Origin of the sequence: Streptomyces sp. ITFR-6 (assembly GCF_031844725.1) — a bacterium.
Classification (GTDB): Bacteria; Actinomycetota; Actinomycetes; order Streptomycetales; family Streptomycetaceae; genus Streptomyces.
The window spans coordinates 1,828,547-1,943,889 of the sequence record NZ_CP134612.1; the positions used below are offsets into that span (position 1 = coordinate 1,828,547).

At 70.9% G+C, this 115,343-nt stretch carries 91 protein-coding genes, 7 pseudogenes and 1 riboswitch (2 of these 99 running past the window's edge); of the genes and pseudogenes, 39 read left to right on the forward strand and 59 right to left on the reverse strand.

All coding sequences use genetic code 11. The features are described 5' to 3' along the window. Both RLT59_RS08165 and RLT59_RS08170 read left to right on the forward strand, forming a co-directional pair. A protein-coding gene (locus RLT59_RS08165; RefSeq protein WP_311302801.1) for an MFS transporter crosses the window boundary here: on the forward strand, nucleotides 1-884 show its 3' portion. Its footprint begins 364 nt before the window's first position; only the last 884 of its 1,248 coding nucleotides appear in the window; the start codon falls outside the window, past its left edge; its stop codon occupies nucleotides 882-884. Then, entirely contained in the window at nucleotides 841-2,163 is a 1,323-nt protein-coding gene (locus tag RLT59_RS08170; RefSeq protein ID WP_311302802.1) for an FAD-linked oxidoreductase, L-gulonolactone oxidase family, read from the forward strand. Before RLT59_RS08165 ends, RLT59_RS08170 begins: the two co-directional genes overlap by 44 nt. Nucleotides 2,164-2,193: 30 nt before the next feature. Here the strand turns inward: RLT59_RS08170 and RLT59_RS08175 are convergent, their stop codons facing one another. Then, a complete protein-coding gene (locus RLT59_RS08175) occupies nucleotides 2,194-3,246 on the reverse strand; it encodes a hypothetical protein (protein ID WP_311302803.1) in 1,053 nt (350 codons plus the stop codon). Between the two features lie 496 nt (nucleotides 3,247-3,742). On the opposite strand from RLT59_RS08175, the gene sepH reads away from it, so the two are divergent. Then, complete coding sequence (gene sepH, locus RLT59_RS08180; protein WP_311302804.1) at nucleotides 3,743-4,801, forward strand: septation protein SepH; 1,059 nt, start codon at nucleotides 3,743-3,745, stop codon at nucleotides 4,799-4,801. Nucleotides 4,802-4,904: 103 nt separating this feature from the next. On the opposite strand, the gene RLT59_RS08185 is transcribed toward sepH, so the two are convergent. After that, entirely contained in the window at nucleotides 4,905-5,735 is an 831-nt protein-coding gene (locus tag RLT59_RS08185) for a sulfurtransferase (RefSeq protein ID WP_311302805.1), read from the reverse strand. Nucleotides 5,736-5,967: 232 nt separating this feature from the next. On the opposite strand from RLT59_RS08185, the gene RLT59_RS08190 reads away from it, so the two are divergent. Beyond that, nucleotides 5,968-6,744: a VOC family protein gene (locus RLT59_RS08190; RefSeq protein ID WP_311302806.1), complete on the forward strand. Its 777-nt coding sequence runs from the start codon at nucleotides 5,968-5,970 to the stop codon at nucleotides 6,742-6,744. A gap of 55 nt (nucleotides 6,745-6,799) precedes the next feature. Here RLT59_RS08190 and hypB read toward each other — a convergent pair whose 3' ends face one another. Both hypB and RLT59_RS08200 read right to left on the reverse strand, forming a co-directional pair. Next, nucleotides 6,800-7,597 (reverse strand): hydrogenase nickel incorporation protein HypB, encoded by a 798-nt coding sequence (gene hypB, locus RLT59_RS08195; RefSeq protein ID WP_311302807.1) that lies wholly within the window; start codon nucleotides 7,595-7,597, stop codon nucleotides 6,800-6,802. A gap of 3 nt (nucleotides 7,598-7,600) precedes the next feature. Further along, nucleotides 7,601-7,930, reverse strand: a complete 330-nt coding sequence (locus RLT59_RS08200; protein ID WP_311302808.1) for a hydrogenase maturation nickel metallochaperone HypA/HybF — start codon at nucleotides 7,928-7,930, stop codon at nucleotides 7,601-7,603. A gap of 258 nt (nucleotides 7,931-8,188) precedes the next feature. Here RLT59_RS08200 and RLT59_RS08205 point away from each other — a divergent pair. The 5 genes and pseudogenes from RLT59_RS08205 to RLT59_RS08225 all read left to right on the forward strand — a co-directional run bounded on the left by RLT59_RS08205 (nucleotide 8,189) and on the right by RLT59_RS08225 (nucleotide 12,234). Then, nucleotides 8,189-9,182, forward strand: a pseudogene (locus RLT59_RS08205) (hydrogenase expression protein HypE). 290 nt (nucleotides 9,183-9,472) lie between these two features. Beyond that, nucleotides 9,473-9,964: pseudogene (locus tag RLT59_RS08210) on the forward strand (nickel-dependent hydrogenase large subunit); the annotation flags it as partial. Nucleotides 9,965-10,136: 172 nt separating this feature from the next. Next, on the forward strand, nucleotides 10,137-10,904 hold the full coding sequence (locus RLT59_RS08215; RefSeq protein ID WP_311302809.1) for a NifU family protein: 768 nt from the start codon (nucleotides 10,137-10,139) through the stop codon (nucleotides 10,902-10,904). 89 nt (nucleotides 10,905-10,993) lie between these two features. Continuing rightward, nucleotides 10,994-11,554: pseudogene (locus tag RLT59_RS08220) on the forward strand (DUF5947 family protein). Further along, nucleotides 11,551-12,234: a DUF6084 family protein gene (locus RLT59_RS08225; RefSeq protein ID WP_311302810.1), complete on the forward strand. Its 684-nt coding sequence runs from the start codon at nucleotides 11,551-11,553 to the stop codon at nucleotides 12,232-12,234. Before RLT59_RS08220 ends, RLT59_RS08225 begins: the two are co-directional and overlap by 4 nt. 166 nt (nucleotides 12,235-12,400) lie before the next feature. On the opposite strand, the gene RLT59_RS08230 is transcribed toward RLT59_RS08225, so the two are convergent. Continuing rightward, the gene (locus RLT59_RS08230) at nucleotides 12,401-13,000 is read right to left on the reverse strand and encodes a hypothetical protein (protein ID WP_311302811.1); all 600 of its coding nucleotides are present in this window, start codon (nucleotides 12,998-13,000) and stop codon (nucleotides 12,401-12,403) included. Nucleotides 13,001-13,089: 89 nt separating this feature from the next. Here RLT59_RS08230 and RLT59_RS08235 point away from each other — a divergent pair, with 89 nt between their 5' ends. From RLT59_RS08235 to RLT59_RS08260, 7 genes and pseudogenes are all read left to right on the forward strand, one after another. Next, nucleotides 13,090-13,635, forward strand: coding sequence for a hypothetical protein (locus RLT59_RS08235; protein WP_311302812.1), 546 nt, complete (start codon nucleotides 13,090-13,092; stop codon nucleotides 13,633-13,635). Then, nucleotides 13,632-13,751: a DUF6893 family small protein gene (locus RLT59_RS39330; protein WP_371630768.1), complete on the forward strand. Its 120-nt coding sequence runs from the start codon at nucleotides 13,632-13,634 to the stop codon at nucleotides 13,749-13,751. The genes RLT59_RS08235 and RLT59_RS39330 overlap by 4 nt, the downstream gene beginning before the upstream one ends. A gap of 13 nt (nucleotides 13,752-13,764) precedes the next feature. Beyond that, nucleotides 13,765-16,869, forward strand: a complete 3,105-nt coding sequence (hypF, locus tag RLT59_RS08240; protein ID WP_311302813.1) for a carbamoyltransferase HypF — start codon at nucleotides 13,765-13,767, stop codon at nucleotides 16,867-16,869. A 48-nt stretch (nucleotides 16,870-16,917) separates the two neighbouring features. Further along, nucleotides 16,918-17,198 (forward strand): annotated as a pseudogene (locus RLT59_RS08245) (HypC/HybG/HupF family hydrogenase formation chaperone). Beyond that, nucleotides 17,195-18,298 carry a hydrogenase formation protein HypD gene (gene hypD, locus RLT59_RS08250; protein WP_311302814.1) on the forward strand — a complete coding sequence of 368 codons (1,104 nt, stop codon included), beginning with the start codon at nucleotides 17,195-17,197 and terminating at the stop codon, nucleotides 18,296-18,298. Before RLT59_RS08245 ends, hypD begins: the two are co-directional and overlap by 4 nt. Before the next feature lie 26 nt (nucleotides 18,299-18,324). Beyond that, nucleotides 18,325-19,412 (forward strand): annotated as a pseudogene (gene hypE, locus RLT59_RS08255) (hydrogenase expression/formation protein HypE). A gap of 62 nt (nucleotides 19,413-19,474) precedes the next feature. Beyond that, nucleotides 19,475-20,189, forward strand: a pseudogene (locus tag RLT59_RS08260) (DUF6390 family protein). Between the two features lie 93 nt (nucleotides 20,190-20,282). On the opposite strand, the gene RLT59_RS08265 reads toward RLT59_RS08260, so the two are convergent. The 5 genes from RLT59_RS08265 to RLT59_RS08285 form a co-directional block, all read right to left on the reverse strand. Then, nucleotides 20,283-21,113 carry a LamG-like jellyroll fold domain-containing protein gene (locus tag RLT59_RS08265; protein ID WP_311302815.1) on the reverse strand — a complete coding sequence of 277 codons (831 nt, stop codon included), beginning with the start codon at nucleotides 21,111-21,113 and terminating at the stop codon, nucleotides 20,283-20,285. Between the two features lie 449 nt (nucleotides 21,114-21,562). Then, nucleotides 21,563-22,213, reverse strand: a complete 651-nt coding sequence (locus tag RLT59_RS08270; protein ID WP_311302816.1) for a thymidine kinase — start codon at nucleotides 22,211-22,213, stop codon at nucleotides 21,563-21,565. 50 nt (nucleotides 22,214-22,263) lie between these two features. Beyond that, nucleotides 22,264-23,451, reverse strand: coding sequence for an alkaline phosphatase family protein (locus RLT59_RS08275; RefSeq protein WP_311302817.1), 1,188 nt, complete (start codon nucleotides 23,449-23,451; stop codon nucleotides 22,264-22,266). Further along, nucleotides 23,451-24,047, reverse strand: coding sequence for a DUF5998 family protein (locus tag RLT59_RS08280; protein WP_024490532.1), 597 nt, complete (start codon nucleotides 24,045-24,047; stop codon nucleotides 23,451-23,453). The genes RLT59_RS08275 and RLT59_RS08280 overlap by 1 nt, the downstream gene beginning before the upstream one ends. 93 nt (nucleotides 24,048-24,140) lie before the next feature. After that, nucleotides 24,141-27,008, reverse strand: a complete 2,868-nt coding sequence (locus RLT59_RS08285; RefSeq protein ID WP_311302818.1) for a bifunctional acetate--CoA ligase family protein/GNAT family N-acetyltransferase — start codon at nucleotides 27,006-27,008, stop codon at nucleotides 24,141-24,143. 172 nt (nucleotides 27,009-27,180) lie between these two features. Between RLT59_RS08285 and RLT59_RS08290 the strand changes: the two genes are divergently transcribed. Next, nucleotides 27,181-27,462, forward strand: a complete 282-nt coding sequence (locus RLT59_RS08290; RefSeq protein ID WP_311302819.1) for an HPr family phosphocarrier protein — start codon at nucleotides 27,181-27,183, stop codon at nucleotides 27,460-27,462. A 210-nt stretch (nucleotides 27,463-27,672) separates the two neighbouring features. Here RLT59_RS08290 and RLT59_RS08295 read toward each other — a convergent pair whose 3' ends face one another. The 4 genes from RLT59_RS08295 to RLT59_RS08310 all read right to left on the reverse strand — a co-directional run bounded on the left by RLT59_RS08295 (nucleotide 27,673) and on the right by RLT59_RS08310 (nucleotide 32,545). Further along, the gene (locus tag RLT59_RS08295) at nucleotides 27,673-28,383 is read right to left on the reverse strand and encodes a GntR family transcriptional regulator (protein WP_311302820.1); all 711 of its coding nucleotides are present in this window, start codon (nucleotides 28,381-28,383) and stop codon (nucleotides 27,673-27,675) included. A gap of 185 nt (nucleotides 28,384-28,568) precedes the next feature. Further along, nucleotides 28,569-29,372, reverse strand: coding sequence for a M23 family metallopeptidase (locus RLT59_RS08300; protein ID WP_311302821.1), 804 nt, complete (start codon nucleotides 29,370-29,372; stop codon nucleotides 28,569-28,571). Between the two features lie 13 nt (nucleotides 29,373-29,385). Next, a riboswitch (cyclic di-AMP (ydaO/yuaA leader) is annotated at nucleotides 29,386-29,551 on the reverse strand. 211 nt (nucleotides 29,552-29,762) lie between these two features. Next, nucleotides 29,763-31,145, reverse strand: a complete 1,383-nt coding sequence (locus tag RLT59_RS08305) for a M16 family metallopeptidase (protein WP_311307647.1) — start codon at nucleotides 31,143-31,145, stop codon at nucleotides 29,763-29,765. A 26-nt stretch (nucleotides 31,146-31,171) separates the two neighbouring features. After that, nucleotides 31,172-32,545 (reverse strand): M16 family metallopeptidase, encoded by a 1,374-nt coding sequence (locus RLT59_RS08310; protein ID WP_311302822.1) that lies wholly within the window; start codon nucleotides 32,543-32,545, stop codon nucleotides 31,172-31,174. Between the two features lie 303 nt (nucleotides 32,546-32,848). On the opposite strand from RLT59_RS08310, the gene RLT59_RS08315 reads away from it, so the two are divergent. Beyond that, nucleotides 32,849-35,299: a DNA gyrase/topoisomerase IV subunit A gene (locus tag RLT59_RS08315; protein WP_311302823.1), complete on the forward strand. Its 2,451-nt coding sequence runs from the start codon at nucleotides 32,849-32,851 to the stop codon at nucleotides 35,297-35,299. A gap of 18 nt (nucleotides 35,300-35,317) precedes the next feature. On the opposite strand, the gene RLT59_RS08320 is transcribed toward RLT59_RS08315, so the two are convergent. Next, complete coding sequence (locus RLT59_RS08320) at nucleotides 35,318-36,418, reverse strand: CobW family GTP-binding protein (protein WP_311302824.1); 1,101 nt, start codon at nucleotides 36,416-36,418, stop codon at nucleotides 35,318-35,320. Between the two features lie 20 nt (nucleotides 36,419-36,438). Next, nucleotides 36,439-37,589, reverse strand: a pseudogene (locus tag RLT59_RS08325) (citrate/2-methylcitrate synthase). Between the two features lie 112 nt (nucleotides 37,590-37,701). On the opposite strand from RLT59_RS08325, the gene RLT59_RS08330 reads away from it, so the two are divergent. Beyond that, nucleotides 37,702-39,066 (forward strand): citrate/2-methylcitrate synthase, encoded by a 1,365-nt coding sequence (locus RLT59_RS08330; protein ID WP_311302825.1) that lies wholly within the window; start codon nucleotides 37,702-37,704, stop codon nucleotides 39,064-39,066. A 29-nt stretch (nucleotides 39,067-39,095) separates the two neighbouring features. On the opposite strand, the gene RLT59_RS08335 is transcribed toward RLT59_RS08330, so the two are convergent. From RLT59_RS08335 to RLT59_RS08365, 7 genes are all read right to left on the reverse strand, one after another. Further along, a complete protein-coding gene (locus RLT59_RS08335) occupies nucleotides 39,096-40,115 on the reverse strand; it encodes a LacI family DNA-binding transcriptional regulator (RefSeq protein WP_311302826.1) in 1,020 nt (339 codons plus the stop codon). A 618-nt stretch (nucleotides 40,116-40,733) separates the two neighbouring features. Next, complete coding sequence (locus RLT59_RS08340; protein WP_311302827.1) at nucleotides 40,734-42,326, reverse strand: monocarboxylic acid transporter; 1,593 nt, start codon at nucleotides 42,324-42,326, stop codon at nucleotides 40,734-40,736. Beyond that, nucleotides 42,323-42,766 (reverse strand): DUF485 domain-containing protein, encoded by a 444-nt coding sequence (locus tag RLT59_RS08345; protein ID WP_311307648.1) that lies wholly within the window; start codon nucleotides 42,764-42,766, stop codon nucleotides 42,323-42,325. Before RLT59_RS08345 ends, RLT59_RS08340 begins: the two co-directional genes overlap by 4 nt. Nucleotides 42,767-42,897: 131 nt before the next feature. Further along, nucleotides 42,898-43,575, reverse strand: a complete 678-nt coding sequence (locus tag RLT59_RS08350) for a response regulator transcription factor (protein ID WP_311302828.1) — start codon at nucleotides 43,573-43,575, stop codon at nucleotides 42,898-42,900. Further along, nucleotides 43,572-44,735, reverse strand: a complete 1,164-nt coding sequence (locus tag RLT59_RS08355) for a sensor histidine kinase (protein ID WP_311302829.1) — start codon at nucleotides 44,733-44,735, stop codon at nucleotides 43,572-43,574. Before RLT59_RS08355 ends, RLT59_RS08350 begins: the two co-directional genes overlap by 4 nt. Continuing rightward, nucleotides 44,732-45,241, reverse strand: coding sequence for a CcdC protein domain-containing protein (locus tag RLT59_RS08360; protein WP_311302830.1), 510 nt, complete (start codon nucleotides 45,239-45,241; stop codon nucleotides 44,732-44,734). Before RLT59_RS08360 ends, RLT59_RS08355 begins: the two co-directional genes overlap by 4 nt. Before the next feature lie 175 nt (nucleotides 45,242-45,416). Further along, nucleotides 45,417-47,537: a DNA gyrase/topoisomerase IV subunit B gene (locus RLT59_RS08365; protein WP_311302831.1), complete on the reverse strand. Its 2,121-nt coding sequence runs from the start codon at nucleotides 47,535-47,537 to the stop codon at nucleotides 45,417-45,419. 438 nt (nucleotides 47,538-47,975) lie between these two features. Between RLT59_RS08365 and RLT59_RS08370 the strand changes: the two genes are divergently transcribed. After that, a complete protein-coding gene (locus RLT59_RS08370) occupies nucleotides 47,976-48,209 on the forward strand; it encodes a DUF7455 domain-containing protein (protein ID WP_024489001.1) in 234 nt (77 codons plus the stop codon). A 102-nt stretch (nucleotides 48,210-48,311) separates the two neighbouring features. Here RLT59_RS08370 and RLT59_RS08375 read toward each other — a convergent pair whose 3' ends face one another. From RLT59_RS08375 to RLT59_RS08400, 6 genes are all read right to left on the reverse strand, one after another. Further along, nucleotides 48,312-49,142 (reverse strand): S1 family peptidase, encoded by an 831-nt coding sequence (locus tag RLT59_RS08375; protein WP_311302832.1) that lies wholly within the window; start codon nucleotides 49,140-49,142, stop codon nucleotides 48,312-48,314. A 130-nt stretch (nucleotides 49,143-49,272) separates the two neighbouring features. Further along, nucleotides 49,273-50,820: an RNA polymerase sigma factor gene (locus tag RLT59_RS08380; RefSeq protein ID WP_073737783.1), complete on the reverse strand. Its 1,548-nt coding sequence runs from the start codon at nucleotides 50,818-50,820 to the stop codon at nucleotides 49,273-49,275. A 321-nt stretch (nucleotides 50,821-51,141) separates the two neighbouring features. After that, nucleotides 51,142-52,026, reverse strand: a complete 885-nt coding sequence (locus tag RLT59_RS08385) for a FadR/GntR family transcriptional regulator (RefSeq protein ID WP_311307649.1) — start codon at nucleotides 52,024-52,026, stop codon at nucleotides 51,142-51,144. A gap of 181 nt (nucleotides 52,027-52,207) precedes the next feature. Then, nucleotides 52,208-54,160, reverse strand: a complete 1,953-nt coding sequence (locus RLT59_RS08390; protein WP_311302833.1) for an ATP-binding cassette domain-containing protein — start codon at nucleotides 54,158-54,160, stop codon at nucleotides 52,208-52,210. A 369-nt stretch (nucleotides 54,161-54,529) separates the two neighbouring features. Then, nucleotides 54,530-55,294 carry an NUDIX hydrolase gene (locus tag RLT59_RS08395; protein WP_311302834.1) on the reverse strand — a complete coding sequence of 255 codons (765 nt, stop codon included), beginning with the start codon at nucleotides 55,292-55,294 and terminating at the stop codon, nucleotides 54,530-54,532. A gap of 153 nt (nucleotides 55,295-55,447) precedes the next feature. Next, the gene (locus tag RLT59_RS08400; RefSeq protein WP_311302835.1) at nucleotides 55,448-56,749 is read right to left on the reverse strand and encodes a DUF4192 domain-containing protein; all 1,302 of its coding nucleotides are present in this window, start codon (nucleotides 56,747-56,749) and stop codon (nucleotides 55,448-55,450) included. A 111-nt stretch (nucleotides 56,750-56,860) separates the two neighbouring features. Between RLT59_RS08400 and RLT59_RS08405 the strand changes: the two genes are divergently transcribed. Next, nucleotides 56,861-59,032: a RecQ family ATP-dependent DNA helicase gene (locus RLT59_RS08405; protein WP_311302836.1), complete on the forward strand. Its 2,172-nt coding sequence runs from the start codon at nucleotides 56,861-56,863 to the stop codon at nucleotides 59,030-59,032. A 217-nt stretch (nucleotides 59,033-59,249) separates the two neighbouring features. Next, nucleotides 59,250-59,882: a hypothetical protein gene (locus tag RLT59_RS08410; RefSeq protein WP_311302837.1), complete on the forward strand. Its 633-nt coding sequence runs from the start codon at nucleotides 59,250-59,252 to the stop codon at nucleotides 59,880-59,882. Nucleotides 59,883-60,081: 199 nt separating this feature from the next. Here the strand turns inward: RLT59_RS08410 and RLT59_RS08415 are convergent, their stop codons facing one another. The 3 genes from RLT59_RS08415 to RLT59_RS08425 form a co-directional block, all read right to left on the reverse strand. Beyond that, complete coding sequence (locus tag RLT59_RS08415) at nucleotides 60,082-60,702, reverse strand: hypothetical protein (protein ID WP_311302838.1); 621 nt, start codon at nucleotides 60,700-60,702, stop codon at nucleotides 60,082-60,084. A 60-nt stretch (nucleotides 60,703-60,762) separates the two neighbouring features. Continuing rightward, the gene (locus RLT59_RS08420; RefSeq protein WP_311302839.1) at nucleotides 60,763-61,473 is read right to left on the reverse strand and encodes a ribonuclease HII; all 711 of its coding nucleotides are present in this window, start codon (nucleotides 61,471-61,473) and stop codon (nucleotides 60,763-60,765) included. Nucleotides 61,474-61,613: 140 nt separating this feature from the next. Then, entirely contained in the window at nucleotides 61,614-62,240 is a 627-nt protein-coding gene (locus RLT59_RS08425) for a TetR/AcrR family transcriptional regulator (RefSeq protein ID WP_311302840.1), read from the reverse strand. Nucleotides 62,241-62,476: 236 nt separating this feature from the next. Here RLT59_RS08425 and RLT59_RS08430 point away from each other — a divergent pair, with 236 nt between their 5' ends. Continuing rightward, nucleotides 62,477-64,030, forward strand: a complete 1,554-nt coding sequence (locus RLT59_RS08430; protein WP_311302841.1) for an MFS transporter — start codon at nucleotides 62,477-62,479, stop codon at nucleotides 64,028-64,030. Between the two features lie 180 nt (nucleotides 64,031-64,210). Here the strand turns inward: RLT59_RS08430 and RLT59_RS08435 are convergent, their stop codons facing one another. The 4 genes from RLT59_RS08435 to RLT59_RS08450 all read right to left on the reverse strand — a co-directional run bounded on the left by RLT59_RS08435 (nucleotide 64,211) and on the right by RLT59_RS08450 (nucleotide 68,554). Continuing rightward, nucleotides 64,211-66,031 carry a DUF4153 domain-containing protein gene (locus RLT59_RS08435; RefSeq protein WP_311302842.1) on the reverse strand — a complete coding sequence of 607 codons (1,821 nt, stop codon included), beginning with the start codon at nucleotides 66,029-66,031 and terminating at the stop codon, nucleotides 64,211-64,213. 229 nt (nucleotides 66,032-66,260) lie between these two features. Next, a complete protein-coding gene (locus RLT59_RS08440; protein WP_311302843.1) occupies nucleotides 66,261-67,157 on the reverse strand; it encodes an ADP-ribosylglycohydrolase family protein in 897 nt (298 codons plus the stop codon). 10 nt (nucleotides 67,158-67,167) lie between these two features. Further along, a complete protein-coding gene (locus RLT59_RS08445) occupies nucleotides 67,168-67,827 on the reverse strand; it encodes a histidine phosphatase family protein (RefSeq protein ID WP_311302844.1) in 660 nt (219 codons plus the stop codon). Between the two features lie 121 nt (nucleotides 67,828-67,948). Next, nucleotides 67,949-68,554: a YdbC family protein gene (locus tag RLT59_RS08450; protein ID WP_311302845.1), complete on the reverse strand. Its 606-nt coding sequence runs from the start codon at nucleotides 68,552-68,554 to the stop codon at nucleotides 67,949-67,951. Nucleotides 68,555-68,793: 239 nt separating this feature from the next. Here RLT59_RS08450 and RLT59_RS08455 point away from each other — a divergent pair, with 239 nt between their 5' ends. Next, nucleotides 68,794-69,330: a TerD family protein gene (locus RLT59_RS08455; protein ID WP_311302846.1), complete on the forward strand. Its 537-nt coding sequence runs from the start codon at nucleotides 68,794-68,796 to the stop codon at nucleotides 69,328-69,330. Nucleotides 69,331-69,433: 103 nt separating this feature from the next. Here RLT59_RS08455 and RLT59_RS08460 read toward each other — a convergent pair whose 3' ends face one another. Together RLT59_RS08460 and nrdR are read right to left on the reverse strand one after the other, a co-directional pair. Beyond that, nucleotides 69,434-72,340, reverse strand: coding sequence for a vitamin B12-dependent ribonucleotide reductase (locus RLT59_RS08460; protein WP_311302847.1), 2,907 nt, complete (start codon nucleotides 72,338-72,340; stop codon nucleotides 69,434-69,436). Between the two features lie 158 nt (nucleotides 72,341-72,498). Then, nucleotides 72,499-73,011, reverse strand: a complete 513-nt coding sequence (nrdR, locus tag RLT59_RS08465; RefSeq protein ID WP_073737717.1) for a transcriptional regulator NrdR — start codon at nucleotides 73,009-73,011, stop codon at nucleotides 72,499-72,501. 532 nt (nucleotides 73,012-73,543) lie between these two features. Between nrdR and lexA the strand changes: the two genes are divergently transcribed. After that, nucleotides 73,544-74,338 (forward strand): transcriptional repressor LexA, encoded by a 795-nt coding sequence (gene lexA / locus RLT59_RS08470; RefSeq protein ID WP_024489034.1) that lies wholly within the window; start codon nucleotides 73,544-73,546, stop codon nucleotides 74,336-74,338. Nucleotides 74,339-74,422: 84 nt separating this feature from the next. Here the strand turns inward: lexA and RLT59_RS08475 are convergent, their stop codons facing one another. The 5 genes from RLT59_RS08475 to RLT59_RS08495 form a co-directional block, all read right to left on the reverse strand. Beyond that, a complete protein-coding gene (locus RLT59_RS08475) occupies nucleotides 74,423-76,393 on the reverse strand; it encodes an ATP-dependent DNA helicase (RefSeq protein ID WP_311302848.1) in 1,971 nt (656 codons plus the stop codon). Between the two features lie 50 nt (nucleotides 76,394-76,443). Further along, nucleotides 76,444-78,405 carry an IucA/IucC family protein gene (locus RLT59_RS08480; protein WP_311302849.1) on the reverse strand — a complete coding sequence of 654 codons (1,962 nt, stop codon included), beginning with the start codon at nucleotides 78,403-78,405 and terminating at the stop codon, nucleotides 76,444-76,446. A 60-nt stretch (nucleotides 78,406-78,465) separates the two neighbouring features. After that, entirely contained in the window at nucleotides 78,466-79,245 is a 780-nt protein-coding gene (locus tag RLT59_RS08485; RefSeq protein ID WP_311307650.1) for a GNAT family N-acetyltransferase, read from the reverse strand. Nucleotides 79,246-79,310: 65 nt separating this feature from the next. Further along, nucleotides 79,311-81,203, reverse strand: coding sequence for an IucA/IucC family protein (locus RLT59_RS08490; protein ID WP_311302850.1), 1,893 nt, complete (start codon nucleotides 81,201-81,203; stop codon nucleotides 79,311-79,313). Between the two features lie 29 nt (nucleotides 81,204-81,232). Next, complete coding sequence (locus tag RLT59_RS08495) at nucleotides 81,233-82,612, reverse strand: diaminobutyrate--2-oxoglutarate transaminase family protein (RefSeq protein WP_311302851.1); 1,380 nt, start codon at nucleotides 82,610-82,612, stop codon at nucleotides 81,233-81,235. Between the two features lie 383 nt (nucleotides 82,613-82,995). On the opposite strand from RLT59_RS08495, the gene RLT59_RS08500 reads away from it, so the two are divergent. Both RLT59_RS08500 and RLT59_RS08505 read left to right on the forward strand, forming a co-directional pair. Beyond that, the gene (locus RLT59_RS08500) at nucleotides 82,996-84,222 is read left to right on the forward strand and encodes a trypsin-like serine peptidase (RefSeq protein WP_311302852.1); all 1,227 of its coding nucleotides are present in this window, start codon (nucleotides 82,996-82,998) and stop codon (nucleotides 84,220-84,222) included. Between the two features lie 210 nt (nucleotides 84,223-84,432). After that, a complete protein-coding gene (locus tag RLT59_RS08505) occupies nucleotides 84,433-85,605 on the forward strand; it encodes a trypsin-like serine peptidase (protein ID WP_311302853.1) in 1,173 nt (390 codons plus the stop codon). A gap of 110 nt (nucleotides 85,606-85,715) precedes the next feature. Here RLT59_RS08505 and hflX read toward each other — a convergent pair whose 3' ends face one another. From hflX to miaA, 6 genes are all read right to left on the reverse strand, one after another. Then, on the reverse strand, nucleotides 85,716-87,236 hold the full coding sequence (gene hflX, locus RLT59_RS08510) for a GTPase HflX (RefSeq protein WP_311302854.1): 1,521 nt from the start codon (nucleotides 87,234-87,236) through the stop codon (nucleotides 85,716-85,718). Between the two features lie 133 nt (nucleotides 87,237-87,369). Beyond that, a complete protein-coding gene (locus RLT59_RS08515) occupies nucleotides 87,370-88,833 on the reverse strand; it encodes a M1 family metallopeptidase (protein ID WP_311302855.1) in 1,464 nt (487 codons plus the stop codon). Nucleotides 88,834-88,951: 118 nt separating this feature from the next. Continuing rightward, a complete protein-coding gene (locus tag RLT59_RS08520; RefSeq protein ID WP_311302856.1) occupies nucleotides 88,952-91,066 on the reverse strand; it encodes a RelA/SpoT family protein in 2,115 nt (704 codons plus the stop codon). A 140-nt stretch (nucleotides 91,067-91,206) separates the two neighbouring features. Beyond that, on the reverse strand, nucleotides 91,207-92,079 hold the full coding sequence (gene dapF / locus RLT59_RS08525; RefSeq protein ID WP_311302857.1) for a diaminopimelate epimerase: 873 nt from the start codon (nucleotides 92,077-92,079) through the stop codon (nucleotides 91,207-91,209). A 97-nt stretch (nucleotides 92,080-92,176) separates the two neighbouring features. After that, nucleotides 92,177-92,617: a hypothetical protein gene (locus tag RLT59_RS08530; RefSeq protein ID WP_311302858.1), complete on the reverse strand. Its 441-nt coding sequence runs from the start codon at nucleotides 92,615-92,617 to the stop codon at nucleotides 92,177-92,179. Between the two features lie 107 nt (nucleotides 92,618-92,724). Further along, on the reverse strand, nucleotides 92,725-93,663 hold the full coding sequence (gene miaA / locus RLT59_RS08535; protein ID WP_311302859.1) for a tRNA (adenosine(37)-N6)-dimethylallyltransferase MiaA: 939 nt from the start codon (nucleotides 93,661-93,663) through the stop codon (nucleotides 92,725-92,727). A 243-nt stretch (nucleotides 93,664-93,906) separates the two neighbouring features. Between miaA and RLT59_RS08540 the strand changes: the two genes are divergently transcribed. Then, nucleotides 93,907-94,143, forward strand: a complete 237-nt coding sequence (locus RLT59_RS08540; RefSeq protein WP_073737729.1) for an antitoxin — start codon at nucleotides 93,907-93,909, stop codon at nucleotides 94,141-94,143. 149 nt (nucleotides 94,144-94,292) lie between these two features. Here the strand turns inward: RLT59_RS08540 and RLT59_RS08545 are convergent, their stop codons facing one another. Together RLT59_RS08545 and miaB are read right to left on the reverse strand one after the other, a co-directional pair. Continuing rightward, nucleotides 94,293-95,006 carry a class III extradiol dioxygenase subunit B-like domain-containing protein gene (locus RLT59_RS08545; protein WP_311302860.1) on the reverse strand — a complete coding sequence of 238 codons (714 nt, stop codon included), beginning with the start codon at nucleotides 95,004-95,006 and terminating at the stop codon, nucleotides 94,293-94,295. Nucleotides 95,007-95,102: 96 nt separating this feature from the next. Then, a complete protein-coding gene (gene miaB, locus RLT59_RS08550) occupies nucleotides 95,103-96,623 on the reverse strand; it encodes a tRNA (N6-isopentenyl adenosine(37)-C2)-methylthiotransferase MiaB (RefSeq protein ID WP_311302861.1) in 1,521 nt (506 codons plus the stop codon). Nucleotides 96,624-96,757: 134 nt separating this feature from the next. Between miaB and RLT59_RS08555 the strand changes: the two genes are divergently transcribed. Then, entirely contained in the window at nucleotides 96,758-97,759 is a 1,002-nt protein-coding gene (locus RLT59_RS08555; RefSeq protein ID WP_311302862.1) for a TAXI family TRAP transporter solute-binding subunit, read from the forward strand. Nucleotides 97,760-97,842: 83 nt separating this feature from the next. On the opposite strand, the gene RLT59_RS08560 is transcribed toward RLT59_RS08555, so the two are convergent. Both RLT59_RS08560 and RLT59_RS08565 read right to left on the reverse strand, forming a co-directional pair. Then, nucleotides 97,843-99,237 (reverse strand): sensor histidine kinase, encoded by a 1,395-nt coding sequence (locus RLT59_RS08560; protein ID WP_311302863.1) that lies wholly within the window; start codon nucleotides 99,235-99,237, stop codon nucleotides 97,843-97,845. A 15-nt stretch (nucleotides 99,238-99,252) separates the two neighbouring features. Beyond that, on the reverse strand, nucleotides 99,253-99,945 hold the full coding sequence (locus RLT59_RS08565; protein WP_024493686.1) for a response regulator transcription factor: 693 nt from the start codon (nucleotides 99,943-99,945) through the stop codon (nucleotides 99,253-99,255). Between the two features lie 349 nt (nucleotides 99,946-100,294). Between RLT59_RS08565 and RLT59_RS08570 the strand changes: the two genes are divergently transcribed. The 8 genes from RLT59_RS08570 (at nucleotide 100,295) to RLT59_RS08605 (ending at nucleotide 106,738) form a co-directional block, all read left to right on the forward strand. Next, nucleotides 100,295-101,083 carry an amino acid ABC transporter ATP-binding protein gene (locus RLT59_RS08570; protein ID WP_311302864.1) on the forward strand — a complete coding sequence of 263 codons (789 nt, stop codon included), beginning with the start codon at nucleotides 100,295-100,297 and terminating at the stop codon, nucleotides 101,081-101,083. A gap of 69 nt (nucleotides 101,084-101,152) precedes the next feature. Next, a complete protein-coding gene (locus RLT59_RS08575) occupies nucleotides 101,153-101,995 on the forward strand; it encodes a glutamate ABC transporter substrate-binding protein (RefSeq protein ID WP_311302865.1) in 843 nt (280 codons plus the stop codon). Nucleotides 101,996-102,069: 74 nt separating this feature from the next. Continuing rightward, complete coding sequence (locus RLT59_RS08580) at nucleotides 102,070-102,738, forward strand: amino acid ABC transporter permease (protein ID WP_311302866.1); 669 nt, start codon at nucleotides 102,070-102,072, stop codon at nucleotides 102,736-102,738. Beyond that, complete coding sequence (locus tag RLT59_RS08585; RefSeq protein WP_311302867.1) at nucleotides 102,735-103,646, forward strand: amino acid ABC transporter permease; 912 nt, start codon at nucleotides 102,735-102,737, stop codon at nucleotides 103,644-103,646. The genes RLT59_RS08580 and RLT59_RS08585 overlap by 4 nt, the downstream gene beginning before the upstream one ends. Before the next feature lie 242 nt (nucleotides 103,647-103,888). Then, the gene (locus RLT59_RS08590; protein ID WP_311307651.1) at nucleotides 103,889-105,508 is read left to right on the forward strand and encodes an FAD-dependent monooxygenase; all 1,620 of its coding nucleotides are present in this window, start codon (nucleotides 103,889-103,891) and stop codon (nucleotides 105,506-105,508) included. Nucleotides 105,509-105,540: 32 nt separating this feature from the next. Next, nucleotides 105,541-105,627, forward strand: a complete 87-nt coding sequence (locus RLT59_RS08595; protein ID WP_311307652.1) for a putative leader peptide — start codon at nucleotides 105,541-105,543, stop codon at nucleotides 105,625-105,627. Nucleotides 105,628-105,743: 116 nt separating this feature from the next. After that, entirely contained in the window at nucleotides 105,744-106,301 is a 558-nt protein-coding gene (locus tag RLT59_RS08600) for a cupin domain-containing protein (protein WP_311302868.1), read from the forward strand. 68 nt (nucleotides 106,302-106,369) lie between these two features. Further along, complete coding sequence (locus RLT59_RS08605) at nucleotides 106,370-106,738, forward strand: rhodanese-like domain-containing protein (protein WP_311307653.1); 369 nt, start codon at nucleotides 106,370-106,372, stop codon at nucleotides 106,736-106,738. A 124-nt stretch (nucleotides 106,739-106,862) separates the two neighbouring features. Here the strand turns inward: RLT59_RS08605 and RLT59_RS08610 are convergent, their stop codons facing one another. Beyond that, entirely contained in the window at nucleotides 106,863-109,421 is a 2,559-nt protein-coding gene (locus tag RLT59_RS08610; protein WP_311302869.1) for an FtsX-like permease family protein, read from the reverse strand. Nucleotides 109,422-109,759: 338 nt separating this feature from the next. On the opposite strand from RLT59_RS08610, the gene RLT59_RS08615 reads away from it, so the two are divergent. After that, nucleotides 109,760-110,494 carry a DUF6197 family protein gene (locus RLT59_RS08615; RefSeq protein WP_311302870.1) on the forward strand — a complete coding sequence of 245 codons (735 nt, stop codon included), beginning with the start codon at nucleotides 109,760-109,762 and terminating at the stop codon, nucleotides 110,492-110,494. A gap of 163 nt (nucleotides 110,495-110,657) precedes the next feature. Here RLT59_RS08615 and recX read toward each other — a convergent pair whose 3' ends face one another. The 4 genes from recX to RLT59_RS08635 form a co-directional block, all read right to left on the reverse strand. Beyond that, a complete protein-coding gene (gene recX / locus RLT59_RS08620) occupies nucleotides 110,658-111,425 on the reverse strand; it encodes a recombination regulator RecX (protein WP_311302871.1) in 768 nt (255 codons plus the stop codon). Between the two features lie 3 nt (nucleotides 111,426-111,428). Then, entirely contained in the window at nucleotides 111,429-112,562 is a 1,134-nt protein-coding gene (gene recA, locus RLT59_RS08625) for a recombinase RecA (protein WP_311302872.1), read from the reverse strand. Between the two features lie 196 nt (nucleotides 112,563-112,758). Then, a complete protein-coding gene (locus RLT59_RS08630) occupies nucleotides 112,759-113,934 on the reverse strand; it encodes an AI-2E family transporter (protein WP_311307654.1) in 1,176 nt (391 codons plus the stop codon). 184 nt (nucleotides 113,935-114,118) lie between these two features. Then, complete coding sequence (locus RLT59_RS08635; RefSeq protein WP_311302873.1) at nucleotides 114,119-114,313, reverse strand: DUF3046 domain-containing protein; 195 nt, start codon at nucleotides 114,311-114,313, stop codon at nucleotides 114,119-114,121. Nucleotides 114,314-114,392: 79 nt separating this feature from the next. Between RLT59_RS08635 and RLT59_RS08640 the strand changes: the two genes are divergently transcribed. Next, nucleotides 114,393-115,307, forward strand: coding sequence for a hypothetical protein (locus tag RLT59_RS08640; RefSeq protein WP_311302874.1), 915 nt, complete (start codon nucleotides 114,393-114,395; stop codon nucleotides 115,305-115,307). Between the two features lie 23 nt (nucleotides 115,308-115,330). Here RLT59_RS08640 and RLT59_RS08645 read toward each other — a convergent pair whose 3' ends face one another. After that, nucleotides 115,331-115,343 carry the final stretch of an AzlD domain-containing protein gene (locus tag RLT59_RS08645; RefSeq protein ID WP_311302875.1) on the reverse strand. Its footprint extends 293 nt past the window's final position, so the window shows 13 of its 306 coding nt (coding positions 294-306); the start codon falls outside the window, past its right edge; its stop codon occupies nucleotides 115,331-115,333.

A 115,343-nucleotide genomic window follows, 5' to 3' on the forward strand; every position in this document is an offset into this window, starting at 1 on the left:
CGATGGTCCGGGCCCGCTGGGCGGAGATCTACCGGGGCTCGGCCCGGCAGCTGCACACCGCGTACTCGTGGGAGTCGATCGTCGACGAGGTGTGCTTCATCTTCGGGCCGATCATCTCGATCGGCCTGTCCACCGCCTGGTTCCCGGAGGCGGGTCCGCTGCTGGCCGCCGGCTTCCTGCTGGCCGGCGTCTTCTGGCTGACCGCGCAGCGGGCCACGGAGCCGGTGCCGCATCCGCACGCGCGGCACACCAAGGGCTCCGCGCTGACCTCCCGCGGCCTCCAGGTGCTCGTGGTGACGTTCGTGGCGACCGGGGCGATCTTCGGGGCGATCGACGTGGTCACGGTGGCTTTCGCGGAGGAGCGCGGCCACAAGGCCGCGGCGAGCCTCGTACTGGCCGTGTACGCGCTCGGCTCCTGCCTCGCCGGGGCGGTGTTCGGCCTGCTCCACCTGAAGGGCAGGCCGTCCGGCCGGTGGCTGGTGGGGGTGTGCGCGATGGCCGTGAGTATGATCCCCCTCCAACTGGCCGGGAACCTGCCGTTCCTGGCCGTGGCGCTCTTTGTCGCGGGCCTCGCCATCGCACCGACGATGGTCACCACCATGGCTCTCGTCGAACAGCACGTACCGCGCACGAGACTGACCGAGGGCATGACCTGGACCAGCACCGGGCTCGCCGTAGGTGTGGCGCTCGGCTCCTCGGCCGCCGGCTGGGTGGTCGACGCGTCCGGGGCGAAGGCGGGGTACGCGGTGCCCGCGGTGGCGGGGGCGGTCGCGGCCGCGGTGGCGTTCCTGGGGTACCGCCGGCTCAGTGGGCCGGTTCCTACGGAAGGGCGCGGGGAAGATGACCGAGACCTACGCACGGACGGCGACGAGCGCGTGGCGTAACTGGGCGGGGAACGTCACCGCCCGCCCGGTACGGACCGTGTCACCCGCCTCCGTGGACGAGCTGGCCGAGGAGCTGCGCAGGGCCTCCGAGGACGGTCTGAGGGTGAAGCCGGTGGGCACCGGCCACTCCTTCACCGCGACCGCGGCCACCGACGGGCTGCTGATACGCCCCGAGCTGCTCACCGGCATCCGGGAGATCGACCGTGCGGCGATGACGGTGACCGTCGAGGCCGGCACCCCGCTGAAGCGCCTCAACACCGCGCTGGCCCGCGAGGGCCTCTCGCTCACCAACATGGGCGACATCATGGACCAGACGGTCGCCGGGGCCACCTCCACCGGCACCCACGGCACCGGGCGTGACTCGGCGTCGATATCCGCACAGATCCGCGCCCTGGAGCTGGTCACGGCGGACGGCACGGTGCTGACCTGCTCGGCGACCGAGAACCCGGACATCTTCGCCGTCGCCCGGATCGGGCTCGGCGCCCTGGGCGTCATCACGGCGATCACCTTCGCCGTGGAGCCGGTCTTCCTGCTGACCGCCCGCGAGGAGCCGATGGCCTTCGACCGGGTCACGGCCGAATTCGATCAGCTGGTGGCTGAGAACGAGCACTTCGAGTTCTACTGGTTCCCGCACACCGGCAACTGCAACACCAAGCGCAACAACCGCAGTGCGGGCCCCGCCGCTCCGCCCGGAAAGGTCAGCGGCTGGATCGAGGACGAGCTCCTCTCCAACGGGATCTTCCAGGCCGCCTGCGCCCTCGGCCGGGCGGTACCCGGCACGATCCCCTCGATCGCCAAGCTCTCCAGCCGCGCCCTGTCCGCCCGTACCTACACCGACATCCCGTACAAGGTCTTCACCAGCCCGCGCCGGGTGCGGTTCGTGGAGATGGAGTACGCCCTGCCGCGCGAGGCCGCCGTGGAGGCGCTGCGCGAGGTCAAGGCGATGGTGGAGCGTTCACCGCTGCGGATCAGTTTCCCGGTGGAGGTGCGTACCGCCCCCGCCGACGACATAGCGCTCTCCACGGCCTCCGGCCGGGAGAGCGCCTACATCGCCGTCCATCTCTACCGGGGCACGCCCTACCAGGCGTACTTCACGGCGGTGGAGCGGATCATGACCGCCCATGCGGGCCGCCCGCACTGGGGCAAGGTCAACACCCGTGACGCCGGCTACCTCGCCGGGGTGTACCCGCGCTTCGGGGAGTTCACCGCGGTCCGGGACCGGCTGGACCCGGACCGCCTCTTCGCCAACGACTACCTGCGCCGGGTCCTGGGCGACTAGGGCCTGTCGCTTGGGTCAGGCCGGGCCCGCTCACTCCCCGGTGTCCGTGCCGGCCGGCGGGTTCTGCTGTGCCGGGGCGTTGTCCGTGCCCGCCGGGCCCGGGGCGGTGCTGCTGCCGTCGCCCGCCTCCGACGGGATGGGAGTGGGCGACGGAGGCGCCGGGTCGGCCGCGGAATCCGACGGGGTCGGCGTCGGGGTCGGGTCCGCCGTCGGGCTCTCGTCCCGGTCCGTTTCCGGGCTCCGGCTCCGTCCGCCCGGCTCCTGGCCGGTGCCGGGAGCGGAGCTGCCGCTCCGGTCCGGGGCGGGCCGGTCGTCCCGGCCGGGGTCCGTGCTGTGCGACGGCGTCGGGTCGGCGGGCGCCGATCCGCGCTCGCCGCGTACGACGGAGCCCACGGTGGTTCCCTGACCGCCGCTCAGGTCGTTGCCCGAGACCAGCTCGAACGTGGTGATCCCGGCCATCGAGACGGCGAACACCACGGCGGCGCCGAGCGCCGAGCGCTTCCAGCCGCGGATCCGGGTGCCGTGCGTGGTCGCCTGCGTGAACTCCTCGTCCCCGGCCCCGGAAGCCGTCGCGAGCGGCCGGGTTCCGTCGACCGTTCCGATCAGCTGGGTGCGTGCGGGGTCCTGCGACACCTTGCGCAGGACGGTGGTCTCGTCCACGGCGCGCAGCACGGTGGTGGCGTCCGCGTCCTGGGGCGCGGTCGCCGCGTCCGGCCGGCGCAGGAGCCTCGTGGCGTCCATCGCGGACGGCACCGCGGCGGCGTCGGCGGATCCGGCCGGCTCCCGCAGGGCGACACGCGTCTGGCGGGTGTGCACGGTCACCTCGCGGTCCGGGTGCTTCACCTGGACCGTGACCTCGCGGATCTGTTCACCCGTACGACGGAAGAAGTGCTGGAAGACCGAGCCCCCGCAGGTCGCCACGATGCTCATCACCCCGGCGCCGAGAATCGTTCCGTACACGCCCAGTTGTGAGGCCGCCACCGCCGCAGCGACCGCAGCGACCGCACTGCCCGCGACCTGGGGCAGGCTGAGATCGATCCGCCTTTCTCTGGGTTCTATGTCACTTTCCGGCTTCTGCACCATTTCCAGCCCTTGATTGACATCGCTCCCACCATGCAACAGAAGGGACATTTGAGCGAAGCCGATAGTTCCGTTTACGGTGATTCTGTGAAGCAGGACACGCGAGAGGGTCATCCCGCCTTCAGCGGGGCAGCTCAACTCCCGTACCTCGCGAGAACTTCAGCGGCGCGGCGGTCCACCCACATGGCCCGAATGGAGTACTGTGGCGAGCCCTGGGGCCGGACTCCCGCGTGGAAGTCCGGAACCTTCGGGAGGGGGCCGAAGGAGGCACTCGATCCGGCGGCGCCGCGGCATCGCACGGGGGCCGGCTGCACAGAGTGACCAACTGATACTTTGTGTTGCGCAAGAGGTCACCGTGCCAGACCGGCGATCAAGGGCTCACGCCCGACACGCCGGGCAACACGGCAATGTTGTGGCAGGCTGCACCCGGGCAGGTCACACTCGACTAGCGGAAGCAGCGACGCACGTGACGTCGGCAGGCACCACCCGGGAGGTCCCCATGCCCGAACTGCGTGTCGTGGCCGTCTCCAACGACGGCACACGACTGGTGCTCAAGGCTGCAGACAGCACGGAGTACACCCTCCCGATCGACGAGCGGCTGCGAGCCGCCGTGCGCAACGACCGGGCACGGCTCGGTCAGATCGAGATCGAGGTGGAGAGCCACCTCCGCCCCCGCGACATCCAGGCCCGGATAAGGGCCGGCGCGTCGGCGGAGGAAGTCGCCCAGTTCGCCGGGATCCCGGTCGACCGCGTCCGCCGCTTCGAGGGCCCCGTACTCGCGGAGCGCGCCTTCATGGCCGAGCGCGCCCGGAAGACCCCGGTGCGCCGCCCCGGCGAGAACACCGGACCCCAGCTCGGCGAGGCGGTGCAGGAGCGCCTCCTGCTGCGCGGCGCCGACAAGGAGACCGTCCAGTGGGACTCCTGGCGCCGCGACGACGGCACCTGGGAGGTCCTCCTGGTGTACCGGGTCGCCGGTGAGCCGCACTCCGCGAGCTGGACGTACGACGCCCCGCGCCGGCTCGTCCAGGCGGTGGACGACGAGGCGCGCTCGCTGATCGGTGAGACCGACGACGTCGCCGCGCCCGAACCGAGCTTCCCGTTCGTCCCGCGGATCGCCCGGCTGCCGCGCGACCGGCCGCTGGACCGCGCCCTGGACCGCCAGATCGAGCGTCCCGCGCCGCCTCCGCCGCCGGAGCCGGAGGAGCGCGTCGGCGGGGTCACCGCAAGCGAACGCGATTCGCTGACCAGCCTCCTGGAGGCCGTGCCCAGCTTCCGGGGCGACATGGTCGTACCGGAGCGCCCCGCCCCGCCCGAGCCGCCGGCCATCGAACCGGCCGCGCAGGAGCCGGAGGCCGAGGAGCCGCCGGCCGCCTCCGCGGGCGCCGGTTCCGCCTACGCGGATGTGCTGATGCCGCGCGCGGTGGCCGGTCACCGCGACCGGCTGACCGGCACGACCGACCGGCAGGCCGAGGCGGACGGCGTCCGGCCGGGCCGCCGGGCAGCGGTGCCGAGCTGGGACGAAATCGTCTTCGGCACGCGCCGCAAGAAGCAGGACTGACCGGGGTGACCGCGGCATGACGGGGGCCCGTACGCGCTTGCGTACGGGCCCCTTCACGCTGCGTCGACGTAACCCCGCCACCCGGTTACGGCCCACCGTCCCGTTACCGGGGCTCGGGGCCCGTGGCGACCGGCCGGGTCTCGTCGGCCGACCACTGGGACCAGGAGCCCGCGTAGAGAGCAGCGGTGAACCCGGCGACCTCCAGGGCCAGCACCTCGTGCGCGCCCGAGACGCCGGAGCCGCAGTAGACGCCGACGTCCACGGCGTCCCCGTCGGCGCCCAGTCCGGTGAAGCGTGCGGCCAGCGCCTCCGCCGGCAGGAAGCGCCCGTCCGATCCGACGTTCTCCACCGTGGGGGCGGAGACCGCGCCGGGGATGTGTCCGCCCACCCGGTCGATCGGCTCCACATCGCCCCGGTAGCGCTCGGCGGCCCGTGCGTCGAGCAGCAGGCCCGAGCGCGCCAGGGCCGCCGCGCCGTCCGCGTCCAGCAGCGGCAGCGCTCCCGGCTCGGGAACGAAGTCGCCCTCCGCGGGGACCGGGGTCTCCTTGGACAGCTCGCCGGTCCAGGCTGCGAGACCGCCGTCCAGCACCCGGACGTCCCGGTGCCCCGTCCAGCGCAGCAGCCACCAGGCGCGGGCCGCCGCCCAGCCCTGGCCGCCGTCGTACACGATCACCGAGCTGTCCCGGCCGACCCCGGCGCGGCGCATCACGGCGCCGAATTCAGCCGGGTCCGGAAGCGGGTGGCGGCCGCCGTCGCCCGCCGGGCCGGCGAGCTCGCTGTCCAGGTCGACGTAGACCGCCCCGGGGATGTGCCCGGCCTCGTAGTCGGGCCGGCCGGGCGGACCGCCCAGTTGCCAACGTACGTCCAGGAGCACCGGCGGCCGAGGCCCCGCCGACTCGCTCGCACATTCGGATGCGGAGATGATGGGCTTCATGGGAGCCATCCTCGCGCAGTGGCCTGCCCGCCCGTAACAACGAAGAAATGGTCGTACCTGCACAAAGCGGAGCCTCGTCCGTCGAGATCACGGAAAGTGCGGCGCGGCCGGGGCGCAACGAGCGCCGGGTGGTGCGAGCATCTGCGCGGGGCGTACACATCCCGTACCGCACGACGGCGCGCAGGCCCGTTCCCCCGTACGGCCACCACGATGGTCCGAGGAGATAGTGACGATGACCGAGGCTGCCGCTCGGCGTACACCCGGAACACCTTGCTGGGTGAGCCTGATCGTGCACGGCCTGGACACGACCCAGAACTTCTACGCCGAACTGTTCGGCTGGGAGTTCGGACCGGGCCCGGAGCAGCTGGGCCCGTACGTCCGGGCGCTGATCGACGGCGAGGAGGTGGCCGGCATCGGGCAGCTCTCTCCCGACCGGCACCTGCCGATCGCCTGGACGACCTACCTGGCCACCGACGACGCCGATCTCACGGCGGAGACGATCCGTGCCTGCGGCGGCACGGTCGGTGTCGGGCCGCTGGACGCGGGCGAGGCGGGCCGGATGGCCATCGCCTCCGACCCGGGCGGAGCCGTCTTCGGGATCTGGCAGGCAGGCCGGCACATCGGCACCTCACTGGCCGGAGCGCCCGGAATGCCGGTCTGGAACGAGCTGGTGACCCGGGAGACGGCGACGGTCGCCAAGTTCTACCAGGCGGTCTTCGGCTACGGGACGGAGGCCGTGGTCTCGGCCGACTTCGACTACCAGACCCTGCACCTGAACGGCCGCCCGGTCGCGTCGCTGCACGGGGTCGGCCACGGCCTGCCGAGGGACCGCGGCCCGCACTGGATGACGTACTTCGAGGTCGCCGACACGGACGAGGCCGCGCAGCACGTGGTGGAGCTCGGCGGGCACATCCTCCAGGCCCCCAGGGAGGGCGCTTCCGGCAGGGTGGCGCTGGTCGCCGATCCCGAGGGTGCGGCGTTCACGATCGTGCGGTCCGCGAAGCGCTGAGAGGGAGACGGAGGGGCCGGCGACGGCTCGCGGCCCCTCGTTCCCGACGTGCGCGCTACCGCTGCGCCGCGAGCCAGTCGTACCAGTGGCTCAGGCCCTCGCCGGTGGTCGCGGAGACCGTCAGCACGCGCACGTCCGGGTTGACCGAGCGCGCGTGCCGTGTGCACTGCTCGACGTCGAAGTCGACGTAGGGCAGCAGATCGGCCTTGTTGATCAGGATCAGGTCGGCGGCCGCGAACATGTACGGGTACTTCAGCGGCTTGTCCGTGCCCTCGGTGACGGAGATGATCACGGCCTTGGCGCGCTCGCCCAGGTCGAACAGGGCAGGGCGGACCAGGTTCCCGACGTTCTCCACCATGAGCGGCGAGCCCTGGGCCGGGGACAGCGCGGTCAGCGCGTCCCGCATCATCTCCGCGTCCAGGTGGCAGCCCGCTCCGGTGTTCACCTGCACCACGGCGCAGCCGGTGCGGCCGATCCGGTCGGCGTCGAGCCGGGTCTCCTGATCGCCCTCGACGACGGCCACCGGGCGGCGGCCGGCGAGATCGGTGATGGTGCGTTCGAGCAGGGTGGTCTTGTCGGCGCCGGGTGAGCTCATCATGTTGACGGCCACGACACCGCGCTCCGTCATCCACGTCCGGTTGCGCTCCGCGAGGAGGTCGTTCTTGGCGAGCACCCGCTGCTCGATGGTGACGGTCTCGACGGCGACGTCCGGCTGAACGCCCGGGTGCGGGTGCGGGTGCGGGTGCTCGTGCGGGTGTGGATGCGGGTGGCCGTGATCCGCTTCGCCGTCCTCGCGCAGCATCGTGATCCGGGTCCCGCCGGACTCCTCGGAGCAACCGCAGGTGCCACACATGGTTCAGCCCACTCTCGTGGAAACGATCTGCAGTTCCTGTCCCGATGTGATCTCCACATCCGCGCTGCCGCAGGGACACAGCAGAATCAGGTCGGTCAGGGTGAATTCGACAGCGCAGGTACGGCAACGGCCGGTCCCGGGCGGCTGCTCGATCTCCAGCTCGGCGCCCTCCGCGGCCGTTCCCTCGGTGACCAGGCCGAAGCAGAAGCGCATCGAGTCCGGCACCACGGCGGTGAGGACACCGACGCGGACGCGGACGGTACGGACCGGACGCCCCCCGTCGCGCTCGCACACCGAGTCGACGACGCTCTGTGTGATGGCCAGCTCGTGCACCGGTGCCTCGTCCTTCCTGGGGTGGCTCCGACCGTAGGGCGGCGGTCGGCCGCGCCCGCCCCGACCGGACCGGCGCCGGGCCGGATCACCCGACCGGTCCACGGGCCTGCGGTCATTCGGCCCCCGCGAACGGGGCGGCACGGGAATTCCCCGTGTTGCCGGTCCACCCGAATCGGGGCGTGATGGTAGCAATGTGCGCGTACCCATCCGTGGGGGCCTATGGCCCGGTGGGTCATCATCCTGAAAGGCGGCACCTCCATGCCGACAGAGGAAGCGGTAGAAGCGGAGGACACCCTGATCCACGTTCTGTGGATCAATGCCGGGCTGAGCTGTGACGGCGATTCCGTTTCGCTGACGGCGGCTACTCAGCCGCTCATCGATTTCGAGTGCGGCCCCAACGGCGGTGCCGACGACTTCCTCGAATGGTTCTTCAAGGCCGACCGGGAGGGAACTCGAACCGTTCGTCCTGGTCGTCGAGGGATCCATTCCTAACGAGCAGTTGCACGACGAGGGGTACTGGTGCGGATTCGGCAACGATCCCGCCACCGGTCAGCCTATGACCACCAGCGAGTGGCTCGACCGGCTGACCCCGAAGGCGACCGCGGTCGTCGCGGTCGGCACCTGCGCGACGTACGGCGGCATCCACGCCATGGCGGGCAACCCGACCGGCGCGATGGGGGTGCCCGACTACCTGGGCTGGGACTGGAAGTACAAGGCCGGCATCCCGACCGTGTGCGTTCCCGGGTGCCCGATCCAGCCGGACAACCTGTCGGAGACGCTCACCTACCTGCTCTACATGGCGACGGAGCAGGCGCCGATGATCCCGCTGGACGACGCGCTGCGGCCGACGTGGCTGTTCGGTTCGATGGTGCACGAGGGCTGTGACCGGGCCGGGTACTACGAGCAGGCCGACTTCGCGACGGAGTACGGCTCGCCCAAGTGCATCGTCAAGCTGGGCTGCTGGGGCCCCACGGTCAAGTGCAACGTGCCCAAGCGCGGCTGGATGAACGGCATCGGCGGCTGCCCCAACGTCGGAGGCATCTGCATCGGCTGCACCATGCCGGGGTTCCCGGACAAGTTCATGCCGTTCATGGACGAGCCGCCGGGCGGAAAGCTCTCGACCAACGCGGTCGGGCCGTACGGCTCCACGATGCGGCGGCTGCGCCACATCACCACCCACACCCTGGACCGCGAACCGAAATGGCGTAAGCCCGGCAGGGAACTCACGACCGGCGCCACACGCACCTGGTAGGTGACCGCGTAAATCACGGCGACAAAGAGAAAGACGAGGCGGCGCACATGACCGCGACGCAAGCCAAGGGTGCCCGGGGAGGCCAGGGAAAGAACGACCTGGTCGAAATGGCGTGGGATCCCATCACCCGGATCGTCGGCAGCCTGGGCATCTACACGAAGATCGATTTCAAGCAGAAGATGGTCGCGGAGACCAACCCCGGGGTGCTGGAGCAGGCCAACCGCACCGAGTCCCCGCACGCCGAGGCCCACGGGTACAAGACCATCGGCGACATCATGCGGTCGCTGAACGTCCCGAAGTGGAGCAACACCATCGAGCGCAACCGGGCGCGCAGCTACTTCCAGGCGTACGCGGCCGCCTGCGCGCTGCACTTCGCGGAGAAGGCGCTCGCGGAGATCAGGTCCGGGAACACCAAGACCTGAGAGAAGTTCGAGGTGCCTGAGGAGGGTGTGGGCTGCGGGTTCACCGAGGCGGTGCGCGGGGTGCTCTCGCACCACATGGTGATCCGGGACGGCAAGATCGCCAACTACCACCCGTACCCGCCGACCCCGTGGAACGCGAGCCCTCGCGACACGTACGGCACGCCGGGCCCGTACGAGGACGCCGTGCAGGGCCAGCCGATCTTCGAGGAGAACGACCGGGAGAACTTCAAGGGCATCGACATCATGCGCACGGTGCGCAGCTTCGACCCCTGTCTGCCGTGCGGCGTGCACATGTACCTCGGCGAGGGCAAGAAGCTGGAACTGCTGCACTCCCCCACCCAGTCCGCGGGCGGCGAGTGATGGCGCGGGAGGACGTCCCGCCGGAGCCCGACTGGCGGGCCACCGGCGACCGCATCGACACCCTGATCGCCGCCAGCGGCGCGGGCGCAGCGAGCGCAGCGAGCGCAGCGAGGAACTGGGCCGGCTGGTCGTCGACTTCTACGGTGCCGGCCTTGAACGGCTGCTCGACCTCGTGCACGAGCAGGGGCGGCTGGACGACGACGTGCTGGCCGCGCTGGCCGGTGACGATCTGGTGGCCAGTGTCCTGCTGGTGCACGGGCTGCACCCGTACGGCGTGGAGACCCGGGTCGAGCAGGCGCTGGAGAGTGTGCGGCCGTATCTGGGTTCGCACGGCGGTGATGTCGAGCTGCTGGACGTCAGCGAGGAGGGCGCGGTCCGGCTGCGGCTGCTGGGCAGTTGCGACGGCTGCCCGTCCTCCCCGGTCACGCTGAAGCTGGCCGTGCGAGGCGCGGTGGAGGCGGCGGCTCCTGAGATCACCTCGATCGAGGTCGAGACCGCCGCGGAGGAGTCCGGGGCGGCGGGCCCGCTGGTGCCGGTGGATTTGCTGTTCGCCCGGCTGCACACCGATGCCGGCGGGGCCGCCGGGGACGGTGCGTCCTGGGAGGTCGTCCCGGAGCTGTCCGCGCTGGAGTCCGGCGCCATGGCCCGGGTCGAGGTCGGCCGGATGCCGGTGGTGGTCTGCCGGGTGAGTGCGGACCTCTTCGCCTTCGAGGACCGGTGCGCGCGCTGCGAGCGGCCGTTCGAGGGTGCGGCGCTGGCGCGGCGGCTGGGCGGTGGCTCGGGGGACGCGATCCTGCGCTGCGCCGGCTGCCGGGCCCACTACGACGTGCGGCGGGCGGGTGTCTGCCTGGACGAGGACGACGCCCATCTGGCCCCGTTGCCGCTGCTCGCGGAGGGCGGCGAGGTCTCCGTATCGGTGCCCGTGACGGTGGCGCCGTGATCGCGGCCGGCCGTTCCGCTTCGCCGGCGTCCACGCTGCTGCGCCTGCGCCGCGACCGGCCGCCGCCCGCCACCGGGGAGCGCTGCGAGATGTGCGCGGAGCCCATCGGGGAAGAGCATCCTCATGTGGTGAACCTGGACAGCCGCGCCCTGATGTGCGGCTGCCGGGCCTGCTACTTGCTGTTCACCGACGAGGGGGCGCGGTTGCGCTACCGGGCGGTGCCCGAGCACTATCTGCACTTCGCCGGGCTGACCGTGGACGGGCGGGCCTGGGACGAGCTGCAGATCCCGGTCGGGCTCGCCTTCCTGTTCCGCAACTCCGTGCAGGACCGGATGGTCGCGTTCTATCCGGGTCCGGCCGGGGCCACCGAGTCGGAACTGCCACTGGACGCCTGAGAGGCCGTCGTCGAGGCGAGCCCGGTCCTGGCCGGACTGCGCCCCGACGTGGAGGCGCTGCTGATCAGGCGCACGGCGGACAGCGGCGGCTCGTGCCATCTGGTGCCGATCGACGCCTGTTACGAGCTGGTGGGGCAGTTGCGCACGCTGTGGCGCGGCTTCGACGGCGGTTCGGAGGCGCGCACCGCGATGGACGCCTTCTTCGCCCGGGTGGCGGACCGCAGCCGTCCCGCCGAGGGGGCCGTGGCGCCGTGAACGACTTCGCGTTCTCCGTACTCAACATCTTCGCCGAGCCGTACGCGGCCTCGCCACAGCTGACGGCGAGGCTCCGGATCGAGGAGCGGACGGGCCGGCGAATCCACGCCGTGGCGCTGCACTGCCAGGTCCGGATCGAGCCGCAGCGGCGCCACTACGACGATGCCGAACAGAGCGGTCTGCACGCCCTGTTCGGTGGCCGGGAACGCTGGACGGACACCCTGAAGCCGTTCCAGTGGATGAGCTGCGACACCACGGTGCAGGGGTTCAGCGGGGCGACGGAGACCGACCTCGCGCTGCCCTGCACCTACGACTTCGACGTGATCGGCTCCCGCTATCTGCACGCCCTCGGCGAGGGTTCTGTCCCGCTGGCCCTGATGTTCTCCGGCACGGTCTTCACCCGGGGCAGCAAGGGCTTCGGGGTCGAGCAGGTGCCGTGGGACTGCGAGGCCCGGTACGCCATGCCGGTCGAGGTGTGGCGGCGCATGGTGGCGGCGCACTTCCCGAACACCGGGTGGATCAGGCTGGACCACGAGGTGCTGGCGCGCTTCGCCGACTTCCGGGCCCGACGCGGGCTGATCAGCTGGGACGAGACGGTCCAGGCCCTCCTGGACGGGCACGACAAGGTGGGCTCGGTGGGCGTCGAACCGGCATGTCTCGACGAGGTGGTACCGCGATGAGTCTCGACCAGGTGCGTTCGATCGCGGACGCCGTCCTGTACGAGGGATATCTGCTCTACCCGTACCGGGCGAGCTCCAACAAGAACCGCTCGCGCTGGCAGTTCGGGGTGCTCGGCCCGCCGCACGCGGAGGCGGCGAGCTTCGGTGAGCAGCCGGGGATGGAGACTCAGGTCCTGATGGCACCGCACGACGGGCCGGCCTCGGTCACCGTGCACCTGCGCTTCCTCCAGCTCCAGGTCCGCGAGGTGCGGGCCCTGGACGCGGACGGGGCGGAGGAACCCGTCGACCGGCTGACCGTCGACGGGGTGGAGGTGCTGTCCTGGGACGAGGCGGTCGAGCGGGAAGTCGTGCTGGCCGCGCTGCCGCTGGGCGAGCCGGTGGACACCGTCCACGAGGTCCCCGGCGGTGAGGACAGCGAGCCGCTCACCGACGCGGAGGGCGTGGTGGTGGGCCGGATCGTGCGGCGGCGGCTGCCGCTGACGGTGGGTATCCGTACGGACAGCGTCGTGGACGAGGGGTACACCCGCCTCTCGGTGGCGGTGCGCAACGAGCATCCGGAACCGGCGGCCACCAAGGACGCCGCGATCCGGGCCTCGCTGATCGGCGCGCATCTGCTGCTGCGGGCGCACGACGCGGAGTTCGTCTCCCTGCTCGAACCGCCCGCCACGGCGGCGGACGCGGCGGGACGCTGCCGGCAGAACAGATGCTGGCCGGTGCTCGCCGGTCCGAAGGGGACCACGGACATCCTGCTCGGCGCGCCGATCATCCTGTACGACCACCCGGAGGTCGCCGAGCAGAGCCCCCGGCGCCCTGTTCGACTCGACCGAGATCGACGAGATCCTGACCCTCCGGGTGATGACCATGACGGAGGCGGAGAAGGCCGAGGCGCGGGCCACCGATCCGCGGGCCCGGGAGATCATCGACCGGTGCGACGGCATGTCGCCCGCCGGACTCCAGGAGCTGCACGGGCTGCTGCGCGACCCGCACCTGCCGCGGCCCGCCGCGCACCCCGGGCCCGCCGTCGGCGGACGGGACGTGGAGCCTGCCGCCTTCGACACGTCCGGCGCCCCGTGGTGGGACCCGGCGGCCGATGCCTCGGTGCGGCCGGGGAGCGACGCGGTGGTGATCGACGGGGTCCGGGTGGCCAAGGACAGCCTGGTCCGCGTCCATCCGTCCCGGCGGGCCGACGCGCGGGACCTGTTCTTCGCCGGCCAGGTGGCCCGGGTGACCGCGGTGCTCTCCGACGTGGACGGCGGCACGCACGTCGCCCTGGTCCTCGTCGACGACCCGGCCGCCGACCTGCACGACTGGTACGGCCGCTACTTCTACTTCGCACCCGACGAGCTGACACCGCTGACCGTCGAGGAGACGGCGCGGCACCGAGAGGAGAACCGAGCATGAAGACCCTGGGCATCATCACCGCGGGCCTGGCGGCGGCCGTGGCACTGGTCGCCGTGGGCGTCGGCATCAAGTCGATCCCCGACGTCCGCCGGTATCTGCGCATCCGGTCGATGTGAGCCGCCGGCCCCGATGACGACGAGCGAACCGGGCACGGCCACACGGGTACTGGTGGCCGGCATCGGCAATCTGTTCCTCGGCGACGACGGCTTCGGCCCCGAGGCGGTCCGCCGGCTGTCCCGTGACGGCGGAGTGCCGCCGGAGGTACGGGTGGTGGACTACGGCATCCGAGGCATGCACCTCGCGTACGACGTGCTGGACGGGTACAACGCGCTGGTGCTGGTCGACGCGTACCCGGGTGGCGGCGCGCCCGGGGAGCTGACCGTGCTGCGTATCGGCGCGGAGAACCTCGGTACGGGTGCATTCGACGCCCATGGCATGAATCCGTTCGCTGTCCTTGCAAACCTGGATCAATTGGGCGGTACTCTTCCGCTCACTTTACCTCGTCGGCTGCACACCCGCCGGAGTCGAGGAGGGTATCGGGCTCAGCGAGGCCGTCGAGAACGCGCTGCCCGAGGCCGTCCAGACCGTGCACACCCTGGTCCGGCAGCTCGTGCCGGACCGGCCGCCCGTACCGACCGCGTCCGTGAAAGGCGCCGAACCCCGGAGATCCTGATCATGTGCCTGGCCATTCTTGGCCGCGTCGTGGAGATCGTCGACGGGTATGCGGGCCAGCTGGCTCTGGTCGATGTGGAGGGCGCCAGGCGCCGCGTCAACATCGGCATGCTGGACGAGGCACCCGGCTGCGACGACTGGGTGCTTCTTCACATGGGCTTCGCCGTCGAGCTGATCGACCGGGCGAAGGCCCGCGAGGCCCTGTCGGGTCTGGAGATGATGGGGCGGAGCCGGGCGGAGCGGGTCCGGCGCAGGTTCGAGGTGTGCGGAGTCGTGCAGGGGGTCGGCTTCCGGCCCTTCGTCTACGTCACCGCGTCCGAGCTGATGCTCACGGGCACCGTGACGAACACCGGCGACGGGGTGCTCGCCGAGGTCGAGGGCGACGCGGACGCGGTGGCGGAGTTCGGCCGCCGGCTCCGCAGCGACGCCCCGCCGCTCGCGGTCGTCGTGGACGTGCGCACCAGCGAACAACCGGCCCGGGGCGGTACGGGATTCACCATCGAGGAGTCCGGCGGGGGCGGCGGCCGGTCCCGGACGCTCGTCTCGCGGGACACCGCGACCTGCCGGGACTGCCTCGACGAGCTGGCCGATCCGGCGAACCGGCGCTACCGCCACCCCTTCATCACCTGTACGCACTGCGGCCCCCGGTTCACCATCGTCACCGGCCTCCCGTACGACCGGGCCGCCACCACGATGGCGGACTTCGAGATGTGCGCGGCCTGCCGGGCGGAGTACGAGGACCCGGGCGACCGGCGCTTCCACGCCCAGCCGATCGCGTGCCCCGACTGCGGACCCCGGCTCGAACTGGTCGGCGGCGACGGGGGGTCCCGCTGCCGCGACGAGGACGCGCTGCGGGCCGCGCGGGAGCTGCTCGCCGACGGCGGGATCATCGCGGTCAAGGGGCTCGGCGGCTACCACCTGGTGTGCGACGCGCGGGACGACGCGGCCGTGTCCGAGCTGCGCCGGCGCAAACGGCGCGGCGGCAAGCCGTTCGCGGTCATGGTGGCCGGGCTCGACGTGGCGCGGGAGCTGGTGACCGTGACGGCCGGGGACGAGGAGCTCCTGACCGGTGGCCGCCGACCCATCATCCTGCTCCCCCGGCTTCCCCGCCGGGACGGAGCCGGGTCCGGTGTGTCGGCCGCCGTGGCGCCCGGGAGCCCCGACCTCGGGCTGCTGCTTCCGTACACCCCGCTGCATGTGCTGCTTCTCGGCATCGGTGACGACGGGCCGGGCCCGGACGCGCTGGTGATGACGTCGGCCAACCTGTCGGGCGAGCCGATCGTCACGGACGACGCGGAAGCGCTGACCTCGCTGGCCCCGTTGGTCGACGGCTGGCTGCGGCGCGACCGGCGCATCCAGGTGCCGTGCGACGACTCGGTCAGCCGCTGGGTGGCCGGTGCAGAGCTGCCGGTCCGCCGGTCGCGCGGATACGCCCCGCTGCCGATCGCGCTGCCCTTCGACGTGGAGCCGACGCTCGCCGTGGGCGCCGACCTCAAGAACACCTGCGCGCTGGGCGAGGGCCGTTACGCCTGGCTGAGCCAGCACATCGGTGACATGGACGACCTGTCCACGGTGGAGGCGCTGACCAGGACCGAGAAGCACCTGGAGGATCTCACCGGGGTGGCGCCCGAGCGGCTGGTGGCCGACCGCCACCCCGGCCACCACTGCGCCGGATGGGCCCGCACGCACGCGGCCGGGCGGCCGGTGCGCACGGTCCAGCACCACCACGCGCACATCGCCTCCGTGATGGCCGAGCACGGTCTGGGCGCGGGCGAGCGCGTGATCGGCATCGCCTTCGACGGCACCGGCCACGGCGACGACGGGGCGGCCTGGGGCGGCGAGGTCCTGGTGGCGGACTACGCGTCCTTCCGCAGGGCCGCCCACCTGGGATACGTACCACTGGCCGGGGGCGACGCCAGTGTGCTGCGCCCGTACCGGATGGCTCTCGCCCACCTGTACGCGGCCGGTGTCCCCTGGGATCCGGATCTGCCCTCGGTCGCCGCGTGCCCGGACGCCGAACGCGAGGTGCTGGCGCATCAGTTCGCCACCGGCTTCGGCTGTGTGCCCACCTCGGGCATGGGCCGGCTCTTCGACGCCGTCGCCTCGCTGGCCGGTCTCCGCCACGAGGTGGCTTACGAGGCGGAGGCCGCCATGGAGCTGGAGGGGGCGGCGCGCGGCGGTCAGGGACTCCCCGCGGCCGAGGGCGGCTACCGCTTCGCGATCCGGCCCGGGGCGGGCGAGGAGCCCGCCATCGCGGATCCCGGCCCGGTGGTGCGGGCCGTGGTGTCCGACGTACGGGCGGGTGTCCCCACCGGGCTGATCGCCGCGCGCTTCCACGCCTCGGTCGCCGCACTGATCACCGAGCTCGCGGAGCTCTGCCGCAGGGACACCGGTCTCGGCACCGTGGCTCTGGGCGGCGGTGTCTTCCAGAACGCCGTACTGCTCGAAGCGGCACAACAGAGCCTGACGGAGCGGGGTTTCACCGTTCTGCGGCCGAGGCTGCTGCCGCCGGACGACGGCGGGATCGCACTGGGCCAGCTGATGATCGCCGCGGCGGGCTGACCGCCTCGCACCTCCCGTACCCCAAGGGATCCACAGAGAAGAGGAACGATGTGTCTGGCTGTTCCAGGGCGCGTCCTCAGTACCGCGGAAGTCGACGGCACCGTGATGGCGGGGTGCGCAAGGAGGTGTGCCTCCAGTACATCCCCGATGTGACCGTCGGTGAATACGTCATCGTGCACGTCGGATTCGCCATCCAGCGCCTCGACGAGGCCTCCGCACAGGACACCCTGGCCAACTTCGAACGCCTGGGCATCCTCGCCGAGGAGTTCGGGGACGGCTTCGAACTCGCCGCGCAGCAGCGCACGTCACCCGAAGGAGCCGGCCGGTGAAGTACCTCGAAGAGTTCAGCGACCCCGATCTCGCGAAGAAGCTGATCGACGAGATCCACGCGGCCACCACGCGCGAGTGGGCGATGATGGAGGTCTGCGGCGGCCAGACCCACTCGATCATCCGGCACGGGATCGACCAGCTCCTGCCCGAGGGCGTGGAGATGATCCACGGTCCTGGGTGCCCCGTATGCGTCACCCCGCTGGAGACCATCGACCGCGCGCTGGCGATCGCCGCCCGCCCCGGCGTCATCTTCTGCTCGTTCGGCGACATGCTGCGGGTGCCCGGCAGCAGCCAGGACCTGTTCTCCGTCAAGAGGGCCGGCGGCGACGTACGGGTGGTGTACTCCCCCCTCGACGCGCTGAAGCTGGCCCGCGAGAACCCGGACCGTGAGGTCGTCTTCTTCGGGATCGGGTTCGAGACCACCGCCCCCGCCAACGCCATGACGGTGTACCAGGCCAAGCAGCTCGGGGTGCGGAACTTCTCGCTGCTGGTGTCCCACGTCCTGGTGCCGCCCGCGATCGCCGCGATCATGGAGTCCCAGACCTGCCGGGTGCAGGCCTTCCTCGCCGCCGGTCATGTGTGCAGTGTGATGGGGACGGCCGAATACCCGCCGCTGGCAGAGAAGTACAAGGTGCCGATCGTGGTCACCGGCTTCGAGCCCCCGGACATCCTCGAAGGCGTACGCCGGACCGTCCTCCAGCTCGAAGCGGGCCGCCACGAAGTGGAGAACGCCTACCCCAGGGCCGTGCGCGCCGAGGGCAACGCGCCCGCCATGAAGATGCTCACGGACGTCTTCGAGGTGACGGACCGGACCTGGCGCGGCATCGGGGCGATCCCCCGCAGCGGCTGGCGGCTCTCCGAGAAGTACCGCGAATTCGACGCGGAGCAGCGGTTCGACGTGACGGGCATCCGGACGGCCGAGTCGCCGCTCTGCCGCTCCGGTGAGGTCCTCCAGGGCCTCATCAAGCCGCACCTGTGCGAGGCGTTCGGCAAGGAGTGCACGCCGCGCAACCCGCTCGGCGCGACCATGGTGTCCTCGGAGGGCGCCTGCGCCGCGTACTACACCCACCGCCGCCTGGAACTGGTCGATGCGAAGTGACTGACGCGATGCAGGACCTGACCGCGATGGTGAGCGGTACACCCGGCGCGCCGCCGGTCCGGGCCGGGCTGGACTTCGAGGGGTGGTCCTGCCCCGTACCGCTGCGGGACGTCCCGAACGTCGTGATGGGCCACGGGAGTGGCGGCGCGATGTCCGGCGAGCTGATCGAGCATCTGTTCCTGCCCGCGTACGGGGCGGCGGCGGCCGCCGATCTCGGTGACTCGGCCGTCCTGGCGGTCGGCGCCACCCGGCTCGCCTTCTCGACGGACTCGTACGTGGTGAAGCCGATGTTCTTCCCCGGCGGGTCTATCGGTGACCTGGCGGTGAACGGGACGGTGAACGACCTGGCGATGTCGGGTGCGACGCCGCTGTTCCTGTCGACCGCCTTCATCCTCGCGGAGGGCACGGAGCTGAGCGTCCTCGGCCGGATCGCGCAGGCCGTGGGCCGGGCGGCGGAGGACACCGGCGTACGCCTGGTCACCGGTGACACCAAGGTCGTGGAGCGCGCCAGCGGTGACGGCGTCTATCTCAACACCTCGGGCATCGGTGTGGTGCCGGCCGGTGTCGACATCAACCCGCGCCGGGCCAGGCCCGACGACGCCGTGCTCGTCAGCGGCGACACCGGGGTGCACGGGGTGGCGGTGATGAGCTGCCGCGAAGGGCTGGAGTTCGGCACGACCGTCGAGAGCGACACCGCCGCGCTGCACGGGCTGGTCGCCGCCATGCTCGCCACCGGCAGCGATGTCCATGTGCTGCGGGACCCGACGCGCGGGGGTGTCTCCGCCTCGCTGAACGAGATCGCCCGCGCCTCCGAAGTGGGCATCGAGCTGGTCGAGCGGCTGCTGCCGGTGCCGCCCACGGTGCGGGACGCGTGCAGCCTGCTCGGGCTCGACCCGCTCCAGGTGGCCAACGAGGGCAAGCTGATCGCCATCGTCCCGGCCGAGGACGCGGACCGGGTGCTGGCCGCGATGCGGCCCACCCGCTGGGCCGGTCCGCATGCGCGATCGGCAGCTGCGTACCGGATCACGCGGGGATGGTGGTCGCGCGGACGGGGCTGGGCGGGAGCCGGGTGATCGGTCTGCCGATCGGTGAACAGTTGCCGAGGATCTGCTGAGTGCGTGGCGAACGACTGCCGAGGATCTGCTGAGTGCGTTGCGACGGGCGAGGATCTGCTGAGTGAGTGCTGAGGGCGCGCTGTTGTTCGCGCGATACGCCTACCCGCCCAACGAGCTCGGCTACTGCGGCCCCGCCGACGCGGCGGCGCTGCTGCGCCGGGGGGAGACCGCCGGTACCGAGCGGCGGGCCCGGCAGTTCGAGGGGGCCTGGTGCTATCTGCAGTTCCTCGCGGAGACGGCCGGGATCCCGGACCCGCTCGACGTGCGGGTGGTCGAGGCCTACTGGATCGGCAACGAGCTGCTGGAGCTGGCCGATCCGGCTGCCCTGGTGGAGCGGCTGACCGACCGGTTCCGCGGCCAGCTGGGCGGCACCTGGCGGGAGGCGGCGGGACGGGCCCTGGCCCACCACAGCTTCCAGGTGCGAGGTGTATCCGTGGGCGCGGATGCTGCGGCCGGACGGGAATCCGACCGCGTTGTCCGTACTGGACCGGTGCCGCGTCCGGACGGGCGTGGTGCTCACGGGCGGCACAGAGGTGGCGACCGTCCGGTCCCGTCCGCTGGTCTGGGACGGGACCGGAACCGCTGCCGGGAACTGGCAGGTGGAGACAGTGCGCCTCGCGGCCGGCGGGCGGACGCTGATCGACGGCGTCCGCCCCGGTGACCGGGTGGCGCTGCACTGGGACTGGGTGTGCGATGTGCTCACCGATGAACAGGCCCTGCGCATCGAGTCGTTCGAGGCGCGCACGCGGTGCGGGCTGGGCCTGCTCGTTCCGTAGGCCCGGCGCCCTGCCTCCGAACTCCGGCTTCTGCTTCTGCTTCTGCTTCTGCTTCTGCTTCTGCTTCTGCTTCTGCTTCTGCTTCTGCTTCGGTCAGAGCGAGTTGATCTCCCCCTCGGAGAGCGCTCCGGCCCAGGTGCGCACGTCGTCGATGTCGCCGTATAGGTAGTGGGCCCCGGCCCCGTCGGCGGCCGAGTCCCGCCCGGCCTGGAGGAACCTCACGGTCTCCCAGGCATCGGCCTCCGCGTACGGGGCGCTGGAGGCGAGGGTGCCGTCGATCCAGAGCTGAACCTGGCCGGCCTTCGCGTCGTACTGAAGCAGCAGGGTCTGAGTGCCGCCCGTCGCGGGCCCGCTGATCTCCGTGGTGGCGGCGTCCGGCTCGTCGGCGTGGGCGAGGACGGCCTGCCAGGTCCGGTCGGCCGCGCGGTAACGGAGGGTGAAGGCGTCCGCCTGCCAGCCGTTCTGCGCGAGCACGGCCATGTCACGGCCGGGGGTGCCGTGCAGCCGGACCTTCGCGGAGACGGCCCAGCTCTTCCCGGTGTCGAGCGGCGGGATATCGCTTTCGAGATAGTCGCCGTCGCCGTCCACGTAGAGCCGCGCGGTGCCGGTGGCGGGATCGTAGACCCCGGCGAGGTAGGCCCACTCGCCCGCCTGCAGGGTGCCGCCGGTGACCGCCCGGCTCTCGCCGTCGGCCGAGGGCAGCTCGAAGCTCCAGACGGGATTCCCGGCGGCGTCGGTGGTCGTGCCGAGGGAGGAGTTGGCCGTGCCGCTGATGCCGGACTGGGTGATGGCGGTCATGTCACGGCCGGTCTCCCCGGGGAGCACCCAGACCCCCGCGGTGAAGGCGTGGGTGGTGTCCACGGCGATGCCGTCCGTGTTCACGTAGCTGAAGTCGCCCCCGTCGAAGTACGCGGCGCCGGGCATATTGCCGTCGGGCCCCTGGTCCCCGAACCGGACGCCGGGGCCGGCAGCCCCCTACAGGGCCCCGCCCACGCGGCGGCCCGCTGGGAGCGGTTGGGGTCGTCGAGCCGCCAGGCGGCCACCGGCGGGGTCTCCGTCGCGACCGAGGACTGTTTGTCGGCCGATGCCCGGGGCGTCAGGTGATTGTCGGCGGCCGACGCCGAGGGTGTCGCGGTGACGGCCGCCGACAGCAGTGCGGCGACCAGAGCGGTGCGAGCCGCGAGTCCGACGTGCAAGGTCCCTCCCAGTGTGTGATGAGGGTGGGCAGAGCTCTCCCCGACACACAACAGCCGTCCCGGCACCGGCCCGGCCACCCCCCGCACAACCCCGACCTTAGAACAGGAGTTCGGTCTGACGGGAGATGCGGGCAGCCGGTTTTCGACCATTCGCCTCCATCGATGGCGGACCCGGTGTCAGGCAGGCGACACCGGCAGGACATCGGGCGAGAGCGCACCCGCCCGAGCGGACGCGGCGGTCACCCGGCGCGAGTGGTGGCGGCGGCAGAGGACCTCGTAACCGACCTCGCCCGCCTGGCGGTTCACATCACCGACCACGACCTGAGCGCCCTCGACGACCATCTCGCCCTCTATCGTCCGGGCGTTGTGCGTCGCACGGGCCCCGCACCAGCACAGGGCCTCGACCTGGAGCTGCTCGACCCGGTCCGCCAGCTCGACCAGCCGCTGCGAACCGGGGAACAGCTTCGTACGGAAGTCCGTGGTGATCCCGAAGGCGAAGACGTCCATCTCCAGGTCGTCCACAACGCGGGCCAGTTGATCGATCTGCTCCGGGGCCAGGAACTGCGCCTCGTCCACGATCGCGTAGTCGACCCTGGCGCCCTTGGAGAGCCTGGCCACCACGTACGCGTACAGGTCCATCCCCTCGTCCGCCTCGACCGCGTCCGTCACCAGGCCCAGCCGGGAGGAGAGTTTGCCCTCCCCCGCCCGGTCGTCCCGGGTGAAGATCACGCCCTGGAGGCCCCGCGCCGACCGGTTGTGCCCGATCTGGAGTGCGAGGGTGCTCTTCCCGCAGTCCATGGTTCCGGAGAAGAAAACCAGCTCGGGCATGAGGGGTCGAGCACCTTTCGGGACGGGCGGGGAGGGGTACGGGGCCTGGGCTACGAGCGTACTTCGAGGAGCGGGACGAACTGCTCGACGGGGGTCATCGAGCCGTGCATGCCCACCATCGCGGACTCGTGGGGCTCGTTGTCGGTAGCGGTGATCACCACGTCGTCGTGGGCCGCCGCGACCACGTCACCGATCCGGCCGAGGACGCGCTCGTCGACACGGGGGCCGAACCAGCCCGCCGCGACGGCCTCGTCCCGGCTCGCCACCCAGAACTGCTCGCCGAGCACCTCGCGCCAGACGGCCAGCACATCGGCCTCCGCGCCGGGGACGGCGTACACATGGCGGGCGCGGCCCTCGCCGCCGAGCAGCGCGACGCCCGCCCGCAGCTCCCAGTCCTCGTCGAAGTCGATCCTGGACTGCTCGTCGAACGGGATGTCGATCATGCCGTGGTCGGCGGTGATGTACAGCGCCGAGCGCGGCGGTAGCTGCTCCGCCAGCCGCCTGGCCAGTCCGTCGACGTGCATCAACTGGCCGCGCCAGGCGTCGGAGTCGACGCCGAAGCGGTGACCCATGCCGTCGACCTCGCTGTAGTAGGTGTAGACGAGCGAGCGGTCACCGGCGGCCAGACGTTCGGCCGCGACGTCCATCCGGTCCTCGCCGGTCAGCCGGCCGAGGAACGAGCCGCCGCTGAGCGCCACCTTGGTGAGCGGGGTCTGCTCGAAAGCGGGCGCGGAGACCTGGGCGGTACGCACTCCGGCCGCGTCGGCGAGGGTGAAGACGGTGGGGTGCGGCTGCCAGACCTTCGGCTCCGACCAGGGGCGCCAGCGCAGCTGGTTCATCAGCGCGCCGGTCGCCGGATTGCGCACGGTGTACCCGGTGAGGCCGTGCTCGCCCGGGGGCATCCCGGTCCCGACCGAGGCCAGCGAGGTCGCGGTGGTCGCCGGGAAGCCGGCCGTGATCGGGCGGCCCGTACCGCCGCGCGAGGTGGGCAGCAGCGAGTACAGGAAGGGCGCCTCGTCGGGATGGGACCGGATCTGCTCCCAGCCGAGGCCGTCGATCAGGAAGACGCAGTTGCGGTCGGCGGGCGTGAGCTCCGCGATCGCGGGCGTGAAACCCGCCACCCCCTGACCCGCGACGAGCGTGGGCAGCAGATCGGCCAGCGAGCCGCTGCCGTACTCGGGCACGGGGGCGGTGTCGATGCCCAGTGGTACGGGATCCTGCCAGGCCGGCTGGGCCATCAGCGGTCGGCCGCGGCGGTGGCGGCGGTGGCCTCTGAGAGCGCCTGGGCGAAGGCGAGGGTCTGGCGCACGGTGTCGGGGCCGTCGCCGGCCTCGCTGACCCGCAGGCTCAGGTCGTCGGCGGTGGAGCTGCCGGTGTAGCCGTGGTCCGCCTCGCAGTTGGGGTCGCCGCAGGCGGCGGGCTCCAGGTCGATCCGGGAGACCGCGCCCCAGCCGATGGTCAGGACGACCTCGCGGGGCAGCGTGCCGGGCACGTACTTCTCCGGGTTGGCCACCACGCGGCTCACCACGACCGAGGAGATCCGGTCGAGCTTGACCGACTCGGTGGAGGTGGTGGCGTAGGGCGTCGGGGAGCTGGTGTCGGCGTTCTGCTCGTCTGTGTGGCTGACGACGAAACGGTTGTCCGTGAGTACCAGGACGGTGACGTGCCGGCGCACCTCGTTGGAGTCGAAGGTGGTCTCCTGGTGCACCAGGTACGAAGCGACCGGCTCACCGCCCACGGCGGCCTCCACCGCCTCGGCCACGAGGGCCGGGTAGTAGCCACTGCGCTCGATCGCCGCGCGCAGCCCCTGGGTCGTCGTACCGGTCTTAGCCATACGGACCATCCTACGGGGGGCTGGTGGCTGCCGGGGACGCCTCCCGCCCGCCCCGTGCCGAACGGCGTCCGTGGACGGCGCGGGCCCGGCGGGTCAGTAGTTGGAGAGCCGGCGGGGCCCGAGGTCGGTACGGGCCGGGGGCGGCGAGAGCCGGACGCTCGCTCCGAGGACCGTCAGCCCCTGGGTGGCGACCACCACGGGTTCCAGGGCCACGGCGACCACCTCGGGGTGGTCGTCGACCAGCAGCGAGACCCTGAGCAGCAGTTCTTCCAGCGCCGCGGTGTCCACGGGCGCCGAGCCGCGCCAGCCGAAGAGGACCGGGGCGGCCCGGATCGAGCGGATCAGCTCGGCGGCGTCCCGGTCGGTGGCCGGAACCAGCCGGTGGGCGGTGTCACCGAGCAGCTCGGACGGCGCGCCCGCCAGGCCGAAGGAGAGGACGGCGCCCGCGGCCGGGTCGATCGTGGCCCGTACGACGGTGTCGACACCGCGCGGGGCCATGGCCTGCACCACGGGCCGCAGCTCGACGGGCTTGCCCAGCAGCTCCGTCAGTTCGCCGTAGGCGCGGCGCACGGCGGACTCGGTGGCGAGGTCCAGCCGGACGCCGCCGAGGTCGGCGCGGTGGCGCAGATGGGGTGCGGTGGTCTTCAGCGCGACCGGGTAGCCGAGCCGCGCGGCGGCGGCGACGGCCGCCTCCGCGTCCGGGGCCGGCAGCGTCGGCCGGACGGTGATGCCGTAGCAGGCCAGCAGCTCGCGGGCCTCGTCGGGCGACAGGGGCCTGCCGCGCGGATCGGGGTCCTTGCCGAGAATCGCGTCGATACGGGCTGCCGCGCCCGCCTCGTCGATGGTGTCGTCGAGGAACTCGGGCACCTTGCCGGGGACCGCCGCCTGGCGTCGCCACTGGGCGTACTTCACGGCTTCGGAGAGCGCGCGGACGGCGCGTTCGGCTGCCGGGTAGGCGGGGATCCGGCCGGTGGCGCGGGCTTCACCGGGTCCGGCCGCCTCGGGCGCGGCGTCCGTACCGCCGGAGGGCGTGGGCGTGGCGTCCGTCGGGCCCGACGGACGTGCCGGGGCCGGGCGCTGCTGGGCCACCGTGCTGGTGGCCGCGGCCAGGGCCTCCGCGAGGCCGCCGATCTCCACGTGGACGACGGCCACCGGCTTGGCCGGACCCGCGGCGGCCGCCGTGTGCAGGGCGGTGGCCAGCACCTCGCCGTCGCCCTGCTCCGCCTCGCCGTCCTCCCCCACCCACGGGATGGCCGTCACGATCACCGCGTCGCAGCCCTCGTCGGCCAGCGCCTCTGCCAGCGCGTCCCGGAAGTCCTGCGGGGTGGCGGCGGTGGTGAGGTCGCGCGGCGGACGCGGGCGCAGCCCCTCGGCCAGGCAGGCGTCGTACGTGAGCAGCCCGAGGGATTCGGAGTTGCCGAGGATCGCGACGCGGCCGCCGGCCGGGAGCGGCTGGTCCGCGAGGAGCAGCCCCGCGTCGATCATCTCGGTCACCGTGTCGACGCGGATCACTCCCGCCTGCCGCATCAGCGCGGAGACGGTGGCGTCCGGGATCCGGCTGATGGGTACGGCGTGCCCCGGCGGGGTGGAGCCGCTGTGCCGGGCGCCCTTGACCACGACCACCGGCTTCACCGCGGCGGTGCGCCGGGCGAGCCGGGTGAACTTGCGGGGGTTACCGAGCGATTCGAGGTACAGCAGGGCGACATCGGTGTCCGGGTCCTCGTACCAGTACTGGAGGAAGTCGTTGCCGGAGATGTCGGCGCGGTTTCCGGCCGAGATGAAGGTGGAGAGCCCCGCGCCGCGCCGGTAGAGCCCGGAGAGCAGGGCGATGCCGATCGCGCCGGACTGGGTGAACAGGCCGATGCGCCCGGAGGCGGGCCGTTCCGGGGCGAGTGAGGCGTTCAGCCGGACCGCCTCGGAGTTGTTGATGACGCCGAAGGCGTTCGGGCCGATGATGCGCATGCCGTACGAGCGGGCCTGGCGCACCAGTTCGCGCTGCCGTTCGCGGCCCTCCGCGCCCCACTCGGCGTATCCGGCGGAGAGGACGACGAGGCCCTGGACGCCGTGTTCCCCGCAGTCGGCGACGGCCTCCGGCACCCGCTCGGCGGGGACGGCGACGACGGCCAGGTCGACCGGTTCGCCGATCTCGCCGAGGGAGCGGTGGGCGGGCACCCCGTCGATGGTGTCCTGGTCCGCGGCCAGGGCGCTGTTCACCGCGTAGGCGCGGCCGGTGAAGCCCGCGCCCAGGAGGTTGCGCAGGACGGTGCGGCCGACCCCGCCCGGGTTGCGCCCCGCACCGATGACGGCGACGGAGCCGGGGGCGAGCAGCCGCTGCACGGACCGCGCCTCCGCCCGCTGCTCGCGGGCGCGCTGGACGGCGAGCGACTCCGCGGTCGGTTCGAGGTCCAGGGTGAGGTGGACGGAGCCGTCCTCGAAGCTGCGCTGCTGGGTGTATCCGGCGTCCCGGAACACCTTGATCATCTTGTTGTTGGCGGGGAGCACCTCTGCGGCGAAGCGCCGGATGCCGCGCTCGCGGGCGACGGCCGCGATGTGTTCGAGGAGGGTGGAGGCGACCCCGCGGCCCTGGTGCGCGTCCTGGACGAGGAAGGCGACCTCCGCCTCGTCCGCCGGGGCCGAGGCGGGCCTGCCCGTGGCGTCGATCCGGTCGTAGCGGACGGTGGCGATGAACTCGCCGCCCACCGTGACGGCGAGTCCCACCCGGTCGACGTAGTCGTGATGGGTGAAGCGGTGGACGTCCTTGGCGGAGAGCCGGGGGTAGGGGGCGAAGAAGCGGTAGTACTTCGACTCGTCGGAGACCTGCTCGTAGAAGCTGACCAGCCGTTCGGCATCGTCCGTGGTGATCGGCCTGATCCGGGCGGTGCCGCCGTCGCGGAGCACCACGTCCGCCTCCCAGTGGCCGGGGTAGGCGTGATGCGGACTCTGCTCCACAGACGGCTCCATGGGCAAAGCGTACGGCTCCGCCAGCGGTCGCGTGGGGGTCGGGGCCGGGGCAGTCTGGGGGTGGCCGGCCGACGGCGGAAGCGGTCCGCGGACGGGCCGCGGGTCGGCCGGAGCATCGCGCACTGCATGAGAGACTGGTCTAGACAACCATTGATTCGTGAAGGGCAGAACCATGGCTGAGCGCCGCGTCAACGTCGGTTGGGCCGAGGGCCTGCACGCCCGCCCCGCATCCATCTTCGTCCGTGCCGCCACGGCCTCCGGCGTCCCCGTGACCATCGCCAAGGCCGACGGCAACCCGGTGAACGCCGCGTCCATGCTCGCGGTGCTCGGGCTCGGCGCCCAGGGCGGCGAGGAGATCATTCTCGCGTCCGAGGCCGACAACGCGGACGCCGCTCTGGACCGTCTGTCCAAGCTGGTCGCCGAGGGGCTCGACGAGCTCCCGGAGACCGTCTGACCCAGCGGTCACGACCGCCTGGAATTCCTGCGCGAGAGCCGCGGCACCCCCGACCGGGAGCCGCGGCTTTTGCGTTCGCACGAGAATGCCGTCCATTGCGACCCATATGGTCCGGCCGCCGGAAATAATTCAGGACGGCGAGCGGAACAACGGAATGGACAGCACCAGAACGCTTCGGCGAATAGCTACTTCTTTTATACGGCGTAATTGTTAACGACGGCCGCCCTGGGTGTTTACGGCATGTTGCGAAGTCCTCACCCGGCCGGCCCGGGGTACGGCCGGAGCAGCGGGGCGGCCGGGGCGGCGCAGCCGGTGCGCGGCGGTGGCCCGCTCGGCGTGCTGGGCGGCGAGCGCCCTCGCCCGTTCCGCGTCGCCGCGCGCCACGGCGTCCACGATGGCCCCGTACTCGGCCCAGGAATCGGCGGGGCGGGCCGGCGGGTCGACCGCGTACATCCAGGCGATCTTGTGCCGGAGCTGGGTGAGCAGGGCGATCAAGCCGGGGCTTCCGGAGGCCTGGGCGAGGGTCTCGTGGAACCAGCCGCCCAGTGAGCGCAGATCCTCGCCCTCGCCCCGGCGGGCCCGCTCCTGGCCCAGCCTGACGAGGCCGCGCAACACCTTGAGGTGGGCGTCTGTGCGGCGCTGGGCGGCACGGGCCGCGCCGAGCGGCTCCAGCAGCATCCGGACCTCAAGCAGGTCCGCCGCCTCCTGCTCGTCGGGCTCTGCGACGCAGGCCCCGGCATGCCTGCGGGTGACCACGAAGCCCTCGGACTCCAGGGTGCGCAGCGCTTCACGCACCGGGACGCGGGAAACCCCGTAACGGCGTGCGAGCACTTCCTCGGTGAGTCGGCTGCCGCGTTCGAAGACACCGGAGACGATGTCGTCACGGATTGCCGTGCATACCGAATGCGCCGGAATGCGCATGTCCGAACCTCCGCCTTAATCCCCGCGAAACGCGGCCGATCGACGCCTGTCCTGTGACTCTATTGCAATGCGGACGCATTTCCGATGCCGGGCGGAAATTCATGAATATCTTTTGGTTCCGGACGCGGGTACGGCTGAAGGCCCCGGCGCGTCGCCGGGGCCTTCGGTGAGATGCTTCGCGTCGGTCAGACGGTGACGCCGTGGGCACGCAGATACGCGACCGGGTCCATGTCGGAGCCGTACGACGGGGTGGTGCGGGCCTCGAAGTGGAGGTGGGGTCCGGTGGCGTTGCCGGTGGCACCGGAGAGGCCGATCCGCTGCCCCTGGCCGACGCTCTGGCCGACGGACACGGCGATCGAGGAGAGGTGGCCGTACTGGGTGTACGTGCCGTCCGTCATCCGGAGCACGATGTTGTTGCCGTACGCGCCGCCCCAGCCGGCCTCGACGACCGTACCGGCGCCGACGGCGACGACGGAGCTGCCGGACGCGGCGTGGAAGTCGATGCCGGAGTGGCTGCCGGAGGACCAAAGGGAGCCGCTGGACTTGTAGCCGGTGCTCACGTAGGAACCCGCGACGGGCAGCTGGAAGGTGCCCAGCCGGGCGCGCTCGGCGGAGCGGGCGGCACGCGCCTCGCTCTCGCGGGCCTTCTTGGCCCTGGCGGCTTCGGCCTTGGCCTTCCTGGCCTTCGCCTCGGCCTTCTTCTTCGCGTCGGCTTCGGCCTTGGCCTTCGCCTCGGCGGCGGCGTCGGCCTGGTGCCGCTGTGCGTCCGCCTGGGCGTCGATCCGCTCGGCCAGGTCGCCCTCGATGGCGATGATCTGGGAGAGGCCGGTGTCGGCGGCGGGAGCCTCGGTGTCCGCGGCGAGCGCCGGGGAGGCCAGCGAGCCGATGACTCCGGTGGTCGCCAGGGTCGCGATGCCGACCGCCTTCGCGCCGCGGCGCGTCATACGGCACGGGGCACGGTGCTTCCCCGTGGCACGGGTGAACGCCATGAAGTGGCTGGTCCTTTCCTTCCTTCTCGCCTACCGGGTTAGCTGACGGGTTCGGAGCAGGAAGGTCTCCTACGGAGTCCCGGCCTCGTCGAGGCGTGGGCATCCGATTCACCCCAGGGACTGCGTGGGTCCCCGGCTCCCCCGGCTCGCGCCTGACGGGGACTCGGCGATGGCTGCCCGGTACGTCGCGGATGCGGCATACGAGTGACGGACAGCCGCGCCGACGCTAAGCGGGGGCACTTCCCCGCACCAAACGGACAGGCGGTTTTGTAGCGCATCCCACAGGGCAGACAGGCAACCTCTCCACCAAAGCGGACATAAAGGGAGGCCCTGGCGGCAGACGACCCGCCAGGGCCTCGCCCCCGCCCCGCTGTCGGGGGCGGTGGCAGTTCAGCCGGTGACGACCGAGACCTCTCCGATGCCGAGAGCCGAGACGGGCTCCTTGATCTGTGCGGCGTCCCCGACGAGGACCGTGACCAGCCGGTCCTCCGGGAAGGCGTTGACCACGGCCGCCGTGGCCTCCACCGTGCCGGTCTCCGCCAGGCGCGCGTACAGCTGCGCCTGGTAGTCGTCCGCGAGGTGCTGTTCGACCTGGTCCGCGAGGGTGCCCGCGACGGAGGCGGCCGTCTCGAACTTCAGCGGTGCCACGCCCACGAGGTTCTGCACGGCCGTCTCGCGCTCGGCGTCCGTCAGGCCCTCCGCGGCCAGGATCCGCAGCACCTTCCACAGGTCTTCCAGCGCCGGTCCGGTGGACTCCGTGTCCACCGAGCCGCTGATGGCGAGCATCGCGGCGCCGGTCGCCCCCGAGGCGGAGTCCCGGGCCGAGGAGCGCAGCACCTGGGCGAAGGCGCGCACGCCGTAGGTGTAGCCCTTCTCCTCACGCAGCACCCGGTCGAGCCGGGAGGTCAGCGTGCCGCCCAGGCAGTACGTGCCGAGCACCTGGGCCGGCCAGACGCTGTCGTGCCGGTCGGCGCCGATCCGGCCGATCAGCAGCTGGGTCTGCACCGCTCCGGGGCGGTCCACGATGACCACCCGGCCGGTGTCGTCGGCGGTGATCGGCGGGACCGGACGGGGCGCGGCGGTGTTGCCCGACCAGTCGCCCAGGGTGTCGGAGAGCAGGGCGTCCAGGTCGATGCCGGTGAGGTCACCGACGACCACGGCGGTCGCGGTGGACGGGCGGACGTGGGCGTCGTAGAAGGCGCGCACGGCCGCGGAGTCGATCCGCTCGACGGTCTTCTCGGTGCCCTGGCGCGGCCGCGACATCCGGGCCGTGGCCGGGAAGAGCTCCTTGGAGAGCTGCTTGGCCGCGCGCCGGGCCGGGTTCGCCTGCTCGTGCGGGATCTCGTCGAGCCGGTTGTTCACCAGCCGCTCGATCTCGCTGTCCGCGAAGGCCGGTGCCCGCAGGGCCTCCGCGACCAGGCCGAGCGCCTTGGCCAGCCGGGAGGCGGGCACCTCAAGGGAGACCCGGACGCCGGGGTGGTCGGCGTGGGCGTCCAGGGTGGCGCCGCACCGCTCCAGCTCGGCGGCGAACTCCTCCGCGCTGTGCTTGTCGGTGCCCTCCGACAGGGCGCGCGACATGATCGTGGCCACCCCGTCCAGTCCTTCGGGTTCGGCGTCGAGCGGGGCCTCCAGGAAGACCTCGACGGCGACGACCTGCTGGCCGGGGCGGTGGCAGCGCAGCACCGTGAGGCCGTTGGGCAGGGCACCGCGCTCGGGCGCGGGGAAGGCCCAGGGCCTGGCCGTCCCGGGGGCGGGCTGCGGGTGGTACTCCATCGAAACTCCAGTCACGGCAGCGTCGCTCACTTGTCCGCCCCTTCGTGCGCGTCGGTGTCGTCGGCGGCGGTCTCCGCCTCGTCTGCGGGCCCCGCGGGCTCGACCGGCTCGTAGACCAGCACCGCCCGGTTGTCGGGCCGCAGCTGGGCCCTGGCGGCCGCCCTGACCTCCTCCGCGGTGACGTCGAGAACCCGGTGCACGGCGCTCAGGGCGAGCTGCGGGTCACCGAACAGCACGGCGTACCGGCACAGTTCGTCGGCGCGGCCCGCGACCGTACCGAGCCGGTCCAGCCACTCGCGCTCCAACTGGGCCTGGGCGCGCTCCATCTCCTCGGGCGAGGGGCCCTCCTCGGCGAACCGGGCGAGCTCCTCGTCGACCGCGGCCTCGATCTGCGCCACCTCGACGCCGCCGGACGTCTTGACGTCCAGCCAGCCGAGCGAGGGCGCGCCGGCCAGCCGCAGCAGCCCGAACCCGGCCGCGACGGCCGTCCGGTCGCGGCGGACCAGGCGGTTGTGCAGCCGGGACGACTCGCCGCCGCCCAGCACGGTCAGCGCGAGATCCGCGGCGTCGCACTCCCGGGTGCCGTCGTGCGGCAGCCGGTAGGCGGCCATCAGCGCGCGCGCCGGGACCTCCTCGTGGACCTCCTCGCGCAGCTCACCGCCGATGACCTCGGGCAGCGAGCCGTCCCTCGGCGGCTGCTTGCCGTCGTGCGACGGGATGGTGCCGAAGTACTTCTCGATCCAGGCGAGCGTCTGCTCGGGGTCGATGTCACCGACGACCGAGAGCACCGCGTTGTTGGGCGCGTAGTTCGTACGGAAGAAGGACCGCGCGTCATCGAGGGTCGCCGCGTCCAGGTCCGCCATGGACCCGATCGGGGTGTGGTGGTACGGGTGGCCCTCCGGGTACGCGAGAGCGGTCAGCCGCTCGAACGCGGTGCCGTAAGGGACGTTGTCGTACCGCTGCCGGCGCTCGTTCTTGACGACGTCCCGCTGGTTCTCCATGGACTCCTCGTCGAGCGCGGCGAGCAGCGAGCCCATCCGGTCGGCCTCAAGCCACAGGGCGAGCTCCAGCTGGTGCGTGGGCATCGTCTCGAAGTAGTTGGTCCGCTCGAAACTGGTGGTGCCGTTGAGCGAGCCGCCGGCGCCCTGGACCAGCTCGAAGTGGCCGTTCCCCTTGACCTGGCCGGAGCCCTGGAACATCAGGTGCTCGAAAAGGTGAGCCAGACCGGTGCGTCCCTTGACCTCGTGGCGCGAGCCGACGTCGTACCAGAGGCACACCGCGGCGACCGGGGTCAGATGGTCCTCGGAGAGCACCACGCGCAGGCCGTTGGCCAGACGGTGCTCGGTCGCTGTCAAGCCGCCGGAGCCGGCCTGGGCTGTGGCCGTGTGACCCATGGGCATGTACGTCCCTTCGATCGCGATACTGGATGTGGTGCGAGACCTGCCACTGTAAGCAAGCGCACCGACACCTGGCGAAGTTCCCGTGCCGCGCACGTCGTGCGCAAGTCATGCGCGAGTCACGCGGAAGCCGTCGCGATGGAGGGTCCCGACCCCCTCGGGACGGGTGGAGAACCCCCCTCGGGACGGGTCGAGAACCGCCTTTGGGACGGGTCGAGGTCGGAGTTGTCGGTGCGGCGGTCCACAATGGTCCGCGTCAGAACCTGAGGTTGCCCGAACAGAATCCGTGAAGGAGTCGCAGCCGCGATGGCCCGCCGCAGCACGAAGACCCCGCCGCCGGACGACTTCGAGGAGAAGATCCTCGACATCGACGTCGTCGACGAAATGCAGGGCTCCTTCCTTGAGTACGCGTATTCGGTGATCTACTCACGGGCCCTGCCGGACGCCCGTGACGGCTTGAAGCCGGTGCACCGCCGCATCGTGTACCAGATGAACGAGATGGGCCTGCGCCCGGACCGCGGCTACGTGAAGTGCGCCCGCGTCGTCGGCGAGGTCATGGGTAAGTTGCACCCGCACGGTGACGCGTCGATCTACGACGCGCTGGTGCGGATGGCGCAGCCGTTCTCCATGCGGCTCCCCCTGGTCGACGGCCACGGGAACTTCGGCTCGCTCGGCAACGACGACCCGCCGGCCGCGATGCGGTACACCGAGTGCCGGATGGCCGACGCGACGTCGTTGATGACGGAGTCGATCGACGAGGACACCGTCGCCTTCCAGTCGAACTACGACGGCCAGGAGCAGGAGCCGGTCGTCCTGCCGGCCGCCTACCCCAACCTCCTGGTCAACGGCACGACCGGGATCGCGGTCGGCATGGCGACCAATATGCCGCCGCACAACCTGGGCGAGGTCATCGCCGCCGCCCGCCACCTGATCAAGCATCCGGGCGCGGACCTGGACACCCTGATGCGGTTCGTCCCCGGTCCCGACCTGCCGACCGGTGGCCGGATCGTGGGCCTCGGCGGCATCAAGGACGCGTACGCGAAGGGGCGCGGCTCGTTCAAGATCCGTGCCACCGTCGCCGTGGAGAACGTCACGGCGCGCCGCAAGGGTCTGGTCGTCACCGAACTGCCCTTCAGCGTCGGTCCCGAGAAGGTAATCGCCAAGATCAAGGACCTGGTCTCGGCGAAGAAGCTCCAGGGCATCGCGGACGTCAAGGACCTCACCGACCGCGCGCACGGACTGCGCCTGGTCATCGAGGTGAAGAACGGTTTCGTGCCGGAGGCCGTGCTGGAGCAGCTCTACAAGCTGACGCCGATGGAGGAGTCCTTCGGCATCAACAACGTGGCGCTGGTCGACGGACAGCCGCTCACCCTGGGCCTCAAGGAGCTCCTGGAGGTCTACCTCGACCACCGCTTCGACGTGGTGCGCCGGCGCAGCGAGTTCCGCCGGACCAAGCGCCGCAACCGGCTGCACCTGGTCGAGGGCCTCCTCGTCGCGCTGATCGACATCGACGAGGTCATCCGGCTCATCCGGTCCAGTGACAATTCGGCGCAGGCCAAGGACCGGCTCATCGAGCGCTTCTCGCTGAGCGAGGTCCAGACGCAGTACATCCTGGACACCCCGCTGCGCCGGCTCACCCGGTTCGACCGGGTCGAGCTGGAGAGCGAGCGGGACCGGCTCAACGCCGAGATCGACGAGCTGACCGCGATCCTCGAATCGGACCCCGAGCTGCGCAAGCTCGTCTCCGCGGAACTGGCGGCGGTCGCCAAGAAGTTCGGCACCGACCGGCGTACGGTGCTGCTGGAGTCGGCCGGTTCGCAGATCGCCGCGGTTCCGCTGGAGGTCGCGGACGACCCGTGCCGGGTGCTGCTGTCCTCGACCGGTCTGCTGGCCCGTACGGCAAATGGCGACCCGATCGTCTTCGCCGAGGACGCCAAGCGCGCCAAGCACGATGTGATCGTGTCGTCCGTACCGGCCACGGCACGGGGCGACGTGGGTGTGGTGACCTCGACGGGGCGGCTGATGCGGCTCGCGGTGATCGATCTGCCGCAGCTGCCGGACACCCACGCGGCGCCCAACCTCTCGGGCGGTGCGATGGTCGCGGAGTTCCTCACTCTGGAGGCGGACGAGGAGGTCGTGTGCCTCACCACCCTCGACGAGTCCTCGCCGGGGCTGGCGATCGGCACCCTGCAGGGCGTCGTCAAGCGTGTGGTGCCCGACTATCCGGCCAACAAGGGCGAGCTGGAGGTCATCACTCTCAAGGACGGTGACCGGATCGTCGGGGCCGTGGAGCTGCGTACCGGCGAGGAGGACCTGGTCTTCATCACCTCGGACGCGCAGCTGCTGCGTTATCCGGCGGCGCAGGTGCGCCCGCAGGGGCGTCCGGCCGGCGGTATGGCGGGCGTGAAGCTCACGGAGGGCGCGGAGGTGCTCTCGTTCGCCGCGGTGGATCCGGCCTCCGACGCCGTGGTGTTCACGGTGGCCGGTTCGCACGGCACGCTGGACGACTCCGTGCTGACCTGCAAGCTCACCCCGTTCGACCAGTACCCGCGCAAGGGCCGGGCCACCGGCGGGGTGCGCTGTCAGCGGTTCCTGAAGGGCGAGGACGTGCTCACGTTCGCCTGGGCGGGCCCGACACCCCCTCGCGCCGCGCAGAAGAACGGCACACCGGCGACGCTGCCCGAGCCCGACCCGCGCCGGGACGGTTCGGGGACGCCGCTGGAGTCCCCGGTCGCGGTGATCGCCGGCCCGGTGTAGCCAGCCCGGCCCGTGGCGCTACATGTCGTCGCCGGGCCCGCGCACATATCGCAGGACGCCCCACATGGATCGCTCGTGTGCGGCGTCCTGCTCCGTGTCCGGCGTCGGCTCGTCCGCCGCGCGACAGCCCTCCAGCGACTTGCGCAGACCCGGTACGTCGATGCCGGAGCCGATCAGCACGAGCCGGGTCAGCCGGGGCCCGCCACGGGTCCAGGGCTGCGGGGCGAACCGCAGGAACCTGCCGACGGCGTGCAGCGCGTAGGCGTTGTCGGGGTCTCCCGCGCCGAAGTCGACGTACCCCTTGATCCGGTAGAGGCCTTCCGGCCGGGAGTCCAGGAAGGCCATCAGCCGACGGGGACTCATGGGCACGTCAGAGGTGAAGTCGAGACTCTCGTACGCCGCGTGCAGATGGTCCCCGTGCTCCTCGCCGGTCTCCGCCGCCCGCTCCTCCAGGTACAGGTCCTCGAAGCTCAGCTGACGTGCCTTCTCCTCGCTGTCGGGCCGCAGCGCGGGATCGAAGAGCAGCTCCGGGTCGACGCGTCCGTAGCTGGCTGGGACGACGGCCGCCGTGCTGCCGGTGGCCGCGACGGCCTCCCGGACACGCGACTGCTCAGCCTCCCCGGCCCGGTCGGTCTTGTTCAGTACGACGAGGTCCGCGACGGCGAGATGGCGGTCGATCTCCGGGTGACGCTCCCGGGTGGCGGCGAACTCGGCCGCGTCGACCACCTCGACCAGTCCCCCGTACACGATGTGCGGGTTGTCGCTGGCCAGCAGCATCCTTACGAGTTCCTGGGGTTCGGCGAGGCCGCTCGCCTCGATGACGATCACATCGAGGCGGGCGGCGGGCCGGGTCAGGGTCTCCAGGTAGGTGTCGAGCCCGCTCACGTCGACCGCACAGCACAGGCAGCCGCCGCCGAGCGATACGGTCGAGCCGACCTGCCCGGACACGGTCATGGCGTCGATCTCGATGGACCCGAAGTCGTTGACGATCACGCCGATCCGGTTTCCGGCGCGATGCCGCAGCAGGTGGTTGAGCAGCGTCGTCTTGCCGGATCCCAGGAATCCGGCGAGGACGATGACCGGGATCTGCCGGCTGCGGGGCGGTGACGACGGGTTCAACGGGGCCCTTCCAGGGGACGTCAGGCGGCAGGGACCGGCTGCGGCGGAGGCGGGCCGACATAGCGGGCCGCCGGGCGGATGATCTTGGAGTCCTCCGCCTGCTCCAGCATATTGGCGCTCCAGCCGACCACTCGCGCGGAGCAGAACGTCGGCGTGAACATCTCGCGCGGCAGCCCGCACAGCTCCATGACCACTCCGGCGTAGAACTCCACGTTGGTGTGCAGTTCCCGGCCCGGCTTCAGCTCCGCGAGGATCGCCTCGACCTGCCGTTCCACCTCGACGGCGAAGTCGACGAGCGGGCCGCCGAAGCTCTGGGAGATGGAACGCAGCATGCGGGAGCGGGGATCCTCCGTGCGGTAGACCGGGTGACCGAAGCCCATGATCCGGTCACCGGCGAGGACCCGCTCGCGGATCCAGCCGTCGATGCGGTCCGGGGTCCCGATGGCGTCCAGGGCACGGCTCGGCGCACCGCCGTGCAGCGGTTCGGAGAGCGCGCCGACGCCCGCCACCAGGCAGGCGGCGACGTCCGCACCGGTGGAGGCGACGACCCGGCCGGTGAAGGTCGAGGCGTTGAAACCGTGGTCCACGGTGGAGATCAGATACTGCTCGACGGCCCTGACCCGGGCGGCGTCCGGCACGGAACCGGTGAGCATGTAGAGGTAGTTGGCCGCGTAGGGCAGGTCGTCGCGCGGTTCCACCGGTTCGAGCCCCTGACCGAGCCGGTGCAGGGCGGTGAGCACGGTGGGGACGGCGGCGCAGGCGGTCAGCGCGTCGGCGCGGCGCCGGTCGGCGTCGATGTCGTACACCGGCCGGAAGCCCGCCGACGCGCCGAGCAGCGAGAGCGCCGTGCGCAGCCCCGCGAGCGGGCCGGAGACGGCGCCCGCGCGGGCTATGGCGGGCAGGGCGTCCCGTACCTCTGCGGGCAGCCGGCGCAGGGCGGCGGTGCGGGTGGCGAAGTCGGCGCGGGCGGCCGGACCCGCAGCTCGCCCTCGGTCATCAGGTACCAGACGTCCTCGAAGCTGCGGGTCTGCGCCAGCTCGATCGCCGAGTACTGCCGGTAGTGGTAGAAGCCCTCGCGGCCCCGGACATCCCCGAGAGCCGTGTCGGTGACGACGACACCCGCGAGACCGCGGGGGACGTCGAGCGGGGCCGAGCCGGTCATGGTCGTCATTGCTTCCTCCAAGAACATTCCGGTGCTGCGACTCTTGACATTGATTCGACTGTCTATACTTGACTGAATATCTGTCAATGTTGATTGAATCAATATGGATACGGTGAGCACCATGACGGATCAAGCGGGCGCGGGCGACGGTTCGGAGCGCACGGCGCAACGGCTCACCACCCGGGAGACGGCCGAGCGCCTGGGCGTGAAGCCCGAGACGGTGTACGCGTACGTGAGCCGGGGCCAGCTGAGCAGCAACCGCGCGCCCGGCGGGCGGGGCAGTACGTTCGACCCGGCGGAGGTCGACGCCCTGGCGCGGCGGACGGGACGCAGGGAGCCCGCCTCCCCGGCCGGCGAGCTGTCGTTCCGGACCGGCATCACGCTCATCGAGGGCGACCGCTACTGCTTCCGCGGTGTGGACGCCACGGAGCTGGCCCGGCGTCACACCTACGAGGAGATCGCCGAGTGGCTCTGGACCGGTGAGCTGCGGACGGGCGCGCACTTCACCGCGCCCCGCGAGGCGCTGGCCTCGGCGCGCCGGACGGTGGGCGCGCTGCCGGCACACTCCGGTCCGACGGACCGGCTGCGGGTCGCGGTCGTTGCGGCGGCCGCCGCCGATCCGCTGCGTTTCGACCTGTCGCGCGAGGCGGTGCTGGGAAGCGCGCGGAGCCTGATCCCGACGCTGGTGGGCGCGCTGCCGACGGTGGACGCAGGCGGGGCGGGGATCCTGGACGAGGACGGGGAGCGGGAGGGGGGCTCGGACCGGGCCGGGGGCCGGGACGAAGGTGGCTGCGCGGGCACGGCCGCCGATCCCGGCCTGGCACATCAGCTGTGGCCGAAACTCACCGCACACCCGGCCGACGAGCCGTCACTCGACGTGCTGGACACCGCTCTCGGGCTGCTGATCGACCACGATCCGGCCGCTTCCACCCTGGCGGCCCGGGTCGCGGCCTCGGCGCGGGCCCACCCCTATGCGGTGGTCTCGGCCGGGCTCGGAGTCCTGGAGGGGCCACTGCACGGCGTGGCCAGCGGGCTGGCGCACCGGATGCTGGCCGAGGTCCTGGAGCGGGGCGGCGCTGCCCCGGTGGTCGCGGACCGTCTCCGTACCGGCCGCCGGGTGCCGGGGCTGGGCCACCGGCTCCACACCGGCGAGGACCCGCGGGCCACCGCGCTGTTCGCGCTGCTCGCGGACATCCCCCGAGCGGCTCCGGCGCTGGCCGCGGCCCGCGACGTGGTCGCCACGACCGCGCGCCACGCCCCAATGCACGCGAATGTCGATATGGCGCTCGCGGTGCTGTCCGTCTCCTCCGGCATGGCCGCGGAGGCGGGCGAGACCGTGTTCGCGATCTCCCGGACGGCGGGGTGGATCGCGCACGCCCTGGAGGAGTACGGGGAGCGCCCGCTGCGGATGCACCCCATCGGCCAGTACATCGGACCGCGGCCGCCCCGGCCGCGGTCCGATGCCACAGGATCACCTTCGCAATAGACTGTTCGCCAGGCGCAAATTAACGACGATCAGCGGGAAGTGTTGCGCGGGGGCCGGGCCGTGGAACCGCGCACCACCAGTTCCGGCTCGAAGAGCAGCTCGTCGGACGGCACGGTACGCCCGCCGATCTGCATGGAGAGCAGCTCGACCGCGGCCCGGCCCATGGCCTCGATCGGCTGGCGGACCGTGGTCAGCGGGGGCTCCGTGCAGTTCATGAACGCCGAGTCGTCGTACCCGACGACGGAGACGTCCGCGGGCACCGAGAGGCCGCGGCGGCGTGCCGCGCGCACCGCCCCGAGGGCCAGCACGTCGCTGGCGCAGATGAAGCCGGTGACCCCTTCGTCCAGCAGCCGCATGGCGGCCGCCTGCCCGCCCTCCAGGGAGTACATCGCCCTGGCGACCCACTTGTCCGGCATGGTCGTACCGGCCTCCTCCGCGAGCACCCGGGCGGCGGCCAGCTTGCGCTGCGAGGGCACGTGGTCCGAGGGGCCGAGCACCAGGCCGATGCGCTCGTGGCCGAGCGAGACGAGGTGCCGCCAGGCCTGTTCGACGGCCACGGTGTCGTCGCAGGAGATGCCGGGGAAGTCGAGGTGGTCGATGGCCGCGTTGATGAGGACGACGGGGATCTTCCGGTCGGCCAGCACCTTGTAGTGGTCGTGGGGGGCGTCGGTCTGGGCGTAGAGGCCACCGGCGAAGACGACGCCCGAGACCTGCTGCTGCAGGAGCAGTTCGACGTACTCCGCCTCGGAGACGCCCCCCTTGGTCTGGGTGCACAGGACGGGCGTGAGGCCCTGCTGGGCGAGCGCGCTCCCGACCACCTCGGCGAAAGCGGGGAAGATCGGATTCTGCAGCTCCGGCAGGACCAGGCCGACCAGCCGGGCCCGCTCGCCGCGCAGTTGGGTCGGCCGCTCGTAACCGAGCACGTCCAGCGCGGACAGGACGGCCTGCCGCGTGGCGTCGGAGACTCCTGGCTTGCCGTTGAGCACCCGGCTGACCGTGGCCTCGCTGACTCCAACCTTTTGTGCCACCTGAGCAAGTCGTCGCGTCATGTGTGCAAGATTAGCGCAAGAAGCGCAAGCGGATTGCGTGGAGCTGGAAACGAGACAATCTCGGGAGGCCCCGGAGCGCTTCGCACCGTCTCCAAGCTGAGCGTGCCGCCCGCCGGCCGGCGGAGACACCGCGCCCGCTCAGCGGTCCCAGTGGGGTTCCCGCAGGTACAGCCCATGCGGGCCGACCGTCGCCAACAGCGTCACCGTACTCGCCGCCAGTCTCTTTCCGGCACCCCTCACCGCACAACTCGACGACCGGGCGGGGCCCATCGACCGGCCCTCGTACAACCCATCGGCCCTTGTACAACGCACCGCCGCCCGGCCGGATTGGCCGGATCGCTGGTCCTACGGGCCATCCCCGGGCGGGCGGATCCTGGAGCCGGCCCGATCCGAACGAGAGGCCCTAGGGTCTGTCTTCAAATTGCCGTCGTTGCCCGAAGGGCGGCCGGGCGGCGTCAGGTGCTTCCCCAAGCTCTCGGCTTCGTTCGAGCAGGGGAGACCCCATTTCTCGGCGTGCCGGCCCCAGTCCCCTGTACTGGACCGTACCGGGGTCTGGGGCCGGTGCGGCGAGAGTGCGTGCATGGCGTCGCCCGGCAGACGGCAGTTTGAAGACAGGCCCTAGACGGCGCCGGCGCCGGTCAGCGCGCGGACCTCGGTCTCCGCATGCTTGGCCGCGTCCGGCGGTTCCTTCGAGGTGACCGTACCGATCCAGCCGGCCAGGAACCCCAGCGGGATCGAGACCAGGCCCGGGTTCTCCAGCGGGAAGAGCTGGAAGTCCACGCCGGGGAAGAGCGAGGTGGCGCTGCCCGAGACGACCGGGGAGAGGACAACGAGCAGCACGGCGGGGATCAGGCCTCCGTAGACCGACCAGACCGCGCCGCGCGTGGTGAAGTTCCGCCAGAACAGCGAGTAGAGGAGCACGGGCAGATTCGCGGACGCCGCGACCGCGAAGGCCAGGCCCACCAGGAAGGCCACGTTCAGGTCCTGGGCGAGCAGGCCGAGTCCGATGGCGGCCACCCCGATCCCCGCCGCCGCGACCCTGGCCACGGCAACCTCGCTGCGCTGCCTGGAACCCGGGCGACGGAGCGAGGCGTAGAGGTCGTGGGCGACGGAGGCCGAGGAGGCCAGCGTGATTCCGGCGACGACGGCCAGGATGGTCGCGAAGGCCACGGCGGCGACGACGGCGAACAGAATCGTTCCCCCGGTGGATCCCTCGCCACCGCCGAGCACCAAGGCCAGCAGGGGAACAGCCGTGTTCCCAGCGGGATTCGAGGCCCGTACGTCCGCTGTGCCGACCAGCGCCGCCGCCCCGAATCCGAGCACGATCGTCATCAGGTAGAAGCTGCCGATGAGGCCGATCGACCAGACGACCGACCGGCGTGCCGCACGGGCGGTGGGCACGGTGTAGAACCGCGACAGGATGTGCGGCAGCCCGGCCGTGCCGAGCACCAGTGCCAGGCCGAGGCTGATGAAGTCGACGCGTGCCGTCCAGGTGCCGCCGTACCGGAGACCGGGCGAGAGGAACTTCTTGCGGTTGCCGCTGCGGTCGGCGGCGGAGTTGAGCAGCTCGTTGACATTGCCGTGGAAGTGCACCAGGACGAGCACGGTGAGCACGATTGTGCCCGCCATCAGCAGGACGGCCTTCACGATCTGGATCCAGGTGGTGGCGCGCATACCGCCGAGCGACACGTAGATCACCATGAGCGCCCCGACACCGATGACGGTCCAGGACCGGGCGGCCCCGCTCGTGCTGCCGAACAGCAGCGCCACCAGGCTCCCCGCGCCCACCATCTGTGCCACGAGGTAGAGGACGGAGACCGTGACGGAGGACGTCCCCGCCGCGATCCGGACCGGCCGCTCGGCCATCCGCGCCGCCACCACATCGGCCAGGGTGAACCGGCCGCAGTTGCGGACGAGTTCCGCGACGAGCAGCAGCACGACGAGCCAGGCGACCAGGAAGCCGACCGAGTAGAGCATGCCGTCGTAGCCGAAGAGGGCGATCAGACCGGAAATACCGAGGAAGGACGCGGCCGACATGTAGTCGCCGGCGATGGCGAAACCGTTCTCCATGGGCGAGAACAGCCGGCCGCCCGCGTAGAACTCCTCGGCGGAACCGTGCCGGTTGCGGCTCACCCAGGTGGTGATGCCGAGTGTCACGGCGATGAAGACACTGAACAGCAGCAGCGCCAGGGTCTGGTGATTCCCGTTCAACGCGCGGCCCCCCGCGTCATCTCCTGTGTCTCCCAGCGCAGATCGAGCGCTGCCCGGTCCCTGCGCAGCCGCGCGTGCCGCGCGTACGCACCGGTGAGCAGGAACGTCGTGAGGAACTGTCCGAGCCCCGCCACCATGGCGACGTTGACCGCACCGGCCACGGGTCTTGCCATCAGGCCGGGCGCGGTGACCGCCATGACCACGTAGGCGAGGTACCAGACGAAGAACGCGAGGGTGGCGGGGACGATGAAGCGCCGGTACCGGCGCCGCACCTCCTGGAAGGCTTCGCTGCGCTGTACCTCCAGGTAGATGTCCGCCGCACTGTGGCCGCGCTGCGGCAGCACGGAATCAGCTGTCCCGGCGGGCGCGAAGCTTCCCGTACTGTCCAGTTCCCCCCAGCCGGAGGCGAGCGCGTCGTACCAAGGGTCGTCGAGTCGCACCGCTGCGGACTCGTGCCCTGCTTCCTTCTCCACCGAACAACTCCCCTTGTCCACGGTCCACTTCGGCCGCGTATCCAAGAATGGTCAGATGGGGAAGATCCCGGGCACTTCATTCGCGAGACTTCACCTCTTCAGGTGAAGGATGCGCCGGGCGGCTGTGCGAGCCCTCGAACGTACGCATAGCGGACCGCCTGGGCGCGGTCACGGAGCCCCGCCTTGGCGAACAGGTTGTTGATGTGACTCTTCACGGTGGCCTGGGAGATGTGCAGGCTGCGGGCGATCTCCGCGTTGGACATCCCCTCGGCGATCAGGACGAGCACCTCCGCCTCGCGCGGGGTCATCCCGTCGGGCAGCTCCGGCTCAGTGCCCGCGGCCAGTGGCAACGGCCCCGTGGTGACCTGCTCCAGGAGCCGGCGCTGCACGGCGGGCGAGAGCCCGGCCTCGCCCGAGAGCACCGCCTTGATGGCCCGCACGATCTCGTCTCCCCCCGCGTCCTTGGTGAGATAGCCGCGGGCCCCCGCCCGGAGTGCGGGGAAGAGCGAATCGTCCTCGGCGAAGGTCGTGAGCACGACGACCTGGGTGGCGGGATGGTCCTCGCGGATCCGGCGCGTCGCCTCCACGCCGTCGCAGCGGGGCATGCGCAGGTCCATCAGGACCACGTCCGGGGCATGCTCAGCCACCAGGGCGACGGCCTCCTCCCCGTCCTTCGCCGATCCGACCACCTCGATCCCGGGCAGCAGGCCCAGCAGCATGACGATTCCCTCGCGCACCACCGACTGGTCGTCCGCCACCACCACCCGCGCGGTCACGCGGACACCCGCAGATTCACCACGAACCCCTCCTCGCCAGGACCGGCCTCCAGCGTGCCGCCGAGCAGTTCGGCGCGCTCCCGCATCCCCAGCAGACCGTATCCGGAGCCACTGACAGCGAGGTCGCTCCCAGGACTCTCACCCCCCGAATCACTGACCTCCAGGGCGATCCCGTCCGGCAGGTACTCCAGCCGGACGAGCACCCGGGCGCCGGGCGCGTGCTTGCGCACATTGGTCAGCGCCTCCTGTGCGACGCGCCGCACCGTCTGCGAGACCTCGGCGGTCAGCGCCCGGCGCTCCCCCTCCACCCTGACCTCGGCCGGCTCGGCCGCCACCAGCTGCCGCAGGAAATCCTCCACCGGGGACACCTCGCCGCGCAGGGCGGAGAGCGCCTGGCGGGTCTCCGCAAGCCCCTCACGGGCCATGGAGCGGGCCGCGACCACCCGCTGCAGGACCAGGTCCCGGAACTCCCCCGCGGGCTCCCTCTCGATCAGCAGCCGCGCCGCCTCCAGGTGCACCAGCTGCGCGGAGAGACTGTGGGCGAGCACGTCGTGGATCTCCCGGGCGATCCTGGACCGCTCGTCCAGGGCAGCCGTCTCGGCCTCCGCCACCCTCGCGGCCCGCTCCTGCGCGAGAAGCCGCCGCGCGCTTCCCCGGGCCTCGGCGTCCAGACGCAGTACGTATCCCGCGAGACAGAGCCCGGCCGTGGTCGCGGCCGTGGACAGCCAGTTGTCGGTGTTCACCAAGGCGTACGCACCGAGCGCCACCGCCGTGGACGGGACTCCCGCGACCAGCGGCAACCGCTCCAGAGCCGTGACCGCGCAACCGCACCAGAGCACCACCGCCGGCACCCTGGCTCCGGCCTCCTGTGCCCCGAACGCCGCCAGCATCAGCAGGGCGAGCGTGCCCAGCGAGAGCCACAGGCGGTTCTCCAGGCTGACCCGGAAGAAGGCCACCGCGAGCACCGCGCAGCCGAACACCCCGATCAGGCCGACCGCGATCTCCCAGGGCTCGAACAGTCCGCCCGTGAACGTCCCCCAGAGCATCACGGTGAGCAGTCCGGTCCGTACGGACCACGTGATGGCGACCCGCGGACGGGTGCGCTTCTCCCGCGAGAGAGCCTCCCGTGTTGGCCAGCTCGTCCATGAAGCGGGTGTCACACACGGTCCTTCCATGCCTGCCGGAACGGCGCGCGGTCAGCGTACGACGCCGGTATCCCGGCGGACCTCATCACCAGGATCCCGCTGCGCACCAGCAGCGTCACGGCCAGAGCCATCATCAGGGCGGAGCTGCCCTGATGTACGCCCAGCGCCGCGGCCACCCCGTAGAGGGCCGCCCTCAGCACCAGGCCTCCGGTCCAGACGTAGACGGTGGCCCTGGTCCCCTTGCTCCAGAGGGAGCCGTCCTCGGCGCGCCACAGCCGGGCCGTCCATCCCCAGGCCGCGCCCGTGACCAGCCCGACGGCCAGCTCGGCTCCCAGGACGGCGACGGAGAGCGTCTCGTGGTGCTGGTCGACGAGTCCGGGCTCGCGCAGCGCCATGACGAGCAGGACGCCGGGCAGGAGCCACCAGCGCCGGTCGCCGGAGATCTGCCGGGCCGAGCACTGGCGGACCACGACGAGAGCGATGACCGCGACGATCACCAGGACATTGACGAGCCCGGACATGGAAGCCTCCGAATGGCGGGAAGTTCTGTGACTCCGACGCTACGGAAACGGCCGGTTCAGGGAATCGGCTCAGGGGTTGAACGTGGGTGGAGCCGTCGTCTCCGCCCAGGGGTGGAGACGACGGCTCCGGTGTCGTGCGGGCCGGTCGTGCGGGCCAGTCCTGCGGGCCGCGGACTCAGACGTCGATGCGGGAGCGGTCCAGCGTGGCCGCCGAGCTGGTGATGAACTCCTTGCGGGGTGCCACCTCGTTGCCCATCAGCAGATCGAAGACCTGCTCGGACGATTCCAGATCGCCGATGTTGATCCGCCGCAGGGTGCGGAAGCGCGGGTCCATCGTGGTCTCCGCAAGCTGGTCGGCGTCCATCTCGCCCAGTCCCTTGTAGCGCTGGATCGAGTCCTTGTACCGGACGTTCTTGCGCTGGAGCTCCAGCAGCCGCGTGCGCAGCTCGTTGTCCGAGTACGTGTAGATGTACTTGTCCTGGCCCTTCTTCGGCTGGACGAGCTCGATCCGGTGCAGCGGGGGCACCGCGGCGAAGACCCGTCCCGCCTCGACCATCGGCCGCATGTACCGCTGGAAGAGCGTCAGCAGCAGGATGCGGATGTGGGCGCCGTCCACATCGGCGTCGACCAGCAGCACGATCTTGCCGTAGCGCGCGGCGGCGATGTCGAAGGTTCGTCCGGACCCTGCTCCTATGACCTGGATGATCGCGCCGCACTCGGCGTTCTTCAGCATGTCGGAGACGGATGCCTTCTGAACGTTGAGGATCTTGCCCCGGATCGGCAGCAGGGCCTGGAACTCGCTGTTCCGGGCCAGTTTGGCGGTGCCGAGCGCGGAGTCGCCCTCCACGATGAACAGCTCGCTGCGTTCGACGTCGTCGCTGCGGCAGTCGGCGAGCTTCGCGGGCAGCGAGGAGGATTCCAGAGCCGTCTTCCGGCGCTGCGCGTCCTTGTGCTGGCGGGCCGCGATCCGGGTGCGGGCGGCGGCCACCGCCTTCTCCAGGACGGCCCTGGCCTGGGCCTTCGCGTCGCGCTTGGTGGACGTCAGGAACGCCTTGAGCTCCTTGGCGACGACACTGGCGACGATCCGGTTGGCCGCGGATGTGCCGAGCACCTCCTTGGTCTGCCCCTCGAACTGGGGCTCCGCCAGCCGCACGGTCACGACCGCCGTGAGGCCCTCCAGGGCGTCGTCCTTGACAATGTCGTCCTCGGCGACGCGAAGGATCTTCGCGGAGCGGAGCACTTCATTGACCGTCTTCGTCACCGAGCGTTCGAAGCCGCTCACGTGCGTGCCGCCCTTGGGGGTGGCGATGATGTTGACGAAGGACTTGAGGGTGGTGTCGTAGCCGGTGCCCCAGCGCATCGCGATGTCGACGACCAGCTCCCGGGTGACCTCGGTCGCCGTCATGTGGCCGCGGTCGTCGAGCACGGGCACGGTCTCCTTGAACGTGCCCTGCCCCGTCAGGCGCAGGACGTCGCAGACCGCCTTGTCCTGGGCCAGGTACTCGCAGAACTCGCTGATCCCGCCGTCGAAGTGGAACGTCTCCTCCGTCTTGCCCTCGCCGTCCAGGCCTCGCTCGTCGCGCACGACGATGGTGAGGCCGGGGACGAGGAAGGCCGTCTGGCGGGCCCGCTGGTAGAGCGTGTCCAGATTGAGCTTGGCGTCCTTGAGGAAGATCTGCCGGTCGGCCCAGAACCGCACCCTCGTTCCGGTACGTGCCTTCGGGACCCGCTTGCCCTTGAGCAGCCCGTTGGCCGGGTCGAAGGGGCTTTCCGGCCCCTGCTCGGTGAAGATGCCGGGGACCCCGCGGCGGAAACTGATCGAGTGGGTCGCGCCGTGGAGGTCGACCTCCACGTCGAGCCGGGCGGAGAGGGCGTTCACGACGGAGGCGCCCACGCCGTGGAGACCACCGGAGGCGGCGTACGCGCCGCCTCCGAACTTGCCTCCGGCGTGCAGCTTGGTCATCACGACCTCGACGCCCGACAGTCCGGTCTTGGGCTCCGCGTCGACCGGGATGCCCCGGCCGTTGTCACGGACCTCGACGGAGTTGTCGTCGTGGAGGATGACCTCGATGTGGTCGCAGTAGCCGCCGAGGGCCTCGTCGACCGAGTTGTCGATGATTTCCCAGAGGCAGTGCATGAGGCCGCGGCTGTCGGTGGACCCGATGTACATCCCGGGGCGCTTGCGAACCGCTTCGAGCCCCTCGAGTACGAGCAGATGCCGCGCGGTGTAGTTGGAACCGTCTTGGTCTGCTCCGGTCAGCAGCGCAGTGGACGGCACGGACGTATCGGCGGTCACGCGGTTCGCTCCTCGCTGAATTTCATTTGGGGCCCAGTGGGTAACGGGCTCGGCTTCGGTTGCCGCTGAGAGGGTACCGAGGCCTGGTAGAGCGGGTGTAACGCCACCCCAGGAGAACCCTCACACTAGTCCAGCCTCGCATACATGTTCGATCCCTCGTCGGAGTGACGTGCACATCACGTTCCCTTCCAGGCATGAACCATTTAGGCTCCGGGCACGTCCTCATGAACAAGCCGGCAAGCCAGCCGGTCGGACGGACCGACCAAGACAAGCAATGCGAAACCGTAGCGCTACGCAATACGGCACATTCGCCGCGAACCGGCAACAGACAGCCTTCCTGAGAAGAAGTTTCGAAGAAAAGCCACGAGCGGGAACGTTTTCGGCCTGGTTGGATGTTGACCCTGGTACGACAGCTCGTCGAGCTAGAGAAGAGGCGACGTGACTACTGTTCTGACCCCCGCGAGCCCGCTGACCGCAGCAGACCGCTGTGACCGTTGCGGCGCCCAGGCATATCTGCGCGTCGTCCTCATCAGTGGCGGTGAACTGCTCTTCTGCGCCCACCACGGACGCAAGTTCGAGCCGGAACTCAAGAAGATCGCCGCGGAAATACAGGATGAGACGGACCGACTGACGGCCGTGCAGGCCCAAGCCGCCGAAGAGGAACAACACTGAGACCTCGCATCCACGACGAGCCAGGGGCCGGTCCTGTACCGACCGACGGGCGGCTCCCTCCACCGGAGGGAGCCGCCCGTTCTCGTACCCGGAGCCGGTGACTCAGTCGGCGTCCGCCATCCACCCGATGGCGGCGGAAATCCGCGTATAGACCCCTGGGCTCCCCGCCTGACCGCAGCCGGCCCCCCAGGACACCAGCCCCACAAGCCGCCCATGGGCCACCAGGGGCCCTCCGCTGTCGCCCTGGCATGCGTCGTACCCGCCCTGCGGTTCGCCCGCACAGAGCATCGCTGAGGCCTCGTACGTGCCGTTCCTGCCGCCCGGGTAGGCCTCCTCGCACGAGCTGTCCGGCAGAACGCTCACTTTCGCCGACCTGAGTGACGAGGCGTAGTCACCGTTGCCCGTGGTGTCACCCCACCCGTAGACGACCGCGGCGGTACCCGCCTGGTACCCGGCGTCACCGGCTTCGGCCATCGGGATCACGTCCTGCTCGGGCAGTGCTTCGGCCAGCGTCAGCACGGCGACGTCCCCGCTGTTGGTGGTGGCGTCGAACCCGGGGTTGACCCACGTCCCGCTCACCGCGATCTCCTTGCCGCCGGAACCGTTCAGCTCGTTCCGCCCGGAGATGATCCGCAGATCGCGCACCTGGCCGACATCGGTGCCGAGCGCCTCGCGGCTGAGGCAGTGCGCGGCCGTGAGCACCTTCTTCGGCCCCACCGCCACGGCGCCGCAGAACTGGCCGGCGCGGGTATCCCCGAAGCGGCTGCGGCTGGAGAGCGCCACCACCCAGGGGCTGTCCTTGATCTGGGCGGGCTGACCCCCGATGACGATGCTGTCCGCGACCGCCGAAGCGGGGGAGGCGAGCGGTATCACGGCCGCGGCGGCGGTGAGGGCGAGAGCCCCGGTCATGGTGCGGACGACGGTACGGGACATACGTACTCCTGACTCTGTGATGGACCATGCCTACCCAGAGTCATCGCGCTGACGCCGATCCGCACCCCCACATAGGCCGAGGGCTCGCATCCCCATGGGATGCGAGCCCTCGTTCCGGGTACTCCCCGACCTAGTCGAGGTAGTCGCGCAGCACCTGCGAACGCGACGGGTGACGCAGCTTCGACATGGTCTTGGACTCGATCTGGCGGATGCGCTCACGCGTCACGCCGTAGACCTTGCCGATCTCGTCCAGCGTCTTCGGCTGTCCGTCGGTCAGACCGAAGCGCATGGAGACCACACCGGCCTCACGCTCGGAAAGCGTGTCGAGCACCGAGTGCAGCTGCTCCTGGAGGAGCGTGAAGCTGACCGCGTCGGCCGGGACGACCGCCTCGGAGTCCTCGATCAGGTCACCGAACTCGCTGTCCCCGTCCTCACCCAGCGGGGTGTGGAGGGAGATCGGCTCACGGCCGTACTTCTGGACCTCGATGACCTTCTCGGGGGTCATGTCGAGTTCCTTGGCCAGCTCCTCCGGGGTGGGCTCGCGGCCCAGGTCCTGGAGCATCTGGCGCTGCACGCGCGCGAGCTTGTTGATGACCTCGACCATGTGCACCGGGATACGGATGGTGCGGGCCTGGTCCGCCATGGCGCGGGTAATCGCCTGCCGGATCCACCAGGTGGCGTACGTGGAGAACTTGTAGCCCTTGGTGTAGTCGAACTTCTCGACGGCGCGGATCAGACCCAGGTTGCCCTCCTGGATCAGGTCCAGGAAGAGCATGCCGCGGCCGGTGTACCGCTTGGCCAGCGAGACCACGAGACGGAGGTTCGCCTCCAGCAGGTGGTTCTTGGCGCGGCGGCCGTCCTCGGCGATGATCTCCAGCTCGCGCTTGAGCTTCGGCGCGAGCTTGTCGGAGTTCGCCAGCTTGTCCTCGGCGAACAGGCCCGCCTCGATGCGCTTGGCAAGCTCGACCTCCTGCTCGGCGTTGAGGAGCGGGACCTTGCCGATCTGCTTCAGGTAGTCCTTGACCGGGTCGGCCGTGGCGCCGGCGACGGCGACCTGCTGCGCAGGTGCGTCGTCCTCGTCGTCGTCGGAGAGGACGAAGCCCTTGTTCTCGCCCTCGCCCTCCTCTTCCTCACCCTTGCCGGCCTTGACTTCCTCGGCCGCGTCGTCGCCGTCGAGGGCCTCGTCGTCCTGCTTGCCGGCCTTCTTCGACGCGGTCTTCTTGGCCGCCGTCTTCTTCACGGCGGTCTTCTTGGCAGCCGTCTTCTTGGCTGCCGCCTTCTTCGCGGGGGCGGCCGCGGTGGCGTCATCGGCCACCACGTCCACGGTCTCGGCGGACGGGGCGGCGGTGGCCGCGACGGTCCGCGTCACGGTCGTCTTGGCCGCGACAGTCTTGGTAGCGGTGCGCTTGACCGGGCTCTTGGCTGCGACGCTCTTGCGGGCGCGCTTCGACGGCTCCGCGGCACTGACCATCAGCGTCACACCCTCTTCCTCGAGGATCTGGTTGAGGCTGCGCAGAACGTTCTTCCACTGGGTTGGCGGAATCTGGTCAGCCTCGAAGGCCCGACGCACGTCATCGCCGGCGATCTGCCCATCAGCCTTTCCCCGCTCGATGAGCGCCATCACAGATTCGGACTCGGCGATCTCCGGCGGGAGCGTACGGGATGTGCTGGCCGACACGAACAACCTCTCGGAACGATGGAAACGGCTTCCGGCCCGGCCCAGGAGAGGGCTGAACCGACGACCGTCGGCTGGGAATGTGCCAACGGCGCGGGCTATGCCTCAGAACTGCACAGCACACTGATTGGCTGCTGTATTCCTTCCGCGGCGGTCACCTCTTAAGTCATCGCGCTGTTTCGAGGAGTGTTACGCCCAATCCGCGTGGCCCGAGTCACACCCCATTTCCGGCGAACGCGACCAGGGGCGACATCCCCCCACAATTGTGCCGCCGGACCGCGGGGCCCGGCGGCACACGGCCGGCACACCCGCCAAGTGCCGCGCTCAGTGCTGCTCGCGCGGCGCCGGCACCACCGGTTCGGCCGACTCCGTCTCCAGCTCCAGTGGGCCCGCAAGCAGCTGGCGCATGGCTGATTCGGCGCCCGCAGAGTCGCCGGACGCGAGGGCGTCGACGATCCGCGCGTGATGGCCGAGCGATCCCTCGTTCGGCCGGTCACAACCGGTCACCGGCCCACCCGAGACGTGCAGGGCGGCGGAAACGATGCCGGAGAGGTGCTCCAGCATGCGGTTGCCCGCGGCCTGGATCAGCAGGGCGTGGAACTCCGCGTCGGCGCGGGCGCAGGTGATCACGTCGCCCTGCCCGAGCGCGTGCCCCATGATCTCGACCATGTCGGCGAGGCGCTGCTGAAGATCATCCCGGCCATGGCCCGCAGCGAGGCTGGCGGCCAGCGGCTCGATCGTCCACCGGAGCTCGTTCAGCTCGCGGCGCTGGTCGTCGCGCTGCGGGCCGAAGGCACGCCATTCGATGATGTCGGGGTCGAGCAGATTCCAGTCACTGACAGGCCTGACCCGGGTGCCCACATTGGGGCGGGCGCTCACCAGCCCCTTCGCCTCCAGCACACGCAGCGACTCCCGTACGACGGTGCGGGAGACCTCGAATCGCTGACCGATCTCCTCCGGGACCAGAGGGCGGTCCGCGCCCAGGTCTCCGGAGACGATCATCTGTCCGAGCTGCTGGACAAGTTGGCCGTGCAGGCCTCGGCCACGGCTGGCCGATCCCCGTCGGCCCACCCTGCCGAGCTCATTGTCGGTACCGCTCCAGGAACGAGTGGCGGCACGCTCGCCGGCCGGCGCGTCCGCGTAGGGGTAACGGTCGAGTTCGCCCGAGCCGGCGAGGCCGGAGTCGGCAGAGCGGGCGGCGGTCATCATGGTGTGCGCAAGGGTACTCACGCATCCTTTGTCGGCGCGGCTCAGCCACCCCTTGAGGTCTTTGGTGAAAAGCACACGAAAGGGTGATCGGCACCCGCTTCCCAATTGACGCCTTATTGTTATAAAACGGGCAATTCAAATGGAGTTGTGGGACTTTTGGCGATCCGGTGCCACCGCGCGATCACCAACGCACCCTGCCGCGAACGCTGGTGAACAGATACGCGCAGATGAGGACCGACAACGACAGGGCCAACGCGGTCCCCACCGGATGGGCCACCACCCGCATCGCGGCCAGCACCCACCGGTCAGTCTCGTGCGGCCAGTAGGGCCAGGCCAGTTCCCGCAGCCGTCCCGGAAGTCCGGCCATCGAACGGGCGGTCGGCGCCTTCGGCATCCGCTGGACGAGAGGAACCATCAGCACCGGAACGGCGAGCACCGCGGCGACACCCGCCGCCGTGACCCGGAAGATTCCGGCGGCCAGCAGTCCGGCCCAGGCGCAGCCGACGGTCAGGCCGGACCAACTCACGCCCAGCGAGATCACATTCGGCGGAATCCGGATCAAGTCGCCGCCGTACACGAGGCGAAGAGACGCCGCGGAGGCCAGTACGACAAGCAGGGCGAGCAGCAGGGCCACCCCCGCGGACACCACCAGCTTGGCGAGGAGCAGCCCGAGGCGGCGGGGTACGGTGCCGCGGCCGGCGGCGAGCGCGGGATACCGGAACTCGTCACCGAAGGAGAGCGCCCCGAGCAGCCCAGCGCAGATCGCGGCGGGCGGCAGCGGGAGCAGCGATGGCCAGGAGGCAAGCACGGTGGGCAGCGGCGTACGGCCATCGCGGGCGAGCAGCACGGAGATCCCGGCCGACGCGACCAGGGCGACGGCCATGATCAGTGCCGTGGTCCTGACCCCGAAGAGGCGGCGCAGTTCGTAGCGCACCGGGCGCAGCGGACCACGGGCGGGACGCCGCCTGATCGGCGGCGGCAGGCCGGGCCCAGCGGCGTTCGGGGCCGGTGAGCCCTCCGCCCTGGCCGTCCCGACGCCGTCGGGGCCTGATCCGTCGGCCCCGGCTCTGTCGGGGCGTGACCTGTCGATCCCGGCTCTGTCGGGGCCTGATCCGTCGACCCCGGCTCCGTCGGGACCTGATCCGTCCGGCCGGGTTCGGGTGGCTGCCGCCCCGTTGTGCGCGGTCGCGCCGGACCTGGTCGTGCGGGAGGCGGGGCCTCCGGGAGCCACCTCGCTGACGACCGGTCCCGTGTCTCCGACTTCGTCCGCGAGCTGGTGAACGGGAAGCCCGTGCCGGAACGCCGTGTCCCCGATCTCCGCGCAGCTGCTGCCGTAGACGGAGAGCCGGCTGCTGCTCGCCTCGGTGACGACCTCGACGGAGCGCCGGGCCGCCCTCGCCTCGCGGCTGACGACCGCGGCAAGCCGGGCGGCGTGCGGGGAACGGACCGCGACGCGGGGGCGGAGCCGGGTGCGGGCGAATTCGACGACGTCCTGATCCGCGACGAGCCGTCCGCCGTCGATGGACACCACCCGCCCCGCCACCTGCCCCGCGGCCCTCGCGGCCTCCTTGGCGTCGCTGGTGGTGTACAGCACGGTGCCGCCCCTGGCCGCGTGGGATCGCAGCACCCCGTGCAGCCAGTCGGCCTCTCGCGCGTCGAGGCCTTCCGCGGGTTCGTCGAGGATGAGCGTGTGCGGGTCGCCGAGCAGCGCGGAAGCAAGGGCCAGCCTGCGGTCCATGCCCGGGGAGAGCGAGGCGATGCGCTGGTCACCGAGCCCGGCGAGGCCAACGGTGTCGAGGAGTTCGTCGGCCCTGGACGCCGGTACGCCCGCCGCGGCACAGAGCATGCGGAGCTGTCCCCGGGCGGTGCGGACCGGGTGGCCCGGCACGTCCCCGAGGACCACTCCCACTTCGCGGGCGGGTTGTGCGACGCGATGCAGGGCTCTGCCCCGGAAGTAGGTGATTCCCCGGCCGGGATCCAGTTCGAGCATCAGCCGCAGGGCCGCGGTCTTGCCGGAACCCCGCGCGCCCAGCAGGGCGGTGACGCAGCCGGAGCCGGCCTCGAACGTGAGGTCGTCCACAGCGGGCGGGAGTCCGCGGTGGCTGGCGCTGGTGAGTCCGATGGCCTGGAGCATCGCTTCTCTCGCACGAGGTGACACCGCTCGACGGCAGTGGGTACCGCAGAAAGATAACCCGATATATCCGACTTTTTGCGCAACACTGCTTCTACGGCGTTCCGGCCTCACCTCCACGTGAATCCCAGCGACCCGCGCATCCGGCACACGGGCACACACGCCGCCCGGCCACGCATCGGCTGGCCGGAGACACATCAGGTGCACGGACATGAATCGGTGGACCGGGCACGCATCGGGTGCACGGACATGCATCGGCTGGCCGGGCACGGATCGGGGGCACGGGCACGCGCCGCGTACGGGCGTGCCTCGCCTGTGCGGACGCGCATCGCCCGTACAGCTGCGGCGGGGACTCGCCCCGCCGCAGCGGGATCAGACCTCGGGCCGGAGCATCGGTGGGTTGAGTACGGTGGCCGCGCCCGACCGGAACAGCTGCGCGGGACGGCCGCCCTGCCTGGTGGTCGTGCCGCCGGAAGGCACCAGGAACCCGGGGGTGCCTGTCACCTTGCGGTGGAAGTTCCTCGGGTCGAGCACGACACCCCAGACGGCTTCGTACACCCTGCGCAGCTCCCCGACCGTGAACTCCGGCGGACAGAAAGCGGTGGCCAGCGAGGAGTACTCGATCTTGGAGCGGGCCCGCTCCACACCGTCGGCCAGGATCCGCGCGTGATCGAAGGCCAGCGGCGCCGGGTGTTCACCGTCGCGGCCGTATCCACCCTCGGGTCCGAGCAGGTCACCGACCGGTGCCCAGCGGGCACTGTTCGCGTCCCCGCCCGCCCTGGGCGCCGGCAGGTCGGGGGCCAGCGCCAGATGGGCGACGCTGACGACCCTCATCCGCGGATCGCGCCCCGGGTCCCCGTAGGTGGCGAGCTGTTCGAGGTGAGCGCCGTTCCCGACAGCGGGAACCACCGGGTCGTGCGCCGAGAGCCCGGTCTCCTCGACGAGCTCACGCGCCGCGGCGGCCCCGAGATCCTCATCGGCTTTGACGAAGCCGCCGGGCAGCGCCCACCTGCCCTGAAACGGCGATTCGCCTCGGCGCACCACCAGCGCGCAGAGCGCATGACGGCGGACCGTGAGAACGACCAGGTCGACGGTGACGGCGAAGGGCGGGAAGGTCGACGGGTCGTAGGGCGGCATGCCGTGATCATAGTCGTCTGCCTGACGATAAACACTCCTTTCGTCGCGCTCTTCATCCGTCCCCGCACCGGCAGGGCCGCTCCGGAGGCGCCCCGTCCCGTGCTCCCCCGCGCCCCGCAGTCCAGGAGCCGGCCGCCCGTACGGCGTCCGCCGTCATCGACGGGTCCTGGACCCCCGGCGGCCCTGCGTCCGGGGGTGTCCGGCGCGGCGCCGGTCCGTCGCCGCGCTGGGCCCGGCGGAGCCCTGTCGTGGCCGGCGCCGCCCGGCCGCGTGCGCCCGTACGGAACGGGCCCCCGCGACCCGTCCCGTGCCGCGACCGCGCCGTACTGTCCTTGTGGCGCGTTCACCGCGCAGGCACCGTCGCAGCGTCTCCGGATCGAGGCCCTGGTTGCAGGCCTCGTGCAGCAGCTGGGCGAACGTGTATCCGGGGTCCAGCCGCAGAGCGAGGCCCAGCGCGACCCGCGCGGCCGGCTCGTCCCCCGTGGACCAGGCGACCCAGCCCGCCAGGGTGAGCGGAGCGGCAGCGTGCTCCACGTACGGTGCGACACAGCGGCGCGCCAGCGCCCGCCACAGCCTCAGCGCGGACTCGGCCTCGGGCCCCTCCATCCACTCGGCGGCCCTGTCGCGGGTCTCCCGGTCCTGGAGGCCGAGAATCACCGCTGCGGCCTCCTCATGGCTGATCAGCCGGTCGTCGTTGAGGTCGGACAGCGAGGGCATCGCAGCCGGTGCCTCCCCGAGGCGTTTCATGAGCTGCCGGGCGAGCTTCAGCGTCGATCCTCCGACCTCCTTGCGGCCCTCCTCGTCGAGAAGCTTCGGCAGCAGCGCGGACCCCGCCCGGTCGAGCGCCTGCTGCTGCCCGCTGCTCGCCGTGGCCGCCAGGGGCGTCAGCCTCGCCTCCATCTCCCGCAGCGATCCCCGTACTTGAACGCCCGCGTAGGTGGCTGCCGCCGCCATGACCGAGGTGCCGGGCACGGCCAGCGGGGTGCCGTCGGCCGGGCAGCACCGGGCATCGGGGCAGCAGTAGGACCAGTAGCGGTCGTCGGAGATGCAGAGCGCTTCGAGCACCGGCACGTCCAGTGCTCCACAGGCCGTGCGCAGTCGTTGGGCGAAGGGCCGGAGCCGCTCCATGATCTGGTTGCCGGTCTCTCCGTCGGCCGGGTCCTGGCAGAGGAAGACGACGATCGCGTCGGGCCGGTCGCCACGCCGCTCGCTCCCCTTGATCAGGCATTCCGCGAGCTGCTCGGCAACCGACGGCCACTCCTGCGCGGACTGCGGGATGCCGAGCCTGAGCCGCCCGCCGAAGCGGCCCCGGCCACCGTGCAGGGCGACCATGACCACGCTGTCGTTCGGATGGAATCCCATGAGATACGGGAGGGCGTCGGCCAGCTCGGCCGGGCCTCGCAGGGTGATCTGCTGCTCGTCGGAGGGACCGGTGGATTCGTGGTGCTTGTTCATGGGATGACGGTCTCGTGCCGGGCAAGAATCCGCGACCCCCTGTGGATAAGTTATCCACAGGGGCAGCGCGGTCGTTCGCGGTTTGTCGTACCCATCGGGTTGCATGGGGGAATGACCAACGCAGACCGCGCAGAGCTCAGGGCTTCGGCCGACTCCGTACTGGCCCGACTCGTCGGGGACGCCTCCGGCACCGCCCGGCTGCGCGAGGATCAGTGGCGAGCCATTGAGGCGCTGGTCGCCGACAAGCGCAGAGCGCTGGTCGTCCAGCGGACCGGCTGGGGCAAGTCAGCCGTATATTTCGTCGCCACCTCGCTCCTGCGGGCGCAGGGCAGCGGCCCGACCGTCATCGTCTCGCCCCTGCTGGCCCTGATGCGCAACCAGGTCGCGGCCGCGGCCCGAGCCGGCATCAGCGCCCGCACGATCAATTCGTCCAACACAGAGGAGTGGGACACCGTCCAGGCCGAAGTGGCCGCCGGAGAGGTGGACGTACTGCTGGTCAGCCCGGAGCGGCTCAACAATCCGGACTTCCGGGACCAGGTCCTGCCCAGGCTCGCCGCCGCGACCGGGCTGCTCGTGGTCGACGAGGCGCACTGCATTTCCGACTGGGGCCATGACTTCCGCCCCGATTACCGGCGCCTTCGGACCATGCTCGCCGATCTGCCCTCGGGCGTACCGGTACTCGCGACCACCGCCACGGCCAACGCCCGCGTAACAGCGGACGTCGCGGAGCAGCTGGGCACCGGAGCGGGTACGGACGCCCTCGTGCTGCGCGGACCGCTGGACCGCGAGAGCCTCAGCCTCAGTGTGCTGCGGCTCCCCAACGCAGCCCACCGGCTGGCCTGGCTCGGTGATCACCTCAAGGAGCTGCCCGGTTCGGGGATCATCTACACCCTGACGGTCGCCGCGGCGGAGGAGATCACCGCCTATCTCCGTCAGTGCGGGCACACCGTCGCCTCCTACACCGGCCGTACCGAGAACGCCGAGCGGCAGCAGGCGGAGGACGATCTGCTTGCCAACCGCGTCAAAGCACTGGTGGCAACTTCCGCGCTGGGCATGGGATTCGACAAGCCCGACCTCGGATTCGTCGTGCACCTGGGCTCACCCTCCTCCCCCATCGCCTATTACCAGCAGGTGGGCCGTGCGGGCCGAGGTGTAGAACACGCGGAAGTACTGCTACTTCCAGGCAAAGAGGACGAGGCGATCTGGCAGTACTTCGCCTCGGTCGCCTTCCCGCCGGAGGATCAGGTCCGGCGCACGATCGACGTCCTCGCCCAGGCAGGCCGCCCGCTCTCGCTGCCCGCCCTGGAACCCCTGGTCGACCTGCGGCGCACGCGGCTGGAGACCATGCTCAAGGTCCTCGATGTCGACGGGGCCGTCCACCGGGTCAAGGGCGGCTGGGTCGCCACGGGAGAGCCCTGGGTCTACGACACGGAGCGCTATGCCTGGGTCGCCCGCCAACGGGCCGCCGAGCAGCAGGCGATGCGCGATTACGCCACGACGGACGGCTGCCGGATGGAGTTCCTGCGCCGCCAGCTCGACGACGAGGAGGCGACTGCCTGCGGGCGCTGTGACAACTGCGCCGGAGCACGCTTCGACCAGGGCGTCTCCTCGGCCGCGCTGGACACCGCCCAGGGTGAGCTGCGCAGGCCGGGTGTCGAGGTGGAGCCGCGCAAGATGTGGCCGACCGGTCTCGCCGCGGTGGGCGTCGATCTCAAGGGCCGTATCCCCGCGGGGGAGCTGTCCGGAATCGGACGCGCGCTGGGCCGGCTGTCCGACATCGGCTGGGGCAACAGGCTGCGCCCCATGCTGGCGCCGCAGGCACCGGACACACCGGTGCCCGACGATGTGGTCGACGCGGTGGTGACCGTGCTGGCCGACTGGGCCAAGGGGCCCGGCGGGTGGGCATCCGGTGCGGCGGACGCCATGCCCCGGCCGGTCGGTGTGGTCACCATCGCCTCGCACAGCAGACCGCAGCTCGTCCAGTCGCTCGGCAGCCGTATCGCGGAGGTCGGGCGGATGCCGTTCCTCGGCAGCGTCGGCCATGCCCCGGAGGCCGACGGGATCCGGATCTCGCAGACCAACAGCGCGCATCGTGTCCGGGCTCTGCACGAGACGCTCGTCGTGGGAACCGAGCTGGCCGAGGCCCTGGCGCAGGCCCACGGTCCCGTGCTGCTCGTGGACGATCTCTCGGACACCGGATGGACGCTCGCCGTGACGGCCCGGTTGTTGCGACGGGCCGGCGCTGACGCGGTGTTTCCGCTGGTCCTCGCTGTTCAGGCGTGACAGGTGGCGTCAGCCGGGGCCCGATTGGGCAGGGATATCCGTGTCATTCCAGCTGATTACCGTCAGCTGCGCCAATTGCTCGTTGCCGCCTGCCGATACGCCAGGGAGAATTGGACTCGCTCCCCGCACAGTTCTTTCCCGGCCCGGAAGGGCTGTGCCACGGCGCGCCCTCACCCGACCCTGCCCGCATCGTGGGCGCGTATGCGAAGGGAGGACCGTGACCTTCGGATTCGCTCCGTCCGCAGCCACTTCCATGTCGGCAGCCGCCGACTCCGCCAACCGCCTTGCCCGGATACTCGAACCGGCCGAGTGGGCCGCGGCGGGCATACCGCTGCTGCGCAGCCCGCGCGAGGTCGTCAGCGGCCTGCACGCCAGGCACCGGCCGACTCCGGCGACCGCCGTCGTAGCCGTGCTCGATCACGAGGAACGACTGACGGCCAGTGCCTCGTTCGCCCGCCGCTCGGTGACGGCGGACGGCTGGGAATTCCGTAACGCGCTGCTGGCGCATCTGCGCCGGGTCATCCCGCACGATCTCCGCCGCCGTACGCCCGTCCGTACCGCAGTACTTCTCTACTGCCGCGAGGGGGACGAGCGCTGGACGGAGGAGGACGGGGCGTGGATGTGGGGGCTGCGGGACGCCTGCACCCTGCACGGCCTGAGGTGCGGCGCGTACATCACGCTGACCACTGGTGGCTGGCAGGTGCTGGGCGAGGGCAGGGGTGGCCGTCGTCCCAGCTCCACGTCTCGGCCTGCGGCTCTCGCGGACACCGCGCTGGACCAGGATCCGGCCGCCCCGTCGCGCACCGGCGGCGGCGCGGCCCAGGCACTGCACCGCAGCGTGGCCCGCTGACCCCTGCCGCGGGCCCGGCCGCCCTCGCGGACGACCGGGCCACCAACAGGCAGGATCACCAACAGACCGGGTCACCAACCGGCGGCCCCAGCAGCCGGGCGCCAGCAGCTGGGGCGCCGCGGAGCAGGTCCCCGGAGAATGGGCCGACGAGAGGCCGGGGCTGGGCTCAGCAGCCACCCCCGGCCCGATCGTGCTGCGGTCAGACGCCCGCGCCGAGCACCGCGTTGACCTGCTGCGGGTCACCACAGACGATCAGCAGGACTCCGGCGCTCCGCCTCGCGGTGGCCAGCGCACGGGTAGCGGCGTCATCGACGGCACCGTTCACCGCGATGATCACCACCGGCCGGGACTTCACCCGGTCCACGGCAGCGGCTCCGGCGAAGAACACGTCGTCGCAGGCTTCGTGCTGAGCCCAATAGGCGGCCTCGCCGAAGGACAGCTCGTGCGTCGCCCAGGGGTGTTGCTCGGCCGTGGTGAGCACCAGGATGTCGCCGGGAGCCCGACCGGAGTCGAGCAGCAGGTCCACCGCCTCGTCGGCGGCGGCGAGCGCGCCGTCGGCGGGGGCGGGGATCAGCTGGAGCTGCGGCGCGGAACGATTCTCCGGCGCGGCGGCCTCGGGCCGGACGGGGGCAGGGCGCGGGCGCTGCGCCGGGGGCGCTGGCCGCGCGGGACCGGGACCCGGACGACCGGGGCGCGGCATGGCCGCTGTACGCGGGCCGGGTACGGGACGAGGGGTCGACGCGGTGCGGCCGGTGGCCGGAGTGGCGCGGGGACCCTGGGCGCTCTCGTGAATCTGAGGCTCCTCGGGGATGAGAGGCATGGGTGGTTGTCTATCAAACGCTGACGCACAAGCCATCAGCGGGTGGGTACGTGTGTGCGATCAGAAGTCGAAGCCGAGCTGGCCCCCGCTTTCCAGTGCGGCCGCCTCGGCGGAGAAGCGGACCTTCTTGAGGTGCTGCCACCTGGGCAGCGCGTCGAGGTAGGACCACGAGAGGCGGTGGTGGGCCGTCGGGCCCCGCTCCTCCAGTGCGGCCCTGTGCACGGGGGACGGGTAGCCGGCGTTGGCACCGAACGCGAAGTCCTCGTACTCACCGGATTCCGCGCCGAGTTCGGCCATCACCGTGTCCCTGCGAACCTTCGCGATCACCGAGGCCGCCGCCACCGCCACACAGGACTGGTCGCCCTTGATGACGGTACGGACCTGCCAGGGTGAGCCCAGGTAGTCGTGCTTGCCGTCAAGGATCACCGCGTCCGGGCGTACCGGCAGCGCCTCCAGGGCGCGGACGGCCGCGAGCCGCAGAGCGGCGGTCATCCCGAGTTCGTCGATCTCCTGCGGCGAGGCGTCACCGAGTCCGAACGCGGTGACCCATCGCTCCAGCAGCGGCGCGAGCTCCGCGCGGCGCTTGGGGCTGATCAGCTTGGAGTCGGTGAGCCCGGCGGGCGGTCTGCGGAGACCGGTGACGGCGGCACACACGGTGACCGGACCCGCCCACGCTCCGCGCCCGACCTCGTCGACACCGGCGACGGTCCTGGCACCGGTGGTGGCGCGCAATGAGCGCTCGACGGTGTGCGTGGGTGGTTCATACGGCATGGCGCCAGCAAGCGTACGCCGATGCGGCGGCCGGGAACACCCCGGGGCACGTGCCGGCCGCCGCCGTCCGGCGCCGCGCCGCCGGACCGGTCACGGCACCCTCGCCCGCAGAGGCCCGGAACCGCGTCCGGCGGGGGCTGTCAGCGGGCGCCGGAGCGGAAGAACGGCATCGCGACCTGATCGATCAGCTCAGCGATGTCGCCGTCACTCCATTCGCTGCCGCACACCTTGCTGCGGTACATCATCATCGCGGGGATCACGTCGAAGGCCAGCCCGCGCAAGGCGTCGGGCCGGACCTCTCCCCGTTCGACCCCACGGCTCACCACTTCCCGGATGAGGTCGGTCGACGGCGCGATCACACTGTGGAGGATCACCGACTGGAACCGTTCGGCCGTGCTCGCGTCACATTCGTGAAGGACCGATCGCAGCGCGGTGCCGGACTTGGAGAGCATCCCGTCCCGCAGCGTCCGGCACAGCTGATAAAGATCGTCACGGACGTTGCCGGAGTCGGGCGCGTCTCCCATCGGCGGCAGCGCACGGCGCAACGCGTCGGCGACCAGGTCCTCCTTGGAGGGCCATCGCCGGTAGATCGCCGCCTTCCCGGTCTGGGCCCCCGCGGCGACGCCCTCCATCGTGAGCCCGTTCCAGCCGACCGTGCTCAGCCGCTCCAGCACGGCTTCGAGGATCGCGCGTTCCAGCACGGAGCCCCGGCGGCGAAGGGACACCACCGGCGGCCGGGCGGCGGCTGCCGATCGCGAAGTATCCATGAGTTTCTCTCCATCGAAACGGGTTCGCCGCACCCGCGCCGGCCGGGGAGGCACGGCGGAACAGGGCGGCATGCGGGGGCCGGACGGGACCGAGCAGTCCCCGGCCGGGCGGCGGTACCGGGCATGACCGGACGGCAGCGGACTCAGTGAACGCTTGCGTTCACTGAGGGGGATTCATTACCGTTACCGGAACAGTGAACGAGTCCGTTCACTAATTCACTTGTGGGGGATCCATAGTGACAACCTCTCAGTTAGAAGCACGGGACGCACCGAGCCCGGCACGCCGGCAGGGCCGCCCGGGTATCGCCCTGACCGTCATCGCCGCCTGCCAGTTGATGGTTGTGCTCGATGCCACGATCGTCAACATCGCACTCCCGCACATCCAGAACGCCCTGAGCTTCTCGACCACCGATCTCTCCTGGGTCCTCAGCGCCTACACACTCACCTTCGGCGGGCTGCTGCTGCTCGGCGGGCGCGCCGGGGACATCCTCGGCCGCCGCCGGGTCTTCATGGCCGGAATCCTGATCTTCACCCTGGCCTCACTGCTCGGCGGATTCGCCCAGGAGCCCTGGCAGTTGCTGGCGGCCCGCGCGCTCCAGGGCATCGGCGGCGCGATCGCCTCACCGACTTCACTCGCCCTCATCACCACCACCTTCCCGGAGGGCCCGGAGCGCAACCGCGCCTTCGGTGTCTTCGCCGCCGTGTCGGCGGGCGGTGGCGCGGTCGGCCTGCTGGCGGGCGGAATGCTCACCGAATGGCTGGACTGGCGCTGGGTCTTCTTCGTCAACGTGCCGATCGGCGTTCTGATCGCCGTACTCGCTCCGCTGTACACCAACGAGTCGCAGAGGCATCCGGGCCGCTTCGACATATCCGGAGCCCTGACCTCGACGCTGGGCATGGCCTCGCTCGTGTACGGGTTCATCAGGGCGTCGGAGGAGGGCTGGAGCGACTCCCTCACACTGAGTTCGCTCGGCGCCGCGGTCGTGCTGCTCGCCTCGTTCGTCCTCATCGAGATCCGCGCCAGGGAGCCGATCACCCCACTGCGGATGTTCGCCGACCGCAACCGCTCCGGAACGTACGTCATCATGCTCAGTCTGTCCGCGGCGATGCTCGGCATGTTCTTCTTCATCGTGCTGTTCGTGCAGAACGTACTGGCCTACACACCGATCCAATCGGGCCTGGCCTTCCTGCCCGTGGCCGTCGCGATCGCCGCCGGAGCCGGACTCTCGCAGCGGCTGCTCCCGGTCCTCGGACCGAAGCCGTTCATGGTCACCGGCTCGGCACTCACCGTTGTCGGTCTCGGCTGGCTCACGTTCATATCCTCCGACAGCGGCTACCTGTCCGGAGTGCTGGGACCAATGATGTTCTTCGGCGTCGGCATGGGGCTGAACTTCGTGACGCTCACCCTCACCGCGGTCTCCGGCGTCGCCCAGCACGAGGCGGGGGCGGCTTCCAGTCTGCTCAACGCGAGCCAGCAGGTAGGTGGTTCGCTGGGGCTCTCGATCCTGGTCACCGTCTTCGGCACGGCGAGCCGCAACGAGGCGGAGAAGCAGGTTCCGCAGTTCCTGGCGAAGGCCTCGCCCGAACAGAAGGCGGAGTTCGCCAGGACCCACGAGCTGCCGGGGAACTGGGGGCACCAGGTGCTCGCGCAGGGCATCTCCACCGCGTTCATCACGGCGGTGGCCATGGCGGCCCTCGCCCTGCTCACCGCGGCTCTGGTGATCCGGGTGCGCAAGAGCGATCTGGACGCGCTGAGCGGCAAGGCATCGGCGGGGGGAGCTGCCGCCTAACGCGCAGCCGCCGTACGGACGAGTCCGCCGGAAGCGGACCGGATTCTTCCGTGCGGACGAACCCGGTCCGGTTCCGGCCGTCCGGACAGTCGGGGCCCGAGTGATCAGCCGGTTCCGGCCGGACAGGCCGGGTGATCAGCAGTGACGTACGAGGCTTACGAGGTGTACGGGACCCGCGGATCAGTAGGGGTCGTACGGATCGTACGAGTCGTCCCCGCCTGTACCGCCGTCCCCGTCGCCTCGTTCGTTCCCCATGTCGCCCGACCCCAGTCCCTGGCAGTCGCGCGCCCGCGCACCGGGATCCCAGTCACCGAGAATGTCCCGGGCCCGCGCCTCGCCCCAGCTCGTCGCGTACCAGGGCGCGTCCGAGCCTCCCAGTGTCCGCTGGATCTCTTCGAGGGCGCACGAGCGCAGCGGCTCCGGCAACGTGTCCAGGGCTGGCACGGCATCGGCGGAGAGGCCGCGGAGGTACTGAATGTCGATCGAATGATGGTCGCTGTACCGCTGGACGTTCTGTTCGGCGATCAGCCCGTCCGGTGAGACCAGCCCGAAGGCCAGTACGCCGGCGGCCGCACTCGCGGCGACGGCGCGCGGGAGCATCTTCGCGCCGAACACCCCGGCCGCCATGATCAGCAGGAGGACCACGCCCAGCCAGAGCTCGACCGCGGCCACGGAGATGCGCAGCCGGGTCAGGCCATAGGCATCGACGTACAGATCCATGCGCCGCAGCGCGGAGGCGACGACGACGAGCGTGAGCAGACACAGCGTGCCGAGCACGGAGCGCACGAGCGTACGGTCGCGTGCTCCGCCGCGCGGCGCCCAGCGGAGTGCGAGGGCGATGACCAGCAGCGTGAGGACGGTGGCCCAGAGCAGTTGCCAGAAGCCCTCCCGGGCGTACTGGGCGTAGCTGAGATGGGTCTCGGCCATCACCTTGTCGTAGCCGCCGAGCAGCACCGTGAGCTGGATGGCGAGGAAGCCGGCGAAGAGCAGGTTCAGGACGATCAGCGGGAGCGCCCACTCCAACCGCCCGCGCGCCGGGCCGGAAGGAACGGTGAGCGCGTCCCATCGGACCGGTGCGGCGGCGGTGTACGCGGCCGCGAGCGCGCCCACGAGCCCCGCCGCGGCGAGGAACAGCCGCCACGGGCCCTCACCCACCGACACATCGGGGATCAAGCTGCCCAGCACGTCGGCGAACGCGGCATCGGCGCTCGCGAAGAGCGCCCCGAACACGATGAGCAGCACGACCGCGGCGGCCGTGGAGCGGAACGCGACGCCCCAGCGCCCGCGGGAGTCGGCCATCCGGTCGCGTACCCCGTGGACGCCCCAGCCCAGCGATCCGGCGACGGAGGTGAGCAGTCCCAGCGAACCGAGGAAGATCCCGAGCCAGCCCCGGCTGCCGTGCAGCGCGAGCGAACCGACCGCCACGGCGGACACGACGGCGAGGAAGACCGGCCAGCCCGCGTCGCGGAGTGCCGGTACGGCGAGGAGTGCGAGGCCGCCGACGGCCCAGACGGCGGTCCACGGGCGCAGCCCACGGCCGGCCGGCCGCGCGGCGAAGTACGCCGCGAGCGCCGCGGGGACCGCCACGACGAACAGGTTCGGGCCGATCCCGTCACCGAGCAGCAGGGCGCTGAGCAGCGCGGTGGCCAGGACGGACCAGAGAGTGGCCGCAGGGACGGGCCCGGGTGCGGCGGGGCGGATCCGGGTGAGCTCCGAGGGCGTCTGCCTGCCTGAGTGCGCCCAGGGCGAGGACGGCTGCCGCGGGTGCGGCTGCCGCGCGTAGGCCGGGACCTTCGGCGGCTCGGGCAACGCGGCGCGCTCGTCCGGTACGTCGGAGCCCGGCGCTCCGGACCGCGTGGGCGCCGGTACGGGCTTGGACATCTGCACCGCGGCCGGCACCGGCTCGGGCGCTCCCGCCTCGGCCGGTCCGGGCTGGTCCACCGGCTCCAACGCCCCCGGCGCGCGCTCGGGCCGGGGTAATTCTGGTATGTGATCGGACATGGGACCCCTCCCCCACCGAGGTCCGCCCACGCGAGCCCTGGGCAGCGCGCGGCTCCCCGGCGTCTCTATCGGTGCGCGCCCGTCGTAATGATCACCGAGGGCGGCGTGGCCGAAAGAGTAACCCCCCGTTACCGTCACGGGCCGAACGGGGAAGCGCTGTGGCAGTACCGTGACACTCGGGTACGGCGCGCCGCTTCCGCCGAGCCGTCCAGCCCCGCGGCCGGGTCCGTTACCGCGCCATCCAGTCGGGCAGCCGCTCCGTCTTCGCGGTCCAGTCCGACGGTGGTGCGCCGCACGCGCCCGCCGCGACCACCCCGCCGACGATCGCGCAGGTCGTGTCGACGTCTCCGCCGGCTTGCGCGGTCACCCAGAAGGCCTGCTCGAAATCGCCGAGGCTGCGGGCCGCGGACCAGAGGGCGAAGGGGACGGTGTCGTGCGCGCTGGTGCGTCGGCCGTTGCCGAGCACCGCGGCGACCGTTCCGGCGTCGCGGTAGTCGAGCATGTCGCGGGCCCTGCGCAGTCCCGCACCGACCGCGCTGCGCGGTACGAGCGCGATGACGCCGTCGAGGAGGTCGGCCGGCTTCGGCGGCCCGGTGGGCGATGCGGCGAGCGAGGCGGCGGCTGCCACGGCCATCGCTCCCACGACCGCTTCCCGGTGCTGGTGGGTCGGGTACGAGGAGATCTCGGCCTGGTGCGTGGCCTGCTCGGGGTCGTCCGCGTACCAGGCACCGAGCGGGGCGATGCGCATCGACGAACCGTTGCCCCACGAACCCTGGCCGTTGAAGAGCGCGGAGGCCAGCTCCCGCCAGTCTCCGCCCTCCCGGACCAGCCTGAGCAGGCGGTTCACGGCGGGGCCGTAGCCTCGGTCGAAATCGTGGTGTACCGCGAAGGAACGGGCGAGCGCGTCCTGATCGACACGGTCGTGCTCGCGGAGTACGGACAGGACCGAACAGGCCATTTCCGTGTCGTCGGTCCACTGCCAGGGCCCCCGTGGCAGGAGTCGGTCCTTAAGCAGCGGGTAGTTGGCGGGCACAAAGAACTGTGAGCCCAGGGCGTCTCCCACGGAGAGGCCGCGCAGGCTGGCAAGGGCGCGTTCGAAGCGCTGGTCGGAAGCCGATTCGGTCATCGGTTCCACTCTATCCGGTGATGCCGTACGGCTCAGGGGTGCGCCAGCGCTCGAACGGCCGGTCAAGTGTGTAGCGCCCGTCCTTGCCCAGCACCAGCGTCCGGGACTCGCCGTTGCCCGGATTCGAGAGAGATTCGAATTCGGCCACGGACCAGTGGAACCAGCGCATACAGAACAGCCGCATGGTCAGACCGTGCGTGACCAGCAGGACGTTCGGCGGGTGGTCCGGATCCTCGAAGCTCCGGTGCAGGCTCTCCAGGAAGGCTCCCACCCGGTCGTAGACATCCGCCCCGGACTCGCCCTGTGCGAAGCGGTAGAAGAAGTGCCCGTAGGCGTCCCGGTACGCCTTCTGGAGCTTGACGTCGTCCCGTTCCTGCCAGTTCCCCCAGTCCTGCTCACGCAGCCGGGGCTCCTCCCGCACCCGCACGCGTTCGAGGTCGAGGCCGAAGGACCTGAACGTCTCGTGCGTGCGGCGGTAGGGCGAGACGTACACGCTGACCTGCTCGCCGTCGAAGAGCTCGCGCAGCCGCACCCCGGTCTCCCGGGCCTGCCGCAGACCTGTCGAGGTGAGCCTCAGCGCATGATCGGGCTCACGTTCGTACACCGTGTCGTCGGCATTGCCCTCGGACTCGCCGTGGCGGACGAGGACAATGCGTTGCGGTCTTGCCATGTACCGACCCTAACGACCCGGTGCGCGAGGTCGTGAGCGTCGGCCTCCGGTCGCCGCGTCGGGCGATGGGCCGGCTCGCGGCCCTCGCATGGAACGGGTGCGGCCGGGGCGCCCGGTCCGCTCACACCGTCCACGACGGTTCGAGCTGCACGACGTCGCCGGAGAGCGCCGCCACGTCGTCCTCGGTCTGCGCCCGCTGCGCGAGCCGTTCGACACTCCCCGCCCGGTATTTGCCGCGTTCCGCGCTCGACTGCCACATGGAGAGGACCAGGAACTCATGGCCCGGCGCCTCTCCGAAGACCCCTCGCAGCATCCCGGGCGAGCCGGCCATCGCCGGATTCCATACCCGCTGCTGCATCAGCGCGAAGTGCTCGACGCGGTCCTCGTGCACCCTGCTGTGCGCCACCCTGAGCACGTCCGCGTCGGTGAACCCGGGTTCGAAGCCGGTCTTCACGTCGAAGCGGTATTCGAAAAGCTTGACCTGTATGTCGTTGCACGTGCCCGACTGCGCGGCGGCCAGGGCGTCGTGCCCGCGCGCCATGAACGAGTCGTAGAAGACCCGGTTCTCCCAGAACGCGAAGACATGCGCCACCTCCGGCCGGCCACGGCTCCAGCCACCACCCTGTCCCCTGAACCCCGGCTCCCCCAGCAGCCCCGCCCATTTGCGCTGCCCCCGCTCGAAACCGCGACGGTCGACCACATTGCAGCGAATCCACTTGACCAGCACGGCTCCATCGTACGGGTGACGGACGTGGCGTGGGTCACTCTCTCGCGGAGTGCACCGGAACCGGCCGTGCGACGGTCCGGCGCGGACCGCCGCGGCGGATTCCGTACCCGGGTGCCCGGACCGGGCGGTGGCCCGATTCCGCCGCCCGTGGCCAAGCCGGTTGGTTTCACCGACAGTTACGGAGATGATCTGGTGATAGAGCCGGGGCGACGGCCCCACGGGCGAAGGAGGGAAGTCCGATGAGCACGCCCAACAAGGACATCGAGAAGGTCGAGGTGAGGGTCAAGTGGGACCCCAGCCCTCACGGCGATCCCCCCAATGACCTCGACATCATCGCGGCGACCTACTCGACCGAGGAGCCGTACGGCAGCCCCGCCTACCTCGTCCACTTCGACAGCCGTGCGCCCGACGGCACGATCACGCTCGACCGGGACAGCAGGACCGGTCAGGGGCTGGGGTTCGACGAGGTGATGACGCTGGAGCTGGACCGGCTGTCGGAGTCGTACACCCGGGTCATCGTCGGTGTGGCCATACAGCAGCGCGACGGCCACAAGACCTTCGACGCCGTGGAGAACACCGCCGTACAGGTCCGCGAGGGCTACGACATACTGGCCGAGAACGACTTCTCGTCGGTCGGCGGCGCGACGGCGGCGGTCGTCGCCGAGTTCGTCCGGGACACCACGGGTGCCTGGCAGTTCCACGACACGGTACGGGGCTTCGACGGCGACGCCGACTCGTTCGCCGCGACGATGGGAGACCGCCCGTCCGGAGCCTGAGACTCCGGGTACGGGACGGGGCGGGAAGGTCTCCGAGGAGATCTTCCCGCCCCATGGCCCGCCACCGGGCGCGGCTCAGACGCCGCGCCTCAGACGGCCTGGATCAGCTGCAACCGCTGGTCGAGCCGCAGCCCTCGCAGATGTAGCAGGATCCGGCGCGCTGCATCTTCGTACCGCAGGAGAAGCAGAGCGGGGCGTCAGCGCTGATGCCCAGCTGCATCTCGACGAGCTCCGCCGAGGTGTGCGCGGTCCTCGCGTCCGGCTTCCCCGCCTCACGCACGGGGGCGACCGCCTTCAGCGGCTCCGCCGACCGTACGGGGGCGGACTGGGCCAGGCTCTCCGCGTCCATCTCGTCCTCGTCCATCGAGGCCTCGTACGAACCGGTGTCGAGGTGGCGCTGACGCTCGTCGGCCGAGTGGATGCCGAGTGCCGAGCGGGTCTCGAACGGCAGGAAGTCGAGCGCCAGGCGACGGAAGATGTAGTCGACGATCGACTGCGCCATCCGCACGTCCGGGTCGTCCGTCATGCCGGCCGGCTCGAAGCGCATGTTGGTGAACTTCGAGACGTACGTCTCCAGCGGGACGCCGTACTGCAGACCGACCGAGACGGCGATGGAGAAGGCGTCCATCATGCCCGCGAGGGTCGAGCCCTGCTTGGACATCTTCAGGAAGACCTCACCGAGACCGTCGTCCGGGTAGGAGTTGGCGGTCATGTAGCCCTCGGCGCCGCCCACCGTGAACGAGGTGGTGATGCCGGGCCGGCCCTTGGGCAGACGCTTGCGGACCGGGCGGTACTCGACGACCTTCTCGACCGCGGTACGGATGGTGTCCTCGGCCTTGGCCTTGACCTCGTCCTTCTTCTCCTCCCACTTCTTGGTGGAGAGGGGCTGGCCGACCTTGCAGTTGTCGCGGTAGATCGCGAGCGCCTTCACGCCCAGCTTCCAGGCCTCGAAGTAGACCTCCTCGACGTCCTCGACGGTGGCCGTCTCCGGCAGGTTCACCGTCTTGGAGAGCGCGCCGGAGATCCACGGCTGGATGGCCGCCATCATGCGCACGTGGCCCATGGCCGAGATGGAACGCTCGCCCATCGCGCAGTCGAAGACCTCGTAGTGCTCAGGCTTCAGGCCGGGCGCGTCGATCACATTGCCGTTCTCGGCGATGTGGGCGACGACCGCCTCGATCTGCTCCTCCGAGTACCCCATGCGGCGCAGCGCCTGCGGAACGGTGCCGTTGACGATCTGCATCGAGCCGCCGCCGACCAGCTTCTTGAACTTGACCAGGGCGAGGTCGGGCTCCAGGCCGGTGGTGTCGCAGGACATCGCGAGACCGATGGTGCCGGTGGGTGCGATGACCGAGGCCTGAGCGTTACGGAAACCGTTCTTCGCGCCGAGCCGGATGACGTCCTGCCAGGCCTCCGTGGCGGCGGCCCAGATCGGGTTGTCCAGGTCGTCGGCGTGCACGGCCACCGCGTTGGCGTCGGAGTGCTGCTTCATGACGCGCTGATGCGGCTCGGCGTTACGGGCGTAGCCGTCGTACGGGCCGACGACCGCCGCCAGCTCAGCGGAGCGACGGTAGGAGGTGCCGGTCATCAGCGAGGTGATGGCGCCGGCGAGCGCGCGGCCGCCGTCACTGTCGTACGCGTGGCCGGTCGCCATCAGCAGGGCGCCGAGGTTGGCGTAGCCGATGCCGAGCTGACGGAACGCGCGGGTGTTCTCGCCGATCTTCTGGGTCGGGAAGTCCGCGAAGCAGATGGAGATGTCCATCGCGGTGATGACCAGCTCGACGACCTTGGCGAAGCGCTCGGACTCGAAGGACTGGTTGCCCTTGCCGTCGTCCTTGAGGAACTTCATCAGGTTCAGCGAGGCGAGGTTGCACGAGGTGTTGTCCAGGTGCATGTACTCGCTGCACGGGTTCGAGCCGTTGATCCGGCCGGACTCGGGGCAGGTGTGCCACTGGTTGATCGTGTCGTCGTACTGGATGCCCGGGTCGGCACAGGCCCAGGCGGCCTCCGCCATCTTGCGGAAGAGGGACTTGGCCTCGACCTCTTCGATGACGTCACCGGTCATCCGGGCGCGCAGCCCGAACTTCCCGCCGGACTCGACGGCCTTCATGAACTCGTCGTTCACCCGGACCGAGTTGTTGGCGTTCTGGTACTGGACGGACGTGATGTCGTCGCCGCCCAGGTCCATGTCGAAGCCCGCGTCGCGCAGGGCGCGGATCTTCTCCTCCTCCTTCACCTTGGTCTCGATGAAGTTCTCGATGTCGGGGTGGTCGACGTCGAGGATGACCATCTTGGCCGCACGGCGGGTGGCGCCACCGGACTTGATCGTTCCGGCGGACGCGTCGGCGCCGCGCATGAAGGAGACCGGACCGGAGGCGTTTCCGCCGGAGGAGAGGAGCTCCTTGGAGGAGCGGATGCGGGAGAGGTTCAGGCCTGCGCCGGAGCCGCCCTTGAAGATCATCCCCTCTTCCTTGTACCAGTCGAGGATCGACTCCATGGAGTCGTCGACGGCCAGGATGAAGCAGGCGGAGACCTGCTGCGGCTGAGGCGTGCCCACGTTGAACCAGACCGGCGAGTTGAAGCTGAAGATCTGGTGCAGGAGGGCGTACGCCAGCTCGTGCTCGAAGATCTCCGCGTCCGCCGGAGAGCTGAAGTAGTTGAAGTCCTCTCCGGCCTTCCGGTAGGTCTTCACGATCCGGTCGATGAGCTGTCGCAGACCGGTCTCGCGCTGCGGGGTGCCTACGGCCCCACGGAAGTACTTGCTGGTGACGATGTTGACCGCGTTCACCGACCAGAAGTCGGGGAACTCGACGCCACGCTGCTCGAAGTTGATCGAGCCGTCGCGCCAGTTGGTCATGACGACGTCACGGCGCTCCCACGCCACCTCGTCGTACGGATGCACGCCGGGGGTGGTGTGGATGCGCTCGATACGCAGGCCCTGCTTGGTCGCAGTCGACTTGGCTCCCTTGTTGCGGGAACCTCGTGCCGGGCCGCTCGCCGTCTCTGTCATGCCGCCTCCCATATGTGAACAAAAACGCCCTGAAGTGCCGAGAACTTCCCCGGCGCAGTGTGTGTCTGGTACTTCGGACGCCGCGTGGGGCATCCGGAGCAGGTCTGCGTGCCACCCGGCCGCCGGTCCGGGGGCCGGCGGCGGTCGGCCTGCGCCGCTCAGTCGGCGGCGACGGCGGGAACGGGGACCTCAAGGGTCTCGCCGGTCCCGCATCCTTCTACGGGAGGCCGCTGTTCGCGGAGTTCCACGATGGCGGCCTCGAAGTCTTCGAGGCTGTTGAACGCCCGGTACACGGATGCGAACCGCAGGTACGCGACCAGGTCGAGCTCCTGCAAGGGGCCGAGAATGGCCAGTCCCACATCGTGAGTGGTCAGCTCGGCGCTGCCGGTCGCACGCACCGCCTCCTCGACCCGCTGGCCGAGCTTGGCGAGGGCGTCCTCGGTGACCGGCCGCCCCTGGCACGCCTTGCGCACGCCGGAGATGACCTTGGTGCGGCTGAAGGGCTCGGTCACGCCGCTGCGCTTCACCACCATGAGCGAGCAGGTCTCCACCGTCGTGAAACGGCGGGAGCAGTCGGGGCACTGGCGGCGCCGGCGGATCGAGGTCCCGTCGTCGGTGGTGCGACTGTCGACGACCCGGCTGTCGGGGTGCCTGCAGAAGGGGCAGTGCATGGCTCCCAACCCTCCTTCACAGCACGACTGAATGGCCTCATCAGGCCCCGCGAGGGGCCTTCGAAGCAGTCTCAAGCATAGGCGATGACCGCACCCCCGAAAGACGGGGACCACAACCTCTGGGCGATCGAGGCAATCCAACCACTAGATCTTGGGTTTGACCGCGCATTTGGCCCTAGCGCGTGTCGTGCGCCACGGGCGGCCGGAAGGCAGCGTACGACCGAGCAAGAGAGTACGGGAAGCATGTGGCCCCATCGATTGCGGGGCGGCGGCTCCCGGGGCGCGCGGGAGGCCGGACAGCGGCTCGGACGGCGACCCCGCGCGACACCCCCGCGGCCGCGAAGGCTACCGTAATGGTCCGAATTGCCGTTCGACTCGACGGCGGGCGGCGCGTATCGCGGCTTCGCTCATACACCTAGCAATGCAAGCCCAACAGGCTTTTATTTGTTTTTCACTCGAACGTGTGTTTGGCGCAACCTTTCGAAAGCTACTACCGTTGTGCAGCTAGGGAGACCATTCGAGAGGGGCCGACGTGACCACCACCGCAGACAGTGCCATCATCACTGCCCAGGACCGCTCCCAGAGCCGACGCGAGCCGGTGCATGCCATGAATGACTCAGCCACGAACACGGAGGGGCCCGAGCCCGCGCGCCCAGCGCGCTCGCTTCCCGGGCGACCTCCTGGAATCCGGGCGGACAGCTCGGGGCTCACGGACCGGCAGCGGCGAGTGATCGAGGTCATCCGGGATTCCGTGCAGCGGCGGGGATACCCCCCGTCCATGCGGGAGATCGGCCAGGCGGTGGGCCTTTCCAGTACGTCCTCCGTCGCGCACCAGCTCATGGCTCTGGAACGCAAGGGTTTCCTGCGCCGCGACCCCCACCGCCCCCGGGCGTACGAGGTTCGCGGTTCGGACCAGCCCAGCACGCAGCCCACGGACACCACCGGGAAGCCCGCGGCTTCGTACGTACCGCTGGTGGGCCGGATCGCGGCCGGTGGTCCGATCCTCGCAGAGGAGTCCGTGGAGGATGTCTTTCCGCTCCCCCGCCAGCTGGTCGGTGACGGCGAGCTCTTCGTCCTCAAGGTCGTCGGCGACTCGATGATCGAAGCTGCGATCTGCGACGGGGACTGGGTCACTGTCCGGCGCCAGCCCGTGGCGGAGAACGGCGACATTGTCGCGGCGATGCTGGAGGGCGAGGCCACGGTCAAGCGCTTCAAGCGGGAGGACGGTCATGTCTGGCTGCTCCCCCACAACTCCGCGTACCAGCCGATTCCCGGCGACGAGGCGACCATTCTCGGCAAGGTCGTGGCGGTGCTGCGGAGGGTGTGACGTCTCCACCGTGTGGATGGGGCCCGGAAACCGGTAGTGCCGGTTTCCGGGCCCCATCCACACGACCGGGGACCCTGTACGGGCCTACTTGCCCTCGGCCTTCGCGGCGGCGTCGATCGCCGCCAGCGAGCGACGCGTCTGATTGCGGTCGGTCGTGTACCAGAAGTCGGGGAGCGAGGCCCGCAGATAACTCCCGTACCGGGCATTGGCGAGACGCGGATCGAGCACCGCGACGACGCCCTTGTCACCCGTGGCACGGACGAGCCGGCCCGCGCCCTGTGCCATCAGCAGCGCGGCGTGGGTCGCCGCGACCGCCATGAAGCCGTTGCCGCCCGCTTCCTCGACCGCCTTCTGGCGCGCGCTCATCAGCGGGTCGTCGGGGCGGGGGAACGGGATCCGGTCCATGACCACCAGCTGACAGCTCGCGCCGGGGACGTCCACCCCCTGCCAGAGCGACAGCGTGCCGAAGAGGCAGGTCTCCGGGGACGCCGCGAAGTTCTTGATCAGCTCCCCCAGCGTCTCCTCGCCCTGGAGCAGGATCGGCCTGTCCAGCCGCCCCCGCAGCTCCTCTGCGGCCGCCTGGGCGGCCCGCATGGAGGAGAACAGCCCGAGAGTGCGCCCGCCCGCGGCCTCCACCAGATCGGCCAGCTCGTCCAGCATGTCGGTGCGGGAGCCCTCCCGGCCGGGCGTCGCCAGATGCCGGGCGACGTACAGGATCCCCTGCTTCGGGTAGTCGAAGGGCGAGCCGACGTCGAGCCCCTTCCACTGCGGAATGTCGTCACCCGCGGTGCCCTCGGGGGCGAGCCCGAGTGACGCGCCGACCCCGTTGAAATCGCCGCCGAGCTTCAGCGTGGCCGAGGTGAGGACGACCGAGCGGTCCGTGAACAGCTTCTCGCGCAGCAGTCCGGAGACGGAAAGCGGGGCGACCCGTACGGAGGCGCCGAAACGGTCGTGACGTTCGTACCAGACGACGTCGTACTCGGAGCCCTGCGTGATGCGTTCCGCGACCCCGTGGATGGTCTCCACCGAAGCCAGAGCCTGCTTGCGCACGGCGTCCTCGTCCTGGACGGACTTGTCCCGGGTGGAGCCCAGGGCGGAGATCACCGTACGCGCGGCGTCCCGCAGGGCCATCAGCGCGTAGCCGAGATCCTCCGGCACCTCTTCCAGGCGGCCGGGGAGCGCCAGCTCCATCACCCGCTCGAAACCCTCCGACGCGCTCTGCAGCGCGTCTGCGGCCTTCTCGTTGACCAGCTTCGCGGCGCGCCGAACCGCGCGGCCGACCTGGCCGGGGGTGAGCTCACCGGTGGCCACTCCGGTGACCCTGGAGACCAGCTCATGGGCCTCGTCGACGATCAGCACCTCGTGCTGCGGGAGCACCGGAGCGCCCTCGATGGCGTCGATGGCGAGGAGCGCGTGGTTGGTGACCACCACATCGGCGAGCTTCGCCCGCTCACGGGCCTGCTCCGCGAAGCACTCCGCCCCGTACGCGCACTTGGTGGCGCCCAGGCACTCGCGTGAGGAGACGGAGATCTGCGCCCAGGCCCGGTCGGAGACCCCCGGCGTCAGATCGTCGCGGTCGCCGGTCTCCGTCTCGTCCGACCAGTCCCGCATCCGCAGGAGGTCCTGACCGAGCTTGCTCGACGGGGCCGCGGCCTCGAACTGGTCGAAGAGACCCTCCTCCTCATCCTGCGGCACTCCTTCGTGGAGGCGGTGCAGACAGAGGTAGTTCGACCGGCCCTTGAGCATCGCGAACTGGGGACGGCGGCGCAGCAGCGGATGCAGCGCGTCGACCGTACGCGGCAGGTCCCGCTCCACCAGCTGGCGCTGGAGGGCCAGGGTGGCCGTGGCGACCACGACACGCTCGCCGTGCGCCAGGGCGGGCACCAGGTAGCCCAGCGACTTTCCGGTGCCGGTGCCGGCCTGGACGAGCAGGTGGGATTGGTCGTCTACGGCCTCGGCGACGGCGTCGGCCATGGCGGCCTGACCAGGCCGCTCCGTACCTCCGACGGCGGTCACGGCGGCGTGCAGGAGCTCGGGGAGAGGTGGCTTCGTCATAGCCCGACCAGCCTACGGGGCTCCACTGACAACGGCGGTCACTCCCGGCCTCACGCGGAGGGGTGGAGCGGGTTGGCCACGGTGCCGTGGACCGCCGCGTGCGGTCGCTCGGGCCGGTCCCGGTAGCCGTCCAGATGCAGCCGGTTGCGGTTCAGGCAGAGACGTTCGATGCGCGGCGTCAGCATGTCGAACATCTCGAACCTCTCCTTCAGCTCGGGGAAACGGGCGTGGTGGCGCAGGATCTCCGTCCGGACGAGTGACCAGAATTCGGTCTCCGGTACACCGAGCTGCTCCTCGCAGAGCGGGGAGAGGAAGCGGAAGACTCCGGTGAAGAGACCGGAGTGGATGAACTGGGTGAGGAAGCCGGGCTCCTCCGTGAGCAGCACGCGACGTACGTCGTCCGGCATGGCGTCGTGCTCCGGCAGCGGCCGGGCGCTGATGTTCACGTCGTCGACGAAGTCCTTGATCGCCAGGCGGACGGGGACGTCCTGGCTGTCGAAGACGACGATGGCGTTCTCTCCGTGGGGCGAGAAGACGGTGCCGTAGCGGTAGAGGAAGTGCAGCAGCGGTGGGAGCAGGGCGGCGAAGAGCCGGCTCAGCCACGCGGTGGGGGTCAGTCCCGAGCGGGCGACCAGCTCGGCGGTGAAGGCGCGGCCCTGCGGGTCGGTGAGCAGCAGGGAGGCGAGGGTGCGGGCCCGCTCGCCGGGCGCCAGGCGAGGGAGGAGGGGTTCGCGCCAGATCGCGCCGAGGATCTCCTTGAACTGGTACGGCGTCTCGGGGAGGTGGTCGTACAGCGGGTGCTCGACGGTGACCGACGCGACCTCTCCTAGCAGGATGACGCCGCAGGTGTCGCGCAGGAAGGGATCGTTGTCGCGCAGCCCCTGGACCCAGCCGGTGACGGCGGGGGCGGCGAGGGTGCGTTCGGTCGGGAGACCGCGGAAGACCAGTGTGTTGAGGATCGACAAGGGCAGCTTGACGGTGTGCCGGTCGGGCCGTTCCAGGTTGGCGAAGGTACGGATGGACTGCTGCGGAAGCCGCAGATCCGGGTCGGCGTGCAGGGGGACGATCTCGTTCGCGGCGATGGCCGGGGCGAACAGCGGCACGATCCATTCGTCCCACTGCCAGGGGTGCACGGGCAGACAGTAGTAGTCGTCGGGGTCCAGGCCCCGGGTGCGCAGGGTCGCGGCGAAGGACTCGCGGACCGTCGGGTCGAGCTCCGTGGCGTAGAGCTGCTCGGCGTCGGCGAGTGAGTTCACGCCCCGGTAGGCGGCGATCCGGGAGGAGACCGCGATCCACGGCAGCCGGACCGGCCTGCGGGCCTCGGGGGTGAAGAGGGAGGCGTCGGTGGCGGAGAACCCGAGCCGCCCTTTGTTCGCGACGATCCAGGGGTGGCCGGTCTGGTGTCCTTCGAGTTCCGCGTAGTCGAGGTCGGCCAGTTCGGAGACCGTGAGCGCGCTGTGGTCGAGGCGAGCGTCGGCGGTGAGTGTGGTGGTGAGCTCGCGCACCAGGTGGCCGAGGGTGGCGCCGTCGATCCCGAGCAGGCGGCGGGCGCGGGCGAGGAAGAGCAGCGGGTCGCGGAAGGGGACGCCCGTGGGCGTTTCGGCTGCGGGCGACGCACCGGATACCGCGGCGGCTTCTGGGACTTCTGGGGCTTCTGAGGCTTCTGAGGCGGCGGTCGTTGCTGGGGCGGTCGCTTCCCGGGCGGCGAGGGCGTGCGCCTCGGTCTCGGCCGTCGTCGCCTCGCGGATCGAGTCGGGGGCGACCCGCCAACTGCCGTAGACCCCCCGGCCGGCGGTGAAGATCAGGCTTCCGCCGTCGTCCAGCACAAGGGTGTACGTACCGGTCCCGGCAGATCGCACGACCGGCTGGATGACTTCCTCGTAGGCGAATTCGCCGAGCATCTTGGCAAGCATCCGGGCGGCGGCTCGGTCCCACACCGCCCGGTTCAGTTCTGGAGTGCTGAGCAGCGCGGGCGACTCCGCTGAATCATGGCTCGCGGGATATGTGGGCACGGGGACTCCTCGGGATGGAACCGATGGGCTTCGAGCGGTGTAGACAAGGCAGCGGTTGGTTCACAGCTGGGCACGGTGGGCACGGTCGCGGATCATCAGCGCGGCCCGCTTGTCCGGGAGTTCGACCTCCGCGGAGAAGCGGAATCCGGCGCTGAGAAAGGCGGAGACGGAAGGGGTGTTACGAAAGTCGGGTTCGGCGACGACCCGGGTACACAGGGGACGGTTGTCGAGTACGAGGTCGGAGGCGGCCCGGAGCAGCATGGCGCCGACTCCACGGCCGCGGTTGTTGATCTCACCGATGAGGAGGTGGATTCCGGTGTCATGCGAGCGGGCGGGATAGTGGCGGGCCAACGGGTCCAGATCGGCGCGGTAGATCTCCCAATAACTCATGGGAATGCCTGACAGCACCCCGAGACAGGGAAGGCTGCGTCCGTCGCCGTCGAGTTGGGGCCGCAGATGGTCCGCTGTGACGGATTCGGCTCCGGCGAGCTCCCAGAAAGCCGCGACGGCAGGGTCGTTCATCCAGCGGCTGATCACCGCGAGGTCGCGCTCCAGCTGTACGGGGACGAGCTGGAACACTCCGGCCGGTGTGGTGGCGGGCTGCCACGCGGCCGGCCGGTCGAGCAGCTCTGAGACGCCTGCGGCGTTCCCGGTGACAGGTGCACCGGATACGCCGAGTGCGCCGGTCAGGCTGGGCGTGGAGGGTGCACCGGGTATGTCCTCGGCCGGGGACGCGAGGAGTTCATGGGTGCCCGGTAGGTCCGGTGTGTCCTCGACGCCCGATCCGGCACTGGGGGCGGGGCCGGTTCCGGGGTCGGCGTACGCGTCGGCGGGAGGCACGGTGGTGCTCTCCTCTCTCAGCAATTCGGACGACGAGGTTCCTTCGGGCACCCAGCGGGATTCCTTCAGCCGCAGAGGGGGTTGGTGATGGTGACATAGACGGACTGGGTGTCGACAGGGCCCACGAGTTCATCGAGGCCGTGCAGCCGGGTCAGCATGTTGGCCTTGCAGCGCAGGCGCGGGGTTTCCAGCAGGTGTGCGGGGAGCGGGGAGCCCAGCCCGCTCGCCACTCCGAGGAACCGGCGGAAGGCGGCGAGGAGCATCTGTTCGTCAGCGAGCCGCTGGGCACCGAACGCTCCGATCAGTCCGAACACGTTGTTGATACCGAGGTAGTACGCGAAGCGTTCGTCGGTGACGGGGTCGGAGACGAAGGTGTCGCTGACCGATCCGATGCCGGGAAGCCTCCGCTCAAGTGCCGGGCGGTGTGATTCACGGAAGTAGTAGCCCTGATTGTCGCGGTAGCGGCCACCGACCGGCCAGCCTTCGGCGTCGAGCACCACCAGGGTGTTCTGCTGGTGGGCTTCGAGTGCGACCCCTGCGTGCCCGTCGAGCCAGAGCACCGGCCGGACAACCCGGTCGAGGTAGCGCAGGAACCACTCGGCGGCGACGGCGGTCGTGGTCCGTCCGGTGGCAGCGGCGAGCCGGCGGACGATGTCGGCGAGGCGTGAGTGCATGCCTGCCCGCTCCGGCCAGGGGCGCGGCGCGGTGAGCCCGGCGATGCAGACCGCGTCGTCGTGCCGGCCGAAGGGGTTGTGGCGCAGCATGACGTCGAAGCCGTGTACGGGCTCGCCGTCCGGGGTGTCGACCGCGAGCCATGCCGGGTCCCGGACGATGTCGAAGCCGGGATGGGCGAGGTGCAGCTGTGTGGCGAGCCCGCTGCGCAGCAGTCGGTGGACCTCCACCCCGCGGTGGAGTTCCTTACGGAGGTTCTCACGACGGGAGTTGGTGATACGCAGGCCGAGGGAGAGTTTCAGCATGGTGTCGACGCCGGGCCGGTGCACGGTGCGTACCGAGGAGGTGGGGTGCCAGCGCTCGCCGTAGGGGCCCAGGTCGTGCACGAGTCCGGCGTCGAGGAGGGCGGCGACCTCGGGGCGGTTCGCCAGATCCCTGGCCTGCCAGGGGTGCAGTGGGATCGGTGTGGTGTGCTCGGGGAACGGCAGGCCCTTGGCGTGCCGGGCCACGAGTTCGGTCGCCGGCACCGGACGGCCCTGGTCGGTCCATGCGGAGTCGGCTGCCAGTACGGACCGGTCGACGGCCATCCAGTGGAGAGGGAAGGAGCCGTGCAACTCGGGTGAGTAGAGGCGGGATTCGGAGTCGGAGAGGCCTTCGCGGCTCTTGGGAGAGGGGTGCAGCGGATGTCCCAGGAGCAGGGACTGCTCGGCACTGAGGAAGAGGTCGGCCTCGGCGGGTGCGGTGGGTCGGCGCCGCTGCCCGTCGATGAATACGGCGGTTCGCCGCACCGAGTCAGCCACCCTTCCCACCATGTCCGCGCCCTCGTTGTGGTCGGCCTCGCGGCCGAGGAGTGCGGCGACGGTGACGGCGTCCGCGCCGGGCGCTCCGTCGGGTGCCTGTGCCAGGACGGGTACGCCGAAGCGGTGCCAGCCCGTGGCGGACCAGTGGCGGACGGGGACGAGGAGGGCGGTGCCGCTCGCGGGCAGCGGGATGCGGAGGGTCTCCCCCTCCGGCCGGGGGAGGTCGCATTCGCGGACCCAGCAGCGCAGCAGGTTCTCGATGCCGGCGGCGTCCGCGGCCCGGAGCGGGTCCGGGTGGTCCAGGGGGTCGGCGGCCGGTGCCGGGCAGGCGGGCGTCGTCCTGGCGGCGTGCCAGTGACCGTGCGGCATCTCCTTCTGGCGCGGCACGGTCGGCGGCTCGACGGCGAGGTGGCCGTGCTTTCCGGCCTCTCCTCGGTGGTGGGTGGAGGGAGGGCCGTCGGCCTCGGGCGCGGGGGTGGGGTTCACGGCGGTCTTTCCTGTGATGGTGTCCGGGGTCAGCGGATCGACCCGGTCGCGGTCCGTCGGTGCGGTGAGCGCTCCGCGGCTGCCATGGCATCGGCGAGGCGGTCGATGACCGCCTCTGCCTGTTCGTCGGTGAGCGTGAGGGGAGGTAGCAGACGTACGACCGTGGAATGACGGCCGCCGAGTTCGACGATGAGACCTCGGCGCAGGCACTCCTGCTGGACGGCGACGGCGAGGACGGGGTCGGGCGGGGCCTCGCTCGCTCCGTCCACCGGGGCCGCCTCGGGGTCGACGAGCTCCACGCCGATCATCAGGCCCCGGCCGCGGACGTCACCGATGCAGGGGTGGTCCGCGGCAAGGGCCCGCAGCCTCGCCAGCATCCAGGCGCCGAGGGTCCCGGCGCGCTCGGCCAGCCGGTTCTCCCGGACGTGGGCGAGGGTGGCGGTGCCCGCCGCCATGGCGAGCTGGTTGCCGCGGAACGTGCCCGCGTGGGCACCGGGCTGCCAGGTGTCCAGTTCTGAGCGGTAGACGATGACAGCGAGCGGAAGGGAGCCGCCGATGGCCTTGGAGAGCACCATCACATCGGGAACGACTGCGCTGTGCTCAACAGCCCAGAAGGCACCGGTCCGGCCGACGCCGGTCTGGACCTCATCAGCGATCAGCGGGATGGAACGGGAGGCGGTGATCTCCCGCATCCGGCGCAGCCAGCCGTCCGGGGCGGGGTTGACGCCGCCCTCGCCCTGCACCGGTTCCAGGATCATTCCGGCAGGCGTCGGTGTTCCGCTCTTGGGGTCGTCCAGCACCGTCTCGGTCCACCGCGCGGCGATCCGCGCGCCGCGTTCGCCGCCGATGCCGAAGGGGCAGCGGTAGTCCTGCGGGAACGGGAGGCGGGTCACCGTGACGTCCTCGGCGCCGCCGGACGCGGCGAGGGCACCGGACGTCATGCCGTGATAGGCGCCGGTGAAGGCGAGCAGTCCGCTACGCCCGGTGGCGGCGCGGACGAGCTTGAACGCCGCCTCGACGGCGTCCGTACCGGCCGGTCCGCAGAACTGGATCCGCGCGTCGTCCGCGAACTCACGTGGCAGCGTGGCGAACAGCTCGGTGGTGAAGGCGTCCTTGACCGGGGTGGCCAGGTCGAGGACGTGCAGGGGCGCACCCGAATCGAGGACCTTCTTGATCGCTTCCAGGACGACCGGGTGATTGTGCCCGAGGGCCAACGTCCCCGCGCCGGAGAGGCAGTCGAGGTAGCGCCGGCCGTCCGCGCCCTCGATGGTCAGCCCACGGGCGCGTACCGGGACGATCGGCAGCGACCGGGCGTAGGTACGGGCGGCCGACTCGCGCATCGTCTGGCGGCGCAGGATTCCCTCGTACGCCGCGGGCGGTGCCGCCGGAGCTGGTTCGGTCACGGCCACGGCTCTTGATCCTCCCGCTGTAACAGTTGCGTTGCACGTCAGCACGATTGCGCAGGGACGGGCTGCGGGGGTGAACTCTGTCCCTGTGTCCCCCGTTCGTACCAACGACGCCGGACGCGGAGGATCACGGGTAAATCCGAAGATCCTTGCGGAGCGGAACCATGCCCCTGCCGTACACCGTCAACACCGGCACCGGCATAGTGGGGGACCGCGCCGAGCGCCGGGGACAGCTCCCCGGGGGCCGCGGCACCACCGGAGCAGTCCCGGAGCACCATCCGGGAGGGGCCGGTGTGCTGCGAGGAAGTGCGGTGCGCCGTACAGAAGTGCAGTACAGAAGTGCAGTACAGAAGTGTTGAGTTACGAAGTCCCAGGGGGATCACCAGATGCGACTCATTCGACCAGCAGCCACCGCACGCCGCGAGAGGAGCGCCCGTCGCCCCTCTCCCGTGCTCGCCACCGCGGCGGTCGCCGCCGTCCTCGCACTCACCGCGACCGCCTGCGGGCCGGACGACGACAGTGCGAATGCCGAGCCGAGCGCCAGTTCCGCGGGGCAGACGTCGGACAGCAAGATCACCGTCCCGGACGATCTGAAGGACCGGCTCAAGGAGCACGGGATCGACCTCAGCCACTGGAAGAACGGCGAGTGGAAGAACTGGGACAGGGACAAGTGGCTGCGTGAGGCCAAGGACTTCATCAATCCGATCATCGCGGGCCTCTGGGACCCGGACCGGATGCGGGACGCCGACAAGACGCCCGAGAAGCCCGTCGACAACGACATCTCGGGTGACGAGGGGGTGACCGACCCGACCCCGGCGCCGGTCCGAGCCGTGGGCGTGAATACGCCGCTCCACGCCAACGCCGCCGAGTCCGGGAAGCTGTTCTTCGACTCCCCCGAGGGCTCCATGGTCTGTTCGGCGACCGTGGTGAAGGACCCGGCGCACCCCGGCAAGTCCAACATGGTGTGGACCGCGGGCCACTGCGTCCACGCCGGCAAGAAGGGCGGCTGGTACCGCAACATCGCCTTCGTGCCGTCCTATAACGACAGCGGTCTGTCCACCGCTGAGCTCCAGAACAACCCGCCCAAGGAGAAGGTCGCCCCGTACGGCGTGTGGTGGGGTGCGTGGGCACAGACCTCCGAGCAGTGGATCGACCAGGGCGCCTCGGTCGGCGGGCTGGGCGCTCCGTACGACTTCGCGGTGCTGCATGTGACGCCGGAGAAGGGCTCGGACGGCAAGTCCCTGGAGGAGACGGTCGGTTCGGCGCTGCCGGTCGACTTCAACGCCCCGGCCGTGCCGAAGATCGCCGACATGACGGCTACCGGCTACCCGGCCGCTCCGCCGTACGACGGTCAGAAGCTGTTCCAGTGCAAGGACAAGCCGGGCCGACTGTCGCTCACGAAGGACGACCCGACGATGTACCGGATCGGCTGCTCCATGACCGGTGGTTCCTCCGGTGGCGGCTGGGTCGCGGCGGGCCAGGACGGCAAGCCGGCGCTGGTCTCGAACACCTCCATCGGCCCGGTGACGGCCGGCTGGCTGGCCGGACCGCGCCTCGGCAAGGAAGCCAAGGGCGTCTACGACTCGGTCAGCAAGAAGTACGCGGGACAGTGAAGTACCCGGAACGGTAGGGGCCGGCCGTCACCCGCACAGGCGCGGGTGACGGCCGGTCAGTGGCCTCCGGCTCCGGCAGAACCTCGGTTCGGGCCGCCATAGGGTGGTCCGCGTCATCTCCGACAGCCGGTCCGACCGGCGTTTCGCATGACACGCTCATGCCACATGGCGTGTTTATGCCGTTTTCAGATTTCAGGGGGAATCTCTTCCATGCGATTCATACGTCCGCTGCTCGCGGCCACCGGTCTCGTCGCCGCCCTGGCGCTGACCGCCACGGCCTGCGGTCCGAGCGAGGACCAGGCAGCCGACAAGCCCGCCGCCACCGAGTCCGCCGGTGCCGGCGCCAGTGAAGGCGGCCTGTCCGCCGGTCTGGCCGACACGCTGAAGAAGCACGGCGTGGACCCGGAGAAGTGGAAGAACGGCGAGTGGAAGAACTGGGACAAGGACAAGTGGCTGCGTGAGGCCAAGGACTTCGTGAACCCGGTCATCGACGGGCTGTGGAAGCCCGACCGGATGAAGTCCGCCAAGGACCCCGCCAAGACCATGTCCGCCGGCGACTTCTCCGGCGACCAGGGCGTCAGCGATCCGGAGCCGAAGCCGGTCACGGCCGAGCGCGAGAAGACGCCGTACCACAACTACGCGGCCCCGGTCGGCAAGGTGTTCTTCGACTCCCCCGAGGGCCACATGGTCTGCTCGGGCACGGTCGTGAAGGACCCGAAGAACCCGGGCAGGTCCAACCTGGTGTGGACCGCCGGCCACTGCGTCCACGCCGGTTCCAAGGGCGGCTGGTACCGCAACATCGTCTTCGTCCCCGCATACAACGACCAGGGCAAGGACGCCGCCGCGCTGCGGAACGCGCAGCCGCAGGAGATCGCCCCGTACGGCGCCTACTGGGCCGACTGGGCCACCACCTCCGGCGAGTGGCTGGCCGACGGCGGCCCCACCGGCGGCGAGGGCGCGCCGTACGACTACGCGGTGCTGCACGTGAAGCCGGAGAAGGGCACCAAGTCCCTGGAGGAGACCGTGGGCAACGCCCTGGCGGTCGACTTCGACGCCCCCGAGGCCAAGCAGATCAACGCGATGGGCGCCTGGGGCTACCCGGCCGCCCCGCCGTACGACGGCCTGATCATGCACAAGTGCGTCGACCGCCCCGGCCGGCTCTCCATCAGCCCCGCCACCCCCACGATGTACCGCATCGGCTGCACCATGACCGGCGGTTCGTCCGGCGGCGGCTGGTTCAGCGAGGGGGACGACGGCAAGCTGGCGCTGGTCTCCAACACCTCCATCGGCCCGGTGACTTCGGGCTGGCTGGCCGGACCCCACCTGGGCCAGGGCGCCGAGCAGATCTTCACGATGATGAGCGACAAGTTCGGCGGCCGGTGACGGACGGCCCGCACGGCGAAAGGCCGACGGCCCGCTCCCTGTACGGGGGCGGGCCGTCGGCCTGTGCGGTACCGAACCGAGGTCAGTGCGCCGTGGTCAGTGCACCGAGGTCAGTGCGCCACGGCCACGAACGTGGAGAGCTCCGCGGCGAGCTCCTCGTGCACCAGCGCCTTGAGCAGCGTGCCCTCCGCCAAGTGCTCCTCGGAGATCACCTCGCCCTCGGCGTGCACCCGGGAGACCAGGCCGCCCTGGGTGTACGGCACGAGCGCCTCGATCTCGACCGAGGGCCGCGGCAGTTCGCCGTCGATCAGCGCGAGCAGCTCGTCGATACCGGCGCCGGTCCGGGCCGATACCGCGATGGCGTGCTTCTCGATGCGCAGCAGCCGCTGGAGCACCAGCGGATCCGCGGCGTCCGCCTTGTTGATCACCACGATCTCGGGCACGTCCACCGCGCCGACCTCACGGATCACCTCGCGCACGGCGGCCAGCTGCTCCTCCGGCACCGGGTGCGAGCCGTCCACCACATGCAGGATCAGGTCGGATTCACCGACCTCCTCCATGGTGGAGCGGAACGCCTCGACGAGGTGGTGCGGCAGGTGCCGTACGAACCCGACGGTGTCGGCCAGGGTGTAGATCCGGCCGCTCGGCGTCTCGGCCCGGCGCACGGTCGGGTCGAGGGTGGCGAACAGCGAGTTCTCCACCAGTACGCCCGCACCGGTCAGCCGGTTGAGCAGGGAGGACTTGCCGGCGTTCGTGTAGCCGGCGATCGCGACCGAAGGAACCTTGTTGCGCTTGCGCTCCTGGCGCTTGATCTCGCGGCCGGTCTTCATCTCCGCGATCTCCCGGCGCATCTTCGCCATCTTCTCGCGGATCCGGCGCCGGTCCGTCTCGATCTTGGTCTCACCGGGACCACGGGTGGCCATGCCGCCACCGCCGCTGGAACCGCCGCCGCCCATCTGGCGGGAGAGCGACTGACCCCAGCCGCGCAGTCGCGGCAGCATGTACTGCATCTGTGCCAGTGAGACCTGCGCCTTGCCCTCACGGGACTTGGCGTGCTGGGCGAAGATGTCGAGGATCAGGGCGGTCCGGTCGACCACCTTGACCTTGACGACATCCTCCAGGTGGATCAGCTGTCCGGGGCTGAGCTCACCGTCGCAGACGACGGTGTCCGCCCCGGATTCGAGAACGATGTCGCGCAGCTCCAGCGCCTTGCCGGAACCGATGTAGGTCGCGGCGTCGGGCTTGTCACGGCGCTGGAAGACGGCGTCGAGCACCTGGGCTCCGGCCGTCTCCGCGAGGGCCGCCAGCTCGGCGAGCGAAATCTCCGCGTCGTGCACGGTGCCCGAGGTCCAGACGCCCACCAGCACCACGCGCTCCAGGCGCAGCTGCCGGTATTCGACCTCGGTGACGTCCTCAAGCTCGGTGGAGAGTCCCGCCACGCGCCGCAGTGCGGCGCGCTCGGAGCGGTCGAGCTGTTCGCCGTCGCGCTCTCCGTCGATCTCGTGGCTCCAGGCGACGTCCTCTTCCATCAGGGCGTCGGCCCGAAGGGGCTCGTTGAGGCTCTCGGTGGCGTTCTCCGTGGCGCTCTGCGCGTCCTGCGCGTCCTGGGGAAGGGAAGAAGAGGAGGTCATTGGATCCTTACGTCGATACGAGTGGTCTGCGTCAGTCACAACGCGTCACCTACCCGGATGATTCCCGCACGGGGAGCGTTCCGGTCCGGCCGCCGCGGCGACCCGTCGATAGTCGCACGCAGCCCCCGGCCCGTCACGCGGGTTTCCCGCCCCCCGCCGGTGTCGTGCTGTGCCAGTCCGGGTGGCCGGGCATCGGCGGCGTGGTCCTCCCGTACAGCCAGCCGTCGAAGAACGTGCTCAGGTCACGTCCGGCGACCCGGGACGCCAGCCGGATGAAGTCCGCCGTGGCGGCGTCGGCATCGCGGTGCTTGCGGACCCAGAGCCGCTCCAGCCGGTCGAAGGCACTGCCGCCGATCTCCTGGCGGAGCGCGTACAGGGCCAGCGCGCTGCCGTCGTAGACCACCGGCCGGAACAGGCTGATCTTCTTGCCGGGGGCCGGTGCGTCCGGGCGCGCGGGCGGGCCGCCGTCGGCGCGCCAGCTGTCCGAGTAGGTGTAGGCGTCGCGCATCCGGCGTTCGAGCGTCCTGCCGCCGTGCTCCTCCGCGTAGCGCGCCTCGTACCAGGTGGCGTGTCCCTCGTTGAGCCAGAGATCGGACCAGGACTGCGGCGAGACGCTGTCACCGAACCACTGGTGGGCCAGTTCATGGACCATGACCGAGTCCACGTACCACTCGGGGAAGCCGGGGTCCGTGAACAGCCGGCGTTCGAAGAGCGACAGGGTCTGGGTCTCCAGCTCGAAGCCGGTTTCGGTGTTCACGATCAGCACGCCGTAGTTCTCGAAGGGGTAGCGGCCGACCTGCTTCTCCATCCATTCCAGCTGGCCCGGGGTCTTGCTCAGCCATGGTTCCAGCCGCTTCCGGTCGGCGGCCGGCACGACGTCGCGCACCGGCAACCGGTGCGGCCCGGTCCGCCGCACGACCGCGGACTTCCCGATGCTGACCTGGGCGAGCTCGGTGGCCATCGGGTGTTCGGTGCGGTAGGTCCAGGTGGTGCGGTCGCCGTGCCGGGCGCGTCCGGTACGCACCCCGTTGGCCACCACCGTCCGGTCGTCGGGGGCGGTGATCCGGAAGGTGAAGTACGCCTTGTCGGACGGGTGGTCGTTGCTGGGGAAGACCCGGTGTCCCGCGTCGGCCTGGTTGGCCATGGCGAGCCCGTCGGCCGTCGGCACCCAGCCGCCGTTGTTCCGCTCGCCACCGGGATCGCTGGTGTGCCGGACGGTGATCCGCAGCGGCACACCGGCCGGGAGCCGGCCGGGCGGTTCGACGATCAGGTCCTCGTCCTCGACGGCGAAGTCGGCGCGCAGGCCGTTGACGGAGACGGAGTGCACGGTGCCCCGGGTGAAGTCGAGGTTGATCCGGTCCAGCGGGCCGGTCGTGCGCGCGTCGATCGTGGTGACGGCTTCGAGCGGCTCGCTGTTGCTGCCCCGGTAGTCGAGGCCGATGTCGTAGGCGAGTACGTCGTATCCGGGGTTGCCGAGGTGGGGGAAGAGCGGGTCACCGATGCCGAGCGGCACCGGTGCGGGCAGGGTGGCGGCGACGAGAGTGGCCGATGCGGTGGCCAGCAGAGCGGCCCGCAGGCGGCGGGAGAAGAACGGCATGCACTACGGCTATCAGCGCCGCCCGCCCGCCACGGGACGGCGCGCGTCACGCCACTCGAACGAGATCCGCTGCGGCGGACGGCGAAGGGTCCCCGGGGGTTTCGAGAGTCCCGCCCGCTCAGAGAACGGCGGCCGGGTGCTGGGCGCGGCTCACGTCGTACACCCCCGGTACGTCGCGCATCGCGCGCATCAGTGAGGGCAGCCCGGCGGCGTCGGGGAGTTCCAGGGTGTAGGTGTGCCGCACACGTTGTTCGCTGGGCGGTTCGACGGTGGCGGAGACGATCGCCGCGTCCGCCCCGGCGATCGCCTCGGTGAGGTCGGCCAGCAGCCGGGGCCGTCCGAAGGACTCCGCGACCAGCGTCACCCGGCATTCGGAGGCGTCGCCCCAGCTCACCGCCACCGGTACCCGGCCGACGGCCTCCATGCGGGCCGCCGCCGGACAGGCCAGCCGGTGGACGGCGACGGCGCCGCCTCGCACCGTGAAACCGGTGACGTCGTCGGGCGGTACGGGGGTGCAGCAGCCGGCCAGCCGTACGGTGGCGTCCGGCCGGCCGACCAGAGCCCTCGCGGCGCGGACGCCGGCGCCCTCGGATCCGGGCGGCGCGGGCTGCGGTCCGAGCCTGGGGTCAGCGGCCGCGTTGCCGGACACGGTGTCCGCGTCCTGCGGGTGGGCGTCGAGCCAGCCGGTGATCGCGATCCGGGCGGTGGGCGTCCTGGCGTGGTCCAGCCAGCCGGGCGAGGGCCCGGACGCGGCGTCCTCCGCCAGGAGCAGCTGTACGGTGTCGCCGTCGCCCAGCGCCGTGCCGAGCGTGGCCAGCCGGCCGTTCACCCGGGCGCCGATGCAGTTGTGCGCGGCGTCCCCGTACTGCGCGTAGGCGGCGTCCACGCAGCTGGCGCCCGCGGGCAGACCGAGCGTGCCGCCGTCGGTGCGGAAGACGGTGATCTCGCGGTCCTGGGCGAGGTCGGCGCGGAGCGTGGTCCAGAAGGTGTCGGGGTCGGTGGCGGACTGCTGCCACTCCAGGAGCCGGGACAGCCAGCCGGGCCGGGTCGGGTCGGCCCGTTCGCCGTCGGCCGGCTCGGCGCTCTGCGCACCGCTGTCCGCGGCGTACGGATTGCCGAGGGCGATGACACCGGCCTCGGCCACCTTGTGCATCCGGTGCGTACGGATGAGGACTTCCGCGACCTCGCCCGCCGGGCCCACCACGGCGGTGTGCAGCGACTGGTACAGGTTGAACTTGGGGGCCGCGATGAAGTCCTTGAACTCGGAGATCACCGGGGTGAAGCAGGTGTGCAGCTCACCGAGGACGGCATAGCAGTCGGCGTCCTCCCCGACGAGGACCAGCAGCCGTCCGAAGTCGGTGCCGCGCAGCTCGCCGCGTTTCATGCCGACCCGGTGGACGGAGACGAAGTGGCGCGGCCTGACGAGGACTTCGGCGGGGATACCGGCCTCTCGCAGTACCGAGGCGACGTTCTCCGCGATGGCGGTCAGCGGGTCCGCCCCGCCGGTGGCAGCGGCGATCACGGCGTGGGTGCGCGCGTACTCCTCCGGGTGGAGGATCGCGAAGACGAGGTCCTCCAGCTCGGTCTTGAGCGCCTGTACACCGAGCCGTTCCGCGAGCGGGATCAGCACGTCGCGGGTGACCTTGGCGATCCGGGCCTGTTTCTCGGGGCGCATCACGCCGAGCGTGCGCATGTTGTGCAGCCGGTCCGCGAGCTTGATCGACATCACCCGGACGTCGTCCCCGGTGGCCACCAGCATCTTGCGGAAGGTCTCGGGCTCGGCCGCCGCGCCGTAGTCGACCTTCTCCAGTTTGGTGACGCCGTCGACCAGATATCGGACCTCGTCACCGAACTGCTCGCCGACCTGGTCGAGGGTCACCTCGGTGTCCTCGACCGTGTCGTGGAGCAGGGACGCCGTCAGCGTCGTGGTCTCGGCGCCGAGTTCCGCGAGGATCAGGGTGACCGCCAGCGGGTGTGTGATGTACGGCTCGCCGCTCTTGCGCATCTGCCCTCGGTGCGAGCTCTCCGCCAGGACGTAGGCGCGGCGCAGCACGGTGAGGTCGGCGTCGGGGTGGTGGGCCCGGTGCGCCTCCGCGACATGGCCGATGGCGTCCGGCAGCCGGTCCCGGGGGACCGGGCCGAGCAGGGCGACCCGGCCCAGTCTGCGGAGGTCGATCCGGGGACGGCCCCGCCTGCGGATGGGAGCACCTGGGTTGGTGGCCTCTGCGCTCATGGGGCACCTCCGGCGACGTCGACCGGCGGTGGAAAGGTGCGGTCGCGCCTCCGGGCCGGTGCTTGATGCTACCGACCCCACCACGTGGCGGAGTCCGGCTCTCGCCCAGCGTGAAACGGATCACCCATTCGAGCGAAGCGCTATCCGTTCAGCGTTTCGAGCCAGGCCGGATCGATCTTGCCCCGCGCGACGATCACGGCCGGTCCGGTCATCTCGATCTCGCCGTCCGGGTGCTCGGTGATCACCAGCGTGCCGCCGGGGAGGTCGACGGTGTACGTGACCGGGGTGCCGGTCAGCGCGGGGTCGGCGGCGTCCCGGCGGGCCGCGGCGACGGCCACGGCGCAGGCGCCGGTGCCACAGGACCGGGTCTCGCCCGAGCCGCGCTCATGGACGCGCATGGCGACATGGCGGGGGCCCCGGTCCACGACGAACTCGATGTTGACGCCGTCGGGGTAGACGTCGGCCGGGCCGAAGGACGGCTCGGTGAACAGATCGCCGGCGTGCGCCAGATCCTCGACGAAGGCGACGGCGTGCGGGTTGCCCATGTTCACGTTGCGGGCGTCCCAGCCGCGGCCGCCGACGGTGACCGTGACTCCGTCGGCGGGCAGCCGCGCGCGGCCCATGGAGACGGTGATGTCGCCGTCCTTGGCGAGGTGCACGTTCTTCACTCCGCCGCGGGTGGCGACCGCGAGATCGCCTTCCTCGACCGAGCCGGAGCGCTGGAGGTAGCGGGCGAAGACCCGTACGCCGTTGCCGCACATCTCGGCGATCGAGCCGTCCGCGTTGCGGTAGTCCATGAACCACTCGGCCTCGTCCGCCACGGCCCGCGCCTCGGGGTGGGCGGCGGACCGCACGACATGCAGCAGCCCGTCCCCGCCGATGCCGGCCCGGCGGTCGCAGAGCCCGGCCACGACGGAGGCGGTCAGGTCGAGGGCGTTGTCCGGGTCCGGAAGGATCACGAAGTCGTTCTCGGTGCCGTGGCCCTTGAGGAAGTCGATCTGCGAGGTGGTCACGGGACAACTGTACGAGGTGGCGCCGACAGCGCCGGAAACCGCCCGCCCCCGCGCACCCCGCGCCTGCCGACGGTCCACCGGGCCCGGCAGGGCGGTGTCAGGAACGCAGCCGGGCCACACGCCACACGGCCAGCGCGACCAGTGCCGCGCACACCGCGACGTACAGCACGATCACCCGCCAGTCCGGGCGCTCGCCGGAGCCCCTGGGCGGCAGACCGGGCCAGGTGTGTCCGACACGGCGGGCGGCCATCATGCCCCAGCCCGCGGCGCAGCAGCTGATCAGCAGCCCCAGCATGGCGACGACCGCGCCGCCGCCACCGAACTCGAAGGCGAGCGGGAAGGCGAACATCAGCGATCCCATCGCGGCGAGCGTGACGATCGGCGCGAGCTGCCAGATACGCAGCCGGCGGGCGGGGCGGAGCTCGACCTGGACCTCGGGGGTCACATCGAGCTCATCGGGCCCGTCGGGGCTCAAGCTTCCTGCCTCGTGCTGCGTGTCCGGTGCGTCTTGTTCTGTGTCGCGAGGGCCGGCCTCCATCGCCACGCGCCCTCCCAACTCGGACTCCACTGGTCGATCGATGCTCGATGATGGCACGCCGCGACCGGCCGAACTGACGGGCAGGGCTTCCCGATGCAATCACGTGATCAGGCTGTGACCGCTCGTTCGACCAACGCCAGCGCCTGGCGCGGGAGTTCTCCGCGGTGCTCGGCGGCGCCGCTCAGCCAGTGGACGCGCGGGTCGCGGCGGAACCAGGAGTCCTGCCGGCGCGCGAACCGCTTGGTGGCGCGCACGGTCTCGGCACGCGCCTCGTCCTGCGTGCACTCCCCGGCCAGCGCGGCGAGCACCTGCTGGTAGCCGAGCGCCCGGGAGGCGGTGCGCCCCTCCCGCAGCCCCCGCGCCTCCAGTGCGCGCACCTCGTCGACAAGCCCCGCGTCCCACATCCGGTCGACCCTCAGGGCGATGCGCTCGTCGAGTTCGGGGCGGGCCACGTCGACGCCGATCTGGACGGTGTCGTAGACCGCATCGTTACCGGGGAGGTTGGCCGTGAAGGGCTTTCCGGTGATCTCGATGACTTCGAGGGCCCGGACGATGCGCCGCCCGTTGCTCGGCAGGATGGCGCGGCCCGCCTCCGGGTCCGCCGCGACGAGCCGGTCGTGCAGCGCGCCGGAGCCCCGTTCCGCCAGCTCCGCCTCCAGCGCGGCCCGGATACCGGGATCCGTGCCGGGGAACTCCAGGGCGTCGATCGCGCCCTTCACGTAGAGCCCGGAGCCGCCCACCAGGACCGGGGTGCGGCCCTCGGCGAGCAGCCGGTCGATCTCGGCGCGGGCGAGGCGCTGGTACTCGGCGACGCTGGCGGCCTCGGTCACGTCCCAGATGTCCAGCAGCAGGTGCGGGACGGAGGCGCGTTCCGCCAGGGTCAACTTCGCGGTGCCGATATCCATCCCCCGGTAGAGCTGCATGGAGTCGGCGTTGACCACTTCGCCCCCGAGCTGCTGGGCGAGGAACACCCCCAGGTCGGACTTTCCGGCTGCGGTGGGACCGACGACGGCGATGACCCGCGGTGCGGGAGCTGGGCTTCTCACTGGCACAGTCTCGCAAACCCGGGGGCCCGTTCCGAATGGCCGACGGGGTGGCCGGGGACCGTGGCGCGTCCGGACACCCCGTCAAGTAAAATACTGAGTACATATGGGCGTTTTCTCACAGTTCGGGTCTCCGTCCCGCCACGACAGCAGGTATCGCGGCGGTGACTGCGCGGCAGCACGGCGGGTACCCGGTCCGGAGAGAACACGCGCACGCACGCACTCCCCCAGCAGAGAAGGTGTCCGATGGGCTTCATGGACAATTTGAAGGCGAAGCTGAGCCCGGCCAAGGACAAGGTCAGCGACCTCGCGCAGCAGCACGGGGGCAAGATCGACCAGGGGCTCGACAAGGCCGCGCGGACGGTGGACGAGAAGACCAAGGGCAAGTACAGCGACAAGATCGTGTCCGGCACGCAGAAGGCCAAGGACGCGGTGGAGAAGCTGTCCAACAAGGACGGGGGCACCACCCCGCCCGCTTCCTGACCCCGGTCCGGCAGGACACCGTGACGGCCGCGGAGCGTGTCGCTCCGCGGCCGTCGTGTGTGCCGTCGGGTGTGTGCCGTCGCGTGGCCCGGCGGACCGGCCTGGGCTGGGTGTGCGCCGGATCCCGTTCCGCCGGAGTCGTCGCGGGCTCAGGACCAGGCGGCGACCAGGTAGCCCACGCCGTAGGGCGCGTCGTCGTACAGCAGCCGGCCGTCGAGACCGGCGCCCCGCGCGGCCCCCGCGAGCACCTGCCAGGGTGCGCGGCCCGCGGCCTTCAGCTCGTACGCGAGTGCCTCGTCCAGCCCGGTCAGCGCGTCTGTGTCCGCCGCGCCGAGCGCGCGCGAGGCGGCCGCGTCGAACGCGGCGGCCCGCTCGTCCAGGTAGCCCGGGGCCTTGAGGGTGCGGCAGGCGCTGCCGTCGCCCATCACCAGCATCGCCACCCGGTCCGCCCGCCCGGCCAGCGCCCGGCCGGTCTCCGTGCAGCGGGCGGTCTCCAGCGGCTCCCCCACGCCCAGCGCCTCGACCGGCGCGTCCGCCCACCCGGTGCGGGCCAGCAGCCAGGCACCGACGGCGAGCGAGGCCGGGAGCGGCCGGTCGGTCACCGTTCCCAGGTCCCGGCCGAGCCGTACCGGGAGATCGACGCCGAACTCCGCGAAGGAGCCGGTGGCGCCCTCGGGATGGGTCCCGCGGCCCGCGACTCCGGCCGGGCCGATCACGATCAGCAGATCGGGCCGGGAGGCGGCGAGCACGCCCAGCGCGTCGGTGCACGCGGTCCTCGCGGCGTCGAGCTCTGGCGCGGCACCGGCGGCGACGTCGGGGACCAGCAGGGGCGGACAGGGGCACACGGCGGCGGCGACAAGCATGAGGGGCAGCGTACTGGCCGCGCGCTCACGTGCCGCTCGGCCCGTCGGCCCCGCGTTGCCCGTCGGCGCCGTGTTGCTGACGCCTGCCCGTTCCTGTCAGTCGCAGCCGCAGCCCGGGGCCGAGGCGGCGGGCAGCGGGGCCGGGGCGCCGATGCCCGGCAGGCCCAGCATCACACCGGCCGGCTTGGCGGCGGCCGCGGCGTTGCGCTTCTCCCAGGCGTCTCCCGAGCGGGTCCGCCGTACCCCGGCGGGCGCGCCCTCTGCGAGCAGGTGGTGCGGGGCCGCGTAGCTGATCTCGACGGTCACCACGTCGCCGGGCCGTACGTCCTGGTCCGGCTTGGTGAAGTGCACGAGGCGGTTGTCGGGGGCGCGGCCGGAGAGCCGGTGGGTCGCGCCGTCCTTGCGGCCCTCGCCCTCCGCGACCATGACGTCCAGCGTGCGGCCGACCTGCTTCTTGTTCTCCGACCAGGAGATCTCCTCCTGGAGGGCGGACAGGCGCATGTACCGCTCCTGGACGACCTCCTTGGGGATCTGCCCGTCCATGTCGGCGGCCGGGGTTCCGGGCCGCTTGGAGTACTGGAAGGTGAAGGCGTTGGCGAAGCGCGCCTCGCGGACCGCGTGCATCGTCTGCTCGAAGTCCTCCTCGGTCTCCCCGGGGAAGCCGACGATGATGTCGGTGGAGATCGCGGCGTCGGGCATCGCGGCCCGCACCTTCTCGATGATGCCGAGGAAGCGTTCCTGCCGGTACGAGCGCCGCATGGCCTTCAGGATCGTGTCGGAGCCGGACTGCATCGGCATGTGCAGCTGCGGCATCACGTTCGGCGTCTCGGCCATGGCCGCGATCACGTCGTCGGTGAAGTCGCGCGGGTGCGGCGAGGTGAAGCGGACCCGCTCCAGGCCCTCGATCCGGCCGCAGGCGCGCAGCAGCTTGGAGAAGGCCTCCCGGTCTCCGATGTCGGAGCCGTAGGCGTTGACGTTCTGACCGAGCAGGGTGATCTCGGAGACGCCCTCCGCGACCAGGGCCTCGATCTCGGCCAGGATGTCGCCGGTCCGGCGGTCCTTCTCCTTGCCGCGCAGCGCCGGGACGATGCAGAAGGTGCAGGTGTTGTTGCAGCCGACGGAGATGGAGACCCAGGCCGCGTACGCGGACTCGCGGCGGGTGGGGAGCGTCGAGGGGAACGCCTCCAGGGACTCGGCGATCTCGATCTGCGCCTCCTCTTGGACGCGGGCGCGCTCCAGCAGCACGGGCAGCTTGCCGATGTTGTGCGTACCGAAGACGACGTCGACCCAGGGGGCCCGCTGGACGATGGTGTCGCGGTCCTTCTGGGCGAGGCAGCCGCCGACCGCGATCTGCATCCCGGGGCGCTTGGTCTTCATCGGGGCGAGCCGGCCGAGGTTGCCGTAGAGCTTGTTGTCGGCGTTCTCCCGCACCGCACAGGTGTTGAAGACGACAACATCGGCGTCCCCGTCGGAGCCCTCGGGCGCCCGTACGTAGCCGGCGTCCTCCAGCAGACCCGACAGCCGCTCGGAGTCATGGACGTTCATCTGGCACCCGTAGGTGCGCACCTCGTAGCTTTTTCTGACGTCCACTGCTTCGCTCCGGTTGCCGCTGCTCATGCGACAAGGGTAGGCGCTGCCCGGACACCTCCCGTCGCGGGCGGCTCCCGGACCCCTTCCCCGGCCCCGCGCCGGCCGGGAGATCCACCGGCACCCCTGGCCAGGGCCGGGAGCCACCTGGCAGGATCGCCGCCATGCTCCCGGCGGCTCTGTCCCGAATCGGCCGGCGTCGCTCCCTGCGGGCGGGCGCCGCCCTCGTCGTCGTGCTCGGGCTGCTCCTGTGGTGGTTGCTCCCGCTCGGGGATTCCACACCGACCGGGAGCCTGTCGTTCAGCACCGGGGTCCGTACCGGCGTCTACCAGCGCTACGGCGAGCGGCTGAAGGGCGCACTGGCCAAGGATCTGCCCGATGTGTCGATAGAGCTGCAGACCAGTGAGGGATCTCAGCAGAACATCGCCCGGGTGGCGACGGGCAAGGCCGATTTCACCATCGCGACCACCGACGCCGTGGCCACCTACCTGCGGGACCGGAAGCCGGGCGCCGAGCGGCTGCGTGGCTGTGTCCGGCTCTACGACGACTACATACAGCTGGTCGTGGACCGGGAATCGGAGATCCGCAAGGTCTCCGACCTACGCGGCAAGAAGGTCGCGGTCGGCCAGCAGGGCTCCGGGGTACGGCTGGTCGCGGACCGGCTGATGACGGCCGCCGGACTGGACCCCGTCAACGACGTGACGGCCGTACCGGCGGGCATCGACACCATGCCGAAGCTGCTGCAGGACGGCAAGCTCGACGCGTTCTTCTGGTCCGGGGGGCTGCCGACCACTGCGGTGGCGGACCTCTCCGACCGGTTCGCGATCCGGCTGGTCCCGCTGGAGGACACGCTGATCAAGCAGCTTCAGGCGGCGGGCGGCTCCACCCGCTACTACCGCTCGGCCGTGATGCCCGCGGACGCCTACCGCAACGCTCAGCAGGGCCAGGCCGTGCCGACCGTCGCGGTCGCCAACGTGCTGGTGACCACCGACCGTACGGACGCGGCGATGACCGAGGCCTTCACCCGGACCGTGATCGACAGCCGGGACCGCATCGGGCGTGAGGTGCACGCCGCGCAGCTGGTGGACCTGCGGACCGCGATCTACACCGATCCGCTGCCGCTGCACGAAGGGGCCAAGCGCTACTACCGCTCGGTCAAGCCCTGAGTCCGCCGGGCCGGGCCAGGCCGCCGGACGGTCCGCTCAGTCGGCTTCGCAACGGTCCGCTCAGTCGGCTTCGCAACGGTCGCTCAGCCTTGCGGCCCGTTGCGGGGTACGGACACCGTCACCCGCAGCCCGTGCGGCTCGTGGCGTTCGTAGGCGATGGTGCCGCGGCTCGCGGCCAGGAGCGCCTTCGAGATGGAGAGGCCCAGGCCGGAACCCCGTACGTTCTGGTGCTGTGAGCTGCGCCAGAAGCGGTCTCCGACGCGCTCCAGCTCCTGCTCGGTGAGGCCCGGTCCGCGGTCCGCGACGGCGACCGTGACGCACTCGCCGCCGGAGGCGACCGTGACCCGCACCTCCTCCTCCGCGGGGGTGAACTTGAGCGCGTTGTCGATGATGGCGTCGAGTGCGCTGGACAGGGCAATGGGGTCCGCCCAGGCGGTGACGGCGGGGGCGCCGTCCGTCCGGAGCCTGACGCCCTTCTCCTCGGCCACCGGACGCCAGGAGAGCACGCGTTCGGCGGTGAGGGCGCCGATGTCGGTGAGCTGGAGATCGGCCGCGGCGTGTTCGGCCAGGGCCAGGTCGAGCAGATCGTCGAGGACCTGGCCGAGGCGCTTTCCCTCCGTGCGCACCGAGGCGATCTCCTCGTTGCCCTCCGGGAGTTCCAGGGCGAGCAGCTCGATCCTGAGCAGCAGCGCGGCCAGCGGATTGCGCAACTGGTGCGAGGCGTCCGCGACGAAGGCGCGCTGCTGCTCCAGCACGTCCTCGACGTTGTCGGCCATCTCGTTGAACGAACGGGCCAGCCGCCTGAGTTCCGGCGGTCCGCCGGAGGCCGCCACCCGGGACCGCATCCGGCCGCTGGCGATGTCGTGGGCGGCCACATCCAGGGTCCGCACCGGGAGCAGGACCCAGCCGGTGAGCCGGATCGCCGCACCGACGGCCACCAGCATCGCGACCACCTCACCCGCCGCGATCAACAGCCAGCCGCGCAGGGTGTCGGAACGCATCTGCGCGGTCGGCGAGTCGATGACGACGACCGCGACCACGTCTCCGTCACGCACGACGGGTGAGGCGACGACCACCCGGCCGTCCTGCCAGGGCCAGACCTGCGGCGGGTCGTGGCTGCGACGGCCGAGCAGCGCCTCGTTGAACGCCTCGCGGCCCTCCCCCTCGACCGGCAGCCGCCAGTCGCCCGGGGCCTTCGCCATCGCGGAGTCGTCACGGTAGAAGACACCCGCTCGGATGCCGTAGACCGAGTCGTACGTCTCCAGTTCGGTCTGGAGGGTGCGCTGCCGCTCGTCGTAGCCGTTGGTGCGCTCGGTGATGAACTGGGCGAGCGCGGCGAAGCGTGCCGTGTCGTCGATCCGGTCGATCACCACGCCCTGCTGCTGGGCGGCGGCCACACTGACCGCCAGCGGAAAACCGAGCGCGAGCAGGACACTCGCCATGAGAACGATGAGCAGCGGAAGCAGCCTGGTACGCACCGGAGACGTACGCCCCTACGCGGACGGGGCGACGAGGCGGTAGCCGACCCCGCGCACGGTCTCGATCAGCGCGGGCAGCCGCAGCTTGGCGCGCAGGGAGGCCACGTGCACCTCAAGCGTGCGCCCCGTCCCCTCCCAGCTCGTGCGCCAGACCTCGCTGATGATCTGCTCCCGGCGGAACACCACGCCGGGCCGCTGCGCGAGGAGCGCGAGCAGGTCGAACTCCTTCCGGGTGAGCTGGACTTCGCTGCCGTCGACACTGACCCGCCGGGTGGGCAGCTCGATGTGCACATGGCCCAGGCGCAGCGCGGCGACGGGCGTGGGCCCGGTGTCCTCCGCGGCGGGCTTGCGCCGGCTGACGGCGTGGATACGGGCGAGGAGCTCGCCGGTGTCGTACGGCTTGGTCACGTAGTCGTCCGCGCCGAGGTTCAGCCCGTGGATGCGCGAGCGGACGTCGGCCCGCGCGGTCACCATGATCACCGGTACGGCACTGCGCTTGCGGATCTTCCCGCACACCTCGTAGCCGTCCTGGTCGGGCAGCCCGAGATCGAGGAGTACGACTCCGAAGGGCTCCGCATCCGTGGGGAGGAGGGCCTGGAGGGCCTCCTCGCCGCTGCGGGCGTGCACCACCTTGAAGCCGTGCCGGCCGAGGATGGCGGACAGGGCGGCGGCGACGTGGTTGTCGTCCTCTACGAGCAGCAGTCTCATGGGCCCCCTCTCCGGAGTCGCGGTGCTTATGAAGGTCGTGGTGTCGATGGATGTGGTTTCGGTGCGGTCGCGTACGCCCCTGGTCACTTCCCCGTATCGAGGCGTTTCACGTCAGGGTGTACCAAGGCATCCACTCCGATGACCGGTGGGCCAGTCAAGTGCCTGCCGGTTGCATCCATGTTTCCGTTATGCACCCGGTACGCCGGGACGGCCCGCGTGACGTCCCGTTCACGCGGAGTGTCCGGTTGCGGCCGGATCGTTATGCTCAATTTCCGCTCAGATGTAATGACGCTGGTCGCACTGCGTCACTAAGGTCCTTGCCAACCGAGGAGGACGGAGCAAAAAGCCGATGAGCGGAGTTTCAGTGACCAAGGGCGCCGAGGACGCTGCACCCGCGGCCGGCGGCGACCTGGTCGTGCTGAGCAACGTCAACAAGCACTTCGGCGCGCTGCATGTGCTCCAGGACATCGACCTGACGATCGCCAGTGGCGAGGTCGTGGTCGTCATCGGGCCCTCGGGGTCCGGGAAGTCCACGCTGTGCCGCACGATCAACCGCTTGGAGACGATCGATTCGGGCGCGATCTCGATCGACGGGAAGCCCCTGCCCGAGGAGGGCAAGGAGCTGGCGCGGCTGCGTGCCGATGTCGGCATGGTCTTCCAGTCGTTCAATCTCTTCGCCCACAAGACGGTGCTTGAGAACGTGATGCTGGGCCAGCTCAAGGTCCGCAAGACGGAGAAGAAGGCGGCCGAGGAGAAGGCGCGTTCGCTGCTCGACCGGGTGGGCGTGGGGACCCAGGCGGACAAGTACCCGTCGCAGCTCTCCGGCGGTCAGCAGCAACGTGTGGCGATCGCACGGGCGTTGGCCATGGACCCGAAGGTCATGCTGTTCGACGAGCCGACCTCCGCGCTCGACCCGGAGATGATCAACGAGGTGCTGGAGGTCATGCAGCAGCTCGCCCGCGAGGGCATGACCATGGTCGTCGTCACCCACGAGATGGGCTTCGCCCGCTCCGCCGCGAACCGGGTCATCTTCATGGCGGACGGCAAGATCGTCGAAGAGGCCGTGCCCGACCAGTTCTTCAGCAACCCGCGCAGTGACCGGGCCAAGGACTTCCTGTCGAAGATCCTTCACCACTGATGGAGCCTTCAGCGCCGGTTTCAGGACCGGCTGATCACTCACATCGCGTCAACTCTAGGGAATTTCACCATGCAGCTTCGTAAGGTCACTGCCGCCTCGGCCGCCGTGCTCGCCCTCGCTCTGACCGCCACCGCCTGTGGGTCCGACGACAAGGACGACTCGTCCGGTTCGGGCGGCGGCAAGAAGATCACCATCGGTATCAAGATCGACCAGCCGGGTCTGGGCCTGAAGACGCCGGACGGCAAGTACACCGGCTTCGACGTCGACGTCGCCACGTACGTCGCCAAGGAACTCGGCTACGACGCCAAGAACATCGAGTTCAAGGAGACCAAGAGCGCCGACCGCGAGACGGCGATCTCGCGCGGTGACGTCAAGTTCATCGTCGCCTCCTACTCGATCAACGACGAGCGACTGAAGAAGGTCGACTTCGCGGGCCCGTACCTCCTCGCCCACCAGGACATCCTGGTCCGCGCGGACGACAACACCATCAAGTCGCCCCAGGACCTCAACAACAAGAAGCTCTGCTCGGTCACGGGCTCGACCTCGGCGCAGAACATCCACGACACCCTGGCCCCGAAGGCCCAGCTGCAGGAGTACGGCGGTTACTCGGAGTGCCTGACCGGCCTGGAGAACAAGGCCGTTGACGCGCTGACCACGGACGACAGCATCCTGGCCGGCTACGCCTCGCAGGACGTCAACAAGGGCAAGTTCAAGCTGGCCGGCTTCAAGATGACCAACGAGAACTACGGCATCGGCCTGAAGAAGGGCGACGCCGACCTCAAGAAGAAGGTCAACGACGCGCTGACCAAGATGGTCTCGGACGGTTCGTGGGAGAAGGCCGTGAAGGCCAACTTCGGCCCGGCGAACTACAAGAACGAGCAGGCCCCCAAGATCGGCAACGTCGTCAAGTGAAGCAGGGCTGACCGGGCGCGCCGCCACTGACGGCGGCGCGCCGTGCCCTCCTACACGCGGAAGCGCGGGAGATCGTGTTCGACTTTCTTGATGGTTATGACCTGCTGGGGGCCTTCTGGGTGACGGTGCAACTCACCGTCTACTCCGCCCTCGGCTCCCTCATATGGGGAACGCTGCTGGCCGGCATGAAGGTCAGCCCGGTCCCCCTGATGCGCGGTTTCGCGACCGGCTATGTGAACGTGGTCCGGAACATTCCGCTGACCGTGATCATCGTCTTCGCCTCGCTGGGCCTCTTCCAGACCCTTCAGATCACGCTCGGGGGAGGAGGCGACTTCAAGGTCATCAACTTCCGGCTCGCGGTGCTCGCCTTCGTCGTCTACACCGCGTCGTTCGTGTGCGAGGCCCTTCGTTCGGGCATCAACACGGTGCCCGTCGGCCAGGCGGAGGCGGCCCGGGCACTTGGGCTCAGCTTCACCCAGGTGCTCCGGCTGATCGTGCTCCCGCAGGCGTTCCGGTCGGTGGTCAATCCGCTGTCCAACGTACTCATCGCACTGACGAAGAACACCACGGTCGCAGCGGCGATCGGGGTCGCGGAAGCCTCGTACCTGATGAAGGAAATGGTCGAGAACGAGGCCCAGCTGCTGCTGATCTCCGGTGTGTTCGTCCTCGGCTTCATCATCCTGACCCTCCCGACCGGTCTCATCCTCGGCTGGGTCGCCAAGAAGGTGGCGGTGAAGCGATGAGTTCCGTCCTCTATGACGCGCAGGGGCCCCGCGCCAAGCGGCGCAACATCCTGTACACCGTCCTCTTCGTACTGGCCGCAGCGGCAGTGGTGTGGTGGGTGTACGGCGGCCTCGCCGAGAAGCACCAGCTCGACTGGGTCAAGTGGAAGCCGTTCCTGACCGGCACCCAGGCATGGGAGACGTACATCTGGCCCGGCTTCCAGAACACGATCAAGGCCGCCTTCTTCGCTCTGATCATCGCTCTTCCGCTGGGCGCGCTGTTCGGCATCGGGCGGCTCTCGGACCACCGGTGGGTGCGCGTGCCGAGCGGCGTGGTCGTGGAGTTCTTCCGCGCCATCCCCGTGCTGCTCCTGATGGTCATCGCCAACGCGATGTACTCCGAGTACGCCGACCTCGAACCGGACACGCGTCTGCTGTACGCCGTCGTGACGGGTCTGGTGCTCTACAACGCCTCGGTGCTGGCCGAGATCGTGCGCGCCGGCATCCTGACGCTCCCCCGCGGGCAGACGGACGCCGCCAAGGCGATCGGCATGCGCAAGGGCCAGACGATGGTCTTCGTGCTGCTGCCGCAGGCGGTCACCGCCATGCTGCCGGCCATCGTCAGCCAGCTCGTGGTGATCGTGAAGGACACCGCCCTCGGCGGCGCGGTGCTCAGCTACCCGGAGCTGCTGGCCTCGGTCCGGCCGATGTCCGCGAACTACGGGGCGAACACCATCGCCTGTTTCACGATCATCGCGCTTGTCTACCTCGCGCTGAACTTCGCCCTGACGTCCTTCGCCAGCTGGCTGGAGCGGCGGCTCCGGCGCGCCAAGAAGAGCACGGGCGCGGTCGTGGGCACCGGCCCGGGGGGCGACCTGGAGACGGTTGGTGCGCCGTCGCTCAACATTGATGACGGACGCGCCGTCTGACGGCTGATCAACAGAGGTCCCCGAGGGGCGGTGGCGCGTGCGCCACCGCCCCTCGCCGCGTTCCGGTGTCACTTGACGCAAGCACCGGCAGTAGGTTGCATACGTTCTGTGATCGCGCACCGAGCCCCCTACGCCGCCGCATCTCCCTCGCCGCCGTCCCCGACCTCAGGGGCCGCCCCGGCCCGTCCGCTCTGCCCGTGCGCCGCCACGCGTCCGACCGCACACGTTCCGGGGGCCGCGCCGTGGACCCGGTGATCATCGTCGGTGCCGGGCCGGTCGGCCTGGTGCTGTCGCTCGCCCTCGCGGCTCAGGGGGTGCCTTCCGTCCTCCTCGACGAGGATCCCGGCAAGGAGGAGACGCGGCCGGCCCGCACGGTGGTGCTCCGCGAGGACACCGCGGCCCTGCTGGAACGGCTCGGCTGCAAGACGCTCCAGGACGAGGGCCTTCGCTGGTCCGGCTGGCGGTCCCTGCGGCGCAAACAGCTGGTCCGCGAACTACCCCTCGACGAAGGGGAACACGCGCATCCCGGGGACGCGCCGGCCGCCCCCGTCCACATCCCCCAGCACGCTCTGGTGCGCGGACTGCGGGACGCGGTGGCCGCGCAGGGTCTCGTACGGACGGCACGGCACAGCCGGATAGACACCCTGGAGCAGGATCCGGCCGGGGTCACCGTGCACACCAGGGAACCCGGCTCTACCTGGTGGCGCGGGAGTTACCTGGTGGGCTGCGACGGGGCCCGGTCCACCGTGCGCAAGCTCCTGGACATCCGGTTCCCCGGACGGACGGCGGTGGAGCGGCATGCCGTCGCCGCCCTGCGCACCGAGCTGCCCTGGCCGGGCGAGGCCGTACTGCACCGGCTGCCGCCGTGGCGCTCCGGTGGTGCCGAGGTGACCGCACGGCCGCTGCCGGACGGGGTCTGGCGTCTTGACTGGCTGCTGCCGCCGCGTGGCGAGCTCGTCACGCCCGACGTCCTGGTCGCCCGGGTCCGGGACACCCTGGCGGGCTGGTGCGGCGAGACACCCCCGTACGAACTGCTGGACACCGGCGTCTACACGCTGCACCACCGGCTCGCCCTGCGGTGGCGGGTGAAGCGGGCGTTCCTCGCCGGGGACGCCGCCCATCTGCTGGGCGCGCTCGGCACCCAGGGGCTGGACGAGGGACTGCGGGACGCCGAGAACCTGGCCTGGAAACTGGCGCTGGCCTGGCATCACGGCGCGTCCGACGTACTGCTCGACAGCTACCAGGCCGAACGCCGGGCCGCCGTCGCCGCACGGCTGCGCGCAGCCGACCAGTCGCTGCCGATACTGCGGGGCGGCGGCGGGCTGCGGACCCTGGTCCCGGGGAGCGCACGGGGGCACGATTCGCTGCTCACCGACGGGCATCTGGGATGCGGCCCCCTCGGTGCGCCCCCTTCCTACTCGCTGTCCCCCCTTGCGCCCCCGCGCGCCGAGGCGCACACGTCCGTGGGTACGCCCCCCGGTGCGCCGGTCACCGATGTGCGGGTGACGGCACCGGACGGCACCGGCGTACGGCTCCGGGAACGGCTGGGGCAGGGGCGGCTGCTGGTGGTCCTGGTGGCCCCCGGCACTGGAGTATGGGACCGGCGGCACTGGATGGGCGCTGGAGTGATGCCCCGGCTCGTCGAGGCGGTGGACGCCCTGCCGGTGAAGGGCGAACTGCTGGTGGCGGAGGGCTATCCAGGGGCCTCAGCGCACACCGTTCTGCTGGTCAGGCCGGACGGTCACCTGGTGGAGTCGTTCAGCGGGGTACGGCCCGCCGAGCTCCGCGCGGCAGCGGAAGCGGCGCGCGGCGGCGCGGCCCGCACCTCCGAACGCTCCGACCGCACCGCAGACATCAATTGACCCCCGCAGGCGCACATGGTCTACTCCGGAATATGACCGACACCGATGTGCGCCTGTGGCGGAGGGTCCATATGGACCTGCTCCGCTATGCGGGCTGCGTGTGTCGCCCGTCCTGCTGAATCGCCTTCTCCTGCTCCGCCGTGCGCCATGACGTACGGCGGGACATCCACGCGAACTCTCAGGACGGTCCCCTGTGTCTGCCTCTGCTGTGCCTGCGCCTGCCTCCGCCTCTGCTTTGCCTGTTTCCGTACCCGCGCCCGTTTCCGGTCCGTCCGGTCCGAACGGTCCGTCCGGCCTGTCCGGTCCGACTGCTGCGGAGCTGCTCGACTTCGTCCGCCGCACCGCCGCGGACGCCGCGCTCATCGCCTCGCTCCCGCTCGACCCCGAGGGCCGCACCTGGATCCGGCTCGACGGGCCCGGGGGCAGTGAGGCCTGGCTGATCGGCTGGCCGCCCGGCACCGGCACCGGCTGGCACGACCACGCCGACTCCATCGGCGCCTTCCTCACCGCGAGCGGCACGCTCAAGGAGCACTCGCTCGCGGCCCGGCTGCCCACCGACGGGTGGAAGACCCTCGAACTGACCGAGGGCATCGACCGCTCACGGCAGTTGGCTGCGGGTCAGGGAAGGGCCTTCGGCAGGCACCATGTGCACGAGGTGCTGAACGAGTCCGCCGACGAACACGCCGTCTCCGTCCACGCGTACTACCCCCCGCTCCCGCAGATCCGGCGCTACAGCCGCACGGACGCGGTGCTCCGCCTCGAACAGACCGAAATCCCGGAGGACTGGCAGTGAGCGACGCACCGCACGAAGATCACGAAGGTCACGAAGGTACGGGGCCGGAGGGCACCCGACAGGTTGGGATAGACGAGCTGCTGGAGCGGGTCAGGTCCGGATTCGAGCGGATCGGCCCGGAGGAGGCCCGTGCGGCGGCCGCCGACGGGGCCCTGCTCGTCGACATCCGCTACGCGGAGCTGCGCGCGCGGGACGGGCTGATCCCGGGGGCGCTGGTCGTCGAACGCAACGAGCTGGAGTGGCGGCTGGACCCGCAGGGGAGCCACCGCGCGGCGGAGGCGGTGAGCCACGGTCTCCGGGTCGTGGTGATCTGCAACGAGGGCTACGCGTCGAGCCTCGCCGTCGAGTCGCTGCACCGGCTCGGGCTGTACCGGGCCACCGATCTGGTGGGCGGCTTCCAGGCCTGGCGCGCGGCGGGGCTCCCGGTCGACGTGTGACCGGGAGCCCCGGGCGGGGCCCCCGGTCGGCCAGGGCCCCCAGGTCGGTGGGGGCCCTGGGCCGGTGGGGCCCCCGGGTCCGCGGGGGCCCAAGTCGGTGGGCCTCCGCGAGGTGGGGCCCCGTTCACTGACCCGACGTGACCGCCTCCACCGGTCGGGCCTTCAGCGCCATCCGGCCCGGCAGTGCCGTGGCGGTCAGGGCCAGCAGCGCCGCGGCGCCCACCACCGTCGCGTACACCAGCGGCAGAACGGCGGGCGCCGCACCGCCCGTCATCCCGATGCTGAACGCGGTCAGTACGGCGAGCGCGATTCCGGAGCCGAGAACGGCGGCGATCAGCAGCACCGACAGGGTCTCGATACGGAGCATCCGCAGCACCTGGCGGCGTGTCGCCCCGGCCAGCCGGAGCAGCGCGAACTCCTTCAGGCGCTCCGACACCGACATGGCGAGCGTATTGACCACGGCGATGGCGGTGAAGGCCAGGACGAGCCCCATGGCGAGGAGGTTGACCTCGGCGTTGTTCTGCTGCTGTTCCGCCTGGAGCCGGTCGGCGGCGGTCGGCGCCAGGACCGCGATCCCGGGAAACTTCCCCACGGAGGCGATCAGTTCGCTGCGGGAGGCGTCTCCGGACACCAGGACGGTGGCGGCCAGGGGGTTGTCCATGTGACGGGCGACCAACTCGTGCGGCAGCGTCAGATCCCCGAAGCCCAGGCCCCGGTGGTAGACGGCGGCGACCGTGAGGGTGGCGGGCGTCCCGTCGCCGAGGTGCAGTTTCAGCTTGCTGCCGGGGTGGAGGCCGAGCTGATCGGCGGCGAGCTCACTGATCGCGGCGGTATGTGCGTCGGCGGTGAACGCGGCCAGCGAACCGCTTGTCACCTCGGGGTCCCAGGTCCGGTCGAGGCCGGCCGGGGTGACCCCCTGGGCCGGGTACTTGTCGAGCCCGACCCTGACCGTGGTCCGGACGATCTCCGTGGCCGCGGTGACACCGGGCGTCGCGCGGACCGCGTCGACGGCGGCGGCCGGGACGCCGGGGCCCTGCGCGCCCAGTACCCAGGTCGCGCGGGTGCCCTCCCGGGCCTGGGCCAGGGCGGCGTCCCCAAGGGTCGGCTGGATGAAGAGCACCGTGCAGGTCATGCCGATGAGCAGGGTGAGCGGGGTGACGACGGAGGCCATCCGGCTGGAGTTCCCCCGGACGTTCGAGTTGGCCAGCTTCCCGAGGGGCCCGGCCGGCCGGATCACCAGGCCCGACAGAGCGGAGGCCGCCCGTACGAGGTAGGGGCCCAGGAGCGAAACCGACGTGGCCAGCATCACCACCGCGAGGAAGGTGACGGGGGTCGAGGCGGCCTCGGTGCGCAGGATGCTCAGTACGCCGACCAGCACGCCGCCGCCGACGAGCAGGACGAGACCGGCGGCGGTCCGCAGGCGTGCCGGACGGGCCCGCTCGACCGCGGCTTCGGCCATGGCCTCGGCCGGGCGGAGCCCGGCGATGCGGCGGCCGGAGATCCGGGCGGCGGCCCAGGCGCCGATGAGGGTGACGGCCAGGGCGACGCAGGCCGGGAAGATGCCTGCCGTCCGCTCCAGGGTCGCCGGGACCGCCCCGGTGTCGATGAATCGACCGTGCAGCCAACCGGCGAGCGGCAGCCCCGCCAGCGCGCCCAGCACTCCGGCGACGGCACCGACCACCAGCGCCTCGCGTCCGAGCAGCCGCCGGATCTGCCGTGAGGTGGCGGCGATGGTGCGCAGCAGAGCCAGTTCACGGTGGCGCTGCTGGATGGAGAGCGCGAAGGTGCCGACGACGACGAGGACGGCGACCAGCAGCGACGTGCCGCCCATGGCCGCCCCCATGGAGACGAGCTTGACCCGGGCGCCCGCCGCGTCCTGGAACTCGACCGCTCCTCGGTCGTCACCCGTGGCGACCTGGGCGGTCGTTCCCTTGAGGGCCTGCGTGACCTGCTGCCGAAGACCGCCAAGGTCCGTACCGGCTGCGGGCAGTACGCCGAACGCGGTGACCTGGCCGGGGCGGTCGGCGAGGCGCTCGGCCTCCGAGGTGGAGAAGAACAGCGAGGTCTGCTCCTTGAGCCGACCGCCGCCTTCCGGGGCCGCGACGCCGCTGACGCGGTACGTGCGAGGGGCCTGGGTGGACTGGACGGTGATCCGGTCTCCCAGGGACAGTCCTGCCCGCCGGGCGAGGTTCCGGTCGATCACCACGTCGTCTGCGGCGGCCGGTGCGCGGCCCGCGGTGAGGGCGAACGGGGTGAGCGGGGCGGAGGTCCACGCGTGGCCGTAGGACGGCGGACCGGACGCTCCGCCGTCCCCGGGCAGGCCGAGCGGCTGGGCGAGGAAGGTCAGTTCGGGTACGACCGCGCGCACGCCCTCCACCGCGCGGAGCCGGTCGGCGTCGCCAGCGGGAAGCCAGGCGCGTTCGGCGACCGGCTTCGCCTTGTGCTTGGTCTTGGTCTTCCCGTTGCCCTTGTGCTTGACGGTGGTCTGATGGACGTTCTGGTCCGCGGAGACGACGAGCGGGGTCGCGGCGTAGCGCTCGGTCGCGATGCGTCCGCGCAGGCCGGTCTCCAGCAGGGTGCCACAGGCGGTGACGAGGGCGGCGGCACACATGAGGGCCAACAATGCTCCGAGGAATCCCCCCTTGCGGTGTCTGATCGTCCCCAGGGCGTAGCGCAGCATCATGATGCGACCGTTTCTCTTCGGCTGTCCGCGGTGTTGTCGCCCGAGCCGCTACCGTCTCCGGGCCCTCTTCCCAGGCCTTGTACGGGCTGCTTCGGCATACGTCACAGACTCCTCCGTGCGGGGGTGCCGCTGCACTGGAGCGTTCCGCCGTCTTGATGCGGGGGCTTTCCCCCCGCATTCGCGCTTCCCCCCTCCCCGCGGCCCGCGCGCCCGAGGGCTCTTCCCGGCCCCAAATCCGTCGCGACACACCCGTATGGCCTCGCTCCGGTGGAGCGATCCCCGTACCGGACGGACATTCGGGTCAACGACCAGGCCGCTACGACGGGGAGCCCGCACCGATGCCGACGACTGCTCCGACCACCGCGCTGACCCCCGACGAGCTGGACGTTCAGGCCGCTCGGCTTCATGACACGGACGCGTGGCGCCAGATCGTCACGGGCTGGGACCGCACGGCCCGGGAACCCGTACGTCCCGTACCGGCCGAACCTGGTACGGACCCGTCGCGTCCGGACCGGGCACATCCGAGCCGGTCCCTTCCGGACTCGTCACGTCCGGACTCGTCGCTTCAGGACTCGTCACATCCGTCGCAGGCGGACCCGGCCGACTGGCGTGATCTGCTGTCCGTGCCGGTCGATCAGCTGATCGCGGACACCCTCCGTACACTGCCCGCTGCCGCGCCGCGCGAGCGTCCGCTCCCCGGGCGCCTCGGTGCGGTACTGCCCGACCGGCTCCACTCCTGGCGGCGCATCGGACAGCCCGAGGTACGGCCCTCCACCCACCTCGCCCACGCACGGCAGATCCTCACCGAGTGGGGCTGGCAGAACACCCCCTACCGGTTGCGCAACGCGAGGGGCGCCCGCTGCGTCTGCGGTGCCATGCTCACCGCGCATCGCCTCGGCTACGGCTCGGCGGCCACCGTCGACCGGGCCGGCGCCTGGCTGATCACCGAGCTCCGCTCCCAAGGCTGGACCGGGCTGATCGGGCCGTGGAACCGGTACCCCGGGCGCACCGCCGCCGACGCGGTCGCCCTGATCGACGCCACCATCAGCCGCGCGGCCCGCGCCGGCCAGTAGCGCAGGCCGACAGGCCGCAGGAACCAGCAGGTCGACAGGACCGACTGGCAGGACCACCAGTCAGCTGAGCTCGTCGGAAGGGCCGACCGGCGGAGCCAGTCAGCTGAGCCCGTCGGAAGCTCCGGTCGGACACACGGTCGGACTCAACGGCCGGAAGCTCCGGTCAGAAGGGTTCGTCCAGCCCTTCCGTGTCCTCTCCCTCTTCTTCGAGTGCCCTGCGCACCACACGCAGGGCCATTCCCTCCCCGTATCCCTTGCGGGCGAGCATTCCGGCAAGCCTGCGCAGCCGCTTGTCGCGGTCCAGCCCCCGCGTGGAGCGGAGTTTGCGCGCGACGAGTTCGCGCGCCGTCGCCTCCTCCTGGTCCGGGTCGAGCCGGTCGACGGCCTCGTCGATGACCGTCGCGTCCACCCCCTTGGTCCGTAGCTCGCGGACGAGGGCGCGGCGGGCGAGTCCTCGTCCGTGGTGCCTGGATTCCACCCAGGCGTCGGCGAACGCGGCATCGTCGATCAGACCGACGTCCTCGAAGCGCGACAGGACCTCTTCCGCGGCCTCGTCCGGGATCTCCCGCTTGCGCAGGGCGTCCGCGAGCTGTTTTCGGGTGCGCGGCGTCCCGGTGAGCAGCCGCAGACAGATGTTGCGCGCCTGCTCGACCGGGTCTCGCGGCTCCCCCTTCTCGGCCCTCGACGAGGAGGGGGAGCCGCTGCTTCTGGAACGGGACCGGGAACGGCGCCCGGCCCCCTCACCGAACCCCGGGCTCGATCCCGACCCCGGCCCCCTGCCCCGGCCCGCCCCCGCTGCCGGTTCGTAGGGGAGATCGGCCTCGGAGCCCGATCCGGAGGTGCTCCCGTCGGTTGATGCGGCGGCGAATCCGGGGCCGGAGCCCTCGCCGGATTCGGCGGCGAAGCCCGGCCACTCCGTACGACGCGTCACGGTCTAGCTCTTGGCCGCCATCGTCTTGGCCGGCTTGGTCTTGCCGGCCGCAGCGGACACCGGCTTGGCCGCACCGTCGGCCGGGGCCGCGGCAGTCCCGGCCGCCGCGTCCGCCGCGGGCTCGGCGGAGGCCGCGTCGGGCCGTACACCGACGCCCAGCTTCTCCAGGATCTTCTTCTCGATCTCGTTGGCGAGATCGGGGTTGTCCTTGAGGAAGTTGCGGGCGTTCTCCTTGCCCTGGCCGAGCTGGTCGCCCTCGTACGTGTACCAGGCGCCGGCCTTGCGCACGAAGCCGTGGTCCACGCCCATGTCGATCAGGCCGCCCTCACGGCTGATGCCCTGGCCGTAGAGGATGTCGAACTCGGCCTGTTTGAAGGGCGGCGCGACCTTGTTCTTGACGACCTTGACGCGGGTGCGGTTACCGACCGCGTCGGTGCCGTCCTTGAGCGTCTCGATCCGTCGGATGTCGAGGCGCACCGAGGCGTAGAACTTGAGCGCGCGGCCACCGGTGGTGGTCTCCGGCGAGCCGAACATCACGCCGATCTTCTCGCGGAGCTGGTTGATGAAGATCGCGGTGGTCTTGGACTGGTTGAGCGCGCTGGTGATCTTCCGGAGCGCCTGGCTCATCAGGCGGGCCTGCAGACCCACGTGCGAGTCGCCCATCTCGCCCTCGATCTCCGCACGGGGCACCAGGGCCGCCACGGAGTCGATGACGATCAGGTCGAGGGCGCCCGAGCGGATCAGCATGTCCACGATCTCAAGGGCCTGCTCACCGTTGTCCGGCTGGGACAGGATGAGGTTGTCGATGTCGACGCCGAGCTTCTTCGCGTACTCGGGGTCCAGCGCGTGTTCGGCGTCGATGAAGGCCACCGTGCCGCCGAGCTTCTGCGCGTTCGCCACGGCGTGCAGCGTCAGCGTCGTCTTACCGGAGGACTCCGGCCCGTACACCTCCACCACACGGCCGCGCGGCAGACCGCCGACGCCGAGCGCGACGTCGAGCGCCGTCGAACCGGTGGGGATCACTTCGATGGGCTCGTTCGGCCGCTCACCTAGGCGCATGACCGCGCCCTTGCCGAATTGCCGCTCAATCTGTGCGAGTGCGGCGTCCAGCGCCTTCTCGCGGTCGTTTCCTGCCATGGGTTCCACCCGATTTGTTTGAGTCGATCGCTTCACGTCTCAGACGCTAACCCCTGCCACTGACAATGGGCCTCGACGTCCTCCCGGCCTGTGGACAACTCCACGGTCGAGCCCGGCAAAACCCGGCCGGAATCCCATAAGAACGGATGTTCGATTTTGGTGTCAAGCGCGCCACGCCGCCCTGACTCACCCGCCCTCAGGGGCGCGGCCGCGGTCCCTGCGGCTCGTCGCCCTCGCCCGGCGCCCGCCCGTCATCGCTCTCCGGGGCCCGCCGGAACCGGCGCAGCCGCGCCGCCAGCGGTTCACCGAGCCGCCACTGGTGCTGACCGTGCACCCGCGGGTCGTCCGTGACGTCGTACCGCTTCACATAGGCACCGAGGAAGGCCTGCAGCGTGGCCACCGCCGGGATGGCGATGAGCGCGCCCACGGCGCCCATCAGTGCCGTACCCGCGATCACCGAGCCGAAGGCGACCGCCGGGTGGACGTCCACCGTCCTGGCGGTCAGCTTGGGCTGCAGCACGTAGTTCTCGAGCTGCTGGTACACGACGACGAACCCGAGGACCCAGAGCGCGTACCAGGGATCGACGGTGAAGGCGATCAGCATCGGCAGGGCGCCCGCCAGGTAGGTGCCGATCGTGGGGATGAACTGCGACACGAGTCCGACCCAGACCGCGAGCGCCGGCGCGTACGGCACGCCGAGTGCCGCCAGCAGGATGTAGTGCGCGATTCCCGAGATGAGCGCCATCAGCCCGCGCGAGTAGAGGTATCCGCCGGTCTTGGCGACCGCGATCTCCCAGGCCCGCAGCACCTCCGCCTGGCGGGAGGGCGGGAGAACGGAACACAGTCCGCGGCGCAGCCGGGGTCCGTCGGCAGCGAAGTAGAAGGAGAACAGGAAGATCGTCAGCAGCCGGAACAGGCCGCCGAGGACCGTGGTCGACACGTCGAGCACACCGGTCGCACTGTTCTGGACGTACTTCTGCAGCCAGTCCGAGTGCAGCAGGCTGTCCTGCACCTCGACCCGGGAGAGCTCCGTGTGGAAGGTCTGGTTGACCCAGTTGATCACCGAGTCGAGGTACTTGGGGAACTCGTCGACCATGTCGACGATCTGGCCCGCGAGCATCGAGCCGAGCATCACGACGAAACCGACGCTCGCGATCAGCACGGCGAGGAAGACCAGGAACGTGGCAAGGCCCCGGCGCATGCCGGCGGCCGACATGCGGCTCACCGCGGGCTCGATGGCGAGCGCCAGGAAGAAGGCGATCAGTATGTTGATCAGCAGGCCGATGAGCTGGTCGAACGCCCAGCTCCCGAGCCGGAAACAGGCGTAGAGCGCAAGGGCCAGCACCATCGCACGCGGCAGCCAGCCGGGCATACGGACCGGCCCGGCACCCGACGGCGGGGCGGGTGGCTCGACCGGCGGGACGGGCGGGGTGAGGGGCGGCTGGGTCTGAGCGGTCTCGTCTGTCGGTGCCACAGAGCCAGTCTCGCCTACGGCTGCGACACTCCGGCGCGCGCCCCGGGCAACCGTCGCCCGGCGCAGGGCTCCGAGCTGCGCCTCAGCGCTTGTCCGCCGGGATGCCGACCGCCGTGCAGACTCCGCGCCACACGTCCTTGGCCTCCCAGCCGGCGGCCAGTGCCTCATGGACCGTACGGTCGCCCAGCTCGGCCATCACATGGTCGCGCGCGAAGGAGTCGGCATAGGCCGCGCCGAAGTGGTCCGCCATCCGTTCCCAGAAAATCGTCAACCGCATGCCATCAGTATCCCGCTCCTGAGAGTGCAGCCGGGCCGCCTGCCCTTGCCGGGAGCCCGCACCGGCTTACGGTCGGTCCATGGCTGGAACCGGAGAAAATCCCCTCAACCGTGCCGAGCAGTTCATCTGGCTCACGGCCCGTGTCCTCGAACAGCGGCGGTTCGCCCACCACTTCCTGAACGGAAGCGCCGATGCCGTGGAAACGGCGCTCGCCGCTCATCTCAATGAGGACGGCGGGTACGGTCACGCGCTCGAACCCGATCTTCGCGGACCCGTCAGCCAGCCGCTGCACACGGCCCACGCGCTGAGCGTCCTCGATTCCATCGGCCGCTGCAGCGGGATCCGGGTGGAGCGGATCTGCCGCTTCCTTACGGATGTGTCCACGAAGGAGGGGGCCCTGCCCGCCCTTCTCCCCTCGCAACGCGGCTATCCGGCCGCACCGTTCATTCCGATCGTCGACGACCCGCCGGCCGAGCTGCTGGCCACCGGTCCCGTGGTCGGGCTGCTGCACCGCAACGCGGTGTGGCATGCCTGGCTGTTCCGGGCCACCGACTTCTGCTGGGCGGCCGTCGATGCCCTTCAGGTGTCTCATCCGTACGAGATCGAGGCGGCCGTCGCCTTTCTCGACGGAGCCCCGGACCGGTCGCGGGCCGAAGCGGCGGCCGATCGTCTGGGGCGCCTGGTGCGCGAGCAGCGGCTCGCCGTGCTGGATCCGGAGCAGCGGGCGGAGTACCCGGTGGCGGCCGGTTACGCGCCCGGCGAGCAGCACTTCCCGTACGACTACGCCCGTACCCCCGAGTCGCTCGCCCGCCGGTGGTTCACCGACGCCGAGATGGAGCTGTCGCTGGACCACCTGGCGGCCGGGCAGCAGGCGGACGGCGGCTGGCCGGTGACCTGGCGGCAGTGGGCGCCGGGGACCGCCCTGGACGGGCGGCCCCTGGTGACGCTCAGGGCGTTGCGGACGTTGCGCGCGCACGGGCGCGTCCTGGTCTGACCCGGGCCACCGGGCGCGGATGGTCAGCCGAGGGCA

Coding starts and splice junctions, on each gene's coding strand:
- RLT59_RS08385 (WP_311307649.1), bottom strand. CDS start 52,026: ATGATGACCGCCGCCCGCTCTGCCGACTCCGGCCTCGCCGGCTCGGGC.
- RLT59_RS08285 (WP_311302818.1), bottom strand. CDS start 27,008: ATGGAGCCGTCTGTGGAGCAGAGTCCGCATCACGCCTACCCCGGCCAC.
- sepH (WP_311302804.1), top strand. CDS start 3,743: ATGCCCGAACTGCGTGTCGTGGCCGTCTCCAACGACGGCACACGACTG.
- RLT59_RS08405 (WP_311302836.1), top strand. CDS start 56,861: ATGACCAACGCAGACCGCGCAGAGCTCAGGGCTTCGGCCGACTCCGTA.
- RLT59_RS08330 (WP_311302825.1), top strand. CDS start 37,702: ATGACGGATCAAGCGGGCGCGGGCGACGGTTCGGAGCGCACGGCGCAA.
- RLT59_RS08265 (WP_311302815.1), bottom strand. CDS start 21,113: ATGCCCGGCGCCGCGTACTTCGACGGGGGCGACTTCAGCTACGTGAAC.
- RLT59_RS08310 (WP_311302822.1), bottom strand. CDS start 32,545: ATGCCCATGGGTCACACGGCCACAGCCCAGGCCGGCTCCGGCGGCTTG.
- RLT59_RS08585 (WP_311302867.1), top strand. CDS start 102,735: ATGAGTTCCGTCCTCTATGACGCGCAGGGGCCCCGCGCCAAGCGGCGC.
- miaB (WP_311302861.1), bottom strand. CDS start 96,623: ATGAGCAGCGGCAACCGGAGCGAAGCAGTGGACGTCAGAAAAAGCTAC.
- RLT59_RS08630 (WP_311307654.1), bottom strand. CDS start 113,934: ATGCCCGGCTGGCTGCCGCGTGCGATGGTGCTGGCCCTTGCGCTCTAC.
- RLT59_RS08640 (WP_311302874.1), top strand. CDS start 114,393: ATGGCTGGAACCGGAGAAAATCCCCTCAACCGTGCCGAGCAGTTCATC.
- RLT59_RS08335 (WP_311302826.1), bottom strand. CDS start 40,115: ATGACGCGACGACTTGCTCAGGTGGCACAAAAGGTTGGAGTCAGCGAG.
- RLT59_RS08520 (WP_311302856.1), bottom strand. CDS start 91,066: ATGAGCGCAGAGGCCACCAACCCAGGTGCTCCCATCCGCAGGCGGGGC.
- RLT59_RS08445 (WP_311302844.1), bottom strand. CDS start 67,827: ATGGCAAGACCGCAACGCATTGTCCTCGTCCGCCACGGCGAGTCCGAG.
- RLT59_RS08475 (WP_311302848.1), bottom strand. CDS start 76,393: ATGACGAAGCCACCTCTCCCCGAGCTCCTGCACGCCGCCGTGACCGCC.
- RLT59_RS08235 (WP_311302812.1), top strand. CDS start 13,090: ATGACCATGACGGAGGCGGAGAAGGCCGAGGCGCGGGCCACCGATCCG.
- RLT59_RS08270 (WP_311302816.1), bottom strand. CDS start 22,213: ATGCCCGAGCTGGTTTTCTTCTCCGGAACCATGGACTGCGGGAAGAGC.
- RLT59_RS08610 (WP_311302869.1), bottom strand. CDS start 109,421: ATGATGCTGCGCTACGCCCTGGGGACGATCAGACACCGCAAGGGGGGA.
- RLT59_RS08400 (WP_311302835.1), bottom strand. CDS start 56,749: ATGAACAAGCACCACGAATCCACCGGTCCCTCCGACGAGCAGCAGATC.
- RLT59_RS08425 (WP_311302840.1), bottom strand. CDS start 62,240: ATGGATACTTCGCGATCGGCAGCCGCCGCCCGGCCGCCGGTGGTGTCC.
- RLT59_RS08175 (WP_311302803.1), bottom strand. CDS start 3,246: ATGGTGCAGAAGCCGGAAAGTGACATAGAACCCAGAGAAAGGCGGATC.
- RLT59_RS08615 (WP_311302870.1), top strand. CDS start 109,760: ATGCCGACGACTGCTCCGACCACCGCGCTGACCCCCGACGAGCTGGAC.
- RLT59_RS08375 (WP_311302832.1), bottom strand. CDS start 49,142: ATGTCCCGTACCGTCGTCCGCACCATGACCGGGGCTCTCGCCCTCACC.
- RLT59_RS08280 (WP_024490532.1), bottom strand. CDS start 24,047: ATGGCTAAGACCGGTACGACGACCCAGGGGCTGCGCGCGGCGATCGAG.
- RLT59_RS08455 (WP_311302846.1), top strand. CDS start 68,794: ATGAGCACGCCCAACAAGGACATCGAGAAGGTCGAGGTGAGGGTCAAG.
- recA (WP_311302872.1), bottom strand. CDS start 112,562: ATGGCAGGAAACGACCGCGAGAAGGCGCTGGACGCCGCACTCGCACAG.
- RLT59_RS08505 (WP_311302853.1), top strand. CDS start 84,433: ATGCGATTCATACGTCCGCTGCTCGCGGCCACCGGTCTCGTCGCCGCC.
- RLT59_RS08540 (WP_073737729.1), top strand. CDS start 93,907: ATGGGCTTCATGGACAATTTGAAGGCGAAGCTGAGCCCGGCCAAGGAC.
- RLT59_RS08565 (WP_024493686.1), bottom strand. CDS start 99,945: ATGAGACTGCTGCTCGTAGAGGACGACAACCACGTCGCCGCCGCCCTG.
- RLT59_RS08515 (WP_311302855.1), bottom strand. CDS start 88,833: ATGCCGTTCTTCTCCCGCCGCCTGCGGGCCGCTCTGCTGGCCACCGCA.
- RLT59_RS08305 (WP_311307647.1), bottom strand. CDS start 31,145: ATGGAGTACCACCCGCAGCCCGCCCCCGGGACGGCCAGGCCCTGGGCC.
- hypB (WP_311302807.1), bottom strand. CDS start 7,597: ATGTGTGGCACCTGCGGTTGCTCCGAGGAGTCCGGCGGGACCCGGATC.
- RLT59_RS39330 (WP_371630768.1), top strand. CDS start 13,632: ATGAAGACCCTGGGCATCATCACCGCGGGCCTGGCGGCGGCCGTGGCA.
- RLT59_RS08595 (WP_311307652.1), top strand. CDS start 105,541: ATGACCGACACCGATGTGCGCCTGTGGCGGAGGGTCCATATGGACCTG.
- RLT59_RS08300 (WP_311302821.1), bottom strand. CDS start 29,372: ATGGCGTTCACCCGTGCCACGGGGAAGCACCGTGCCCCGTGCCGTATG.
- RLT59_RS08440 (WP_311302843.1), bottom strand. CDS start 67,157: ATGACCGAATCGGCTTCCGACCAGCGCTTCGAACGCGCCCTTGCCAGC.
- RLT59_RS08500 (WP_311302852.1), top strand. CDS start 82,996: ATGCGACTCATTCGACCAGCAGCCACCGCACGCCGCGAGAGGAGCGCC.
- hypF (WP_311302813.1), top strand. CDS start 13,765: ATGACGACGAGCGAACCGGGCACGGCCACACGGGTACTGGTGGCCGGC.
- RLT59_RS08390 (WP_311302833.1), bottom strand. CDS start 54,160: ATGCTCCAGGCCATCGGACTCACCAGCGCCAGCCACCGCGGACTCCCG.
- RLT59_RS08290 (WP_311302819.1), top strand. CDS start 27,181: ATGGCTGAGCGCCGCGTCAACGTCGGTTGGGCCGAGGGCCTGCACGCC.
- RLT59_RS08315 (WP_311302823.1), top strand. CDS start 32,849: ATGGCCCGCCGCAGCACGAAGACCCCGCCGCCGGACGACTTCGAGGAG.
- RLT59_RS08575 (WP_311302865.1), top strand. CDS start 101,153: ATGCAGCTTCGTAAGGTCACTGCCGCCTCGGCCGCCGTGCTCGCCCTC.
- RLT59_RS08530 (WP_311302858.1), bottom strand. CDS start 92,617: ATGGAGGCCGGCCCTCGCGACACAGAACAAGACGCACCGGACACGCAG.
- RLT59_RS08185 (WP_311302805.1), bottom strand. CDS start 5,735: ATGAAGCCCATCATCTCCGCATCCGAATGTGCGAGCGAGTCGGCGGGG.
- nrdR (WP_073737717.1), bottom strand. CDS start 73,011: ATGCACTGCCCCTTCTGCAGGCACCCCGACAGCCGGGTCGTCGACAGT.
- RLT59_RS08460 (WP_311302847.1), bottom strand. CDS start 72,340: ATGACAGAGACGGCGAGCGGCCCGGCACGAGGTTCCCGCAACAAGGGA.
- RLT59_RS08230 (WP_311302811.1), bottom strand. CDS start 13,000: ATGATCGGCGCGCCGAGCAGGATGTCCGTGGTCCCCTTCGGACCGGCG.
- RLT59_RS08360 (WP_311302830.1), bottom strand. CDS start 45,241: ATGTCCGGGCTCGTCAATGTCCTGGTGATCGTCGCGGTCATCGCTCTC.
- RLT59_RS08395 (WP_311302834.1), bottom strand. CDS start 55,294: ATGCCGCCCTACGACCCGTCGACCTTCCCGCCCTTCGCCGTCACCGTC.
- RLT59_RS08415 (WP_311302838.1), bottom strand. CDS start 60,702: ATGCCTCTCATCCCCGAGGAGCCTCAGATTCACGAGAGCGCCCAGGGT.
- RLT59_RS08295 (WP_311302820.1), bottom strand. CDS start 28,383: ATGCGCATTCCGGCGCATTCGGTATGCACGGCAATCCGTGACGACATC.
- hflX (WP_311302854.1), bottom strand. CDS start 87,236: ATGACCTCCTCTTCTTCCCTTCCCCAGGACGCGCAGGACGCGCAGAGC.
- RLT59_RS08555 (WP_311302862.1), top strand. CDS start 96,758: ATGCTCCCGGCGGCTCTGTCCCGAATCGGCCGGCGTCGCTCCCTGCGG.
- RLT59_RS08420 (WP_311302839.1), bottom strand. CDS start 61,473: ATGCCGTATGAACCACCCACGCACACCGTCGAGCGCTCATTGCGCGCC.
- RLT59_RS08635 (WP_311302873.1), bottom strand. CDS start 114,313: ATGCGGTTGACGATTTTCTGGGAACGGATGGCGGACCACTTCGGCGCG.
- RLT59_RS08570 (WP_311302864.1), top strand. CDS start 100,295: ATGAGCGGAGTTTCAGTGACCAAGGGCGCCGAGGACGCTGCACCCGCG.
- RLT59_RS08275 (WP_311302817.1), bottom strand. CDS start 23,451: ATGGCCCAGCCGGCCTGGCAGGATCCCGTACCACTGGGCATCGACACC.
- RLT59_RS08190 (WP_311302806.1), top strand. CDS start 5,968: ATGACCGAGGCTGCCGCTCGGCGTACACCCGGAACACCTTGCTGGGTG.
- RLT59_RS08435 (WP_311302842.1), bottom strand. CDS start 66,031: ATGTCCGATCACATACCAGAATTACCCCGGCCCGAGCGCGCGCCGGGG.
- RLT59_RS08545 (WP_311302860.1), bottom strand. CDS start 95,006: ATGCTTGTCGCCGCCGCCGTGTGCCCCTGTCCGCCCCTGCTGGTCCCC.
- RLT59_RS08170 (WP_311302802.1), top strand. CDS start 841: ATGACCGAGACCTACGCACGGACGGCGACGAGCGCGTGGCGTAACTGG.